Source organism: Microbulbifer sp. ABE4_465, from assembly GCF_056160765.1.
This window is the reverse complement of record NZ_JBSWXV010000003.1, coordinates 57672-173014: the sequence shown is the minus strand read 5'-3', so window position 1 is coordinate 173014 and position 115343 is coordinate 57672. Positions and strand designations below refer to the sequence as shown.

At 58.1% G+C, this 115343-nt stretch carries 97 protein-coding genes and 2 tRNA genes (2 of these 99 cut by a window edge); 43 read left to right on the top strand and 56 right to left on the bottom strand.

Annotation, left to right across the window (positions count from 1 at the left end):
• The 4 genes from lpxL to fabV form a co-directional block, all read right to left on the bottom strand.
• Window positions 1-495, bottom strand: the 5' portion of a protein-coding gene (gene lpxL, locus ACXAG1_RS07705; protein WP_475093762.1) for an LpxL/LpxP family Kdo(2)-lipid IV(A) lauroyl/palmitoleoyl acyltransferase. Its footprint begins 462 nt before the window's first position; 495 of the gene's 957 nt are visible here — the first part of the coding sequence; it begins with the start codon at window positions 493-495; its stop codon lies beyond the left edge, outside the window.
• Between the two features lie 186 nt (window positions 496-681).
• Window positions 682-912 (bottom strand): DUF2789 domain-containing protein, encoded by a 231-nt coding sequence (locus ACXAG1_RS07700; RefSeq protein ID WP_475119421.1) that lies wholly within the window; start codon window positions 910-912, stop codon window positions 682-684.
• A gap of 210 nt (window positions 913-1122) precedes the next feature.
• The gene (locus ACXAG1_RS07695) at window positions 1123-2166 is read right to left on the bottom strand and encodes an NADP(H)-dependent aldo-keto reductase (protein WP_475119420.1); all 1044 of its coding nucleotides are present in this window, start codon (window positions 2164-2166) and stop codon (window positions 1123-1125) included.
• Between the two features lie 109 nt (window positions 2167-2275).
• A complete protein-coding gene (fabV, locus tag ACXAG1_RS07690) occupies window positions 2276-3454 on the bottom strand; it encodes an enoyl-ACP reductase FabV (protein ID WP_475119419.1) in 1179 nt (392 codons plus the stop codon).
• 532 nt (window positions 3455-3986) lie between these two features.
• Between fabV and ACXAG1_RS07685 the strand changes: the two genes are divergently transcribed.
• Entirely contained in the window at window positions 3987-4400 is a 414-nt protein-coding gene (locus tag ACXAG1_RS07685; RefSeq protein WP_475119418.1) for an acyl-CoA thioesterase, read from the top strand.
• 77 nt (window positions 4401-4477) lie between these two features.
• Here ACXAG1_RS07685 and ACXAG1_RS07680 read toward each other — a convergent pair whose 3' ends face one another.
• Both ACXAG1_RS07680 and ACXAG1_RS07675 read right to left on the bottom strand, forming a co-directional pair.
• Window positions 4478-5335, bottom strand: a complete 858-nt coding sequence (locus tag ACXAG1_RS07680) for a universal stress protein (RefSeq protein WP_475093767.1) — start codon at window positions 5333-5335, stop codon at window positions 4478-4480.
• A 234-nt stretch (window positions 5336-5569) separates the two neighbouring features.
• Window positions 5570-7078 carry a SulP family inorganic anion transporter gene (locus tag ACXAG1_RS07675; protein WP_475119417.1) on the bottom strand — a complete coding sequence of 503 codons (1509 nt, stop codon included), beginning with the start codon at window positions 7076-7078 and terminating at the stop codon, window positions 5570-5572.
• Between the two features lie 614 nt (window positions 7079-7692).
• Between ACXAG1_RS07675 and ACXAG1_RS07670 the strand changes: the two genes are divergently transcribed.
• The 6 genes from ACXAG1_RS07670 (at window position 7693) to ACXAG1_RS07645 (ending at window position 15315) form a co-directional block, all read left to right on the top strand.
• Window positions 7693-8973 carry an efflux RND transporter periplasmic adaptor subunit gene (locus tag ACXAG1_RS07670; RefSeq protein WP_475119416.1) on the top strand — a complete coding sequence of 427 codons (1281 nt, stop codon included), beginning with the start codon at window positions 7693-7695 and terminating at the stop codon, window positions 8971-8973.
• 195 nt (window positions 8974-9168) lie between these two features.
• Entirely contained in the window at window positions 9169-9870 is a 702-nt protein-coding gene (locus ACXAG1_RS07665) for an ABC transporter ATP-binding protein (protein ID WP_231759694.1), read from the top strand.
• A 40-nt stretch (window positions 9871-9910) separates the two neighbouring features.
• The gene (locus ACXAG1_RS07660; protein WP_475093770.1) at window positions 9911-11233 is read left to right on the top strand and encodes an ABC transporter permease; all 1323 of its coding nucleotides are present in this window, start codon (window positions 9911-9913) and stop codon (window positions 11231-11233) included.
• Window positions 11234-11254: 21 nt separating this feature from the next.
• The gene (locus tag ACXAG1_RS07655) at window positions 11255-12463 is read left to right on the top strand and encodes an ABC transporter permease (RefSeq protein ID WP_475119415.1); all 1209 of its coding nucleotides are present in this window, start codon (window positions 11255-11257) and stop codon (window positions 12461-12463) included.
• 174 nt (window positions 12464-12637) lie between these two features.
• The gene (locus ACXAG1_RS07650) at window positions 12638-13984 is read left to right on the top strand and encodes a sigma-54-dependent transcriptional regulator (RefSeq protein ID WP_475119414.1); all 1347 of its coding nucleotides are present in this window, start codon (window positions 12638-12640) and stop codon (window positions 13982-13984) included.
• On the top strand, window positions 13984-15315 hold the full coding sequence (locus ACXAG1_RS07645) for a sensor histidine kinase (protein ID WP_475119413.1): 1332 nt from the start codon (window positions 13984-13986) through the stop codon (window positions 15313-15315). The genes ACXAG1_RS07650 and ACXAG1_RS07645 overlap by 1 nt, the downstream gene beginning before the upstream one ends.
• A 33-nt stretch (window positions 15316-15348) precedes the next feature.
• Here the strand turns inward: ACXAG1_RS07645 and ACXAG1_RS07640 are convergent, their stop codons facing one another.
• The 9 genes from ACXAG1_RS07640 to ACXAG1_RS07600 all read right to left on the bottom strand — a co-directional run bounded on the left by ACXAG1_RS07640 (window position 15349) and on the right by ACXAG1_RS07600 (window position 24955).
• Window positions 15349-15747: a hypothetical protein gene (locus tag ACXAG1_RS07640; RefSeq protein ID WP_475093774.1), complete on the bottom strand. Its 399-nt coding sequence runs from the start codon at window positions 15745-15747 to the stop codon at window positions 15349-15351.
• A gap of 51 nt (window positions 15748-15798) precedes the next feature.
• Window positions 15799-16059: a hypothetical protein gene (locus tag ACXAG1_RS07635; protein ID WP_299595724.1), complete on the bottom strand. Its 261-nt coding sequence runs from the start codon at window positions 16057-16059 to the stop codon at window positions 15799-15801.
• Between the two features lie 46 nt (window positions 16060-16105).
• The gene (locus ACXAG1_RS07630; RefSeq protein WP_475093775.1) at window positions 16106-16375 is read right to left on the bottom strand and encodes a hypothetical protein; all 270 of its coding nucleotides are present in this window, start codon (window positions 16373-16375) and stop codon (window positions 16106-16108) included.
• Between the two features lie 317 nt (window positions 16376-16692).
• Window positions 16693-18342, bottom strand: coding sequence for a dihydrolipoyllysine-residue acetyltransferase (aceF, locus tag ACXAG1_RS07625; RefSeq protein WP_475119412.1), 1650 nt, complete (start codon window positions 18340-18342; stop codon window positions 16693-16695).
• A gap of 27 nt (window positions 18343-18369) precedes the next feature.
• Window positions 18370-21039, bottom strand: coding sequence for a pyruvate dehydrogenase (acetyl-transferring), homodimeric type (gene aceE / locus ACXAG1_RS07620; RefSeq protein WP_475093777.1), 2670 nt, complete (start codon window positions 21037-21039; stop codon window positions 18370-18372).
• A gap of 656 nt (window positions 21040-21695) precedes the next feature.
• On the bottom strand, window positions 21696-22961 hold the full coding sequence (locus tag ACXAG1_RS07615; RefSeq protein WP_475119411.1) for a sensor histidine kinase: 1266 nt from the start codon (window positions 22959-22961) through the stop codon (window positions 21696-21698).
• Complete coding sequence (locus ACXAG1_RS07610) at window positions 22958-23647, bottom strand: response regulator transcription factor (protein ID WP_475093779.1); 690 nt, start codon at window positions 23645-23647, stop codon at window positions 22958-22960. Before ACXAG1_RS07610 ends, ACXAG1_RS07615 begins: the two co-directional genes overlap by 4 nt.
• Window positions 23647-24054: a DUF3019 domain-containing protein gene (locus tag ACXAG1_RS07605; RefSeq protein WP_475093780.1), complete on the bottom strand. Its 408-nt coding sequence runs from the start codon at window positions 24052-24054 to the stop codon at window positions 23647-23649. Before ACXAG1_RS07605 ends, ACXAG1_RS07610 begins: the two co-directional genes overlap by 1 nt.
• A 7-nt stretch (window positions 24055-24061) precedes the next feature.
• Window positions 24062-24955: a MipA/OmpV family protein gene (locus ACXAG1_RS07600; protein WP_475093781.1), complete on the bottom strand. Its 894-nt coding sequence runs from the start codon at window positions 24953-24955 to the stop codon at window positions 24062-24064.
• 266 nt (window positions 24956-25221) lie between these two features.
• Between ACXAG1_RS07600 and ACXAG1_RS07595 the strand changes: the two genes are divergently transcribed.
• Both ACXAG1_RS07595 and ACXAG1_RS07590 read left to right on the top strand, forming a co-directional pair.
• Window positions 25222-30357, top strand: coding sequence for a S8 family serine peptidase (locus ACXAG1_RS07595; protein WP_475119410.1), 5136 nt, complete (start codon window positions 25222-25224; stop codon window positions 30355-30357).
• A 202-nt stretch (window positions 30358-30559) separates the two neighbouring features.
• The gene (locus tag ACXAG1_RS07590) at window positions 30560-31993 is read left to right on the top strand and encodes a DUF1254 domain-containing protein (protein WP_475093783.1); all 1434 of its coding nucleotides are present in this window, start codon (window positions 30560-30562) and stop codon (window positions 31991-31993) included.
• A gap of 187 nt (window positions 31994-32180) precedes the next feature.
• On the opposite strand, the gene ACXAG1_RS07585 is transcribed toward ACXAG1_RS07590, so the two are convergent.
• A complete protein-coding gene (locus tag ACXAG1_RS07585; protein ID WP_475119409.1) occupies window positions 32181-34940 on the bottom strand; it encodes a winged helix-turn-helix domain-containing protein in 2760 nt (919 codons plus the stop codon).
• Between the two features lie 322 nt (window positions 34941-35262).
• Between ACXAG1_RS07585 and ACXAG1_RS07580 the strand changes: the two genes are divergently transcribed.
• The 4 genes from ACXAG1_RS07580 (at window position 35263) to ACXAG1_RS07565 (ending at window position 40800) form a co-directional block, all read left to right on the top strand.
• Window positions 35263-37686: a TonB-dependent receptor gene (locus tag ACXAG1_RS07580; protein WP_475119408.1), complete on the top strand. Its 2424-nt coding sequence runs from the start codon at window positions 35263-35265 to the stop codon at window positions 37684-37686.
• 67 nt (window positions 37687-37753) lie between these two features.
• Entirely contained in the window at window positions 37754-38233 is a 480-nt protein-coding gene (locus ACXAG1_RS07575; RefSeq protein WP_231759670.1) for a 2,4'-dihydroxyacetophenone dioxygenase family protein, read from the top strand.
• 42 nt (window positions 38234-38275) lie between these two features.
• The gene (locus ACXAG1_RS07570) at window positions 38276-39901 is read left to right on the top strand and encodes a long-chain fatty acid--CoA ligase (RefSeq protein ID WP_475119407.1); all 1626 of its coding nucleotides are present in this window, start codon (window positions 38276-38278) and stop codon (window positions 39899-39901) included.
• 56 nt (window positions 39902-39957) lie between these two features.
• On the top strand, window positions 39958-40800 hold the full coding sequence (locus ACXAG1_RS07565; RefSeq protein ID WP_475119406.1) for an SDR family NAD(P)-dependent oxidoreductase: 843 nt from the start codon (window positions 39958-39960) through the stop codon (window positions 40798-40800).
• A 2-nt stretch (window positions 40801-40802) separates the two neighbouring features.
• Here the strand turns inward: ACXAG1_RS07565 and ACXAG1_RS07560 are convergent, their stop codons facing one another.
• Window positions 40803-41471, bottom strand: coding sequence for a response regulator transcription factor (locus ACXAG1_RS07560; protein WP_475119405.1), 669 nt, complete (start codon window positions 41469-41471; stop codon window positions 40803-40805).
• 282 nt (window positions 41472-41753) lie between these two features.
• Between ACXAG1_RS07560 and ACXAG1_RS07555 the strand changes: the two genes are divergently transcribed.
• Complete coding sequence (locus ACXAG1_RS07555; RefSeq protein WP_475119404.1) at window positions 41754-46904, top strand: S8 family serine peptidase; 5151 nt, start codon at window positions 41754-41756, stop codon at window positions 46902-46904.
• A gap of 97 nt (window positions 46905-47001) precedes the next feature.
• Here the strand turns inward: ACXAG1_RS07555 and ACXAG1_RS07550 are convergent, their stop codons facing one another.
• The 5 genes from ACXAG1_RS07550 to ACXAG1_RS07530 form a co-directional block, all read right to left on the bottom strand.
• Window positions 47002-47619 (bottom strand): class GN sortase, encoded by a 618-nt coding sequence (locus tag ACXAG1_RS07550; RefSeq protein WP_231759666.1) that lies wholly within the window; start codon window positions 47617-47619, stop codon window positions 47002-47004.
• A 1-nt stretch (window position 47620) separates the two neighbouring features.
• Window positions 47621-50023, bottom strand: a complete 2403-nt coding sequence (locus ACXAG1_RS07545; protein WP_475119403.1) for a marine proteobacterial sortase target protein — start codon at window positions 50021-50023, stop codon at window positions 47621-47623.
• Between the two features lie 179 nt (window positions 50024-50202).
• On the bottom strand, window positions 50203-51306 hold the full coding sequence (locus ACXAG1_RS07540; RefSeq protein WP_475119402.1) for a phosphoribosylaminoimidazolesuccinocarboxamide synthase: 1104 nt from the start codon (window positions 51304-51306) through the stop codon (window positions 50203-50205).
• A gap of 129 nt (window positions 51307-51435) precedes the next feature.
• On the bottom strand, window positions 51436-52536 hold the full coding sequence (locus ACXAG1_RS07535; protein ID WP_475119401.1) for an AI-2E family transporter: 1101 nt from the start codon (window positions 52534-52536) through the stop codon (window positions 51436-51438).
• A 100-nt stretch (window positions 52537-52636) separates the two neighbouring features.
• Entirely contained in the window at window positions 52637-52909 is a 273-nt protein-coding gene (locus tag ACXAG1_RS07530; RefSeq protein ID WP_475119400.1) for a sulfurtransferase TusA family protein, read from the bottom strand.
• Between the two features lie 164 nt (window positions 52910-53073).
• Here ACXAG1_RS07530 and ACXAG1_RS07525 point away from each other — a divergent pair, with 164 nt between their 5' ends.
• Window positions 53074-54591 (top strand): M48 family metalloprotease, encoded by a 1518-nt coding sequence (locus tag ACXAG1_RS07525; RefSeq protein WP_475119399.1) that lies wholly within the window; start codon window positions 53074-53076, stop codon window positions 54589-54591.
• 213 nt (window positions 54592-54804) lie between these two features.
• On the opposite strand, the gene nadA is transcribed toward ACXAG1_RS07525, so the two are convergent.
• The 18 genes from nadA to ACXAG1_RS07435 all read right to left on the bottom strand — a co-directional run bounded on the left by nadA (window position 54805) and on the right by ACXAG1_RS07435 (window position 69144).
• Window positions 54805-55884, bottom strand: a complete 1080-nt coding sequence (nadA, locus tag ACXAG1_RS07520) for a quinolinate synthase NadA (protein ID WP_475093796.1) — start codon at window positions 55882-55884, stop codon at window positions 54805-54807.
• Between the two features lie 219 nt (window positions 55885-56103).
• Window positions 56104-56179, bottom strand: a tRNA-Lys gene (locus tag ACXAG1_RS07515).
• A 122-nt stretch (window positions 56180-56301) separates the two neighbouring features.
• A tRNA-Lys gene (locus ACXAG1_RS07510) sits at window positions 56302-56377 on the bottom strand.
• Window positions 56378-56528: 151 nt separating this feature from the next.
• Complete coding sequence (gene queC, locus ACXAG1_RS07505) at window positions 56529-57203, bottom strand: 7-cyano-7-deazaguanine synthase QueC (RefSeq protein ID WP_475119398.1); 675 nt, start codon at window positions 57201-57203, stop codon at window positions 56529-56531.
• A gap of 49 nt (window positions 57204-57252) precedes the next feature.
• A complete protein-coding gene (gene queE, locus ACXAG1_RS07500; RefSeq protein WP_475093798.1) occupies window positions 57253-57951 on the bottom strand; it encodes a 7-carboxy-7-deazaguanine synthase QueE in 699 nt (232 codons plus the stop codon).
• 182 nt (window positions 57952-58133) lie between these two features.
• Window positions 58134-58952, bottom strand: coding sequence for a tol-pal system protein YbgF (ybgF, locus tag ACXAG1_RS07495; protein ID WP_475093799.1), 819 nt, complete (start codon window positions 58950-58952; stop codon window positions 58134-58136).
• A gap of 24 nt (window positions 58953-58976) precedes the next feature.
• Complete coding sequence (locus tag ACXAG1_RS07490; RefSeq protein WP_475093800.1) at window positions 58977-59453, bottom strand: OmpA family protein; 477 nt, start codon at window positions 59451-59453, stop codon at window positions 58977-58979.
• A gap of 134 nt (window positions 59454-59587) precedes the next feature.
• Window positions 59588-60883 carry a Tol-Pal system beta propeller repeat protein TolB gene (gene tolB, locus ACXAG1_RS07485; protein WP_475093964.1) on the bottom strand — a complete coding sequence of 432 codons (1296 nt, stop codon included), beginning with the start codon at window positions 60881-60883 and terminating at the stop codon, window positions 59588-59590.
• Complete coding sequence (tolA, locus tag ACXAG1_RS07480; RefSeq protein WP_475119397.1) at window positions 60883-61629, bottom strand: cell envelope integrity protein TolA; 747 nt, start codon at window positions 61627-61629, stop codon at window positions 60883-60885. Before tolA ends, tolB begins: the two co-directional genes overlap by 1 nt.
• A gap of 19 nt (window positions 61630-61648) precedes the next feature.
• Window positions 61649-62080 carry a protein TolR gene (gene tolR, locus ACXAG1_RS07475; RefSeq protein ID WP_475093802.1) on the bottom strand — a complete coding sequence of 144 codons (432 nt, stop codon included), beginning with the start codon at window positions 62078-62080 and terminating at the stop codon, window positions 61649-61651.
• A gap of 35 nt (window positions 62081-62115) precedes the next feature.
• Entirely contained in the window at window positions 62116-62808 is a 693-nt protein-coding gene (tolQ, locus tag ACXAG1_RS07470) for a protein TolQ (RefSeq protein WP_475093803.1), read from the bottom strand.
• Window positions 62805-63218, bottom strand: a complete 414-nt coding sequence (gene ybgC, locus ACXAG1_RS07465; RefSeq protein WP_475119396.1) for a tol-pal system-associated acyl-CoA thioesterase — start codon at window positions 63216-63218, stop codon at window positions 62805-62807. Before ybgC ends, tolQ begins: the two co-directional genes overlap by 4 nt.
• Window positions 63219-63383: 165 nt before the next feature.
• Window positions 63384-64403: a Holliday junction branch migration DNA helicase RuvB gene (gene ruvB / locus ACXAG1_RS07460; RefSeq protein WP_475093805.1), complete on the bottom strand. Its 1020-nt coding sequence runs from the start codon at window positions 64401-64403 to the stop codon at window positions 63384-63386.
• A gap of 25 nt (window positions 64404-64428) precedes the next feature.
• Window positions 64429-65040 (bottom strand): Holliday junction branch migration protein RuvA, encoded by a 612-nt coding sequence (ruvA, locus tag ACXAG1_RS07455; protein WP_475119395.1) that lies wholly within the window; start codon window positions 65038-65040, stop codon window positions 64429-64431.
• A gap of 435 nt (window positions 65041-65475) precedes the next feature.
• On the bottom strand, window positions 65476-66006 hold the full coding sequence (gene ruvC / locus ACXAG1_RS07450) for a crossover junction endodeoxyribonuclease RuvC (protein ID WP_156035173.1): 531 nt from the start codon (window positions 66004-66006) through the stop codon (window positions 65476-65478).
• Between the two features lie 152 nt (window positions 66007-66158).
• Window positions 66159-66902, bottom strand: coding sequence for a YebC/PmpR family DNA-binding transcriptional regulator (locus ACXAG1_RS07445; RefSeq protein ID WP_475093807.1), 744 nt, complete (start codon window positions 66900-66902; stop codon window positions 66159-66161).
• Between the two features lie 136 nt (window positions 66903-67038).
• Window positions 67039-68817: an aspartate--tRNA ligase gene (aspS, locus tag ACXAG1_RS07440; RefSeq protein WP_475119394.1), complete on the bottom strand. Its 1779-nt coding sequence runs from the start codon at window positions 68815-68817 to the stop codon at window positions 67039-67041.
• 69 nt (window positions 68818-68886) lie between these two features.
• Window positions 68887-69144, bottom strand: a complete 258-nt coding sequence (locus ACXAG1_RS07435) for an FmdB family zinc ribbon protein (protein WP_475093809.1) — start codon at window positions 69142-69144, stop codon at window positions 68887-68889.
• A 291-nt stretch (window positions 69145-69435) separates the two neighbouring features.
• On the opposite strand from ACXAG1_RS07435, the gene ACXAG1_RS07430 reads away from it, so the two are divergent.
• The 5 genes from ACXAG1_RS07430 to ACXAG1_RS07410 all read left to right on the top strand — a co-directional run bounded on the left by ACXAG1_RS07430 (window position 69436) and on the right by ACXAG1_RS07410 (window position 74413).
• Entirely contained in the window at window positions 69436-69864 is a 429-nt protein-coding gene (locus ACXAG1_RS07430) for an HU family DNA-binding protein (RefSeq protein ID WP_475093810.1), read from the top strand.
• A gap of 194 nt (window positions 69865-70058) precedes the next feature.
• The gene (locus ACXAG1_RS07425; RefSeq protein WP_475119393.1) at window positions 70059-71789 is read left to right on the top strand and encodes a proline--tRNA ligase; all 1731 of its coding nucleotides are present in this window, start codon (window positions 70059-70061) and stop codon (window positions 71787-71789) included.
• Window positions 71789-72346, top strand: a complete 558-nt coding sequence (locus tag ACXAG1_RS07420) for a lytic transglycosylase domain-containing protein (RefSeq protein ID WP_475093965.1) — start codon at window positions 71789-71791, stop codon at window positions 72344-72346. The genes ACXAG1_RS07425 and ACXAG1_RS07420 overlap by 1 nt, the downstream gene beginning before the upstream one ends.
• A 38-nt stretch (window positions 72347-72384) precedes the next feature.
• Window positions 72385-73437, top strand: a complete 1053-nt coding sequence (locus ACXAG1_RS07415) for a helix-turn-helix transcriptional regulator (protein ID WP_475093812.1) — start codon at window positions 72385-72387, stop codon at window positions 73435-73437.
• Window positions 73438-73579: 142 nt separating this feature from the next.
• The gene (locus ACXAG1_RS07410; RefSeq protein ID WP_475093813.1) at window positions 73580-74413 is read left to right on the top strand and encodes a sterol desaturase family protein; all 834 of its coding nucleotides are present in this window, start codon (window positions 73580-73582) and stop codon (window positions 74411-74413) included.
• Between the two features lie 211 nt (window positions 74414-74624).
• Here ACXAG1_RS07410 and ACXAG1_RS07405 read toward each other — a convergent pair whose 3' ends face one another.
• The gene (locus tag ACXAG1_RS07405; protein WP_475093814.1) at window positions 74625-74930 is read right to left on the bottom strand and encodes a c-type cytochrome; all 306 of its coding nucleotides are present in this window, start codon (window positions 74928-74930) and stop codon (window positions 74625-74627) included.
• A gap of 265 nt (window positions 74931-75195) precedes the next feature.
• Between ACXAG1_RS07405 and ACXAG1_RS07400 the strand changes: the two genes are divergently transcribed.
• Window positions 75196-76098 carry a peptidyl-prolyl cis-trans isomerase gene (locus tag ACXAG1_RS07400; RefSeq protein ID WP_475119392.1) on the top strand — a complete coding sequence of 301 codons (903 nt, stop codon included), beginning with the start codon at window positions 75196-75198 and terminating at the stop codon, window positions 76096-76098.
• Window positions 76095-76901: a HupE/UreJ family protein gene (locus ACXAG1_RS07395; RefSeq protein WP_475119391.1), complete on the top strand. Its 807-nt coding sequence runs from the start codon at window positions 76095-76097 to the stop codon at window positions 76899-76901. The genes ACXAG1_RS07400 and ACXAG1_RS07395 overlap by 4 nt, the downstream gene beginning before the upstream one ends.
• A gap of 42 nt (window positions 76902-76943) precedes the next feature.
• On the opposite strand, the gene ACXAG1_RS07390 is transcribed toward ACXAG1_RS07395, so the two are convergent.
• From ACXAG1_RS07390 to ACXAG1_RS07365, 6 genes are all read right to left on the bottom strand, one after another.
• Complete coding sequence (locus ACXAG1_RS07390) at window positions 76944-77420, bottom strand: Lrp/AsnC family transcriptional regulator (protein WP_043317624.1); 477 nt, start codon at window positions 77418-77420, stop codon at window positions 76944-76946.
• A gap of 107 nt (window positions 77421-77527) precedes the next feature.
• Entirely contained in the window at window positions 77528-78736 is a 1209-nt protein-coding gene (locus ACXAG1_RS07385) for a pyridoxal phosphate-dependent aminotransferase (RefSeq protein ID WP_475093817.1), read from the bottom strand.
• A 143-nt stretch (window positions 78737-78879) separates the two neighbouring features.
• Window positions 78880-81081 (bottom strand): autotransporter outer membrane beta-barrel domain-containing protein, encoded by a 2202-nt coding sequence (locus ACXAG1_RS07380; RefSeq protein ID WP_475119390.1) that lies wholly within the window; start codon window positions 81079-81081, stop codon window positions 78880-78882.
• A 79-nt stretch (window positions 81082-81160) separates the two neighbouring features.
• Complete coding sequence (locus tag ACXAG1_RS07375) at window positions 81161-81673, bottom strand: DUF2878 domain-containing protein (protein ID WP_475119389.1); 513 nt, start codon at window positions 81671-81673, stop codon at window positions 81161-81163.
• Between the two features lie 92 nt (window positions 81674-81765).
• Window positions 81766-83253 carry a cryptochrome/photolyase family protein gene (locus tag ACXAG1_RS07370; RefSeq protein WP_475119388.1) on the bottom strand — a complete coding sequence of 496 codons (1488 nt, stop codon included), beginning with the start codon at window positions 83251-83253 and terminating at the stop codon, window positions 81766-81768.
• Between the two features lie 24 nt (window positions 83254-83277).
• Entirely contained in the window at window positions 83278-84315 is a 1038-nt protein-coding gene (locus ACXAG1_RS07365) for a YbgA family protein (protein ID WP_475119387.1), read from the bottom strand.
• A 212-nt stretch (window positions 84316-84527) separates the two neighbouring features.
• Here ACXAG1_RS07365 and ydiJ point away from each other — a divergent pair, with 212 nt between their 5' ends.
• The 3 genes from ydiJ to ACXAG1_RS07350 all read left to right on the top strand — a co-directional run bounded on the left by ydiJ (window position 84528) and on the right by ACXAG1_RS07350 (window position 89455).
• Window positions 84528-87605, top strand: a complete 3078-nt coding sequence (gene ydiJ, locus ACXAG1_RS07360; RefSeq protein ID WP_475119386.1) for a D-2-hydroxyglutarate dehydrogenase YdiJ — start codon at window positions 84528-84530, stop codon at window positions 87603-87605.
• Window positions 87606-87610: 5 nt separating this feature from the next.
• Window positions 87611-88384: a tetratricopeptide repeat protein gene (locus ACXAG1_RS07355; RefSeq protein ID WP_475093823.1), complete on the top strand. Its 774-nt coding sequence runs from the start codon at window positions 87611-87613 to the stop codon at window positions 88382-88384.
• Window positions 88385-89035: 651 nt separating this feature from the next.
• Window positions 89036-89455 (top strand): 3D domain-containing protein, encoded by a 420-nt coding sequence (locus ACXAG1_RS07350; RefSeq protein ID WP_475093824.1) that lies wholly within the window; start codon window positions 89036-89038, stop codon window positions 89453-89455.
• A gap of 93 nt (window positions 89456-89548) precedes the next feature.
• Here ACXAG1_RS07350 and ACXAG1_RS07345 read toward each other — a convergent pair whose 3' ends face one another.
• Window positions 89549-90169: a hypothetical protein gene (locus ACXAG1_RS07345; RefSeq protein ID WP_475093825.1), complete on the bottom strand. Its 621-nt coding sequence runs from the start codon at window positions 90167-90169 to the stop codon at window positions 89549-89551.
• A 297-nt stretch (window positions 90170-90466) separates the two neighbouring features.
• Entirely contained in the window at window positions 90467-90733 is a 267-nt protein-coding gene (locus ACXAG1_RS07340; RefSeq protein WP_475119385.1) for a hypothetical protein, read from the bottom strand.
• Between the two features lie 210 nt (window positions 90734-90943).
• On the opposite strand from ACXAG1_RS07340, the gene trhO reads away from it, so the two are divergent.
• Complete coding sequence (gene trhO / locus ACXAG1_RS07335) at window positions 90944-91954, top strand: oxygen-dependent tRNA uridine(34) hydroxylase TrhO (RefSeq protein WP_475119384.1); 1011 nt, start codon at window positions 90944-90946, stop codon at window positions 91952-91954.
• A 30-nt stretch (window positions 91955-91984) separates the two neighbouring features.
• On the opposite strand, the gene ACXAG1_RS07330 is transcribed toward trhO, so the two are convergent.
• The 3 genes from ACXAG1_RS07330 to apbC all read right to left on the bottom strand — a co-directional run bounded on the left by ACXAG1_RS07330 (window position 91985) and on the right by apbC (window position 94474).
• Complete coding sequence (locus ACXAG1_RS07330; protein ID WP_475093828.1) at window positions 91985-92368, bottom strand: hypothetical protein; 384 nt, start codon at window positions 92366-92368, stop codon at window positions 91985-91987.
• A gap of 369 nt (window positions 92369-92737) precedes the next feature.
• Window positions 92738-93145: a hypothetical protein gene (locus ACXAG1_RS07325; RefSeq protein WP_475119383.1), complete on the bottom strand. Its 408-nt coding sequence runs from the start codon at window positions 93143-93145 to the stop codon at window positions 92738-92740.
• A 177-nt stretch (window positions 93146-93322) separates the two neighbouring features.
• Window positions 93323-94474, bottom strand: a complete 1152-nt coding sequence (gene apbC / locus ACXAG1_RS07320) for an iron-sulfur cluster carrier protein ApbC (protein ID WP_475119382.1) — start codon at window positions 94472-94474, stop codon at window positions 93323-93325.
• Window positions 94475-94691: 217 nt separating this feature from the next.
• On the opposite strand from apbC, the gene metG reads away from it, so the two are divergent.
• The 5 genes from metG to ACXAG1_RS07295 all read left to right on the top strand — a co-directional run bounded on the left by metG (window position 94692) and on the right by ACXAG1_RS07295 (window position 99068).
• A complete protein-coding gene (metG, locus tag ACXAG1_RS07315) occupies window positions 94692-96743 on the top strand; it encodes a methionine--tRNA ligase (protein WP_475119381.1) in 2052 nt (683 codons plus the stop codon).
• A gap of 158 nt (window positions 96744-96901) precedes the next feature.
• Entirely contained in the window at window positions 96902-97834 is a 933-nt protein-coding gene (locus ACXAG1_RS07310) for a D-2-hydroxyacid dehydrogenase (RefSeq protein ID WP_475119380.1), read from the top strand.
• 136 nt (window positions 97835-97970) lie between these two features.
• Complete coding sequence (locus ACXAG1_RS07305) at window positions 97971-98267, top strand: ElaB/YgaM/YqjD family protein (RefSeq protein ID WP_475093833.1); 297 nt, start codon at window positions 97971-97973, stop codon at window positions 98265-98267.
• An 86-nt stretch (window positions 98268-98353) separates the two neighbouring features.
• A complete protein-coding gene (locus ACXAG1_RS07300; RefSeq protein ID WP_475119379.1) occupies window positions 98354-98857 on the top strand; it encodes a hypothetical protein in 504 nt (167 codons plus the stop codon).
• On the top strand, window positions 98826-99068 hold the full coding sequence (locus ACXAG1_RS07295) for a hypothetical protein (protein WP_475093835.1): 243 nt from the start codon (window positions 98826-98828) through the stop codon (window positions 99066-99068). Before ACXAG1_RS07300 ends, ACXAG1_RS07295 begins: the two co-directional genes overlap by 32 nt.
• A gap of 20 nt (window positions 99069-99088) precedes the next feature.
• Here ACXAG1_RS07295 and ACXAG1_RS07290 read toward each other — a convergent pair whose 3' ends face one another.
• The gene (locus tag ACXAG1_RS07290) at window positions 99089-100393 is read right to left on the bottom strand and encodes a nitrate- and nitrite sensing domain-containing protein (RefSeq protein WP_475119378.1); all 1305 of its coding nucleotides are present in this window, start codon (window positions 100391-100393) and stop codon (window positions 99089-99091) included.
• Window positions 100394-100913: 520 nt separating this feature from the next.
• On the opposite strand from ACXAG1_RS07290, the gene ACXAG1_RS07285 reads away from it, so the two are divergent.
• The 4 genes from ACXAG1_RS07285 (at window position 100914) to ACXAG1_RS07270 (ending at window position 105099) form a co-directional block, all read left to right on the top strand.
• Window positions 100914-101762 carry a formate/nitrite transporter family protein gene (locus tag ACXAG1_RS07285; protein WP_475119377.1) on the top strand — a complete coding sequence of 283 codons (849 nt, stop codon included), beginning with the start codon at window positions 100914-100916 and terminating at the stop codon, window positions 101760-101762.
• Between the two features lie 38 nt (window positions 101763-101800).
• Entirely contained in the window at window positions 101801-103591 is a 1791-nt protein-coding gene (locus ACXAG1_RS07280; RefSeq protein ID WP_475119376.1) for a bifunctional protein-serine/threonine kinase/phosphatase, read from the top strand.
• 39 nt (window positions 103592-103630) lie between these two features.
• Window positions 103631-104080 carry a cyanase gene (gene cynS, locus ACXAG1_RS07275; protein ID WP_475119375.1) on the top strand — a complete coding sequence of 150 codons (450 nt, stop codon included), beginning with the start codon at window positions 103631-103633 and terminating at the stop codon, window positions 104078-104080.
• A gap of 131 nt (window positions 104081-104211) precedes the next feature.
• On the top strand, window positions 104212-105099 hold the full coding sequence (locus ACXAG1_RS07270; protein WP_475119374.1) for an NAD-dependent protein deacetylase: 888 nt from the start codon (window positions 104212-104214) through the stop codon (window positions 105097-105099).
• A gap of 23 nt (window positions 105100-105122) precedes the next feature.
• Here the strand turns inward: ACXAG1_RS07270 and yghU are convergent, their stop codons facing one another.
• The 3 genes from yghU to ACXAG1_RS07255 are packed head-to-tail and all read right to left on the bottom strand — an operon-like array spanning window position 105123 to window position 107118.
• On the bottom strand, window positions 105123-106004 hold the full coding sequence (gene yghU, locus ACXAG1_RS07265) for a glutathione-dependent disulfide-bond oxidoreductase (protein WP_475119373.1): 882 nt from the start codon (window positions 106002-106004) through the stop codon (window positions 105123-105125).
• A gap of 58 nt (window positions 106005-106062) precedes the next feature.
• A complete protein-coding gene (locus ACXAG1_RS07260; RefSeq protein ID WP_475093842.1) occupies window positions 106063-106635 on the bottom strand; it encodes a transglutaminase-like domain-containing protein in 573 nt (190 codons plus the stop codon).
• Between the two features lie 27 nt (window positions 106636-106662).
• Entirely contained in the window at window positions 106663-107118 is a 456-nt protein-coding gene (locus ACXAG1_RS07255; protein ID WP_475119372.1) for a GNAT family N-acetyltransferase, read from the bottom strand.
• A gap of 364 nt (window positions 107119-107482) precedes the next feature.
• On the opposite strand from ACXAG1_RS07255, the gene rsxA reads away from it, so the two are divergent.
• The 8 genes from rsxA to ACXAG1_RS07215 all read left to right on the top strand — a co-directional run.
• Window positions 107483-108058 (top strand): electron transport complex subunit RsxA, encoded by a 576-nt coding sequence (gene rsxA, locus ACXAG1_RS07250; protein WP_226704869.1) that lies wholly within the window; start codon window positions 107483-107485, stop codon window positions 108056-108058.
• Window positions 108059-108072: 14 nt separating this feature from the next.
• A complete protein-coding gene (gene rsxB / locus ACXAG1_RS07245; RefSeq protein ID WP_475119371.1) occupies window positions 108073-108681 on the top strand; it encodes an electron transport complex subunit RsxB in 609 nt (202 codons plus the stop codon).
• Window positions 108678-110870, top strand: coding sequence for an electron transport complex subunit RsxC (rsxC, locus tag ACXAG1_RS07240; RefSeq protein WP_475119370.1), 2193 nt, complete (start codon window positions 108678-108680; stop codon window positions 110868-110870). The genes rsxB and rsxC overlap by 4 nt, the downstream gene beginning before the upstream one ends.
• A gap of 4 nt (window positions 110871-110874) precedes the next feature.
• Window positions 110875-111927: an electron transport complex subunit RsxD gene (gene rsxD / locus ACXAG1_RS07235; RefSeq protein ID WP_475119369.1), complete on the top strand. Its 1053-nt coding sequence runs from the start codon at window positions 110875-110877 to the stop codon at window positions 111925-111927.
• Window positions 111927-112610, top strand: a complete 684-nt coding sequence (rsxG, locus tag ACXAG1_RS07230) for an electron transport complex subunit RsxG (protein ID WP_475093847.1) — start codon at window positions 111927-111929, stop codon at window positions 112608-112610. Before rsxD ends, rsxG begins: the two co-directional genes overlap by 1 nt.
• A complete protein-coding gene (locus ACXAG1_RS07225; protein WP_475093848.1) occupies window positions 112610-113335 on the top strand; it encodes an electron transport complex subunit E in 726 nt (241 codons plus the stop codon). The genes rsxG and ACXAG1_RS07225 overlap by 1 nt, the downstream gene beginning before the upstream one ends.
• A 540-nt stretch (window positions 113336-113875) precedes the next feature.
• Window positions 113876-114595 carry a TetR/AcrR family transcriptional regulator gene (locus ACXAG1_RS07220; protein ID WP_475093849.1) on the top strand — a complete coding sequence of 240 codons (720 nt, stop codon included), beginning with the start codon at window positions 113876-113878 and terminating at the stop codon, window positions 114593-114595.
• A 285-nt stretch (window positions 114596-114880) separates the two neighbouring features.
• On the top strand, window positions 114881-115343 hold the 5' portion of the coding sequence (locus ACXAG1_RS07215) for an MltF family protein (RefSeq protein ID WP_475119368.1). 1946 nt of this gene lie beyond the right edge of the window; 463 of the gene's 2409 nt are visible here — the first part of the coding sequence; it begins with the start codon at window positions 114881-114883; its stop codon lies beyond the right edge, outside the window.

Here is a 115343-nt window from a genome sequence, read left to right as displayed (position 1 = left end):
CCGCTGCATATAGTCGTACACCGGGTTTTTGTGCGGCCGGTACATGCCATCCACCGGGTGGCTCATGCTCATAAACGCAGCGCCAATCTCCAGGGTGGTGAAGTGCATTGCCATCAGCACCACACCCTGATCCCGCTCGAGGGGCTGCTGCAAATATTCAAGCCCCTCGATGGTGAAACGGCGGCGCAGCCAGCGGCTGGAGCGAAACCAGGCCATGCCGGTTTCCATCAGCGCGATGCCGTTGGAAGCAAAATTGCGGCGCAGCAGCTGCTCGCGCTTCATCGGGGACAGTTCGGGAAAACACAGGGCGAGGTTGCGCTCGGCGATCAGGCGGCGGCTGTTGGCAAAACGCAGCATCAGACGGCCAATAGACCGCCCCAGCGACATCTGCCAGCGATAGGGCAACTGTGCCACCAGGTACCAGATTCCAAACAGGAACCAGGTCAGCCAGTAACGAGGGTGCAAAAGTGCGGCACGAAAATGGGGTTTTTCCATAAAAAGCGGATAACTGCGATCGAGAACAGGAATTCCGGCCGCCACAGCGGCCGAAACAAAGCGGCGCATTATAGCCGCGCAGTCCCATCGCCGGATATACCCGTTACCGGGCACTGCCCAGACGATCACAATTTGCTATCGGAAGTCCCGTAAACGGGTTTCCTGTGGCCTGTGCCGAGGCCAGTGTCAGTGCCGCAGCAGAGCGTCCAGCTCATCGACTATTTCGCACCAGTCAGAATCCTCAAGAATCGCATCCCGCAGGAACTTGCGCTGACTGTCGCTCCAGAACTCGGCTCGGGAAAGTTTCTCCTCCCCCGCCAGGTGATGGCGGCTCAGAAAATCCTCGATCGCCTCATTGTCTGAGCCCAGCCCCAATTGAGCGAACAGGTCGTTGAGTGTGTGATGTCCGGTTTCCATCGCGTTTCCCCTTGAATTGAGTCGCCTGCGGTACACAGTCTGCAGGGGTCGAGCGTCGCCCCTGCACAGAAAATCCGAAATACGCATTCCAGTATAGATAATCCGGCGCCAGATCGGTTTGGATAGCGGGTCACCTCTGGCAACAGCACCTCCACAAAAGCACTGGGATCGCCGGCCCAATAACAGGTGTGCCGGCGCAGGCGCACAAATTCAAGGGGCAGGGTTTGGGCTGGCGTCATGAACCTGACCAATGGCCGTCAACAACTCGTCACTCAGGGTCAATTCGGCGCTGGCAATATTGCACTGCAGCTGCGCCATGGTCGTCGCCCCGATAATGTTACTGGTGACAAACGGTTGCTGGGTCACGAACGCCAGCGCCATTTGCGACGGGTCGACACCGAACTCCCGCGCCAGCGCGACGTAGGACTCCGTGGCCAGAACCGCTCGCTCACCGGTATAGCGCTGGAAACGCTCGAACAGGGTAAGGCGCGCGCCCTCTGGCCTGGCGCCGTGCAAGTATTTCCCGCTCAGGGTGCCGAATGCCAAGGGTGAGTAAGCCAGCAACCCGCACTGCTCGCGAATCGCCATTTCCGCGAGCCCCACCTCAAAGGTGCGATTCAACAGGCTGTATGGATTCTGGATAGACGCGATCCGCGGCCGGTTACCATGAGCCGCAAGGCGCAGGTAGCGATGCATGCCCCAGGGAGTCTCGTTGGACAGACCGATATGGCGTACCTTGCCTGCCTTGACCAGCTCTTCGAGGGCGGACAAAGTTTCGCTGATATCCACACCATCGTCATCGCCGTGCTGATAGCCGAGCTTGCCAAAAAAGTTGGTCTGGCGCTCAGGCCAGTGCACCTGATAAAGGTCGATGTAGTCGGTCTGCAGACGTGCCAGTGAGTCGTCGCACGCCTTCAGAATCTGATCGCGATCGAGCCGGGGGCCGCCGCGAATATGGCCAACTCCGGAATTTGCCGCACTGCGCCCGGTGACTTTCGTTGCCAGAACAACTTCGCTGCGCTTGCCGGTTTTGTGCAACCAGTTGCCGACGATTTCCTCGGTGCGGCCGTAGGTCCCGGGCCTGGGCGGCACCGGATACATTTCCGCGCAGTCGATAAAATTTACACCGTGGGCAGCGGCGTAGTCGAGCTGCTCAAAGGCTTCGGCTTCGCTGTTCTGCTCGCCAAATGTCATGGTGCCAAGACAGATTTTACTGACCTGGATACCGGTCTTGCCGAGTGTGCGGGTTTCCATTTTCTTCTCCTGAAATCTTGTGGGCACATTATGCCGATTTGAGAAGCGCGTTCGCAAAAACAAAAACGCCGGGCAATTGCCCGGCGTTTTCATCTGAGGAGAAAGCGGCTTATTTAAAGTCCGCTTCCACCAGTGGGCTGGTGTCGGCTTCGTAGTCGACGCCTTTAACACCAAACCCAAACAGTTTGAGGAAGTCGTCGGCGTAACCTTTGTAGTCGGTCAGCTCAAACAGATTCGCTTCAGTCACTTCCGGCCAGAGCTTTTCGATCTTGGCCTGGGTTTCCGGACGCAACTCTTTATCGTCCATGCGGAAGCGGTTGGTGTCGTCGAGACGCGGGGAGTCGGTGTACAGGCCTTCGGTGTAGAGGCGGTACAACTGCTCGATACAACCTTCGTGGGTGCCCTCTTCCTTCATCACTTTGTAGACGAGGGAGATGTACAGCGGCATAACCGGAATGGCGGAGCTGGACTGGGTCACCAGGGCTTTCAGTACCGCGACGTTGGCACTGGCATTGTGACTTTCGCTGATGGCCTTGGCGGCACGGTCCAGGTCTTCTTTGGCCTTGCCGATGGTGGCGTGGCCATAGATCGGCCAGGTAAGTTTTTCGCCGATGTAGGTGTAGGCGACGGTCTTGCAGTCGTCTGCCAGTACCCCGGCTTCGCCCAGGGCTTTCATCCACAGTTCCCAGTCTTCACCGCCCATGACTTTGACAGTGGCTGCGATCTCTTCATCGTTCGCCGGGTCAACACTGATGTCGGAGATTTCCAGCTTGTCGGTGTTGAGGTTTTTGGCGGTGTAGGACTTGCCAATGGGCTTCAGAACCGAACTGTACAGTTCACCGGTTTCCGGGTCAGTACGGCGCGGAGAAGCGAGGCTGTAGATCACCAGGTCGATTTTGCCAAGATCCTGTTTGATCAGGTCGATGGCCTGGGCTTTGATTTCGTTAGAGAAGGCGTCGCCGTTGATGCTTTTGGCATACAGACCGGCTTTGTGGGCTTCTTCCTCAAAAGCAGCGGAGTTGTAGTAGCCGGCGGAGGCGGTACGTTTTTCCGTGGGCGGTTTTTCGAAGAATACCCCGAGGGTGTTGGCGCCACAGCCGAAGGCGGCGGTGATGCGGGAGGCTAGGCCATAGCCGGTGGAGGCGCCGACGACGAGGACGTTTTTGGGGCCGTCTTCGATGGCAGGCTGGGATTTGATGTATTCGATCTGTTCGCGCACGTTGGCGGCGCAGCCCTGCGGGTGGGCGTTGGTGCAGATGAATCCGCGAACTTTCGGCTGGATGATCATGCCGGGCTCTCCGTTGGTGATTCTTCGGTCTTTTCAGTCACAAGTGGCCGACTGAGCAGCCATAAAGCGGGACATTCTAATGGCCTTTAGGGGTAACTCCCATAGTCGCAGGTCACGGTTGGGGAGACTGGTGGCCAGAATTTCGGGGGTGGCGGCCAGTTTAGCCAATATGCAAACCTGCTCCCTGCTCCCCCCCGGTGCATCACGTCTATTTTTCGCACAATTATGACCGGTCGCCACACTGTGGTACCAAGAAATTCCTCTCGTGGCGAAATGCCACCGGGTAAAAGGATTCAGAACCGAGCTAGGCGCCCCCCTTCAATACATCCATGTACGCTGCGTCGGCGACGTCCCTGTCGCCGACGCTTCTGAATCCTTTACCCGGCGCCATTTCTTCAGTTCAGGACATAACACTTCGATTCATAAAAGTATCAATTTCATTGGCACACTTAATGCACTTCATGTTGTGGGACCGCCATGGAAAGCGGTAAGCATTTTCCCGTTTAAGGGGTAACCAGCGAGGTAAACTCTCATGAAGTACTACTCACGTCATTTTGTAAAACCCGGCGACCTGAACCCAGCCCAACGTCTGTTCGGCGGCCAGGCACTGGCGTGGATAGATGAGGAGGCAGCCATTTTCGCGGGGTGTCAGATGGGCACCGCCAATATTGTGACCAAGCTGATGTCAGAGATTGATTTCGTCAGCTCAGCAGTTTGCGGGGATATTGTGGAGTTTGGTTTTGAAGTGACGGACATCGGCCGCACGTCGCTGACGGTACATTGCGAGATGCGCAACAAGCTGACGCGGGAATTGATTGTCCGGGTTGAGCGGATTGTGTTTGTGGCGCTGGACGCAGAGGGCAAGCCGACCCCTCATAAAAAGGCCGGGATGACAGTAGCGGAGGCGGCCAATTCTACCGCGGAGGCCAGCAAGCTCGCGGGCTAGCGCTGGACCCTCAGCAAACCAAAAAAGCCTGTGGCAGCCCCCTGCCACAGGCTTTTGAATTTAAACGGTTTCAGAAATTAGCGCAGCAACAACAACGGCTGGTTGGTTTCCAGTAGCATTTTTGCGGTAACACTCCCCAACAGAAGATCGCGCAACTTGCTGTGGCTGAAGGCCCCCATCACAGTCAGATCGATATTGTGTTCCTGCTGGTAGGCGATCAATGAATCCACCGTGCGGCCTTCGAGGTTGGCACTGATCACATGCACCCCGCCGTTGCTCAGGGCCTCGGCACCTTCCGCCAGCACCGATTCCGCTTCATCGCCCACATACACCAGGTGGCAATCAACACCCTGGAATACCGGACTCGTTGCCACCATATCCAGTGCCTTGCGGGCAGACTCGCTGCCGTCGTAGGCAAGCATGATGGAGTGCGGCACTTTGAACTCGCGATTCACCACCAGAATTGGCTTGTGAAGTGAGCGCACAATTGACTCCAGCTGCGCACCCAATCCCTTGTTCGACTCCCCGTGCTCCTCACCGCGAATACCGAGCACCAGCACGCGGATATGATCTTCCAACTCCACCAGCGACTCGATCAGAGACCCGTGGCGCTGACAGGTAACCACCCGCTCAGCCCCCGCCTTCACCGAACGTTCCCGCGCGCTCTCCAGCATCTGCCGGCCCTGCTCCAGCAACAGTTTTGAACGCTGCTGTTCCAGATTGGTCAGCTCTTCCAGAAGTTCTTCCTGGCTACCCAGCCCGATACTGCCGGACAGGTCTGCAACTGCTGGCGTGGTTACTCGCTCGATATTGTGGAGAAGTTTGATCGGGGCAGATGCGCGGCTGGCAATCCAGGCGGCGTAATCGCAGACGGCACCGCTGTAGCGGGAACCATCGATGCAGGTGAGTACGAGGGGGTCTTTCTGTTCGGCCATTTATTATTTTCTCTCTATCGCTAGAAATTAACCTTGCACTATAAACAGCGCATAGGGCAAGGCACAGAAATCCGAATCGAAGACTGGGTGGCGGGGCTGGGGTTTCAAAAGCGTCGGCGACAGGGACGTCGCCGACGCAGCGTACATGGATGTATTCCCAGGGGGGCGCCTAGCCCGGTTTTGAAACCCCAGACCCGGTGCCCAGGCGCCACAAAACTAGCTACAAAGTACCCGTTAGTGCCCCCCCAGCACCTTCTCAATTTCTTCCGGCTTGTCATGAACACCGAAGCGGTCAACGATGGTGGAGCTGGCTTCGTTCAGGCCAATCAGCTCGACCTCGGCGCCCTCTCGGCGGAACTTCACTACCGCCTTGTCCAGCGAGTACACCGCCGACACATCCCAGAAGTGCGCCCGGCTCAGGTCAATCACCACTTTATCCAGCGCCTCTTTAAAATCAAACGCCGCCACAAACTTATCCGCCGAATTGAAGAACACCTGCCCCACCACAGTGTAGGTACGGCAATTGGTCTCCTCATCCAGCTCCGAGCTCACATACATAAAGTGGCTCACCTTGTTGGCGAAGAACAGGGATGCCAGCAGCACACCCACAAACACGCCAAACGCCAGATTATGGGTAAACACTACCACAATCACCGTGGACAGCATCACCAGATTGGTGGACAGCGGCAACTTGTTCAGATTCCGAATGGAGCCCCAGTCAAAGGTGCCGATGGACACCATGATCATCACCGCCACCAGCGCCGCCATCGGGATCACCGCCACCCAATCGCTCAGGAACACCACCAGGGTCAGCAGGCCAACACCGGCCACCAGGGTAGAAAGACGACCGCGGCCACCGGATTTCACATTGATCACAGACTGGCCAATCATCGCGCAGCCCGCCATACCGCCGAGCATTCCGGCACCGATGTTAGCGATGCCCTGGCCCTTACATTCGCGGTTCTTGTCGCTGTTGGTATCGGTCAGGTCGTCCACGATGGTGGCGGTCATCAGGGATTCCAGCAGGCCCACCACAGCGAGGCCAGCGGAGTACGGGAAGATGATTTTCAGGGTCTCGAAGTTGAGCGGAACATCCGGCCACAGGAAAATCGGCAATGTGTCCGGCAGATCGCCCATATCCCCCACGGTGCGGATATCCATGCCCAGGGTTACCGCGACCGCGGTCAGCACCAGGATGCACACCAGCGGTGACGGCAGGATCTTGCCGATCACCGGCACATAGGGGAACAGGTAGATGATGCCGAGGCCGGCGGCGGTCATGGCATAAACATGCCAGGTGACGTCGGTGAGTTCGGGGAGCTGGGCCATAAAGATGAGGATGGCCAGCGCATTGACGAACCCCGTGACCACGGCCCTCGAGACAAAGCTCATCAGGCTGCCGAGCTTTAGGTAGCCGGCGATGATCTGCAGTACCCCGGTTAACAAGGTGGCCGCGAGCAGGTACTGGAGACCGTGCTCTTTGACCAGTGTGACCATGAGCAGGGCCATGGCGCCGGTCGCGGCGGAGATCATGCCGGGGCGGCCACCGACGAAGGCGATGACCACGGCGATACAGAAGGAGGCATAGAGGCCTACCCGGGGGTCGACACCGGCGATGATGGAGAAGGCGATGGCCTCGGGGATGAGGGCCAGGGCGACGACGAGGCCGGCGAGTACGTCGCGGCGGATGTTGCCGAACCAGTCGTTTCTGGTGGACGACAACAGGGTGTTGGAGAACTGCATAATTCAGGGGAGCCTGTCTGGGATGCTGACTTGAGGGTCTTATTCGAGCCCGGCTATTTGAGCCATAAATTCGGGCGCGGATTCTAGCATCTTGGGGGTTCTGGCTAAAGAACAGGCAAGTGGTTTGAGGCACGGATCTGGCTCAGCGGCGGCGACGCTACCGGGTACAGCTATGCAAGACACGCCGTAAACCCATCCATGGGGGCTCTTCCGCGAGGTCCCTCTCGCGGACAAAGCGCCAGCTTTGGACGCCATGGGCGCCCGAAGGGTGAGGGCCTAGGCCCGAATCAACGTCTTGCATAGCTGTACCCGGCATCGCCGCCTTAACATCAACCTCAGTCACAACTTCCCCAGGTCTCGTGTCGCGCCTTCCCACTCCTGTCCGCCCCCACGGACACAGTCTGTCCGGACACTTTTTGCGGACACTTCGGCCTACACCCAACACCTTCAATGAAATTTATTTTTCTTACAAATCAAATACTTAATGGGAAATCACGCTTTGGCACGGCAATTGCGATAAGGCCGCTGCATCCGAAAAATCCACTTTGCATCCGGGGCCGCGAACACCCGCATCAAAGTGACAGAAGAACAGTTTCAAAGTACTTGGGAACAACATGATCAGAGATACCTCCGGGCAGGACGTCCAACTCACTCCACAGAGCCCGTGGAAGAACCCGCGCCTGTTGAAGCGCGCCGGTCTTGGCATTGGGGCGGCAACATTTGTGGTTTGGGGGCTGATGAGCTGGCAGAGCACGAATGCGGTGGATGCGAGCGTGTCGCTGTCGCGGATCAATATCGCGGCAGTGGAGCGTGGGGATCTGGTTCGGGATCTGGTGGTGCAGGGGAAGGTGGTTGCGGCCAATAGCCCTACCCTGTTCAGCCCGGCGCAGGGGATTGTGAAGTTTGCGGTGAAGGCCGGTGATGCGGTTGCGCAGGGGCAGCTGCTTGCAGAGGTGGACAGTCCACAGCTGCAAAACCAGTTGGCCCAGGAGAGTGCGCTGTACAGCAAACTGAGTGTGGAGCTGGCACGGCAGAAGATTCAGGCAAAGCGTCAGCGTCTGGAGAACACTCAGAAGGCGGATCTTGCCAAGGTAGACCTGACAGCAGCACAGCGAGAACTGAAGCGCGCGGAGATTTCCATGGAGAAACAGATTATCTCTCAGCTGGATTTTGAAAAGGCCAGCGATGATCTGGCCCGCGCGGAACTGGAGTACAAGCAGGCGGTGCAGAACTCCCAGCTGGAAAACGAAGCCCTTACCTTTGAGACCCAGACCCTGCAACTGCAGGTGGACCAGCAGCAGCTTCAGGTAGAGGAACTGCAGCGCAAGGTCAACGAATTGCAGATCGTCTCTCCGGTCGACGGCACCATCGGCAGCCTAGCAGCCACGCAGCGCTCCGCTGTCGCCGCCAATGCACCACTGCTCACCGTTGTCGACCTGACCAGTTTCGAGCTGGAAGCCGCGGTGCCGGAAAACTACGCCGATGACCTCGGCCTCGCCATGGCTGTGGAAATCAATATGGGTGGTAAAAAGCTGCCCGGTGAAATCACCGCGATCGCCCCCGAAGTGATCAACAACCAGGTCACCGCCCGCGTGCGCTTTACCGGCAGCCAGCCGGAGAACCTCCGACAAAACCTGCGCCTTACCGCGCGCGTACTGCTGGAAAACCGCAACGACGTCATGCTCGTCAAGCGCGGCGCCTTCCTCGATCAGACCGGTGGTCGCTTTGCCTGGAAGCTGAACGACCAGCAACAGGCGGTGAAAGTACCTATCACCATTGGCGCACTGGGACTGAACCAGGTTGAGATTGTTTCCGGCCTGAAGGAAGGGGACCAAATCATTACTTCCTCTGCGGAGGAGCTGGATAAGGCGCAGCTGGTTGCGCTGAAAGACTGATCAAACAAACTGAACTCTGATGCGAAGGCGCTGATACCGATTGTTGTGTGCGAGACCTTCTGCGAGAGGGACCTCGCAGAAGAGCCCCCATGGATGGGTTCACGGCGTGTCTCGCACACAACAATCGGTAGCAGAGCCGCCCCAAAATTTGAAAGAACTCACGACCTCAAGGCTACCACGACAAGGAAATCCACCATGCTCAAAATGCACAATATCCGTAAAAGCTATCGCACCGATACCATTGAAACTCACGCACTGCGTGACTTCAGCCTCGAAGTCAATGAAGGGGAATTTGTCTCCGTTACCGGCCCCAGCGGTTCCGGCAAAACCACCTTCCTCAATATCGCCGGCCTGCTCGAAACCCCGACCGGCGGCCAGTACCTGCTCGACGGACAGGAAGTCGGCAACCTCTCCGACCGCGACCGCTCGCGACTGCGCAATGAAAAAATCGGCTTTATTTTTCAGGGCTTCAACCTGATCCCGGATCTCAACCTGTTCGACAACATCGACGTGCCCCTGCGCTATCGTGGCTTCAACGCCAAAGAACGCCGTCGCCGTATCGAAAAATCCCTCGAACAGGTCGGTCTCTCCGCCCGCGCCAAACACCTGCCCGCACAACTATCCGGCGGTCAGCAACAGCGCGTCGCCATCGCCCGCGCCCTCGCTGGCGAACCCCGCTTTCTGCTCGCGGACGAACCCACCGGCAACCTCGACTCCCTGATGGCACGCCAGGTCATGGAACTACTGGAATTCATCAACGAATGGGGTACCACCATCGTCATGGTCACCCACGACCCGGATCTCGCCCGCCGAGCGCAGCGCAACATTCAGATTGTCGACGGTCAGGTTTCCGATCTTCGCCAGAACATTGCGCAGCCCGAAACCGCCACCGCATAAGCTGAATTCGCATTGCTGAATAAGAGAAAAGGACACCGAAATGATCGGCTACTACATCAGCCTCGCCATGCGCAGCCTGCGGGGAACACCTATATTGAGCGCGCTTATGATCGCCGCCATCGCCGTAGGTGTGGGCGCATCCATGACTGTGATGACCTTGAACTACATGATGTCGCAGAACGCACTGGAGCATAAAGACAAGGTCCTCTATGCCGTGCAATTGGATAGCTGGGACCCGAACCAGGCCGCGGATACCGCCAACGAAATTCCCTGGCAGCTCACCTACCCCGATGCGGTTGCCCTGCTGCGCTCGGATATTCCCACCCGTCAAATCGCCATGCACCGCTTCGGTTTTACCGTAAACCTAGACGAGTCCGAGATTCGCCCGTTTACCGCCAATACCCGCGTAACCACCCGGGATTTCTTTTCCCTGTTCGACGTACCGTTTGAATTCGGCGGCACCTGGAACAAGGAGGCGGATAGCGCCGCGGTGCAATCGGTGGTGCTCAGCAAAGAAACCAATGAAAAACTGTTTGGCGGTGAAAACAGTGTCGGTAAGGTTGTAAAACTGAACGGTGAACCCTTTACCGTCGTCGGTGTGCTCAAGCACTGGAACCCATCACCCAAAATTTACGACCTGAACAACAACCCCTTCGCAGACGCCGAAGAGCTGTATATCCCCTTCGGCTTGCACCGCAAGTATGAAATCTACAGCTGGGGCAACACCAATGGCTGGACAAGCAGCGCACCGGAGGGCGCCGAAGGCTACGAGCGATTCCTGCTCGGAGAACATGTGTGGATTCAATTTTGGGTAGAACTGGACAACGCTGAGCAGAAGGAAGCGTACGAGCAGTTCCTCACCGGCTATATCCGCCAGCAGAAAGAACAGGGCCGCTTTGAACGTCCACTGAAGTTCGCCCTGTCGCACCCGTCTGAATGGCTGGTTCTAAATGAAGTACTGGATAACGACAACCGGGTACTGGGCTGGGCATCGCTGGCCTTCCTGTTAGTGTGCGTGGTCAATGCTGTTGCCCTACTGCTGGCAAAATTTTTGCGCAAAGCACCGGAGGCCGGCGTGCGCCGGGCGCTGGGCGCAAGTCGTAACGCCATATTCACCCAGCACCTGATCGAAAGCAGCTGTATCGGTGTGCTTGGCGGATTGCTGGGTATCGTCCTCGCACTGGCCGGTTTGACCGGTATTCGCGCACTGGCGATGGGCCAGGTAGACCAGATCGCCACCATGAACTGGGAAATGATGCTGGCCGCTGTCGGCCTCGCCATCTTCGCGAGCATTCTCGCCGGCCTTTACCCGGCCTGGCGCATCAGCCGCACCAACCCATCCGTTTACCTGAAGACCCAGTAACCCAGAGAAAAGGAAAAGAACATGTTCGAGCTAAAACCCATGTTGTCCGCCCTCTGGCGCAACAAGGTATCCGCATTGCTGATCGCCCTGCAGCTTGCACTCACTCTTGCCATTGTGAGTAATGCCAGCGTGATCGTAAAAGATCGTATGGAGCAGGTGGCGCGCCCCACCGGCATGGATGTGGAAAATATTATCGCCGCAACCTATATGCCCATCCCCACTGAATACGATATGGCAGGAGCCGTCGTAGCTGACCTGGACCTGCTGCGCAGTACACCTGGTGTTGTGGATGCCTCGGTGACCAACCAGATTCCACTGTCCGGATCGGGTTCCGCGGGCACCTATTTCACTGAGCCCAATCAGGAGATCGGTGGCGAAAACGCCAACTACTATCAGGTGGACTCACACTTTATTAACACCCTCGGCCTCAATCTGATCGAAGGTCGCAGTTTTGCTCCTGCCGACGAGCACGTTATCGGACCGAATGACCAATATCACAGCAAAATGGCAGTGGTCAGCAAGCAGTTTGCCGAAAAGCTGTACCCAGGTGAATCGGCTATCGGTAAGTTTTTTTATAGCGGAGCCGATGATAACCCGGTGGAAATCATCGGTGTGGTCGAGCAGCACCTGGGTGCCTGGCCGGGCTGGTCCCGCGCAGGCAACGTCGTTTTCTATCCACTGCTGGTCACTGGCAATCACAAACGCTACCTGATCCGAACCGAACCAGGACAACGGGACGAGGTGTTCAAAAAAGTGGAGGATTTGCTCAACAAGCGTGACCCTCAGCGTGTCGTGCATGTGGAGACCCTGAGCGAAAATGTGGAGCGTACCTACATCAGCGACAACATCATGATCAAAGTGCTGTCTCTGGTAATGGCCCTGCTCACCTTCATCGTCGCTCTCGGCATCATCGGCCTAACCATTTTCTGGATCAACCAGCGCACCAAACAGATCGGTATCCGCCGTGCACTGGGTGCCACCCGCGCCAATATCAGCCGCTATTTTCTGGTAGAAAACGCCCTGATTGCCGGTACCGGGCTGGGGCTGGGCACCGCCGGCGCACTGATTATCAATCAGCTGATGGTAAGTGAATTTTCACAACCTGCTCTTACATTACCGCTGCTTACCGTGTGTGCGATAGTATTGTTGCTCGTGAGTGTTGCTGCCGCGTTGATGCCGGCCATGCGCGCTGCGAATATCTCGCCGGCAATGGCAACACGTAGCGTGTAATCGCGGATTCGAAGTTCAATATGCGATGAGAAGGTCCTGCTGCCGGCAGGTGGTTCTGGGACCTTCTAAAACAGGGATGTTTTAGGAGAGCCCCCATGGACGGGTTCACGGCGTGTCCCAGAACCACCTGCCGGCAGCAGGAGCGCCACAGAATTGACTACAAAGGACAGTTAATTGGACAAGGTCCTAATCATCGACGACAACACCGGCATCATTTCCGCCCTGACCCTGTTGTTGTCCCTCCACGATATCCAAACCCTCTCCGCCATTACCCCACAGGCGGGCCTGCAACTGTTGCGGGAAAACTCGGATGTTGGCCTCGTCATCCAGGACATGAACTTCACTGCGGACACCACGTCCGGTGAGGAAGGCCGCGCGCTGTTTTTTGCCCTGCGCGAGCTGCAACCGGATATCCCCGTTATCCTGCTCACCGCCTGGACCCAGCTGGAAATGGCGGTAGAGCTGGTCAAGGCCGGTGCCGCCGATTACGTCGGTAAACCCTGGGACGACAACAAACTGATCGCCACCATAAAAAATCTGCTGGAGCTGCACGAGCTGCAGCAACAGCAACGGCAGTCCCAGAGCCGCGCGCAACAGGCGCGGGAGCAACTACAGCAACAGTTCGACCTGCAGGAAATTGTTTACCGCAACCAGAGCGTGCAGACGCTGCTGGAGATGGCCACCCAGGTGGCCCACTCCGATGTGCCTGTTCTGATTACCGGCCCGAATGGCGCAGGCAAAGAAAAAATCGCCGATATAGTCCAGGCCAATTCCAGTGTGAAAGATGGCCCCTTTATCAAGGTCAATGTCGGTGCCCTGCCGGAAGAGCTGATGGAAGCGGAACTGTTTGGCGCCGAGGCCGGCGCCTACACCGGTTCCGGCAACAAGGTACGTCAGGGCCGATTTGAGGCCGCCGACGGCGGCACCCTGTTCCTCGATGAAATCGGCGAGCTTTCCGCCAGTGGCCAGGTCAAACTGTTGCGAGTACTACAGACCGGCGAATTCCAGCGCCTCGGCAGCAGCCAGACCCGCAAGGTTCGGGTGCGTGTAATCAGCGCAACCAATAGCAACCTGCAGCAGATGATTGGCGATGGCAGCTTCCGTCAGGATCTGTTTTATCGACTCAATGTGATCGAGCTAAAACTGCCACCACTGAGTGAGCGCCCGGAAGATATACTGCCGCTGGCCCGCGGTTTCCTCGCCAGTACCGGCAAGCAATTGAGCCCACAGGCACAGCAGTGCCTGATGCGCTACAGTTGGCCCGGTAACGTGCGCGAACTGCAGAATGTGATGCAGCGTGCTGCGGTACTGACCAGGGGCGACACCATCGACGAGGCGACCCTCGCGCTGCCGGAAGATACCCAGCTCAAGGTACCGGACCACAGTTTCGAACCCAGCCGCGAACTGCTGGAACAGACCCTCGCCAGCTGTAACGGCATTATCGCCCAGGCAGCGCGCGAACTGGGACTAAGCCGACAGGCCCTGTATCGCCGGCTGGATAAATACGGAATTCCCTACTGATGCCAAGTGGCGCTAGCCCCAAAACCTCCATCGAAGGAAAACTGTTTGCTACCGTTTTACTCTCGGTGGCACTCGGTACCGGCATCCCATTTGGACTGTTACGACTGGGTGCACACCCGGTACTCGCATGGAGTGCGGGCCTGTTACTGGCTCTGATTCTGGCCTTCGCCCTCCTGCGCCCCGTGACCCGCAACCTGAACCGCGCACTGCAAAGCCTGGAAGGCGGCCTGCTGAATTTTCGCGATGGCGACTTCTCCATATCACTGGCTCTCAACCGCGATGATCAGCTGGGGCAACTGGCGGAACTGTACAACGAAGTGGGAGAAATTCTGCGGCGGGAAAGAGCCCATATTCACCAGCGCGAACTGCTGCTGGACACGGTGATTCAGAGCTCGCCACTGGCACTGCTACTGATCGACCAGAGCGAACACATCATCTATGCCAACACCAGTGCACGGCACATGCTGCACGATGGCAAACCCTTGCAGGGGCATTTGCTGGGACAAATTCTGCCGCTGTGCCCACCGGAACTGGCACAGGCCATTGAGCAGAAACAGGATGGTCTCACCAGTTATCTCGATGGCGAACGCAGCCACACCCTGCATATCAGCAACAGCACCTTCGTACTGAATTCACAAAAGCATCGCCTGATTTTATTGCGGGAAATGACCCGGGAGCTGACCCGAGCGGAAGTTCAGGTGTGGAAAAAAGTGATCCGGCTGATCAGCCACGAACTGAACAATTCCCTTGCCCCCATTTCATCCATGGCCCACAGCGGAAAATTACTGTCGGAAAAAATCGATTCCCAGCAACTGGCCGGGGTATTTGATGTGATCGCCGATCGCTGCCGGCACCTGACGGAGTTTACCCAAGGGTACGCGCGCTTTGCCAAATTGCCACCGCCATCCCCGGAAGAAGTGCACTGGTCGACACTGGCCAAACGGCTGCAACCGCTGCACCCTTTTGCATTGAAAGGTGAGATACCTCTGCGGCCCGGTTATTTTGATCCGGCACAGATTGAACAGGCCTTGTTAAACCTGCTGAAAAACGCCAGCGAATCCGGCAGCGACGAGGGCGAAATTACCTTGCAGATTGAAACCGACGTACACGGCCAACTGTTGACCGTTTCTGATCGAGGCAGCGGCATGAGCGACAAGGTGTTACAGCAGGCACTGCTGCCATTCTATTCCACCAAACCCCAGGGGGTCGGACTTGGCCTGGCGCTGTGCCGGGAAATCGCCGATGCCCACGGCGGGCAGATTCGGCTGCACAACCGAGCTGAGGGAGGGCTGAGGGTCAGCCTGTGGCTGCCCTGGCCCGAGTCCAGTTAAGATCGCAGACTGATCGCAAGCCGGCGAGTACTGCTAAACATCCAGCCCCTGACAGCGCAGCCCCTCACTATACATCCAGCACTTGCCGCCTTCCGGGCAGGGCGCGTCTACCGCCATTGGCGAGGTACCTGCCGGGCACTGGGGGGCACGCCCTGCGGTGCACCAGGCACCGGTATCCAGCTGATAGCAAACAGAGTCGTCCATCAGGCAAGTACTTGCCGTGTGAACCTCCGTGTGGCCCGCAAAACAGTTTCGCGGGTAAGCCGGCATCAAATTGGCAGGCTGCGGCCGCTGGTAATAGGTTGCCGGCGTACCGGTAAGGTCACACCAGAAACCGTCAAGACGGGCCGTATTTTCCAGGCCATCACCTGTCGTACTGGCACATCCGGAGAACAGCAGGATCAGCAAAACAAAAAGCAGGCGCAGCTGCATATCACTTCCTCTGTGAATAGCGCAAAGTTACTGGCGCCCACTGTATCGGTATTACTTCTCGTAAACGATACAGCGACGGCCACCGGAAATTTCGTAGCACTGGGCGGTAGCCGGGCAAATAGAGCCCGGCGCCAGTTCTTCCGCATCCCCGGGGCAACCGTCGTAATTGGTTTTTTGCTCCGCGTGTGCCGGCGCACGGGGAATAGGCGCACTGTTAGGGTAGACCACCTGATCACGCACGCTGCTGGTACCACAGGCAGACAGCAACGTTGCCGCCGCCATCAGGGATAAAATCGTCACTCGTTTGCGCATGGGGTCTCCTTAACATCTATTCCAACACCCGCCATTCCCGACTGGCTCAGTACACTCGCATTACCGGGAAAAACCAGCAGGCAGAACCAACTCGATTACTTTCAACGTCCGTTGAACACTGGCGGCTGGCCGCGGGAGGTGCCGCCGCATTTGGCAAATAATTACCCACTTCGACAAAATCTGCACTTTGTGTTTTATCGTCGGGGTTGAAAAAGAAAGGGTCATAACTGTTTTCGTTTCCATACGGCACGAACATACAACCCTGTATACACAGTGTGGCGCCCATTGCCACAGCTGCAATCCCTGTGCGCTTCATGACTCACCTACCTCGCAACTTGATCACTACCTGACCACCGCCGGGAACTCCATTCTCCCGACATCCACTCACTGTTAATTTCAGTTTAGCGCGCAGGAAGCGTTCGACGACGCTGTTCACGTTTTAACCAGAATTAAATGCGCGGGAATCAACGCAGGAGGGAGTCTCGCGACGTGGCCACGGCACTGGCGCGTTAGGCGCCCGGAAAATGTGGGCCATCACACAGGTGCTGAGCGAAAAATGGACACAAAAAAAGCGCCGGGGGAAACCCTCCGGCGCTTTTTACATTGGCGCTCGTATGCCCGAGAGCCTGTCAGTTACAGCAGCAGTCGACGCACGTCGGCCAGAACATCGGCCAGGTAGGTCAGGAAGCGACCCGCGTCACCACCGTTTACCGCACGGTGGTCGTAAGACAGTGCCAGGGGCAGCATCTTGCGCGGAACAAATTCACTGCCGTTCCACTCGGGGCGAATTGCCAGCTTGGAAACACCGAGGATGCCCACTTCCGGCGCATTCACGATCGGGGTAAAGCCGGTGCCACCGATGGCGCCGAGGCTGGAAATGGTGAAGCAGGCGCCCTGCATATCCCGGGGCTTCAGCTTGCCGTCGCGGGCCGCGATGGCCATGGCGGTTGCTTCTTCTGCCAGCTCGTACAGGCCTTTCTTGTCCACGTCGCGGATCACCGGAACCATCAGGCCCTTCGGTGTATCCACTGCCATACCGATGTGCACGTAGTCCTTCTTCACGATGTGCTCGCCATCGTTGTGCAGGGATACGTTAAAGCTCGGCACTTCACGCAGTGCAGCGGCCGCCGCTTTCAGCAGGAACGGTACTGGCGTGAGCTTCACGCCGCGCTTGTCCGCTTCGGCTTTCATTGCCTTGCGGAAATCTTCCAGCTCGGTGATGTCGGCGTCGTCGAACTGGGTAACGTGGGGCACGTTCAGCCAGTTGCGGGACATATTCGCCGCGGTCAGCTTGTGGATTTTGCTCATCGGCTCGGTGGTGACCGGGCCAAACTGGCTGAAATCGATTTCCGGCATGGGCGCGATGCCGATGTTGCCACCAACACTGCTTACCGCGCCGCTTTCGGCTTTCTTCACCTGTTCCTTGATATAGGCGTGCAGGTCGTCCTTGGTCACTCGGCCGCGGGGACCGGTAGGCTTGACCTTGTTCAGAGTCACGCCCAGTTCGCGACCCAGTTTGCGCACGGCGGGGCCGGCGTAAACTTCGGCAGACGGGGTGTGGTCGCGCTCGACGTGCGGGTCGCGTTTCGGCGCTTCCTGCTGCGCTTCAGCTTCACTGGTCGGAGCCGGAGCCGCCGCCGGAGCGGGGGCAGGCGCCGCAGCGGCCGGCGCGGGGGCCGCGCCGTCACCTGAGACGGTTTTGATCACACCGATCACATCACCGGTGGACACCTTGTCGCCTTCCTTCACGGAGATGGAAACGATGGTGCCGGAAGCGGCAGACGGTACGTCCATGGACGCCTTGTCGCCTTCCACCACGATCAGGGCATCGCCCTCTTCGATTTCATCGCCGGCGGAGACGGAGATTTCAATCACGTCCACAGACTCGGCACCGCCGAGATCCGGAACCACAATGTCCTCTTCCTTCTCAACGCCTGCTGCAGCGGCAGGTGCCGGTGCTTCTTCAGCGGCGGGGGCCGGAGCAGGTTCCGCTGCCGGAGCAGGCGCTGGCTCTTCCGCCGCGTCGCTGCCGGCATCGTCACCAGCGTCCGTTTCCATTTCACCGATCACGTCGCCTTCGGAGACCTTGTCACCTTCCTTTACGGAGATGCTCAGGACCTTGCCGGCCACCGGTGCGGGGATGTCCATGGAGGCCTTGTCGCCCTCCACCACAATCAGCGCGTCCTCTTCCGCCACCGTGTCACCCACGGCAACGGCGATTTCGATTACATCTACCTGATCGGCGCCGCCGAGATCAGGCACTTTAATGACTTGCTTAGCCATGTCTTTACCTTCCTTATTCAGCGGGCCTTAGACCAGACGCGGGTTTACTTTTTCCGGGTCGATATTGAGCTTCTTGATGGCGTCGGCCACCTCAGAGGCTTCGATCACGCCCTGATCCGCCAGGCCCTTCAGCGCCGCGATCGCCACGTAGTTGCGGTTCACTTCGAAGAAGCGACGCAGCTGCTCGCGGCTGTCACTGCGGCCGAAGCCGTCGGTGCCGAGGGTGATCATGTCGCCGTCGATAAATTCGCGCAGCGGCTCGACGTAGGAGCGGATGTAGTCGGTAGACACAACAACCGGCGCTTCATTACCTGCAAACTGCTCTTCCACCCAGGACTTACGCGGGGTTTCAGTCGGGTGCAGCATGTTCCAGCGCGCTGCGTCCTGACCCTCACGGGCCGCTTCGGTGGCGGAAGTCAGGTTCCACACGTCGGAGGTCACACCGAACTGGTCGGCGAGAATGTCCGCGGCAGCCATGACTTCGCGCAGGATGGAACCAGCGCCCACCAGCTGTACGTGCTTCTTGGCGGCCTTGCCTTTGCCCTTCTTGCGGGAATTGGCATCCAGCTTGTAGATACCGCGGATGATGCCCTCTTCCACGCCCTGCGGCATTTCCGGCTGCAGGAAGTTTTCGTTCTCGACGGTGACGTAATAGAACAGGTTTTTCTGCTCTTCGTACATCTCGATGAGACCCTGGCGAATGATCACAGCCAGGTCGTAACCGAAGGCCGGGTCGTAACTCTTACAGTTCGGAATGGTACCGGACAGTACCAGGCTGTGGCCGTCCTGGTGCTGCAGGCCTTCGCCGTTCAGGGTGGTACGGCCGGCAGTGGCACCGATCAGGAAGCCGCGCGCCTGCATGTCACCGGCGGCCCATGCCAGATCGCCAATGCGCTGGAAGCCGAACATGGAGTAGTAGATATAGAAAGGCACCATCGGCACGCCGTGGTTGCTGTAGGCAGTGGCGAGCGCCATCCATGCGGACATGGCGCCGGCTTCGTTAATGCCTTCTTCCAGCACCTGGCCTTTCTTGTCTTCCTTGTAATACATGATCTGGCCGTGATCGACCGGGGTGTATTTCTGCCCCTGGGAAGAGTAGATACCCAGCTGACGGAACAGACCTTCCATACCGAAGGTACGGGCTTCGTCCGGCACGATGGGCGCGACGTTCTTGCCCATCTTCTTGTCTTTCACCAGCACGGACAGCGCGCGTACGAACGCCATTGTGTTGGAGATTTCGCGGTCGCCGGAGCCTTTGGTCAGGGCGCTGAAGGCGTCCAGTTCCGGGATTTCCAGCTTGGCCACTTCGGTGCTGCGAGACGGTACCGGGCCACCCAGAGCCTTGCGGCGCTCGGCCATGTACTTCATTTCCGGGCTGTCTGGCGCAGGACGGTAGTACGGCACTTCCTCGATTTCCTTGTCGGTAATCGGGATCGCGAAGCGGTCGCGGAAGCGCTTCAGCGCCTCGGTGTCCATCTTCTTCACGTTGTGGGTATCCATCGCCGCTTCACCGGCGGCACCCAGGCCGTAGCCTTTTACGGTCTGCGCCAGAATGACGGTGGGCTTGCCCTTGCTCGCCATGGCTTCGGCGTAGGCCGCGTAGACCTTGTACGGGTCGTGGCCGCCGCGGTTCAGCTTCATGATCTCTTCGTCGGAGAAGTCTTTGACCATCTCCGCCAGCTCCGGGTATTTGCCGAAGAAGTGCTCGCGGGTGTAAGCGCCGCCGTTGGCCTTGAAGTTCTGCATCTCGCCATCGACGGTCTCGTCCATGACTTTCTGCAGCAGACCTTTTTCGTCTTTCTCGAACAGCGGATCCCACAGGCGGCCCCACAGGACCTTGATCACGTTCCAGCCGGCACCGCGGAATACACCTTCCAGTTCCTGCACGATCTTGCCGTTACCGCGTACCGGGCCGTCCAGACGCTGCAGGTTACAGTTGACCACGAATACCAGGTTTTCCAGCTTTTCGCGGCCCGCCAGGGCGATGGCGCCGAGGGATTCCGGCTCGTCACACTCACCGTCACCCAGGAATGCCCACACCTTGCGATCGCCGCGCGGAGACAGGCCGCGGGCAGACAGGTAGCGCATGATGTGCGCCTGGTAGATGGCCTGGATCGGACCAAGGCCCATGGATACGGTAGGAAACTGCCAGTATTCCGGCATCAGCCACGGGTGCGGATAAGAGGACAGACCCTTGCCATTTACTTCGCGGCGGAAGTTGTCCAGCTGCTCTTCGTCAAAGCGGCCTTCGAGGTAAGAACGGGCGTAAATGCCCGGCGCGCTGTGGCCCTGGAAGAAAATCAGGTCGCCGCGCTCTTCCCCTTCGTTACCGCGGAAGAAGTAGTTAAAGGCTACGTCGTACAGGGTCGCTGCAGACGAGAAGCTCGCGATGTGGCCGCCGAGGCTGTCCGCGTTGGAGTTGGCGCGAACCACCATGGCCAGCGCGTTCCAGCGGATCAGGGAGCGGATTCGACGCTCCATGAACAGGTCACCCGGCATACGCTTTTCCGCGTCCTGCGGAATGGTATTGCGGTAAGGGGTGGTGATGGCAGCCGGCAGCTGTACGCCGGTGTTGGTGGCGCGGTCAGACAGCTGCTTGATCAGGAACGCGGCGCGTTCCTTGCCACTGTGGCGGATGACCGCCTGCAGCGCGTCCAGCCATTCCTGCGTTTCCTGAATGTCGGTTTCTTCGTGCATCAAATGCTCCTCGGCGAATATACGACGTCGAGTCGGTGTTTTTTTATGGTCAGAATTTTTGCTGCGCAACAGTACCGTAAACACCGGGATCTCCCCCGGGTTCTGCCGCCAGGTTCGCCAAATCACCGCCTGAATTGGCAGAAAAGCAACGAACGCTGGTCATTATTTCAGCAACACAATGGAGGGTGCAGCGTGAAACAGTTTTAAACAAACGGAACTGCGCGACCTGAATACCGCCGGCCATAAGGAGCCTGTCAGAAGTTGTTGAGTGAGAGGCTCGTTAATACCGGCTCGACTTTGAATTCGGCGTTGAATTCTCGGCCCGTCAACTGTAGGGCAGACGCCATACGGCGCACAGAGATGCCCTCAATTAACCGGCTGCAAGTGCGTAAGCGGGGGCGATTGTAGTATTACTACAAACGTTTTTCCAGACAGGACGATTAGTAACAAATAAAACCAATATGTAAAACAATTATTTGCCAGTTGGCGTAAATACCGAAATAAATTGCGGCCATGCCGGTGTTTTTTATTACAAAATCGAGTCCAATAATCGCATTCTGGTCACGAAAATTCCGTGCCCGGCCCCCGCAAGGGGCCGGATGCCGAACGGGTGTACCAGTGAAATGGGTGTAACTTGCGGCAGGTAAACAGTGAGGTCAGGCCAGTACCGGCTCGCAATCGGTTTCCCGCTCGGGAGCGGCAGGCAGGCGCAACTCAAATCTTGCCCCACCAAGCGCCGGGGATGCACCAGCGGAAATCGATCCGTTATGCCAGTCGACCACTTTGCGCACGATCGCAAGCCCGAGCCCGTAGCCGGATACCTCCTGAACCCCCGCTTCGCGAACGTAGGGCAGGAAAATATCTTCAAATCCAACGCCAGCGAGACCGGGTCCGTCGTCTTCTATAACGAAGACCGCGTCCTCGCCTTCGAGATACAGATGCACCTGAACCTCGCTGGCCGAGTACTTGATGCCGTTGTCGATCAGATTGTTGAAAACGCGAACCAGTGAACGACGATCCGCTACCGCCACCACAAGACTGGCGACCTCAAGCTCCGCCACGCGACCGCTGATATGCGCCACCTGCTGGAAGCGCGGGCAAATCAGGTCCAGCAGGTTGACCGGAGCAAAATCCAGCAGCGGCCGTTCATGTTCCTGACGGGCAAACGTCAGGTACTCATCGACCAGCGTATCGAGTTCATCCAGATCCTCCTGAATTTCCTGCTTCAGGTTCGCACCACACTCCTTGGGCAGGGAGGCCACCGAAAACTTGAGACGGGTAATCGGTGTGCGCAGCTCATGGGACAGAGTGGCGGAAAGTTCCTGCTGCAGTGCAACCGAGCGCGCCAGGCGCTGACTCATCCACACCATCGCATCCGATACCGGGGTGAAAAAACTGCTGTGGGTAAAACGGAAGTGCTCGGGGTTTCTATCCCTGGCAAACCGCGCGGCCGCCTCCTTGAGTTTCTGCAAATCCCGAATCAGAGGCCACAGGCAGAATACAATGGAGAGGCCGAGAACCAAATAAAAGAAGCGGGTGTACCACTGGTGCGTTTCCAACAGGCCATCTTCAAAGGGACCAAACTGGGCAACGTGCTCCCCCGCCCGCATATACAGCAGATGGCTGCCGGTATCGCTCTCCGCCCGCAGGAGTCCACCGCGATTCAATATCTCGAGCTCGGAAGCCGGCAGTGCCAGCTGCGCGACCGGCAAAATATTGATGCGGCCACTCGGGTCGGCTGCCGCCGGAACACAGTCCGTTTTCGTGCAATGCGCGTCAAGCAATTGCCGCAGCGAAAGCGCGACAGGTTCCGGCGCCGTCGCACGCTCCTGCTGATCCAGGTATACCTGATCCGCCAGCCATACCGCAGCGGATAGCCCCAGCAGCACAATCAGCAGATAGCGCAGATAAAAACGGCTCACAATTTTTCTGCCAGCATGTAGCCCTTGCCCCACACCGTTTTGACCGTCAGCAGCAGTGAGGAATATCGCTCCATCTTTTTGCGCAGCCGACTGATGCGGCCATCGATGGTTCGATCCAGGCCATCGTACCGGCGCCCGAGAGAATTGATAAACAGAAACTCGCGGCTCAGGGGTTGTTGAGGGTTACTCACCAGAAGCCACAGCAAGTCGAATTCACCGGGAGAAAGTAGAATGACTTCGTCGTTCACCCACGCCTTGCGCCCGCCCCGGTCAACGCGCAGATTATCGATCTGTATCGCAGACTTTTTCTGACTGGACGGATATTTTCGCCGCAGGCACGCCTGTATTCTCGCCAGCAGGATATTTGGATGAACAGGCTTGACGATAAAATCATCGGCACCGGCCTCAAAAGCCTTCAACTGTACCGGTACCTCACTGGAGGCGGTCAGAAAAAGACAGGGGCCATTAAACTCTGCGCGAATCTCACCAATTACCTGGAAGCCATCCCGCCCTGGCAACATGATGTCGCACAACACCAAGTCTATGGCTTCGGTACGAAGCAACTGGGATACACCTGTTCCGTCGGGAAGGTGACGCACCACAAATCGTTGTTGCTCCAGGAATTGCACAATGGATCGCGCCAATCGATGGTCATCTTCTATTAACAGGATGCGTTTCCCACTCATTATAGAAAGCTCCATAGATGACGTCGCTTCAGTCGCACATGACGCCCAACCGCGAGCACGTTCACTGAACTCGATGCCAGGGTGGCGGGTATTCGGTCCACAGTAAGATTGAACCGGGTCGTTTTATCCAGCGTGAGCTCCAGTGCGATTCGGCCAGTCGCCGAGGACGATGAACAGTAAACAGGATCGCGTCTGTCCGCCCGATGAATACAAACCTCCCCGGGAGTAGGAAGCGTCCATGAAAAAACAAACTGCGCGCGGCATATTTCGTTTTTCTGGATGATGCAATTTCGCGGCGTTATATCGAATCGCTCGATTTCTTTGCGCCCGTCTCCGGAAGGCACAGCGGCAACCGTTTTTGTTCCCAGAACAAATATAACGCCTGCAAATATGCTGCGACCTGTCATACGCGTTTTACTTCCAGCTATATTGCACGCCGGCAAAAAATGCACGGGGACTGGCGTCTACTACAAATGGGCTTGCCGCGATGGCGGCATCCATTCTGTCGACCCGTCCCGCAACGACCAGGTCCACACTCGCGGAAAGCGGATACTTCATCTCCACCGTTGCGTGTGTATTGAGCGCGGCACCAGGCTGATAAAGAGGGAACCGGGAAGCCCCCGGTCCAGACATTTCCGCACCGTAGTAATAGTCAATCAGCTTGCGACTTTGATAGGTCGCGCCCAGCTCGACGCCCATCAACAGGCGCCCGAACGCAAACTGCCGGCTCAGGGTCAAAGGGATCTCGTCCCCGCCGTGTACATCGGTCACATCCCGATAGGCACCAAGACCGATTGTCACAGGCCCGTGCCACTGGGCAGATATTCCACCGAGATAGGAAAGTCGACGTTTGGGCGGTTCAAGCTTGGTCGTGGCCGGTTCGTTCACGTCCATCAACTTTCCCGCCAGGGCAAGCCCCCCGGTTAGCTCACTTCCGCTGCTGGGAAAATAAAGGCCGTCGGTATTCAGGCGCCCGGCAAGATCGAGGGCGAAACTGGGCGTTTCATAGAGACTGAACCCCAATTGCGTGTCTTCAAGGTAAAACCGCTCACCGTAGTAACGGATACTGGGCATGGCCCGCACCTCGAAGTCATTGGCGTCACTGAGCGGGCTTTGCAGTACTCCGCGCCCGATCGCGAGCGCTAATTGCCAATTTCCGGTTTCCGCGTAGTCATAGACGGGCTCGCTGGCAGCGGGGACCGGTAACAGCTGCACAACGACTGCAACGCTTACCAGCAAAAGAGTAATGACCACCTTGCGAAGATAAGTCGCACGGGTACGCTCGGAGCGCGCCCTATTTGAATTCATCACTGCTGACAACCGCTTCAACCTTGTTCACATCACTGACTGTGTATTTCTCGCAATCTATCGAAGCGCTTTCACGGGTAAAAGACCCTTTCGGGTGATTTGTACAAATTTGTACAACTTACCAGGCCAGTATTTCCGCCGAGTTCCCCCGGCGCTTCCACAATTTTGCACAGTTTCTCCTACGGCCCTTTGGTATACGAAAAGCGTTCTTGCGGCATTCAGCCGCAGTCCATACCAATAACTGTTCCTTCCGAGGGAGAAGAAACTTGAAAATAAAAACCCTTGCGACGGTGATCACCTCCGCGCTGTGCACCAGCAGCGTGGCGGCATCCGTCTCCAGCCATCCCGGGCCGGGTCTCCATCAGATCAAAGCCCCTCAGATCGCCAAGGTTGCGCAATCAACTGCGGCATCCCAACAAAAAACCAGCGGCCAGACGATTCAGAATCGCCTCCCCGGAGGTCTCAATCAGCAAATTCGCCCGGCCTCCGCCGCGGACAAATTTGCCCAGGAACCGGAGCGCAGTGGCGAAGATGTTTACATTGTTCGCCTGCACGATCTGCCAGTGACTACCTACGATGGGCGGGTCAAAGGATTTGAAGCCACAGCGTTAAGCGCTCTGCGCAACGAAGTCGCCAGTGGCACCCTGGCAGCACCACACGGCACCCGCGGCCTCAAGGCGGTTCAGCGAAACCGGGCCGATAGCTATAAGAACTATCTGATGCACAAGCATCAAGCGGTGGTGCAACAGGCTCGCGCCTTCGGCGTCTCGCGCGCGCCGCGCCTGCAATTTACCGAGGCGATCAACGGCTTCACCATGAAGATGACCCAGGCGCAGGCAAAAAAACTTGCCGAGCTGCCCCAGGTCGCCTTCGTGCAGCGCTCCGACACTATGCAACTGCATACGGATCGCGGCCCGGAATTTATTGGTGCGGATAAAATCTGGAGCGGGAATACCGACGCAAGCAGCCTGGATCTGAAAGGTGAAGGCATGATCGTGGGTATCCTGGATACCGGTATCAACACCGACCACGAATCTTTTGCCGATGTTGGTGATGATGGCTACGACCACATCAACCCCTGGGGCGAAGGCAATTACGTGGGCGACTGCGCGACCGGCGCCGCCACCTGTAACGACAAGCTGATCGGTGTGTGGAGCTGGCCAATGATCACCGACACCTACGAAGGTGTACGTCCGGCCAGTGGTGAAGATTACAACGGCCACGGCAGTCACACTGCCAGTACCGCGGCCGGTAACGTCGTTCACAATGTGCCACTACTCGGTGCATCCCTGGGTGATGGCGACGGCATTCCTACCGGGTTCGAATTCGAGCAGGCAGCCGGTGTAGCGCCCCATGCCAACATTATTTCTTATCAGGTGTGTTACCCGGACGAGCGTGGCTGTCCTTCGGAGGTGATGCTGAAAGCCGTCGACCAGGCCATTGCCGACGGTGTCGACGTGATCAACTTCTCTATCGGCGGCGGCGATAAATTTCCCTGGAACGACGCCATGGCCCTCGCCTTTCTGTCAGCGCGCGAAGCGGGCATTTCCGTCGCAGCGTCCGCGGGCAATGCGGGTCCCGGTTTTTACACCCTCTCGCACACCGCACCCTGGTACACGGTGGTGGCGGCCACAACTTCTGATCGCGTGATGGATACCGTAACCAACGGCATCGAGTTAAGCGGGGGCGCCACAGCCCCACCCAGCTTCTATGTCAATCACGAAGACGAGTGGGACGATATCGCCGGTATCTCGGCTTCGGGCATTGTCGGCACACCCGTGAGTGCGGCTGACTACGGCGACGAGCTGTGTGCGAGTGAATTCGCTGCGGGTACTTTCGAGCCACACCATATCGTCATCTGTAAACGCGGCGAAAATGCCCGTGTTGCAAAGGCATTCAATGTGCAGTCCGGTGGCGCCGGCGGATTTATTCTGTACAACGCCGGTGACGAGGCCGACCCCAAACTGGTTGATGATATTTTCCCGATTCCCGGCCTGCATATGGGCAGCTATCGCGGCTCCCAGTTACTGGACTGGATCCAGGATGGCGGTACCGACCACAGCATCAGCATTACTGCGGCAGAAATCAGCCGCGCGATTGATCCGGACAAAGGGGATCTGCTCGCGGACTTCTCCTCACGGGGACCGGCGCAGCACTTTGTCGGCAGCCTGGCGCCACACATCAGTGCCCCGGGGGTTGATATTCTCGCGGCCTATGCCGACGAGCACCCCTTCCACCCGGACTCCGCGGCATCTCAGGACTGGACCATGATCAGTGGTACCTCCATGGCGAGCCCCCATGTGGCCGGCGCCATGACCCTGATGAAGCAGGCCCACCCGGACTGGACCGCCGCGGAAATCCAGTCCGCCCTGCTGATGACCTCGGCGCAAACCGTGCGTGAAAAGCCCAATACCTGGAGCGATGACACGCGTCCGGCACACACCTATCGTGCGGGTTCCGGCCGCGTGGATGTGGCCGCCGCGATCGATGCGGGTCTGGTGATGGACGAAACCGCCGCGAACTTCGAGTATGCCAACCCGAATAATGGCGGCGACGTAAAGCAGCTGAACCTGCCGCAACTGGTGAACAACCACTGCCGCCGCACCTGCTCCTGGATGCGTACCGTGCGCGCCACGCGCAGCGGCGAGTGGACAGTCACCAACGGTGACTGGACCTACGATGTGTGGAATACCGGCGAAGGCGAAAAACCGGTGAACGGCGCAAAGATCGAGGCCTTCCCGAAAACGTTCAGCCTGCAAGCCGGCGAAACCCAGACTATCGTATTCACTGCGGATTTCACCGACGTGCAGTTCGAACACAATTCCATGCTCGGCGGTGTCGATGACCTGCCACAACTGGAGCTGTGGAGCGAAGTGCGTATCACCGCCGACGATGACTCCATCCCGGATTCCCACTGGCCGGTTTCCGTCAATTTCGACCGTGGCGGACTTCCGAGCACTGTCAATGTGGAGGTACACCGGAATAACGGCAGCTACCACCTGAAAGACCTGCCGTTACCGGCGATGAATAGCGTTCAGTATCGCGCCTACGGCCCGGTCAAGGCGACCGTGGAGGAGATCACGCTCAATCAGGATATCGACCATATCCCGGTGCGCAATGACAATGACTACGAGCCCGGTCACGCACGCGTCACACTGATGACGGTGCCGGAAAACACCGCCCGCTTCGTGGTCGAGGTTCTGGAAAACCTGCAAAGCCCCGGCTGGAGTGATACTTACGGGCCGATGCACGGCTGGATGACCATCTATATCGGACGCGATAGCGACGGCAATGGCGAGGCGGATTTCGAAAACGAGCTGCTCTGCGCATCCACGACCGAGATCGAACTGAACTACTGCAGCATCACCAACCCCGATGCGGGTAGCTACTGGGTGGTGGTGGACAACCACCGTATCAACGTTACCGACCACACCGTTATCGAAGGTGTGGAGCTGAAAGATACCTACAAAGTGGCCACCGCTCTGGTGCCGGCAACCGCAGATGGCCTGCAGGTTGAGGGACCGGCGACAACTGATGGTAAAAAAGTCGGTGTCGATCTGAACTGGAACCTCAGCGATTTTGCAGAAGGTGACGTCGCCTACGGCGGATTTGATATTGGCACCGGCAATGCGCCAGGCAGCGTCGGCTTTGTGCCGGTCAAGCTGACCCGCGGTGTCAATGATATCAGCCTCACCACCAGCCAGACTCAGGCCAAGGGTGGCGATATCATCGATGTAACGGTTCACATGTTAGAAAACAATTCGGGTATCGACCGCCAGATCGATTTGCTGGGCCAGATCCCTGCGGGACTCACCCTGGTAGATGGCTCTGTGAGCGTGAACAACCCGATGATGCGCGACCACCTGCAGGTACTCGGGGATGTCATCCAGGTCAGTGGCATTCAGGAAAACTCCGAGCACTGGAAACGGGACTACAAAATCACCAGCAGCGAAACCGACCAGATGTGTCGCACGCCGATCTACACCGCGGGCAGTATCGCCAGTGAAGGTGGCTATATCGGTCTGTACGAGCGGTTCGGCCTGCTGCCGGATATCGGAGGCTCCGCCGCCGACTGGCTCAACCCGGAATTCAAGATCCCTCTCAGTCGTTTCTGGGGTCCGGATGCAAGCATGAGCCTGTTCCATAATGATGCCTTCAGAACCTACCAGGACCTGGTGGTATCACCGCAGGGTTACGCAACCGTCGAGCAGAAATGGGATCCGTCACAACATATTGTGCACCGCGAGTTCCCTTACTATTCCGATCCTTACGCACCGTTTATCGGCGTGCTCTGGAAAGGTATTTTCAATGCCGGCGGCTGGTTCAGTGCCAATGTGGATGCACTCGGTACCCCACTCCATCTGGATTTTGATCCGGCGTTGACCTCCGGCATGGTGGTTGGCTACGCCTACGATCCCGCCAACAATATCGACGATATTATTGTCGAGTGGCACAACGCACGTACCCAGAATGTTGAGGTTTCCTGGTCTGGCGGCTCGGTGATGAGTGAAAAGTCTGACCGCTACAACTTCAACCTCATCGTGCACAAAGGCTATCGCTTTGGCGAGGGTGAATACGAATTCACCATGGCCTATGGCGATCTCGACTTTGCCGGCGAAAATGGCGCGGGCTCGGTCGGTATCCACGGCCACTACGGACCGCAGGATATTTTCGGCTACCCGTATTACTACGATCAGGAAGTCGGAAAGAGTTTTGCCTTCGACAACCTGGACAGCAAGCTGAAACGTGATCTGGTGGTCTGCTATGACTATGTAGGCCCGGAGTCCACCAAGTTCGCCCTGAACTTCCAGGTGCGTGTGGCGGAAACCGCAGCAGGTCAGGATCTGGAACTGTCTTTTGTCAGCGATATCGATGGTATGGCTCAGGAAGCAGTGGCTCAGATCATCGTTGTCCCCGGCAATCTGCTACTCACGGAAATTGGCGACCAGACCACCGCGGAGAACACCGCGCTGGAGCTGGAAGTGATTTACCTGGATAAAGACGCAGCGCCCAACCTCATTTCGGTGAGCGGCGAGAATTTCACTGCAGAAGTATCCGGCCACACCTCCAATTCCACTGTCACCATCACCCCGGACGCCAACTGGCACGGTGAGACGGAAGTCACCATAACCGTTGCCGACGAGCAGGTGCCCTCCGATACAGCCAGCACTAGCTTTATGCTGACAGTCGTCTCTGACGGTGAGGAGCCAGGTTGTACCGATATGGCGGCAAACAACTACGATGAAAACGCTACGGTGGACAACGGCAGCTGTGTCTACCCGGAGCCAGAACCGGAAAAAAAGAAAAAGAGAAAAGGTGGCACTACCGGCACCATTCTTATTGGACTGTTGATTGCACTCGGCGTTCTGCGCCGTTCGCGCCGCGTGTCCGTGAAAATCTGACGGATTCGCCAGACGCGATCTTGCGTCTAATACGAATCTAATCTTTGTTGTTCAAGCCCCGTCCAACCGGTCGGGGCTTTTTTATTGCGGCAATGTATTCGGCGTCTAGACTTTCAGAAGTGGAGGCTTTCCCACACCACCATTTTCCCAGAATCCCTATCGATTAACCTTGCCCCCTCAATGAGCGACTAAGGAGCCCCCTATGAGTCGATCGATGATCTGGCGCACCCTAATCAGCGCCGCAATGACTCTCACAGTGAGTTTTTCCACAGCCAGTGTGGCTGCCGAGTCAAAACTGACTCCGGCCGAAGCAAAACAGCTTGCGATTGACGCCTATATTTATGGCTACTCACTAATGTCGGTGGAAATGACCCGGCAGGTGATGACCAACGTTGCCAAGCCCACCTCGAAACATGCGCCCATGGGGCAGTTTGCCAATTTGCGGGAATACCCTACGGCAAAATTCCGCGACGTCACCGCACCCAATGCGGACACACTCTATTCCAATGCCTTCGTCGATGTCTCCAAAGAACCCTGGATCGTCAGCTGGCCGGATATGGGCGATCGCTATTACGTCTGGGAGTTTTATGACGCCTGGGTGCCTGTGATTATGAGCCCGGGATCCCGGAGCACGGGTCAGAAGGCGCAGGCCTACGCGATCACTGGCCCCGGCTGGAGGGGAAAACTGCCTGACGGGGTGAAAGAACTGAAGTCCCCCACCGCTACCGTGTGGATCATGGCTCGCACCTACTCCACCGGAACCCCGGAAGATTACAAGAAAGTGTGGGCACTACAGGACCAGTACAAACTGTACCCGCTCAGTTACTGGGGCAAGGAATACAACCCGCCCGCGGGCAAGGTAGACCCGAAGATCGACATGAAAACCGCGGTGCGCAATCAGGTCAACGCGTTGAATGCCGAGGAGTATTTTGGCTGGATGGCATCACTGATGAAAAACAACCCACCGATTTCGGAAGATGCACCGATGGTGGCGAAGATGAAAAAAATCGGACTGGAACCGGGCAAGCCATTTGACCTGAGTAAAATGGACCCGGCAGTCGCCGATGCCATCAAGCAGGCACCCAAAACCGCCTGGCAACAGATTGTCGCGTACACCAAGGATTCCGGAAAAATCAACAACGGCTGGTTGATCAACCTGAAAGTCGGCCACTACGGTACCGACTATATGGCCCGCGCCTGGCTCGCGGCGTTCGGGATTCCCGCCAATCCGCCCAAGGATGCCGTCTACCCTGTGGGTCAGACCGACGCCGATGGCGACCCGCTGGATAGCTCAAAGTATAACTACGTCATTAACTTCAAGTCAGAAAAGGATCTGCCACCGGCCAATGGCTTCTGGTCCCTGACCATGTATGACGAGGGGTATTTCTTTATTGAAAACCCACTCAACCGATACACCCTCAGCGAACGCAACAAACTGAAGAAGAATTCGGATGGTTCCATCACCATGTACCTGCAGAAAGAGAACCCGGGCCCGGAAAAAGAGTCGAACTGGCTGCCCGCACCAGATTCGAAGTTCATCCCCATGTTCCGTCTGTACTGGCCGAAACCAAACCCGCCATCAGTACTGGACGGAAGCTGGTGGCCACCGGTGATCGAGAAAAACGGCACTCGTTAGACGGTCATTAATGCCGGGATAACTTCAGCCCCGGCACCGCCGGGGCGTATTCTTTTCATCGCCTTACCTTTCTACATTCCTGAATTATCACGAGGCAAGGTACAATCCCAAACCGAGAACATGATTTCGCAGTCGTGATAAAACAATACAAATTATAACTTCAAGCCGGATAAAAAATAATCCGCCGTCATTTGAAAATACCAAGATGCTTCAAAGTACGCACCGCTTGTGTGCGCCGCGAAACATCCAGTTTTGCATATGCGGACTTCAAGTGTGTTTTTACCGTATTAATGGAAACACATAGCTTTTCAGATATTTCCTTATTGGAATACCCTTCAACAAGCAGCGCCAGTGTGGCCAGCTCCTTCCGGGTGAGATCACCAGCAAGGTCATTATTGACGACCTGAGTGGCTTCCGACTTGACACCAGCGGTTTGCAGTAATATTTCATCTGACTCGAGGCCAACGATGCCCTCGATTTGCTGAATCCTAAGCTGGTGCTGCGCTGTCTTTCCGGGGCTCTCAATATCTCTCCGCATTTCACGCAGAGCATCCATCACCGCTTGGCCTTCATCGCGAAACAACTGTACGGCACAGTATTCTGCATCCAGGGAAAGTGCCGCGGAAAGTGACTGTTTTGCCAGCATGGTGCGATCCGCGGCAAGCCGAATTCGCGCAAGTAACAATTGCAATTCCATCGCTCGAAAGCGATTCTCACTTTGCAAAAACTCCCGTAGAACCGGTCGCAGTCGTTGCTCCGCCCCCTCCGGATCGCCCTCCCCCAGCAGTAACCGCGTGTGAGCCACGCAGGTCCAGTAGTCGATACTCAACCGGGTATGCTCGGGCAGTTCGCCAAGCAATTTACGTGCTCTCTCCCAATCGTCAAAATTCGTACGGGCCTGCGCCACTTCACCTGACGTCACCAGTATTCGCACACGCTCGTGAGTCAGGCACGCCTGTAGCCGTTTCCAACCCCGGGCATCTGCCAGCTGCTCGGCTTGGCGCAGGTAATCGAAAAGTGCGTCGTAGCGTTTCTGCTGATAAAGCAGCTGCGCATGCGCGCGGACAACGGCAATCACAAGGTCAACCGTCGCTATACCACGCTGAGCTGCGAGCCCGCGCTGAAAGAGTTTCTCCGCCTGCGCCAGATCACCTCGATAGTATTGAAGTACGCCCAACATCGACTCCAGTAGTGCGACGAGCTGTGATCCGGGCATAACATCACGCAGCGTTTGCTGGAGCTGATGCTCCAGTCCGTACACACCCTGCTTAAGCCTTGCTCCGACCAGACAAATCAAGGCATCAAGACAACAGGCGTACGTCTGGTTATACATCAGGTCGGGAACCGTCGGAGCGGCGATCAATTCTTTGGCGACGACCTGGGCGCGGGAAAACTCTCGGCGATGGTAGTAAAGAAACCCCTGCAACAGACGAAAGGTCGGGCGCAGATGTACCGGTTCTCGCGGAGCCTGTGGCATCCAGGTATCCGTCAGCTCCCTGGCTTTTTCAACCTGATCATCAATGGTATAGAGGGTGGCCTCCATACAATACACCTCCACCTGCTGGGCGAGATCGAGGCTATCCATTCGCACCTTCAGCTCATCCAGCATCCTCTGCCCCTGCTGCACTTGATTACTTAAAACCGGCAGCCAGGTGAGCTGAATCAAAACCCCAAGACTCTGCCGAAGCATGACTTCCGGCAGTCGGCGAATTAACCCGAGAAAATCAGACAGATATCCCTGTGCAATCAGGCTAACGCCGTGGTCGTCCAGTAATTCCAGCGCGCGATTTTCGTCACCGGCGCTAATGGCATGCTGGATTGCCTCTGCGATCAGCCCCTCTTCCTCGAACCAGTGGCTGGCCCGGCGATGTAATTCGATCAGCAGTGTGCCTTCCGCAGACGATAGCTGGCGCAATAGAAAATTTCGCAACAGCGGGTGCAGCCGATACCAGTATCCAATTTCATCGAGCGCCTGAACAAGCAAACGTGAGTCACGCAGACTGGACAGTTCTCTACTATGTCGCTGGTCACCACTCACCGCCGCACACAAGGGTCCACAGAATCGATCGAGAATGGCGATACGGCGCAAAAATTCCGCCAGCGATACAGGGATCTGTGCCAATACCTCCTCGGCAAGAAAATCAGATACCGACGCGTGATCAGCGGAGAAAGCACTGACGAAGCGATGTCGATCGGTGGCGCCGCGCATGGAAAGTGCCGCAAGCTGCAAAACCGCAGCCCAGCCTCCCGTGCGTGTTTGCAGCAAAGCCACCTCTTCAGTACTCACTTGCAGGTGATTGGTGTCGCGCAGCAGCGTTGCAGTCTCCTCCTGATCAAAGCCAAGATCGCTGCTATCCAGCTGAATCAATCCACCAGCGGCACGTAGCCGCGCCAGAGGTATCGGCGGCAGGCTGCGCGAGCCAATAAACAGGTAAAGATTATCCGGCCGCTGTTTCAGTAAATACTGAATAGCACCATGCACCTGAGGGTTTTCAACCTGGTGGTAGTCGTCGAGAAACAATGCATAGTTTTGCGAAGAATCTAACGCACCAAGCAGCTCGCTGATCCAACGGCGTACCCCGGAGGAGTCAACCGACGTTAGATGACGATCAGCTCCGCTCTCACTGCTCGCCCGCCCCCACTGCGCAAAGGACGCAGAAAGGTAAAAAAGAAATGCTTCCTGCTCATTGTGCTCCTCATCCAGAGTCAACCAGGCGGTGACCATGCCCCGGGATATCAATTGCCGCTGGCACTGGGCAAGAAATGTGGTGGTGCCGTAGCCCGCTGGCGCAGTGACCAGACACAACGGCGTGGTCGGCACACTCTCGCCACATACGATTTGCAATAAGCGCTTGCGCTCGACACTGTCGCTCGCCAGGCGAGGTGGCGCCAGACGCATGGCGATCATTGTCGGGGAGCCGAATTTGTTCTCACTACTTGAGACCATCGGGTACTCCGTTCAGGGCGACTGCGGGCAATTCATCGCCGGGCATTTAATCAGGCAGGGCCGCAGGCCGCTTCACCCGAACGGGTGAGGCAATGTGTGCCGCGCGCCCACCTGACTCCAGGGTTTCCGTATCTGGGCGAATTAAGGTTCGGTGCCCGACGAACACGGGGCGGCATTCATTCCTATACAAAATCATAACAAAGGGTGAAGAGACTGCCGTTCGAATGCCCTAGCCTGCGTGCTCCATAACAATAAACCGTCAGTTTTGACTGATAAAAATCGCGACTGTTTAGCAACAGTCCAGCTGATGAGGAAAGCGCAAGTGCAAAAACCAAACCGTTCAACGCTATGGACCCGTTCCGCCCTGAGCCTCGCTGTCACAACCGCTGCGGTCGGATTCTCGCAAGGTAGCCTTGCGCAGCAGATCGAGGAAGTCATGGTCACTGCGCAAAAGCGCGCGGAAAGCCTGCAGGATGTCTCCGCCTCGGTATCCGCCATGGACAACTCCCTGATGCAGGACGCCGGTATCAACGATATGTCCGATGTGTCCTATCTCGCGCCGGCATTAACCGTCACCACCAACAACGGCCCCTGGGCCTCCAGCTTTCGCATGCGCCGCATCGGCAACGAGGGCAACATTCCCACCTTCGAACCGGATACCGGGCTGTTTATCGACGGCGCCTTCCGCTCGCGCTCCGGTACCGGCCTCAGTGACCTGGTCGACATTGAGCGCATCGAAGTCGTAAAGGGCCCGCAGAGCACCCTTTACGGAAAAAACGTAACGGCCGGCCTCGTCAGCATCAGCACCCTCGCTCCTAGCCAGGAGTTCGACGCCATGGGCGAGCTGAGTGCAGGCTCCTACGGCGAAGTGATCGGCCGCGGTTATATCAACGGCGGCCTCAGCGACACGGTGAGCGGCCGCCTTTCCATCTCCAGCAGCCAGCGCGACCACTGGGTGGACAACCTGGGCAGTGGTGGCGACGCCGACAACCAGCAGAGCTACGCGCTGCGCGGCCAGCTGTTGCTGGAGCCATCGGACGATCTGTCGGTGCGCCTGATTGCCGGTGCGGTGAACCGCGATTTCGACAGCGCCCTTGGCGACGTGTCTTTTGGCACCCCGGTGCAGGCACTGCTCGGCACTACCCAGTCACTGTTTCAGTCCAGCATCAGCAATACCACCGCCTTACAGGATAACGTAGCCGGTAACCGTACAGTCGATCGCAATGGAATAACCGCCTTCCACCAGGACTCCAAAGAGTTCACCGCCATTGCCGACTATGCGATGGGCGACCTGACCCTGACCTCGATCTCCAGCTACGACGATTACGACATATCCACCAATCAGGACGATGCGGATCAGTCCCCACTGAGAATCGCCAGTTTCAATGAAACCACAGCCGGCCGCTCTTTCAGTCAGGAGCTGCGACTGACATCTGCCGGTGGCGAGGCCATCGACTGGATGACCGGGGTTTTCTTCTACGACAACCACTTTACCCGTGGCGACGGCTCCGACACAGACTTCCTGATGCTCGAAGATATTGAAGAGTTCGGCAAAACCATCGCCTTCGCCCAGTTGGACCCGGCGACCCAGGGCGCGCTGCTCGGTCTTCCCGAAAGCGCACGCTTTAGCGCTCTGCCTGCCCTCCTCGGAGAGGCCGGGGAATACGCGGATTTTTACAATGAGCAGGACACCCGCACGTTTGGCGCCTTTGCCTCCGCCACCTGGAACATCAGCGATGACTTCTCCCTGACCGGGGGACTCCGTTACAACCGGGAGAAAAAAGCAGCGCTACTGGAATCCAGTAATAGCGGTAGCGGAATTTCTCTGATCGGCCTCGGCAATCCCGATAACCCCTTTGCCACCCCGGATAATCTCGGTCTGGCGGGCAAACTGGCCCCCAATAATTTCTGGGAAGCGGAAGATAGCTGGAGTCACGTCACCTACAACCTGACCGCGGAGTACCACTGGAACGACGACTTTATGACCTACCTGACCGGCGCCCACGGCTTCAAGGCCGGTGGTTTCAACCTGGGCTTTGGCGACGCCCCCAATGAAACCCGCCCGTTTGGCGAGGAAACCGTCGACACCGTGGAGCTCGGCTGGAAAAGCCACCTGTTCGACAGCCGCGTGCAGCTGAACGGCGCGCTGTTCCACACCGTGTACAACGACTTCCAGTCCGCCGCTTTCCAGGGCCTGCAATTCAGCGTGGACAACGCCGAGAAGGTGATCAATCGGGGGATCGAATTCGATGCACTGATCATGCTCGGCGAGCGCCTGAGCATGAATCTGGCCAGCTCCTATGTGGACGCACACTACGATACCTATACCCGCGGGTCCTGCGCATTCGGGGTAGCCCCAGAAGCCAACGGATTCTGTGATCTGAGCGGTAAGACCCTGCCCTTTGCCCCGCGATGGAAAAGCAGCGCCGGCCTGCAGTACGAGCACCCGCTCGCTAGCGGTGACCTTTACTCCCGTATCGACCTCGCCTATGTGGGCGAGCACATCCCGGCGTCGTCCTTGGACAAGCGTTTTACTCAGGACGCCTACACCCTGACCAATGCGCGACTCGGCTGGAGAAATGAAAACTGGGATATCTCCGCCTGGGGCAAAAACCTCACCGACGAAACGGTGGTCGCCCAGTACGCGCCGGACAACGTCATGAGCGCACTGGGTGGGGACGACTCCTACCAGGCTTTCCTCGGCGCACCGCGCACTGTCGGCGCCACCTTGCGCTACCACTTCTAATTAACCCCAGGTCCAGGATGTTACTTATCCGAAACCCTGGACCGCGAACGTATTTTTGGAGAAACCCATGAGCAAAATGTTTTTTGAAACCATCGACACCGCCTGTATCGATCCCAACGATCTGCCCTGGACCCCCTTCACCCCTTACACCGATGAGGTGCACGTAAAACTGTTGCGCGTCGACCCGGTAAAGGGTGAAACCGTCACCATGCTGCGTGCACCGGTGGGCATGCAACTACCCAAGCACCATCACTCCGGCACCGTCCAGCTGTACACCATCGCCGGTGCCTGGAAGTACCTGGAGCACGATTGGGTTGCCAAACCCGGCGACGTGGTATTGGAAACAGCCGGCAGCTCCCACACTCCCGTCGGGGTCGAGGGCTATGGCGATGAAATCATTACCTTCCAGATCACCACCGGTGACCTGTTGTACCTGGATGAAAACGACCAGGTCTGTGCCATTGAAAACTGGAAAAGCGCGATGGATCGCTACCTGGCGTACTGCCATGCCAACGATATTGCACCGAAAGATCTGAGCCACGCCTGAATCAACGGTTAAATCGCCACACAACTCACTTTAGGAGCACTCATGCTTGGCAAAATGATGCAGTGGCCGTTGCTGGTCTCTCGTATTTTTGAATACGCCACACAATTTCATGGCGAGCAGACTATCGTCTCTGTCTGCGCAGGCAAGCCCAATTTCCGCTACAGCTACCGCGAGTTTGGTGAACGGGTTTGCCAGCTGGCCAACGCGCTGACAGCCGCCGGTGTAAAACCCGGTGATCGCGTGGCGACACTGGCCTGGAACGACCACCGCCACCTGGAACTCTACTACGCGATCTCCGGTATCGGTGCCGTCTGCCACACCATCAATCCGCGTCTGTTTCCCGCGCAGATGGAATATATCGTCCATCACGCCGACGACGTCCTGCTGTTTGCCGATCCGGCGTTCGCCGATCTGATTACCCCCATTGCTGGCGGCGCACCGAGCCTGCGGCAATTGATCTGGCTCGGCGATGAAGATCGCCAATCCAGTGAAATCGACACAACCCACTACGAAGCGTTTATCGCCGGCCACAGCAAACAGGTCACCTGGCCGGAGCTGGATGAAAATTCGGCTTCCTCGCTCTGTTACACCTCCGGTACCACGGGCAACCCAAAGGGCGTCCTCTACAGCCATCGTTCCACGGTATTGCACTCCATGGCCGTGACCGGCGCCAATGCGTTGAATATCGGCCTGCACGATGCAGTACTGCCGGTGGTCCCCCTGTTTCACGTCAATGCCTGGGGCATTCCCTACAGCGCACTGTTAAACGGTGCCAAGCTGGTGCTACCCGGCCCGAAACTCGACGGTGAAAGCCTGTACAAATTAATCGCCGAGGAAGAAGTCACGGTCACCGCTGGCGTACCCACCATCTGGCTGGCGCTACAGAACCACCTGCGCGATAACAGCCTGTTTCTGGAATCGCTGAAGCGCATGATCGTCGGCGGCTCCGCGGCACCCCGCTCCATGATCGAGTACTTCGAGGAGCAACAGGGAGTGGAATTTATCCACGCGTGGGGCATGACCGAAATGTCTCCGGTAGGCACCGTCTGCAAGCTGAAGTCCCACCTGTTAGACAGCGACCGCGAAGTGCGCTCCGCAGTGCAAGTCACCCAGGGCCTGCCGGTGTTCGGTGTGGAAATGAAACTGGTGGACGACGACGGCGAAGTCCAACCTCACAATGGTGAAGCCATCGGCGAGGTGTGGGTGCGCGGCCCGTGGATCACCAATGGTTATTACGAAGATGCCGGGGCAGACGAAGACAAGTTCGATCGCGAAGGATTCTTCCGTACCGGTGATGTTGCCAGCTTCAGTAGAGACGGCTACATGCGCATTTGTGATCGTTCCAAAGACGTGATCAAAACCGGTGGCGAGTGGATCAGCTCCATCGACCTGGAAAACGCCGCCATTGGTCACCCGCTGGTAGCAGAAGCCGCGGTGATTGGCGTGCCCTCGGAGAAATGGGCCGAGCGGCCGCTTCTGATAATCGTGCCGCGGGATCCGGAGACGCCACCAACGCTCGCGTCCATGCACGACTTTCTCGGCGACAAGGTGCCCAAGTGGTGGCTGCCGGATGCAATGGAGCTGGTCGAGCAATTGCCACACACCGCCACTGGAAAAATCCAGAAGCGCGACCTGCGCGCGCAGTTCAAGGATTACCAGTTGCCGTGAAACCCACAGGCCTTACGTACAACACCCCATGAAGAGCCATTACGAGAAGTACCGCCATGACGAACAGCAACCTGAAGCACAAGAAAGTCTTGATAACCGGCGGTGCCGCCGGTATCGGTCTGGCGACGGCCGAGGCTTTTGCCCGCCAGGGTGCCCTGATCATATTGGTGGATCTCAGTGAGGCGGCACTGGAAAAGGCGCGTGAAAAAATAGAGTCTCGCGGTGGGCACTGTGTGACGTATCCGTGCGACGTTGCTGACTGGAACAGTGTCCGAAACCTTGCGGGTCATATTCAGCGGGCACAGGGCCCGCTGGATATTCTGATCAACAACGCCGGGATCGCTTACCTCGCCGGTGTCGTAGAGCATCCGCTGGATCAGTGGGAAAAAATACACCGGGTGAACGTCATGGGCGTCGTGCATTTCGTGCAGGCATTTTTGCCGGCAATGAAGCAGGCCGGTGGCCCCCGGCATATTGTCAATATCGCCTCCGTCGCGGCGCTGGCACCGGCCCCCAATATGAGCGCCTACGCAGCCTCAAAAGCCGCGGTGCGCAATTTCACGGAAGTGCTGGCTATGGAGCAGCACGGCAGTGACATTGTGGTGCAATGCGTTTATCCCGGTATCATCAATACCGCTATCGTCAGCGGTATCCATTCGGTGGGCAAAAACATTTCCTCCCGACAGCTGGATAAACTGCAGCAGTACTACCGCGCAACAGGCGCAGACCCCGAGGTGGTGGCTCGGGATATTGTGCGCGGTGTAACCTCCGGGCGCGCGCATATTCATACCGGCCCAATGGCAAGCCTGGCTGGCTGGCTCGGTCGTGTTTCCCCGCGCATATTGCGCAGCGTGTTAATCCGCTCGTCGAAGAAAAGCGGCTACCTGGCGGAAAGTTAGGATCATTTCCCCGCGAGCATATACCCCTTGCCCCATACCGTGCGCACGGTGAGTGACACATCGCTGCGCGCGTCGAGCTTTTTGCGCAGGCGACTCACGCGCCGATCGATGGTGCGGTCCAGTCCGTCATAGGGGCGCCCGAGCGCATGCGTGAACAAATACTCACGTGATAGAGCCCGCTGCGGATGCGCAGCGAGGGTCCACAACAATTCAAATTCACCGGAAGAAAAGGCCACCGGCGTATCTTTTATATAGACACGCCGGTTTCTTCGGTCGATAGTCAGGTTGTTGACCCGTATTGCGCTGGCGACTTTTTCCGGGGGTGCCTGCGGGCGATACCTGCGCAGGACAGCGCCGATTCTGGCCAGTAAAATTCGCAGGTCGACGGGCCTTACAATGAAGTCATCCACCCCCAGTTCAAAAGCGCGCAACTGCGTATTGAGGCCGTCGAAGTCGGACATGGCCAACAGGGGACCGGGATAAACCTGCCGAATCAAACTGACTCGCTCGAAATCGCCCGGCGTATTCACGCTGCTGAGGACAACATCAAAAACCTGGTGCTCAAGGCTGCGGTTGATGTCCTCCCCACGTTCATCGTGCCACACGATAAACCCCCTATCCTGCAGGCAGTCAAAAATCCGCCGCGCAATCCGCTGATTGCTTTCGATCAATAGAATTCGATGAGCGCGCATATCCAAAAACCCGAAAAACTGCGGACTCAAATGCCCACAGCCCCGGATTCTATCCAAACGGTTTACCGATCATTTTTCATTTCACGCCACGAACCAATCATTTCGCGACACAGGTAGTCCCGAAGGCCATATACGCACCAAACGAGACAATTTAGGACAGATAGCACGCAGCGACCGTGATACTCATGTTGACCCCTCCGTGCAGCCCACCAGGGTCACGGAGCTAATAACGATAAGCAACCATGCATCGGGAGTATCACGTTGAAAGTTAAAACCCTCACAACGGTCATCGCCTCTGCGATCTGCGCCAGCAGTGTCGCGGCGGCGGTCGCCAGTCACGCCCCACCGGGGATTCAGCAGATTCGAGCCGCCCAGCTCGACAATCTCGCCCAGCCATCCGCTCAAGAACAGCAGCACAACTCCGTGCTAACGCAACCGCGTCGACCGGGCGGCGTAAACCAGCAGATTCGCCCGGCTTCTGCCGAAGACAAATTTGCCCAGGAACCACCGCGCAGTGGCGAGGATGTGTACATCATTCGCCTGCAGGATCAGCCGGTCGCCACCTACGACGGTCGCGTTAAGGGCTACGCCGCTACCTCCAAGAGCGTGCTGCGCGCCGAAGCGGAGCAGGGCCTGCTCGCGGTACCGCGCGGCCCCCGTGGACTGGAGACCGTCCAGCAGAACCGCGCCGTTGGCTATAAAAATTATCTTATGGACAAGCAGCAGGTGGTGGTACAGGAAGCCCGCGCCCTGGGCGTGAAGCGCGCCCCGCGCCTGCAGTTCACCGACGCCATCAACGGCTTCACCATGGCGATGACCCAGGCGCAGGCGAAGGAAATGGCGAAGCTGCCGCAAGTAGCCTTCGTGCAACGCTCCGATATGCTGCAACTGCACACCGACCGCGGTCCGGAATTTATCGGTGCGGACAAGATCTGGAACGGTGAGACCAGTGCCAGCAGCCTGGAGCAGAAAGGCGAAGGCATGATCGTCGGTATCCTGGATACCGGTATCAACACCGACCACGTTTCCTTCGCTGACGTGGGTGACGACGGCTATGACCACACCAACCCCTGGGGCAGCGGCAATTACGTAGGCGACTGTGCCGCCGGCACATCCACCTGTAACGATAAACTGATCGGCGTGTGGAGCTGGCCGTTTATCACCGACACCTATGAGGGTGTGCGCCCGGCCAGCGGTGAAGACTACAACGGTCATGGCAGCCACACTGCCAGTACCGCCGCCGGTAACGTGGTGCACAATGTCCCCTACCTGGGCGGCACGCCGAGTGTCGGCGACGGCATTCCCACCGGCTTCGAATTCGAACAGGCAGCCGGTGTCGCTCCCCACGCCAACATTATTTCCTACCAGGTCTGCTTCCCGGATCACCGCGGCTGTCCCAGCGAGGTCATGCTGAAGGCAATCGACCAGGCCATCCAGGACGGCGTTGACGTTATCAACTTCTCCATCGGCGGTGGCGATCGCTTCCCCTGGGAAGACGCCACGGCCATGGCCTTCCTGTCCGCGCGTGAAGCGGGTATTTCCGTAGCGGCGTCCGCCGGCAACGCGGGCAAGGGCTTCTACACCCTGTCCCACACCGCACCCTGGTACACCGTCGTGGCCGCGAGCACCACTGACCGCGTGATGGACGTTACCGCCAACAGCATCGAGATGAGTGGCGGCGCCACTACACCCCCGTCTTTCTGGGTCAGCGAGACAGACCCCAAGAGCGACGACATCGCCGGCTTCTCTCAGGGCAGCGTCACCGGCACACCGGTACTCGCCGCGGATTTCGGCGATGAAATGTGCCTGAACGAGTTTGCTGCCGATACCTTTACCAGCGATCAGATCGTGATCTGTAAACGCGGCCAGAACGCCCGCGTCGACAAGGCCTTCAACGTACAGGCTGGCGGCGCCGGCGGTTTTATTCTGTACAACGACTCCTACCCCGGTATGAGCAATGAAGAGACCCAGGTCTACGACGATATCTACCCGCTGCCGGGTCTGCATATCAAAAGCTACCCGGGTACCAAACTGGTCAACTGGGTAAACGATGGTGGCAGTGACCACAGCGTAACCATCACCGGTGGCAGTATTTCCCGCACCCTGGATGAAAGTGCCGGCGACATGCTCGCGGACTTTTCCTCCCGCGGCCCAGCCACCCACTTCACCGGCAGCCTGGCACCGCATATCAGCGCACCCGGTGTGAATATTCTCGCCGCTTACGCCGATGAGCAGCCGTTCACCGGTGGCCTGGCCAAAGACTGGACCATGATCAGTGGCACCTCCATGGCCAGCCCCCATGTGGCCGGTGCTATGACCCTGGTGCGCCAGGCGCATCCGGACTGGACCGCAGCCGAAGTGCAATCCGCTCTGCTGATGACCGCGGCACAGACCGTGCGCGAACCCATCGATGCGTATAACGACCCGCGCCCGGCGCATACCTACCGCGCCGGTAGTGGCCGTATAGACGTGGCCGCCGCCGTCGACGCCGGTCTGGTGATGGACGAAACCGCAGCCAACTTTGAATTCGCCAACCCGAAAAATGGCGGCGATGTAAAACAGTTGAACCTGCCACAACTGGTGGATAACAACTGCCGTCGCAACTGTTCCTGGATACGTACCGTGCGCGCCACCCGCGACGGCAACTGGACCGTGAGCAACGGCGACTGGACCTACGATGTATGGAATTCCGGCGAGGGAGAACGGCCGGTTCAGGGCGCAAAAATCGCGGCCTTCCCGTCGAGCTTCAGCCTGAAAGCGGGCGAGACCCAGACCATCGTATTCCGCGCCGATCTGACCGACGTGCAGTGGGAATGGAACGGCGTACTCGACGTCGAGGATCAGCCGGAAGTGGAAATGTGGAGTGAAGTGCGCTTCGAATCCACCGATAGCAGCATCCCCGATGCCCACTGGCCGGTTTCGATCAATTTCGACCGCGCGGGCCTGCCGAGCATGGTGAATGTCGAAGTGCATCGCGACAACGGCAGCTACCACGTGAAAGATCTGTCTCTGCCGGCGATGAACAGCATCGCCTACCGCGGCTATACCCCGGTAAAAGCCGAGGTCGAGGAAGTTACCCTGCCCCAGGATAACAACCACTACCCCATTTACATGGATGGAGACCACGGGCCGGGCCACACCCGTGTGACCATGCTCGAGGTGCCGGAAAACACGGCACGCCTGGTGGTCGAAGTACTGGAAAATGTCAGCGGACCGGGCTGGAACGAGGCCAAGCGACGCTACCTCGACGGGTGGGCCACCGTGTTCATCGGCCGTGATGCGGACGCTGATGGTGAAGTGGATATTGACACTGAACTGCTGTGCGCCTCGTCTACCCAGATCGAGCTCAACTACTGCAGCATTACCAATCCGGATGCCGGCAGCTACTGGGTAATGGTCGAAAACGTCCGCATGAAGGCAGCAGACAACACCGAGTACGAAGGCTTCGAACTGGTGGACACCTACAAAGTCGCCACTGCCATTGTGCCCGCCGATGCAGGAGGCCTGCAGGTTGAAGGGCCGACCAGCACCGACGGCAGCAAAGCCGTAGGTGTGGATCTGAGCTGGGCCCTGAGCGATCTCAAAGAAGGTGACGTAGCCTATGCAGGCTTCGATATCGGCACCTCCAATGCTCCCGGCAGTGTGGGCTTCGTACCGGTCAAACTGACCCGCGGCGCCGACGATGTCAGCATTACCACCAGCCAGACCCAGGCGATCGGTGGCGACATCATCGATGTCTCGGTGCATGTACTGGAAAACAACTCCGGTATCGACCGCGAGATCGACCTGATCAGCCAGATGCCGGAAGGCCTGACCCTGGTGGAAGGCTCAGTGAAGATCAACAACCCGCGCATGCGCGACAATCTCACCGTGGATGGCGATCTCATCCGCGTGAACGGCGTGCAGGAAAATTCCGGCGACTGGAAACCCGATTACGAAATCACTACCAGTGAAACGGACCAGATGTGTCGCACGCCCAACTACGGTGGCGCCAGCAACGGTGGCTTTATTGGCCTGTTCCAGAACTACGGTTTCATTCCGGAGATTGGTGGTAATGCCACCGACTTTGTGAACCCGGAATTCCAGATTCAGCTGAGCCGCTTCTGGGGCGAGAACGCGAGTATCAACCTGTTTAACAACAAGGAATACCGCTCCTATCCCTCGCTGGTAGTGTCACCCCAGGGCTACGTCGCGCTGGAAGCTCAGTACGATAGTGCTGCGCATATCGCGCACTGGGAATTCCCCTACTACTCCGCACCCTATACGCCTTTTGTCGGGGCATTCTGGAGAGGTACGGTAAATTCCCAGAGCTGGTTCGGTGCCAACGTCGATGCACTCGGCACACCGCTGAATCAGGTAGCCAATAAAACCGAAGGTTCCGGTATCGCACTGGCCTGGGCCCAGGACCCGGAAAATAATATCAACGATATTATTATCGAGTGGGTCAACGCCCGTACCCAGAACCTCGATATCGGCTGGTCTGGGGGTACCCTGAACAGCGAGAAGTCTGACCGTTACAACTTCAACCTGATCGTGCACGAAGGCTACCGCTACGGCGAGGGTGAATACGAATTTACCATGGCCTACGGTGACCTGGATTTTGCCGGCGAGCCCGGTGGTGGTTCTATCGGCCTGCACGGCCACTACGGCCCGCTGGATGTTCAGGGCTATCCGTTCTACTTCAAGCAGGAAGTCGGCAAGAGCTTTGCCCACAACGACCTGGACAGCAGACTGAAGAAAGATCTCGTGGTCTGCTACGACTACGTAGGTCCGGAATCCACCCAGTTTGACCTGAGCTTCCAGGTGCGTGTGGCGGAAACTGCGGCCGGGCAGGATCTGGAGCTGGCCTTCGTCAGTGATATCGACGGTATGGCCCAGGAAGTGAAGAGCCAGATCATCGTGGTACCGAGCAACCTGACTCTGGTAGAGATCGCCGACCAGACCACTGCGGAAAACACCCCGGTGGAAATTGAAGTGATCTATATCGATAAGGACCAGGCGCCAAACCTGATCTCCGTGAGCGGCGAACACATTTCCGCGACGGTTTCCGGTCACGCATCCGGCTCCGTGATTACCATCACCCCGGAAAGCAACTGGTATGGTGAGACCGAAGTGACGGTAACCGTTGCCGACGAGCAGGTACCTGCCGACAAGTCGAGCCAGTCGTTCATGATGACGGTGGCGTCCGACGGTGAAGAGCCGGGGTGTACCGATATTGAAGCGGACAACTACGACGAAAATGCCAATGTCGACGACGGCAGCTGCACCTATCCGGAACCGGAGCCTCAGCCGGAACCAGAACCTAAGCCAGAAGAACCCAAGAAGAAACGGAAAGGCGGTTCCGCCGGTACTTTCCTGCTTGGACTTCTTGCCATACTCGGACTGGTTCGTCGTTTTCGTGTGATTCGCTAATCCTTTGGGTAGTGCACCAACAGAACTGAGCTGAATTCATTCGGTTCAGATCGATCAAGCCCCGGCGCTTCCGCCGGGGCTTTTTTTGTGTGTATTTTTACAGATGTACGGTCGACGTCTGCCCCCTGGGTTCCGGCTCTACATATTCAGCGTGCACCAGATAGCGCAAAGGCCCACCAGCGCGCATCGCGTTAAACGGATAACAGGTCACTAGCAGCAGGTCCGGCGCGGCAACGATGGGCAAACGTTCTTTTTCGCTATCAACCACTTTTGTCCCATTGACTCGGAAGCTGTGCCAGCGTCCGCTTTGATCCTGAAGTTGAATCACATGGCCCGGCTGCAACTTATCGAGATTTTTGAAGTGGGTATCCCGGTGCGCCGCAACCACGGTCGTGCGCGGTGCTAATAACTTCCCGGGTTCGCCCGCACCATCCAGCATACCCGGGCCAAACGCCAGCGCCTGTCCACTGGTACCGCGCAATACCATCAGCGGTTTATCCTCTCCCATTTTTATTTGTGCCACCGGCCATGTATCCGCCCAGGGCCAAGGCTTATGGATTTCGCCACTGGCCAGCTGTCGGTGCCAGGCATCGCTGATCAGATACTGGGCCAGTTCGGCTTTGGCCAGAATCCAGCCGCCGCTACCCAGTTGCCAGATACCCGCGCCCATCAGAATAACCGGCAGCCAGTGTTTCAGAATCCGCAGCGCCATCATCTCAAACCTCCACCGGGCGGGCATTGCCGGTGCGTACAGGCGCTTCGCGGTATTTCAGTGCAGCAACCGTCAGGCGTCGCGCCAGAAACTGATCGAGACGGGTGCGACAACGACGCTCATCCGGCATGCACCGACGCAGTATGCGGCGAGCAGCGCGCACCACTTGTGCGCGAACACGCAGCGCACCGCCCAATCCCAGTAGCAGCAGTGCCGTCAGCAGTTGACTGTAAACGCCTGTCGCCGTTGAGGGATAGGTCATACGCTGCAGCACCTGTCCCTGCGCTACGGCGTTAGGCACACCATGAGACTTCAAGCGCTCTGAAGCCGGACGCACTGGCGTTTCCTCCACCGCAACAAAGCTGGTGTAAGGGCTGGCAAGTTGATAGGCCAGTGCGAGGCCAATAATTTCCTGCTTGATCGGGTCTTCGGCCTTTTCGCCCTCGCGTGTTGACGACGTCAGCGGGCCACGCTGTTGCTGCTCATCACGCAGCGCACCAATTTTCGCGCGCGCCCACAGGCTGCCAATTTCACGTCCGCCGTTATCGACCGCCAATTGGCCCAGAGCAATGGTCCGGGAAAATCGCTTCCCCGCCAGGCGGCCGCTAACCACGACTTCACCACTGGAAGGATTACCCAGTTGCTGGCCCTCAGCCCGTGCCACCAGCCGCACCGGTTCGCCGCGATACAGGTCCGGCAGCTGCTTTGGATAGGTTTCTACCTTGATGCCCTGAGGCCATTCCACCTGGAGATCGGTGACCAGTGGATTTTCCAGCTTTTCAAACAGCTGGCCCATTTTGGTCTGCACTTCACCGAGATCGCCAATCTGCACAAAACTGCCGCGGCCAAACTCCGCAGCCTTGGTCATAAAGAAACTGTTGGGCGCGGAACCTATGCCTACGGTAAACAGGCGCACCTGACCAAGTCGCTGGCGCACGATTTCAAACAGCGCGCGCTCATTGCCTACCGCGCCATCGGTAATAAAAATGACCTGCCGCACCAGCTCGCCGGCCTGTTCGTCCAGCTGTTGGGAAAGTGCTTCCTTCAATGCCGGGGCCATTTCCGTACCGCCGGTGGCTTCGAGGGATTCCACCCAGTCCCGCGCGCGCTGAATATTGTCCGAGGTTGCGCTGACCGGACGCGGATAAAAAGAGCGGTGGCGACTGTTGAATTCAATCACGTTGAAGCGATCCGCAGCGTCCAGCCGGGACAGTGCCAACAACAGACTCTCCTTTGCCTGCCGAATGGAAACGCCGCTCATGGAACCTGAGGTGTCCACCACATAGACCACCTCACGCGGCAGCTTTTGTGTGGCCGCAGACTGGTGTGGAGGCAGCAGCAACAACTGGAGATATTGCGCGGAAGCATCGGCAGACTGCTCCGCAAAAACTGCCGCGGATGGCATGGCGGATGTTTGCGGCCGCCAATGCAGGGCAAAGTCCCGATCCATGGGAACGGAACCCTCTTTCAGTTCGATTTGATACTGGTGGTCACTCTGGCGATGAAAATTGATTTCATGATAGGGGCTGAAAATATCCGCCAGAGGCAATCCCATACCGAGATCGATGGCAATGGACATCTGGTGGCTGCCGCGCGCTTGCAGCTCGGGCATGGGCACCATGGTGGGGGAAATCCGATCCGCATCAGGGACCTGATCAGTGGGCAGCGACCAGCCGTGCGCATTTAATGCTACATCCTGTTGCGAGGCCATGGGCGTACCGGGCATATAGCGCGGGGTCAGTGTACTGGGCAGGCGCAGGCTGAACTGGCCGCTGTCAAAGCGCAGTGTTTGCAGGTAGCGGATTTCCACCGCTACCTTTTCACCCGGTGCAATATTCGCAACCCGGCTGGTGAACAGATTGGGCCGCTGCTGCTCCAGAAGTGCGGCGCGTTTGCCCTCCGCCTTCGCCTGCCGGTAGACCTTTTTCGCGGCTTCCCGCTCCCGTACCTTGCCCACAATGCGGCGCTCGCCGACGACGATTTCCATTCCGTTGACCGCGGCATTTTCCGGCAGCGGCAACACGTACACCGCCTCCTGCCAGTCGTTGCTGGTATTGGAAAAGGACTGCTGGATATGCACCTCGGCCACCAGCCCACGCACGCGAATATCCACTTCGGTACCCAGGTGAATCGCCGGCACATACTGACCCGGCACATCGCCAGAAAACAGAAGGTCACCGCTGCCGGCATCGTCCAGCGTTATCGGTTCGTATTCTGTATTCACGCCCTCTGCTGCCTTGGCTCCGTTGGCTCCGAGCGCCGCGAGCAACACCGCAAGTGCGGTAACCACCAGCAACATCCAGCTGCCGGTGCGATTTTTGCGGTAGCGGCGCCGGTAGTATTCATCGGTGGGGAGTATCAGCAGATCGCGCTCGATGCGTGGCGCGTGGAAAAACGGTCGGTTCACGGGAGCCTCCAGATTGGTTGATGGAGGCATTAAACACAGGCAATCGGGCAGAGCCCGGGGTGAAATCGGGCGTATCGCGGGTCAAATATGGCAAATTATGGCGGGGTGTATTTTAGGGCCGTATAAAAATAAAAAACCGGCGCAAAGGCCGGTTTCAAAATGACGAGTAGTAACGGGCTTCAGTCGATCAAGCCGTATTCGTCGCGCAATACCTGAACGATCTCTGCCTTTGGGTTGTCGGAAATCACCAGCTTTTCGCCAATGATTTTCTCGGCGATACCCACGTAGGTATTGGAGACTTCCATCAGCATGGATTCCGGCAGCTCGTTATCCCGGGCGAGTGCACTGCGCTCGTCCATGCGATCCTTGTTCAGCAGGATATCCGGATCCGGGAAGTGATTCAGCAGGGCCTGGCGGAAGCCCTCTTTGGAGTTTTCCACAACCTTGCCGCTGCGGTACTCGGCGCCGTCCCAGATACGGGAGGAATCCGGCGTACCCACCTCGTCCATATAGATCAGCTTCTCGTTGCCTTCGGCATCGGTCACATAGCCAAACTCGAACTTGGTGTCGACGAAAACCTGATCCAGCTTTTCCAGCGCCGAGGAGATCACATCGAAACCTTCTTTCAACAGCGTCTCGTAACGATCGATGTCACCGGCGCTGTTGAAATTGAATGCGGCAAAGTTTTCTTCAATGTTGCTGCGAGTGATGTTCACATCGTCCGCTTCCGGCACACCGGGAATATCCTTGAGAATGCCTTTGGTGGACGGGGTGATCAATAGCTCGGGGAGCTTCTGGTCTTTCTGCAGTCCATCGGGCAGCTGTATGCCACAGATTTCCCGCTCGCCCTTGCTGTAGGCGCGCCACATGGAGCCGGTGATGTACTGGCGGGCGATGGCTTCGATCATCACCGGGCGGGCTTTCTGCACGATCCATACCGCCGGGTGCGGGATATCCAGAATATGGCTGTCCGCCAGGCCCTGCTCCTTGAACAGCTTGAACCAGTGATTGGCCACCGCATTCAGTGCCGCGCCCTTGCCGGGCACACCGCGCAGGCCGTTCTCGCCCTTCCAGATACAGTCGAACGCAGACATGCGATCGGAAATCACCATCACCGCCAGGGGCGCATCCGCCGCTACCGGGTAGCCTTTCTGTTTGATCAGGCGCGCGCTGTCGGCTTCGGTCAGCCAGTACACCGAGCGGACCTTGCCGCTGTGCACGGGCTTGTCGGTGCGGATGGGGAGGTCGTTATTCACCGCCAGGACTTTGTCAGCAAGGCTCATGGACTTTCCTATGCCGTTAAACGGATATAGACAGATAGTAGATAAAAGCCCCGCGAAAGCGGGGCCGGAGATTCAGGCGCGGGATTCTAGCAAACCGCGGATTCTTGAAACAGTAACGAACACACCGGTTCAGGGCTCTTCAGAACCGGTCATTGCCGCTTCCCGCGCCCACTCCTTCTGGTGCTCACTGGTGGGCCAGGCGTTGAGAATAGCCTTGGCCAGGGTTGCCAGGGGGATGGCAAAGAAAACGCCCCAGAAGCCCCAGATACCGCCAAATACCAGTACCGCGAGGATAATCGCCACCGGGTGCAGGTTGACCGCCTCGGAAAACAGGATAGGCACCAGCACATTGCCGTCCAGCAGCTGGATAATGCCGTAGGCAAACATCAGCCAGAAAAACTCGCTGCTCCAGCCCCACTGGAACAGGCCGATGGCCGCCACCGGGATGGTGACCACCGCCGCGCCGATATAGGGAATCAGCACCGAAAGTCCCACTGCCACCGCCAGCAACAGGGCGTAATTCACACCCAGCAACAGGAAGGCCACATAGCTCACCACCGTCACGATGGCGATCTCGATCACCTTGCCGCGCACGTAGTTGGCCACCTGGTCGTTCATTTCGTACCAGATCTGGCGCAGCATCGGGCGTTGATGGGGCAGAAAGGAGGCACACCAGCGCAGCAGCTTGTTGGAGTCCTTGAGGAAAAAGAACACCAGGATAGGCACTACCACCAGATAGATCAGCACCGCCGCCAGTACCGGGATATTCGCCAGGGAAAAGGTCAGCACCGTCTGGCCAAAATTGCCCAGTTCACTACCAATGGTGCTGAAGATCTCGTCGATCTGCTGGGCGGTAACCAGGCGCGGGTACTGTTCCGGCAGCAGGATCAGCAGGTCCTGGCCACTGGCAATCATATTCGGGAGTTCGGCGAACAGGCGCGCGGTCTGACGCCAGATGATCGGCATCACCACAAACAACAGGCCGACAATGGTCCCCACCAGCACCAGACAGGCAATGGTCACCGACAGCCAGTGCGGGACCTTCCACGACTCCAGCCGCTGCACCATGCCCTGCATCAGGAAGGCAATCACCAGTGCTGCGAGCACCGGCGCCAGCACGCCACCAAGCGTGGCGAGGACGATCATGGCGGCCAGCAACAGCAGTACCAGCAGCACAACCTCTTCCTGACCGAAATAGCGATTTACCCACCCCTTAACAATCGCATACATAAAAGCTGTTCTCTCGAGACTCCGATGGAAGTGTGTTTGATGATTTGATCGGTCAGCGAGAGTGGCTGTGTCCCGCTTTCGTGACCAATGATTCAGCGTATTAGATCTGCCGCAACCAGAATTGAAAGGACTCGCCGTCCGTTTCGACACGCGCCAAAGGTACACCACTCAAGTCACAAAAGCTGCGAATATCCCGCCGGGATGCGGGATCCGTGGTGATCAGGTGCAGCAGCTCTCCCGGCGCCAGTTGCTTCAATGCGCGGCGCATGGCGAGCAGCGGTTGCGGGCAGGGAAGCCCGGAGGCATCTACCCTTAAGGCATCCTCCCAACGGACATCCTGGCGAAGTGCGGCCTGTTGTGTAGTCGTGGTCATAAAAATGCGGTAAAGAACCGTTAATGCCGCGAATTATAACGGCCACGTCTGGTCAATGGGTCATGAGGCAGAACCTTTTGCCCCAGAATTGATCAAAACCTCGACAGTCTCACAGGGTTACGTATAGTGTTAGCCGCAGGAAACCCGGCAGGCGCAGTTAGATTATGACCGAGAACCTCACAGCATTCAGATACCGAATCCGACTCGGCTGCGCGCGACTGCGCCGGCGCGCCGCCGGTTTCGCCGCCAGCGTGGCTACCGGCCTGGTATTGACCGCCGCGCCAATCGCAGCCACGGCCCAGGACGACCATCATATCCAGCTGCCTATGCTCGGGGACACCAGCAGTGGTCTGGTATCCCGCGCGCGCGAGAAGGAGCTGGGCAGCATGTGGCTGCGCATGTTTCGCAGCCAGGTGCGCACCTCCAGTGACGCCCTGCTCCAGCAATATGTGGAGAATTCGCTCAAATCCCTGGCGGAGTACAGCCCCCTAGAGGATAAGTCTCTGGACGTGGTGGTGGTCAACAACGAGACCATGAACGCCTTCGCCGTACCCGGCGGTGTGGTCGGTGTACACACCGGCCTGTTTCTGTTTGCCGAGAACGAAGACCAGTTCGCCTCGGTGCTCGCCCACGAACTGGCGCACTTGAGCCAGCGCCACTACGCACGCTCCCTGGAGGCCCAGCGCAATAGCACCCTGCCGACACTGGCGGGTATGCTCGGCGCCCTGGTGCTTGCGGCCACCGCCGGCGGCGATGCGGGCCTCGCCGCCATGACTGCCACCCAGGCCGCCGCCCTCGACAATCAATTGCGCTTTTCCCGCCAGAACGAGCAGGAAGCCGACCGCGTGGGCATCGAAACCCTGGCCAAGGCCGGCATGGACCCACAGGCCGCCGGCGAGATGTTCGAGCAGATGCTCAAGGCCACCCGCTACTACCGCCGCCCGCCGGAGTTCCTGCTGACCCACCCGGTCACCGAGAAACGGATTGCCGATGCCAAGCTGCGCGCCAACCGCATGGAAAAAGTGCCCCTGCGGGACAGCCGAGAATACCACCTGATGCGCGCCCGCATCCGGGTCGCCGCCGAGGCCACCCCCCAGCAGGCGGTGAAACGCTTTCAGGCGGAGCTGCGCGGCATCAACGACAATGAAGATGCCGCCCGCTACGGCCTGGCCCTGGCCCAGACTTCCGCCGGCAAACCGGACTCTGCCATCGACACCCTGCAACCGCTGCTGGACAAAGAGCCTGACAAGGACGCCTTTATCCTGGCGCGCGCGGATATGGACCTGGCCCGTCACGATTACACCAGTGCCACCAAACGCTTGCAGCAGGCTGTGGATAACAGCCCGAAAAACCACGCGCTGATCATGGGCCTGGCCAACGCGCACTTCAAAGCGGGCAACTACCTGGCGGCGGAGCGCATTCTGAAGAAACACAGCCGTGTGCGCCGCAAGGATCCGGCGGTTTGGTATTTACTGGCGGAAACTCACGGCTTGGCCGGGGATATTGTTGGCGTGCACGAGGCCCGCGCGGAGTATTACATTCTGAACGGCGTGTTCGACAAGGCGCTACAACACCTGCGCCACGGTGTACGTCTGGCGAAAAACGATTACCAGACCCATGCGATTCTGGAACAGCGCATGAAAGATGTGATCAAGATGCAGGAGAAGGCTAAGGAGCTGTAAAGAAAGGCTTTATTCCACTTCTGAGTACGGTGGTTTGAAACCAACCCGGTGGCGGTAAAGCACCGGGTATCTGTTTTCAGAACCGGGCTAGGCGCCCCCCTTCAATACATCCCTGTACGCTGCGTCGGCGACGTCCCTGTCGCCGACGCTTCTGAAAACAGATACCCGGCACTTTACCTTCAGTCCAAAGTCGGGAACTCCGAACCCACCCGATTAGTCGAGGGGCTTGCGGAAATCCAGCATCCGCTGCAGCGGCATCATCGCCCGCTTGCCGAGTTCCGGATCCACAAAAATTTCGTTGTCACCGCGTTCCAGTACCCCGCACAGATTCTCCAGGGAGTTCATCGCCATCCACGGGCAATTTGCGCAGCTGCGGCAGGTGGCACCGGAGCCGGCAGTAGGCGCAATAATCAGTTCTTTGTCCGGGCACTGCTGCTGCATTTTGTAGAAAATGCCCTGGTCGGTGGCGACGATAAACTGCTTGTTGGGACGGGTTTTCGCGGCGTTGATGATCTGGGAAGTGGAACCCACCACATCCGCTAACTCCACTACCGCCGCCGGCGATTCCGGGTGTACCAGCACCAGCGCTTCCGGGTACATGGCCTTCAAATCAGCCACGCCCTTGGCTTTGAATTCCTCATGCACGATACAGGCGGCATCCCATAGCAACACGTCGGCGCCGGTCTGCTTCTGAACATAGCTACCGAGGTGCTTGTCTGGCGCCCACAGGATTTTTTCGCCCTGGCTGTCCAGGTGATCCACAACATCCAGCGCAATGCTGGACGTCACCACCCAGTCTGCGCGGGCTTTTACCGCAGCAGAAGTGTTCGCGTAAACCACCACGGTACGATCCGGGTGCTGATCGCAGAACGCGGAAAACTCATCAATCGGGCAGCCTAGATCCAGAGAGCAGGTTGCCTCCAGAGTCGGCATCAATACGCGCTTGTGTGGGGTCAGGATTTTGGCCGTCTCCCCCATAAACTTCACACCGGCAACGATCAGGGTTTCGGCCTGATGCTGGGCGCCAAAGCGCGCCATCTCCAGGGAGTCGGATACGCAGCCACCGGTTTCTTCCGCCAGTGCCTGAATCAGCGGATCGGTGTAGTAGTGTGCAACCAGTACCGCATTCTGCTCTTTCAGCAGGCGCTTGATACGCTCGCGCCACAAGTCCAGTTCCTCTGCGCTGTATTCATGCATCCCCGGATGTGTCAGGTGGTCCTGCACGAAATCGCGGGCATCGATGGCGTTCGGTGCGGGGGCGCTGGAAGCAATTTTTTCGCTACTGTCTGTCATAGTTTTTTGCGTGAAGTTTCTGCGTACTGACGGAAAGGGCCGGCATTATACCGGTACATGAGCAATTCGCCGATCTTCGGCTCGCAATCCCTGCACAGTGCCTGTATTCAGAGGCATTTTAAGGTGGCCTATTGCGGGAGACGATGCGGGAAACGACGCAGGAGGAGGCAGCAATATCGCGTGTGCGAGGCAAATTAAATGGGGGGAGACTTAAGGAAATGGTGGGTCGTGCTGGATTCGAACCAGCGACCAATTGGTTAAAAGCCAACTGCTCTACCAACTGAGCTAACGACCCTTAAGACTGCCGAATCTCATACGGAGAAAGGCAAAACTACTTGTATAACCCGCACTTGCTACGAGTTCTTTAATAAGCACCGGTTCGATCAGAGAATCGGAATGCCGGTACAGGAGGGAAGATGGTGGGTCGTGCTGGATTCGAACCAGCGACCAATTGGTTAAAAGCCAACTGCTCTACCAACTGAGCTAACGACCCTTGACCCCTCTACCTGAGGAGCTGCGTATCTTACGGATCTAATCCGAAAACACAAGTCCCGGTTACAAAAAAATTTCTAACAAATATAAGGGCTTAGACCCCCGACTGGCGCGCTCTGCGGCACCCGGTCCTTCCGCGAAAACCCACCTGTTCAGGCATAAACTGTTGGATCGTGCAGGCCTGCTTCCGCAAAACCGGCGGCGCGCAGGCGACAACTGTCGCATCGACCACAGGCTGCACCGTTGGGCAGTGCCTGGTAGCAACTTACCGTCAGGCTGTAGTCCACACCCAACTCACTGCCGCGCTTGATGATATCCGCCTTGCTCATCTTCATCAGCGGTGCATGGATAGTCAGCTTGTTACCCTCGACCCCGGCGCGGGTTGCCAGATTGGCCATTTTCTCGAAGGCATCAATGTAGTCCGGGCGACAATCCGGGTAACCAGAATAGTCAACCGCATTCACACCCACAAAAATATCCTGCGCGCCCAGCACTTCGGCCCAGCCCAGCGCAATGGACAGGAACACGGTGTTGCGGGCAGGCACGTAGGTGACGGGAATACCGGATGTCTCCTCCTCCGGCACATCGATGCTGTCGTCGGTCAGCGCGGAGCCGCCGATGACCCGAAGGTCTAGCTTGACCACTTTGTGCTCGCGGGCATCCAAATCGGCCGCGACGCGCTGGGCGGCCATCAGTTCGGCACTGTGACGCTGACCGTAGTCAAACCCGAGGGCAAAACACTCGTATCCCTCTGCCCGGGCCATGGCCAGGACGGTGGCGGAGTCCAGACCGCCGGAGAGTAGTACGACTGCTTTTTTGCTGCTCATAGTTCTGCCAATTGGGTTTGGTTTAGTAGAGAAGAAGTTGAAACTGGAATCAAACGCCCGGGATATCGCCCCACAACAGCTTGTGCAGCTGCATCTGCATGCGTACCGGCAGCCCGTCCTCGAGAATCCACTCCGCCAGCTGGCGCGGGGCCAGCTGTTCGTAACTGGGGGAGAACAGCACCTCGCCCACGCGTTCGGCAAGCTGGTACTGGTCCAGGGTAAAGCGCGCCCAGTCGTAATCGCCACGATCACAGATCACAAACTTGATCTGGTCCTTGCGGGTCAGCAGCGGGATATTCTCCATGCGGTTGCGCCCCTGCTCACCCGAGGCCGGAGTCTTCAGGTCGACCACACGGGATACCCGCTCATCCACTAGATCGACCGGCATTGCGCCGCTTGTTTCCAGAGAAACCTGGTAGCCGGCATCGCACAGAGCCTTTATCAGCGGGATACAGTTGGGTTGCGCAAGTGGCTCGCCACCGGTAACACACACGTGGCGCGCCGGATAAGACTGCACTTTCTGCAAGATCTCGGCCAGCGTCATGCGCTCGCCGCCGTAGAAGGCATACTCGGAATCACAGTAGGTACAGCGCAACGGGCAGCCGGTCAGACGCACGAACACCGTGGGCAGGCCACAGTCGCGGGCCTCTCCCTGCAGCGAGTAAAAAAGCTCGCTGATACGCAGAGACTCTGCGGTCAGGTCCACAGCTTTTCCAGCTCGGTTTGATTCAGTCTTCAACTCGGCCATATACCGCTCAGATCGTAGAAATTGTCCGGACAGGCGATTTGCGCGCGCCGGCACATACAAAAACGCCCGGAGGGTTAGTACCCTCCGGGCGCGGGATCATAGAGTTTTTTTGATCACAAAACCAGCACCGCTGGTTTAACCTCCCCTGCCGGCGAGGTTGTCAGGCCACAGAGAAAGCGGCCTTAGAAATTTTCTTTGAGGTACTGCTTGGCCAGGTTGGAGGCGCGCTGATCGCTCGCTGCTACCTGCTCCAGCAGCTCTTTAGCTTTCGCGTTGTCGCCCAGCTGATGGTACACGGTACCCAGCTTGTAGCGGCCATCCCACACTTTGCTTGAGTTGGGGTAACCGTCCAGAAGCGCCACAAACCAGGTGCGGGCCTCTTCAATGTTCCCCTGCACCAGGGCGATTTCCCCCAGCCAGTAGTTGGCATTGGGAGCGTATTGCCCGTTAGGATAATCCTCCAGCAGGCTCTTGAACGCTTTACTGGCCCCTGCGTAATCGCCGTTGCGGGCCAGGCCGAAACTCGCCTGGTAGCGGTCGCGCTCACTTTCGCTCGCCTCTGGGGCTGAACCACCGCCAGCAATCGGGGCAGGCTCGCTGCCTGCGGCACTGTTACCGGATTCATTCCCGGATGGAGCACCATCCGCCGGCGCTGCGCCATCAAGCTTGGATATACGGCGGTCGAGGTTCATGTAGTCTTCGGTGCGCTGCTGGCGCAACCGCTTGACCTCGTGCCTGAGCTCCTCCACCGCGCCACGCAATTCCTGAACTTCCTGCTGCAGAACCTGCATCTGGTAGTAGGCATCCGCCTGGGGATTCGCCTGCAGATTACCTGCCGAGGTATTGGTACGTGCCGCCAGCTGTGGATAACTGGGGGGAGGAGGGGTTGCAGTGCCCTGGTTAACGGAGCTGCCACTGGACAGATCCACCACCGGAGCCTGCGCGAATACGGACGAAGCCGCAGCCAAACCGGCTGCGGCTATCGCGATACTTCTAATCAAAAAAGACAATTGCATGCTTCTAGATTAGTTGATTACCACGCGACGGTTCATTGCGCGTGCGCTCTCGCTGGAACCGTCAGAAGCCGGGCGCTCTTCGCCGTAGCTGATCACTTCCAGGTTGGCAGCGTTTACGCCCTGAAGTACCAGGAAGTCGCGAACCGCGTTGGCGCGACGCTCACCCAGTGCCAGGTTGTATTCACGGGTACCCAGCTCGTCAGCGTGGCCTTCCAGACGAACGGTGCCAGCGGCGCCGCGCATACGGTCAGCGTGCTTGATCAGCAGCTCACGAGTAGAAGGCTTCAGCAGGCTCTGGTCGAAGTCGAAGTAAACGACGTTGTCCAGCGGAACTGCGGTTTCGGTCGCAGTGGTGTCTTCAACCACCGGAGGCGGGGTCTGAACTACTTGCTGGTTTGCGCTGTCATCGGTGTCGGTGCTGGAACAACCGGCCATTACTGCCAGTACGCACGCCAGACCCAAGCCGGTTTTAACTGATTTGAACATAAACAACTCCGCTTTAGTGTTATCGAGAAATCCTGTAAGGGGTAAAACCCGGGATTAAATCAGGGTTTCGCTTCTTCTTATTTGTTTGATCTCACACTTGCCGCAAAAAAATAAGAAATGCGCCAGGTACTGCATCAATCAAAGTAAGGCGACCACGCCGGCTCGCGGACATTCCCCTGCTGAGAGGGCAGGCTGTATTTCACTCCGGCATCCAGCGACACCGCAGCTAGAATACCCTTGCTCCCCCGCTTGGTGGCGTACATCAGCATCGCGCCATTGGGCGCAATACTCGGGGATTCGTCCAGGCGCGTCTCCGTAAGGACACGCATTTGACCGGATACGATGTCCATCGTAGCGATAGTAAATACCCCCCTGCTACGATGCACCATAACCAGCGTTTTGCCATCGGGAGATACCCGCGGACGCGCGTTGTAGTCGCCGTCGAAGGTTAAGCGGTCTACTTGACCCGTGGCAAGAGTCAATTGATAAATTTGTGGCTTACCTCCCCTGTCGGAAGTGAAAACCAGCGATTTTCCGTCCGGCATCCAGTTCGGTTCGGTATCAATGGAGAAGTGGCGGGTCATACGGGTGAAGCGGCCCGATGCCAGATCAAGCACATAGATCTCGGGGTTACCGTCTTTCGACAGCACCATGGCCAGCTTGGAACCATCTGGGGACCAGGTCGGAGAACTGTTCAGCCCCTTGAAGTTGGTCAGCTGCTGACGAGCACCGGTGCGAATGTTCTCACGGAAGATCGCCGGACGGCCTGTCTCGAAAGACACATAAGCCACTTCCTGGCCGGTAGGCGACCAGCTCGGTGACATCACCGGCGCACTGAAACGACGAATCTGACGCGCGCGGGCACCGTCGATATCCGACAGCATCAGCGCATAGCTGGGCTGACCACCGCGCTGGGTTTCCTGCACGTACACCATCTGGGTGCCGAAAGCTCCGCGAATTCCGGTGATCGCTTCAAAGATCTCATCGGCGGCGCGATGGGCGATGTCCCGCAGCTGTTCGGCGCCACCAGTAACCTGCTTGGTAAACATTTTGCGCTGACCAAAGATGTTCACCAGATCAAAGCTCAGCAGGTAACCGTTGGCCTGAGGCTGCATACGGCCGGTGACCACATATTCGGTGCCCAGCATCCGCCAATCGCGGAAGCTGACCTCCTCCGGGGTCTTCGGGAAAGACAGCATATCCTCCCTGGGAACCGGGGCGATCAGGCCGCTGCGACGCAGGTCGGCGGAGATGATGGAAGACACATCTTCCGGCAGTACTCCGCTGCCGGCCCAATCAAATGGCACGACCGCCACCGGGGTGGGGTTGTCATTGCCATCATCAATTTCCACCACCAGCTGGGCGTGGGCGGAAACCGCCAGCACGCAGCCAAGCAAAGTGGCAAAGAGAAGAGAGACTGTTTTTTTCATCATTGGCGCAGGCCTTCGACTCTGAATATCAGTTTGGTGGTTCTAATCTGGCGCTCGAACAGTGACGGCTCCTCTCGCGCCACCTTTTCCACTTCAGGGAAAACTTCTACCTTCTTGACCGCGGTCAGCACGGATCTATCCACTGCCGCATTGCCACTACCTTTAGTAATGGTAGAGGCCACGACACGGCCGGTGGGCACGAAGTTGATCTGCACCTCGACAACCATGCCATTGCGGGCGCTGGGTGGGCGGCTCCACACCTGCACAATACGCTGGCGGATCGCCTGGGCAACCGACATAACTGCGGCGGAATCGTCACTGGCATCCTGAAGCGCTTCTTCGTCCTCAAGCGCGTCTTCAAACGCGCTCTTGCGCTCCTGCTTCAACTGCTCTTTGCGCTCGGCCTCTTTACGCTCTTTTTCCTTGCGTGCCTCTTCGGCTTTGCGCTTTTTCTCGGCCTCTTCTTTTTTCTTGCGCTCGGCAGCAGCCTTGCGTTTCTTTTCGGCCTCCGCCTTGCGCTGACGCTCGAGCTCCTGCTGGCGACGCTTCTCGCGCAGGTCGACCTTGGGCGGCGCCTTGGGCTTATCGGACTTGGACTCCAGCTGCACCAGCTTGGCCTGCACAAACTTTGGCATCGGCTTCAGCTCGCGCTTGTGTTCCGCCTCCCAGCCAAAGGTCAACACCGCGACCAACAACGCGTGCAGTGCAACACTGATAACAATGGCCGGACCATAGGAGCGGTTCATACTTGCTTATGGCTCCAGATCATTCCGACGGTGGCTCGGTGACCAGCCCCACACTGGGGGCGCCGGCCTGCTGAAGGTGCGTCATGGCGCCCACGATCAGGCCGTACTTGGCGTCGGTATCACCCCACACCAGTACTGGCGTCTTGGGCTTCTGGCGCAAGACTTTCGCCACGGTATCCTTGATCTCTTTCAGCGGCTTGGCCACTTTTTCTTCGTCACCAAGATTCAGATAGTAGGTGCCATCGGCCTTCACCGACACGATCAGCGGCTCATCATCGGTATCGTCTATGGGCGCCGATGGCGCGTCCGGAAGATCCACTTTTACGCCCTGCATCAGCAGGGGTGCGGTCACCATAAATACGATCAGCAGCACCAGCATCACATCGATGTACGGCACCACGTTGATCTCGGAGACCAGCTTGCGCTTCGGGGCTTTGCGAAAATTGCTCATGATTCAGCTCTTTGCACAGCGTTGCGGTCAGCGCCTTAGCCGGCGGCATGCACTTTGCGGTGCAGGATGGAGGAGAACTCTTCGGCAAAGGTCTCGTAGCTGGACAGCAGCCATTCCGCCTTGGCGGAGTAACGGTTGTACGCCATTACCGCGGGAATCGCGGCAAACAGACCCATGGCGGTTGCCACCAGGGCCTCGGAAATACCGGGCGCAACAGTGGCGATGGTGGCCTGATGCATGGTGGCGAGGCCGCGGAAGGAATTCATGATCCCCCACACGGTGCCGAACAGGCCGATATAAGGGCTGACGGAGCCGACTGTGGCGAGGAACGGCAGATTCATTTCCACCTTTTCCTGCTCACGGGACATGGCCACGCGCATGGCACGCTCGGTGCCCTCCATGACTGCCGCCGGGCTGCTCTTGCCCTGCTGGCGCAGGCGGGTGAATTCGGTAAAGCCCGCGCGGAACAGGGATTCCACGCCGTCGATCCTGCCCCTTTCGGCCGCGGCGTTTCCATCGCGGAACAGCTGATTCAGGTCGGAACCGGACCAGAACTTGCGCTCGAAGTTGATCATGGACTTGCGTGCGCGGGACAGGTAGGTGCCGCGCTGGATAATCATGACCCAGGATATGACCGAGGCCAGTAGCAGCATCAGCATAACCAGTTGCACCAGCAGACTGGCGCTGGAAATCAGGCCCCACAGGGAAAGTTGTTCACCGGCATTCATGAATGTTGACTCGCTGCCTTCAATGCTTGATGGATGGATTCGGGGAGCGCGCAGGGTTTGCGGCTTGCGTCGTCCACGCAGGCCACTTTGACCACGCCCTCACAAATAATTTCATTACCGCGCCAGATTTTCTGCTCAAAGGTGACGCCGGCACGACCAACTTTACCGACCTCGGCGCTGGCTCTGAGTTCGTCGTCGAGTATTGCAGACCGGCGGTACTGAACCTCCGCTGAATGCACCACGAGCAACAAACCCTGCTGCGGCATCGCGGGTTTATCATAGCCGAGCGCACGGACCAATTCTGTGCGCGCGCGCTCCATATACTTTAAATAATTGACGTAATAAACAATTCCGCCAGCGTCCGTATCCTCGATATAGACGCGAATGGGAATATTGAAGGGTTCTGACACGCACCGTCCTTAACTCGCCGACCGCGAACTGACTTTTTCTTGTTGATAGCGGTTTGGGTCACGTCGGGAGGATTTCAACCGCAGTTGAAGCCCTCTACCAGCGCTAACAGGACATGCTACAGCAACTAGACCGCTTCGTCAGGTGTGGTCAATGACAATTGCGCGTCAGCTTCGGTCCGGCTTGGGAATGCCGAAATGCTCGTAGGCCAGCGCAGTCACCACCCGTCCGCGGGGGGTGCGGGTCAGGTAGCCCTGCTGGATCAGGTAGGGCTCCAGCACGTCCTCGATGGTATCGCGTTCCTCGCTGACTGCCGCCGCCAGGCTGTCGACCCCCACCGGACCGCCGTCAAACTTCTCGATCATGGTGAGCAGCATGCGGCGGTCGAGCTGATCGAAGCCACGGACATCCACATTCAGCATATTCAGCGCCAGGTCCGCGGTTTCCGCACACACATGACCGTCGCTTTTCACTTCGGCGTAATCCCGCACCCGGCGCAGCAGGCGGTTGGCGATACGCGGGGTACCGCGGGCGCGGCGCGCCACTTCGTGGGCACCGCCCTCATCCATCGCCACGCCCATCAATCCGGCGGAGCGGGCGACAATACTGGTGAGATCTTCCACCGAATAAAATTCGAGGCGCTGCACAATACCGAAGCGATCCCGCAGCGGCGAGGTCAGCAACCCGGCACGCGTGGTAGCGCCCACCAGGGTAAATGGCGGCAGATCCAGCTTGATGGAACGCGCGGCCGGCCCTTCCCCGATCATGATGTCCAGCTGATAGTCTTCCATCGCGGGGTACAGCACCTCTTCCACGTGGGGGCTGAGGCGGTGAATCTCGTCGATAAACAGCACATCCCCGGGCTCGAGGTTGGTCATGATGGCGGCGAGATCGCCGGCCTTCTCCAGCACCGGGCCGGAAGTGGTCTTGATTGCCACACCCATTTCCGCAGCGATGATGTTCGCGAGGGTGGTTTTGCCAAGGCCCGGGGGGCCGAATACCAGGGTGTGGTCGAGCGCTTCTTTGCGCAGCTTGGCAGCCTGGATAAAGATTTCCATCTGCTCGCGCACCACCGGCTGACCCACGTAGTCGGACAGGGTTTTGGGGCGCACGGCGCGGTCGTACTGCTCTTCCTGGCCAGTTGGACCCTGGGGTTCGGGGGCGATCAGGCGGTCGGCTTCAATCACGGGGAATTCTCAAATGGATACGGTATCAGGCCGGAGCCATGCTTTTCAGTGCCAGGCGGATAAGAGTGGCGCTGTCGGCTTCGGGCTGCTCTTTGGCGGCGCGGGCAACCATTTTGGTGGCGTCGGTGGGCTTGTAGCCCAGGGCAGCGAGGGCGCTTTCGGCCTCGCCACTTTGATCGACTTTGGGTTCGGCGTTGGTGGACATCAGCGGGATATCGCCGAGGTCGCCGGTCTGCGGGGTGAGTTTGCCGCGCAGTTCGATAATCAGACGCTCGGCGGTTTTCTTGCCCACGCCGGGTACCTTCACCAATGCGCTCACATTGTCATCCGCCACACAACGGGCCAGTGCGGCGCCGTCGAGGCCGGACAGGATGGCCAGGGCCATTTTGGGGCCGACGCCGTTGACCTTGATCAGGGTACGGAACAGCTGACGATCGGTTTCGCGGATAAAACCAAACAGCTGTTGGGAGGTTTCCGATACCGCCAGATGGGTATGCAACTGCACACTACCGCCCAGCTGGGGCAGTTCAAAGATGGTGGTCATGGGGGCCAGCACTTCGTAGCCCACACCCTGCACGTCTACCAGTAATTGCGGGGGCTGCACGGCGGCCAGTTTGCCGGTGAGTCTTCCGATCATGTTGTTCTCTTTTTCCTCCGAACCTTTAAGTCCGGTGGTCCGTATTTTTCTAGTTCAGTGGCGCCGCTACTGCCGGTAAAGGTTTGCCAGACACGCCGTAAACCCATCCATGGGGGCTCTTCCGCGAGGTCCCTCTCGCAGAAGGTCTGGCAAACCTTTATCGGCAGCAGCGCCTTAAATTTTTACCAATGCTGTTTATCCCACCACGAGGTACACCCGGTGATTGCCAAGCAAGCAGCGCTACAGGGCTAAGGCTTCGATACCGGGGACACCTTCGCGGGACCGTCTGCGGCCTGGATGGCCGCAGCCGAGCCCCCAGGGATGGGTTTACGGGGGGGCGCCTAGCCCGTGTCCCGCGAAGGTGTCACCGGTAGCGGAGCCGCCACAGAACCTTTAGACAGCAAGCCCCACAACCACCCGAAACCCGAGCGCCAACTAAGTAACACTGAGCCGGCCACGCCGAAACCGAGTGCGACTCCCCGCCGAGGTTTGAATCAGCGTCTGCATGGTATGCATATGACACAAGGCAACGGCCAAAGCATCCGCCGCATCCTCTTGCGGAGAAGCGGGCAGTTTGAGCAGGGTTTTGACCATATGCTGCACCTGCAGCTTGTCGGCGCCACCATTACCTACCACCGCCTGCTTCACCTTGCGCGCTTCGTACTCAGACACAGGCAGATCCGCATGGGTGGCGGCGACGATGGCGGCGCCTCTTGCCTGACCCAGCTTTAACGCGGAGCCGGCGCTTTTCGACATAAATACGTTTTCGATGGCCATCTGCTGCGGCTGGTACTGCTGGGCAATCTGACTCACGGCGTCAAATATGAGCTTCAGGCGCTCCGGCAGTGGGCCGTCGGGGAGTTTGATCACACCGCTGGCGACGTAGCGGGCATTGGAGCGCTCGACGTCAATCAGGCCGTAACCGGTTTTGCGTGAGCCGGGGTCGATGCCCAGAATTCGGGTCACGGCAGGCTGCCCCCTGTACATTTATACAATTGTTGACGGGAAGTTTCCCAAGGTGAGGACTGGGCGTCAAGGCGGGAAGCAGATCTGCACGGTCAGTTACAAAAATGCCCCGCGATTGCGGGGCATTTTCGAAGCCGTGTAGCGGACAAGGATCAACCTAGTTCCGCCATCACTTCTTCGGGGATATCGGCGTTGGAGTAGACATTCTGCACATCGTCCAGGTCTTCCAGCATATCCACCAGCGCCATTACCTTTTCCGCCCCGTCTTTATCCATGGGGACGGTGGTGGATGGGATCATGGCGATTTCGGCATTGTCCGGCTTGAAGCCCGCTTCGGTGAGCGCATCTTTTACCGACATGTAATCGGTGAACTCGGTGGTGACTTCGATGCTGCCGTCATCGTTGGTTTCGATATCTTCGGCGCCGGCTTCCAGAGCCGCTTCCATCAGCGCATCTTCATCAACGCCGGGTTCGAAATACATCTGGCCCTTGCGGGCGAACAGGTAGGCAACGGAGCCGTCGGTACCCAGGTTGCCACCGCGCTTGGTAAACGCGTGGCGGATTTCGGCTACGGTGCGATTGCGGTTGTCGGTGAGGCATTCCACCAGTACCGCTACACCACCAACGCCGTATCCTTCATAGGTAACCGCTTCGTAGTTTTCTCCATCGGCATTGCCGGCGCCGCGGGCGATGGCCTTGTCGATGGTGTCGCGCTTCATGTTCGCGCCGAGGGCTTTATCGATGGTGGCGCGCAGTGTGGGGTTGTCATCCGGGTTGGCACCGCCTTTCGCGGCTACGGTGAGCTCGCGAATGATCTTGGTGAAAACCTTACCCCGCTTGGCGTCCTGGGCGGCCTTGCGGTGTTTGATATTGGCCCATTTACTGTGTCCTGCCATCGATAAATCTCCGGTCTTTGTTCTATATCTAAATCTGGGTCTGGCGCACTCATGCTTTTCGTCTCCCCGACGCAGGCCGGGGTCCAGCTATCTGGATTCCGGCCTGCGCCGGAATGACGATTAGAAAATACTGCCTTTAACCTACCTGCTCTTCTTTCTGGCGCAGGCGGATACTCAGTTCGCGCAGCTGCTTGGCATCTACCGCTCCCGGGGCGTCGGTCATTACACAGGCCGCGCTCTGGGTTTTCGGGAAAGCAATGACGTCGCGGATGGAGTCGCTGTCGGTCATCAGCATCACCAGGCGGTCGAGGCCAAAGGCCAGGCCGCCGTGGGGCGGTGCGCCGTACTTCAATGCGTCCAGCAGGAAGCCAAACTTCTCGCGCTGCTCCTCGGCCTCGATGCCGAGGGCGCGGAATACGGTCTGCTGCATATCCTGGTTGTGGATACGGATGGAACCACCACCCAGCTCGGTGCCGTTCAGCACCATGTCGTAGGCGCGGGACAGGGCTTCCAGCGGATTTTCTTCCAGCTCTTCTGCGGAACAGGACGGCGCGGTGAACGGGTGGTGCAGTGCGGTAACGCTGCCGTCGTCGTTCTCTTCGAACATCGGGAAGTCCACCACCCACAGCGGCGCCCACTCGGACACGTACAGATCCAGGTCTTCACCCAGCTTGCAGCGCAGTGCGCCGAGCGCTTCGGAAACCACCTTGGCCTTGTCGGAACCAAAGAAGATCAGGTCGCCGTTCTCAGCCTGTACGCGGTCAAGAATGGCCGCACGCACGTCGGTGGGCAGGAATTTTACGATCGGGGACTGCAGGCCGCCTTCCAGGTCGGACTTGTCGTTGACCTTGATGTAGGCCAGGCCCTTGGCGCCGTAGATGGACACGTACTTGGTGTAGTCGTCGATCTGCTTGCGGGTCAGCTTGTCGTTGCCGCCGGGGACTTTCAGCGCGGTCACGCGACCTTTCGGGTCGTTGGCCGGGCCGGAAAACACCTTGAAGTCCACTTGTGTCATCAGGTCCTTGATATCCACCAGCTCCAGCGGGATGCGCAGGTCCGGCTTGTCGGAACCGAATTTCGCCATCGCCTCACTGAACGGCATGCGTGGGAATTCACCCAGCTCGACACCCTTCAGCTCTTTGAACAGCTTGCGAATCATGTCCTCGGTGATGGACATGATCGCGTTCTCATCGAGGAATGCAGTCTCAATGTCGATCTGGGTGAATTCCGGCTGACGGTCTGCGCGCAGGTCTTCGTCGCGGAAACACTTGGCGATCTGGTAGTAGCGATCGAAGCCGGACACCATCAGCAGCTGCTTGAACAGCTGCGGGGACTGAGGCAGCGCGAAGAACTTGCCAGCGTGGGTGCGGCTCGGCACCAGGTAATCACGGGCGCCTTCCGGGGTAGCGCGGGTCAGGATCGGGGTTTCGATATCCAGGAAACCTTCGCCGTCCAGGTAGTTGCGGATGGCGTTGGTGATCTGGGAGCGGAAACGCAGGTTGCGCTGCATTTCGGTGCGGCGCAGGTCCAGGTAGCGGTACTTCAGACGCACGTCTTCGCCGACGGCGGTGTGCTCGTCCAGCTGGAAGGGCGGGGTTTCCGCGCTGTTGAGAATTTCCAGCTGCAGGCCGTAAACCTCGATTTCACCGGTGACCATGTTCGGGTTTACCGCTTCCGGGGCGCGGGCGCGCACACGGCCGGTAACCTTCAGGACATATTCACTGCGCACGCGATCGGCGAGTTCAAAGTGCTCTGCGGCATCCGGATCAAAGACCACCTGGGCAATACCATCGCGGTCGCGCAGGTCGATAAAGATCACCCCACCGTGATCGCGGCGGCGGTCTACCCAGCCACACAGGGTTACTTCGCGGTCAATATCGGCGGATCGCAGGGCGCCACAGTAGTCGGTGCGCATGGAGTCTTATTCCCTTAGTAGTATCGTCTTTGTTCAGCTTTCTTAGCTTCAGGTGCTCAGCTTTGCAGCTTAGCTGGCTTTCGCTTCCGAGCCACCGGATTTGCCGGCGGGCTTGGCAGTATCACCGGCAAGATTCTTCTTACTGCCGGTTTTGAAGTCGGTTTCATACCAACCGCCACCCTTGAGGCGGAATCCGGCGGCACTGATTTTTTTGCTCAATTCCGCCTGGTTGCACGCGGGGCAGTCGGTCAGCGGAGCGTCGCTCATACGCTGCAGGGCTTCCATCTGGTGCCCACAGGCCTTGCATTGGTATTCGTAAATAGGCATGGCTAATACCCGGAATATAAAGGGGCGCAGATTATACATGAGCACTTGCGAGGGAAGAAGGAGCCTGTTCACTGGAGCAACCCGGTGCTCGCAGGTAGCCTCAGGCCAGCGTTTCACGGGCCATTTTTCGGCCAAAACCCTAAAAAAAAGCACTTTTTTTCTGATTTAAGCCCGTGCGCGCGGAAAAAAACTGGATATACTTCAGCTCAGTACTTGGGTACGCCACTGGGCAAACCTTGATGTACGCCCACTTTCACTGGAAAAAACACTTACATAAGGAAGGAAGCTAACATGGCCGCAAAGAAGAAAGTCGCAGCTAAGAAAGCCCCCGCCAAGAAGACTGCAGCCAAAAAGGCTCCAGCCAAGAAAGCAGCAGCCAAGGCCGCTCCGGCCAAGAAAGTGACTGCAATCAAAGAGAAGTACACCAAAACCCAGATCCTGAACCAGATCGCCGAGAAGACCGAACTGTCCCGCAAACAGGTTCAGTCTGTCCTGGACGAGCTGACCGATGTGATCGAAGGTCACGTGAAGAAGCGCGGCGTGGGCGAATTCGCCCTGCCGGGCCTGCTGAAGATCACCACCGTGAAGAAGCCGGCCAAAAAAGCCCGCAAAGGCATCAACCCCTTCACCGGCGAAGAGACCATGTTCAAGGCCAAGCCTGCGAGCATCCAGGTGAAAATCCGCCCGCTGAAGAAGCTGAAGGAAATGGCCGAGTCCTGAGTCTCGCCGCCTTTAGTCCCGAAAACCCCGCTTTTGCGGGGTTTTCTGTTTATGGGCGCCTCGTTACAGGGCCTCTCCTGCCTGTCTCTTCTCTCAGCCACTATCAACGCCAATCAGCTGCTCTACCAAAACAGGCCTCCGGCAGCGTAAAATGGCCGTCCTGAAATTTTCCCGGAAAAAGCTAAGAAACCACTATGCGCGCATCCCGCTACCTGATTGCCACCCAGAAAGAAACCCCCAATGACGCAGTGGTCATCAGCCATCAGCTGATGCTGCGCGCGGGCATGATCCGCCGCCTGTCCTCCGGACTCTACACTTGGCTGCCCACCGGCCTGCGCGTACTGCGCAAGGTGGAGCGCATTGTGCGCGAGGAAATGAACAGCGCCGGCGCCCTGGAAGTGCTGATGCCGGTAGTGCAACCGGCGGACCTGTGGGAAGAATCTGGCCGCTGGCAACAGTACGGTCCGGAGCTGCTGCGTATCCAGGATCGCCACGACAATCCTTTCTGCCTGGGCCCGACCCACGAGGAAGTGATCACAGATCTGATTCGCACCGAGGTCAACAGCTATAAGCAGCTGCCGGCGAACTTCTACCAGATCCAGACCAAATTCCGCGATGAGATTCGCCCGCGCTTCGGCGTGATGCGCGCGCGCGAGTTCACCATGAAGGACGCCTACTCCTTTCACCTGGGCGCAGACTCCCTGCAGGAAACCTACGACGTCATGCACGGCGCCTACTGTCGCATCTTCGACCGCATCGGCCTGGACTACCGCCCGGTACTGGCGGACACCGGCTCCATCGGCGGCTCCCACTCCCACGAATTCCACGTACTGGCCCAGAGTGGAGAGGACGATATCGCCTTCTCTACCGAGAGCCGTTACGCGGCAAACGTGGAGCTGGCAGAAGCAGTCGCTCCGGCAGGCGAGCGCCCAGCCCCGGCCAAAGAAATGGCCGAGCTGCACACTCCCGGCCAGAAGACCATTGCTGCTCTTGAAGAGACTTTCGGCATCGCCGCAAACTCTTCGGTGAAAACCCTGATCGTGCTGGGCGAGACCGAAGAAGAGGGCGAGACCGCGCCGCTGGTGGCACTGGTGCTGCGCGGCGATCACGACCTGAACGAACTGAAAGCCGAGAAGCTGGCCGGCGTAGCCAGCCCGCTGCAGTTTGCCCCGGAAGCACGCATCGCCGAAGAACTCGGTTGCGGTATCGGCTCCCTCGGCCCGGTGGGCATGAAGATCGATGTGATCGTCGATCGCGCCGCCGCGCACCTGGCGGACTTCGTGTGTGGCGCCAACAAGGACGATTACCACCTCACCGGCGTGAACTGGGAGCGCGATGCGGCCATTTCCCGCATCGAAGACCTGCGCAATGTAGTGCCCGGTGATGCCAGCCCCGACGGCCAGGGCACGCTGGAAATCAAGCGCGGCATCGAAGTCGGCCACATTTTCCAGCTCGGCACCAAGTACAGTGAGGCGATGAAGGCCACGGTACTGGACGAAAACGGCAAAGAGCAGGTCATGACCATGGGCTGCTACGGCATAGGTGTTTCCCGCGTGGTAGCAGCGGCGATTGAACAGAATCACGATGACGCAGGCATCATCTGGCCGGAAGCGATCGCGCCTTTCCAGCTGGCCATCGTGCCAATCAACATGCAGAAGAGTGAAGCGGTGCAGCAGAAATGCGAGCACATCTACGAGGCCCTTACTGCAAAAGGCATCGATGTCCTGCTGATGGACGAGCCCAAGGCACGCCTGGGCGGCATGCTGGCGGATACCGAGCTGATGGGGATTCCGCACCGTATCGTGGTGGGTGACCGCGGCCTGGAAAAAGGCAACATCGAGTACAAAGGGCGCCGGGATTCCCAGAACCAGGAGTTCTCCGCGGACCAGATCCTCGACATCCTGCTCGAGAAAATCCCACATTGATCCGTGCAGCCATCGCCACATTTCTGCTGACGCTACTCAGCAGTGCGGTATCCGCCCAGGTCAAAGAGGTGGATCCACAGCTGTTGCTGGCATTGAAGGGCGCCGTCACCGAGGCGGATTCCTTTGCGGATCGCTTTGATGCGGAAGTGTGGTTGATGGCCAAATCCCAACCACTGGCACGCTACATCAAAGATCCTGAGGAACGCATGACCGTGCTCAAGGCGATCCACCGCGAAGCGACCCGCGCCGGATTGCAGCCGGAAATTGTGCTGGCGGTGATTCAGATTGAAAGTGCATTTGACCCCTACGCCGTTTCCCGCGTGGGCGCCCAGGGCATGATGCAGGTGATGCCGTTCTGGAAAAATGAAATTGGCCGCCCGGAGGACAATCTCATCGATATGGAAACCAACCTCCGTTACGGCTGTACCATCCTCAAGCACTACATCAAAAAGGCCAAGGGCAATATGCCGAATGCACTGGCCTACTACAACGGTAGCTACGGGCGGCACACCTATAGCCGCAAAGTGCTGGACGCCTGGGTGGAGCGCTGGCGCTAGCCAGCAATAAAAAATAGCGGCAACCAGAGAGGGTTTCGGTGACATACGTATTTTTTACCGGCGCCGCCTGTAGCCTGCTGCTGCTTGCAACGGCGCGGATCGCGTTTGGCCACAGACGCCGCGACAGCCGCTGGTTACTGGTGCTTCTCACCGGTATTCTTGTGTACCTGCTCAGGCCGATTCTGGAGCATCAGGATCCGGCCATCAACTTGCTGATTGACTTACCCACCATCGTCATTCCCGCGGCATTCTGGCTGTTTGCCCACCAGCTGTGCGCCGAGAGCGAGGCATTTCCTCACTGGGGATGGGGGTTAATCGCGCTGGAACTTGCCATTGATTTAGCCAGCCAGTTCGCTATCCACCCGCTTTTCTACTGGCTGGCACAGCCACTCAAACTCGCGCTGATTGTCGCCGGCATTGTCACCTTGTTTCAGCAATTCCAGTCCGACCTGGTAGCTGAGCGCCGGCAACTGCGCGTCGCTCTGCTCATCGCCATAGGTGGCTACATGGTAATCGTGGTGTGTGCGGAATTTCTGTTTTCGTACCTCCCCACCCCGGTGGGTATTCCCACCCTGCACGCCATCATGGCTGCGCTGCTGGCATTCGGCGCCTGCCTGTGGCTCCTTGCGCTGTCGCCAAAGGCGCTGGCGGAGTCCCTGCCTCTCAAGCAGGATACGCCCTCCTCCGAACAATCTGCGGACCCGGAAAATCCAGAGGCACCGGCCAGTGGACCTCTGGACCCGAACCAGAGAGCCCTCTTGGAAAAATTACAGGGTCACATGGAAAGCGGCGGCTACCGACATACCGGTCTGACCATTCGCGAGCTGGCCGAGCAGCTGGACACGCGGGAACACATACTTCGCGCACTCATCAACAAACACCTGGGGTTTCGCAATTTTAACGAGTACCTGAACCAGTACCGTATCGATGAAGCGAGCCGCCGCCTGGTGGACCCGAATGAAGCGCACCTGCCGGTGCTGAGCATTGCACTGGATATTGGCTACCGCTCACTCAGCCCGTTCAACGCCGCATTCAAACGCCGGCACAATTGCACACCGACCGAATTCCGCAAAGAGTTCTTGCCCGCCTGAATGGGATTTCCTGCGGAATCCGTCAGCTTTTGTTCGATTCCCGCAAGCCCCGTACCCGCAAATACTGCACACTACACGCACCTCGCCCATATGGGGTTGGCGCGAAACAATAACCATAACAAATGACAATGAGGAGCTCGACATGGAGTTGCTGGGGGCATATTCGTGGGAAGTTGTGCAAAATTGGGGCCGGCACTTTCAGCAGGATCTGTTCCGCTACCTACTGGCAGCCACCCTGATGAGTCTATCCGTCAGCTTTCTTTTTCGTGGCTGGATGAATCGACGCCGGCTGCAGCGGCGGCGTGCGAGCTGGAAGGATATTCGCCGGGAGATCCGCTTTTCCATGCTCACTCTGGGCATTTTCGCCACTGTCGGATTTGTTACCAGTGTCCTGCGCAGCTGGGATTTGATCCACATTTACTGGCAGTGGCAGGCCTATCCTCTGTGGTGGAATCTGGCCAGTTTACCCGTGCTGATCCTGATTCATGATGCCTACTTTTATTGGACCCATCGCACCATGCACCACCCCCGGCTGTTCAAGCATTTCCATCGGGTGCACCACCTTTCCCGAACCCCGACGCCCTGGGCGGCCTACAGCTTCTCGGTGGGTGAAGGGCTACTTATGGCAGTTTTCTCCCCGTTGATTCTGATGCTGATTCCGCTGCATGCGCTGGTCTGGCTGGCCTTTATTTTTATTATGATCTTTCGCAATACCATGCTGCACGCCGGGTGTGAATTCCATCCCAGGGGATGGGTTGACGGGCCGCTAGATATGCTGACCACAACTACCCACCACGACCTGCACCATCAGCGTTTTCAGGGGAACTACGGGTTTTACTTTACCTGGTGGGATCGCTGGATGGGCACAGAATTTTCGAACTACAAAGACGTGTTCAGACAGGCTGTTGATGGGAAGTTCAGCGATACAAACGAGCACCCCGAAAAAGAGAGCGCTCGACACCCATCCATGCCGTAGTGTGCACTGCACAAAAATTCAATGGTATTACGGGTGGAAAACACCGACATAATTATTGTAAAGCCGCGAGCCAATTGGCGCCTTGTAGGCCACAATAATTCTTGCAGGACCTGCTCTGCAGGCAATTAGCCCAGTCACCACCTCGCCTGTAGTTCAGGCTCCTGCAAACCTGATCTCCGCACACAAATCATCGCGCACCATCGTCAGTGCTCTATGGCTTGGGCGATGACATATATTTGATCAGCGCCTTGTAGTCCTCATCACTACAGTCAGAACACATACCCCCGGGCGGCATGGCGTTGAGTCCATTTTTCACAGAACTCAGCAATGTATCCATTCCCTTGTCGAGATGCGGCTTCCAGGCCTCCACATCGTGCACCTTGGGCGCGTTGGCTACGCCGGTGTCGTGGCAGATATGACAGGATTTCTGGTACTTTTCTTCTACGGCGTCAGCCAGTGCGACACTGCATGCCAGGAAACTGGCAATGCCAACCATGCAAATCATTGACGTTTTCATAGTACACACCCAATTGGTTTATCGATTCCCTGCCATCTAAAAATCCACGGGGAAGTGTAGTTTCAACTTGCCGCGAATTACTACATTCGTTACCCGAACTGGCGCACGGCACTTTGACAGCCCAACTATATTGGCTGTCGGGCAGGCCGGGTTTCCGCAATGCCAGCCGACTCCCTGAACATGAACTATCCTCACTAGCATGAGAAGGTCTTCTCATACGCTTTGACTGTTCCCAGCAATAACACCCATAAGCCGGAGCGCACAGATGAAGCAGCATTGGATCAAAGACCCCAGTGTCCAGTTTGCCCTGATCGGAGCACTACTCTTTGGCATCAATAGTCTTTTTCAGGATAGACAATCCGCCAGCTCCGACGACATCTTCGTTTCTGAAGCCCGGGTTCAGCACATCTCTGCAATCTTTGAGCGGAACTGGCAGCGCCCACCCACTACCGAGGAGCTGCGAAGTCTCATCGGCGACTATGTGCGGGAAGAGGTGTTGTACCGGGCGGCACTGAACATGGGGCTCGATCAGGACGATGCGGTGATTCGCCAGCGCCTGCGCACAAAAGTTGAACGTTTGGCGGAAGACCTGGCTGACGCCATTGAGCCCGCCGAGCCAGTGCTCCAACAGTACCACCAGAACAACCTGAACAGATACACCCGCCCCGCCCGCTACAGCTTTGAGCAGATATTTCTCGACAGCAATAAACGCGCGGAAGTCGCGGAAGATGCCCGCATAGTATTGACCCGCCTGACCGCCGGCAGAGATCCACGGGATCTGGGCGACCGCTCACTGCTTGATTACCAATTCGAGTCCATCACACCGGCCCGCATTGACCGCGTATTTGGCAGCGACTTCTCCCTGCAGCTAACCGACATTCCCATCAATGAATGGACCGGCCCATTGACCTCGGCGTATGGCGAGCACCTGGTGCGTATCCGCCAGCGGGATCCGCAACTGCAGCCGGAGTTTGCTGAAGTGCGTGTGGAAGTATTGCGTGACTGGCAGGAGGAAGAGCGCCGCAACGCTTTGCAGACCCAATACGAGACCTTGCGCCGCAAATACGATATCTCAATCGTTGAACTACCACTTGCCGACAGCGTCAAACCAGTGACCAGAGTAGCGGACGGATCACCGGCCGTGTCACAGGAGGTCGTCCGCCCGTGAAACGGCTGTTGCTGGTACTTGCCCTGCTTCTTTCCTGTGTCGCACAGGCAAATGAACAGCGCCCCGCGGCCCTCTTCCCGGAAGAGAGCGCCCGGTCACTATCCGAACCGAACTCGATGATTGCGGGCGAATATAATGTGGAACGCTGGAAAGCCAGCCTTCCGCAGGTACGGATAGAAAGCAAAGCAGGCAAAAAGGAGATTGCCAACGTGTACTTTGTTTTGGGGGTTGAACAAATCCTGCTCGGGATCGACCACCTGCTGTTTGTGCTGGCCCTGATGGTCCTGGCCAGCGGCACGCGGCAGCTGGTGACAACAATCACTGCGTTTACCCTTGCGCACAGCATCACCCTGGCGGCAGCGGTTCTGGGTACCTTGAAGCTACCGCAGGGTCCGCTTGAAGCCGTGATTGCGCTCAGTATTGTGTTTATCGCGGTGGAAATACTGCACAAACTTGAAGGCCGCTCAACACTGGCCATTCGCAAACCCTGGCTGGTGGCATTCGGGTTTGGCCTTCTACACGGATTTGGCTTTGCCGGTGCCCTGTCAGATATGGGTGCACCCACACACGAGGTTCCGCTGTCACTGGCGGTGTTCAACCTAGGAATAGAAGCCGGGCAACTGGCGTTTATTGCGGCGGTCAGCCTGGTGATGCTGGCACTAAGAAAGTTACCCGGAGTGCATCAGTGGGAGCTGCGCACCGGCCACACTGCGACAGTAGCCAGCGCGCTGCCGGTTGCCTACCTGGTCGGCGGCGTTGCCGCACTGTGGCTGGTGGACAGGACAATCGCTCTGGTAGTGTGAAGTTCTCCACTGTGGGCTGCGCGGCTGGGCCGGGGCCTCATTCTAATCCTGAAACAATAATTCCAGAGGATAGCCGTTGAACGGCTTGGTTTTCTCGATGACAAGGTGCGAGGTCATGCGGGTGATCGCCGCATCTTCGTCCGCCAGCAATTGCTCGGATACGCGGTTAAAATCACCCGCATCCGGACATACAAAGCGCAACATATAGTCAAACTCTCCGGACATCTTCACACAGGACACGATCTGCTCGATCTTGTTGATTGCACGCCGAAAGCTTTCACTGGTGCGGGCGTCCTGTCGCTTCAGGGCCACGTTCACGTAAAACTCCGCGTGTCGGACTTTGTCCAGATTCACTTCCGCCTGGTATTCGCGAATAAACTTTTCGCTGGTCAGTTTTTTCACCCGCGCCAAGCAGGCACTTTCCGACAGGCCAATCTGATCCGCCAGGTTCAAATTGCTGATGCGTGCATTCGTCTGCAGGACTTCCAGGATCTTCAGGTTATGGCGATCTATTTTCACGGCTAATTTTTATCGACTGAATAATATTTTGGGGTCAATTTTCGAACAGCATAGCGGGAAACCCGCCGCGCGGGAACACGCAGATCTATTTGTATCTCCTTGCCGCTCTACCCCGCCTTCCGGCAACCGCCCACCACAAACCGTTCGATTCGATCGAGCGCGCGGGTAAGCTCCACGTCGTCGGCGGCGAGGGTCAGTCGCACATGGTTGACGGCACTTGGGCCGAACGGCTTGCCGGGTAGCACCGATACCAGTTCCGCATCGAGCAGTGCGCCAGCAAAGGCCTCACCATCTTCTGCCACCGCAGACACATCCACCATCACAAACATCCCCGCTTCCGGGGAGTAACAATTGAGCCCGGGAATTTTCCCGACACGCTCGACAATCAGGTCACGGCGTTTTTCATAGGCGTCGCGCATCTGCTTCACAAAGTAGGTATCAAACTCCAGGGCAAAGGCGGCGGCCTCCTGAATAAACTGCGGCACGCCGAAAATGGTGGCGCCGGCATATTCGATCAGGCGCTCTACCAGCTCGCCCTGCGCGACGGCCCACCCCAGACGCCAACCGCTCATGGCGTGGGACTTGGACAAGCCATCAATGACGATCACATTGTCGAGATGCTCCGCGGCGGTCCGCAGCGAGGTGTGGCGGCGGGCAAAGGTGATCATGGAGTACATCTCATCGGAGATCAGCCAGATGTTGCGTGCCCGGCAGTATGCCGCAAGTTCACGCAACTGCTCCGGCGTCGCCATGGCGCCGGTGGGGTTCACAGGGGTGTTGATCATCACCGCCCGGGTTTCGTCAGAAATGGCCCGCTTGATGGACTCAATCTCGAACGCGAACCCCTGATCTGCGGGGCAGGAGACTTTCTTGACGTCCAGCTGCAAGGCGTCGGTAATCGGCACATAACCAATATACATGGGCTCGGGAATGACGACCTGCTCGCCGGGATTGAGCAGGCAAGACAGAACCGCATAAATCGCGTTGGTACCACCGGGGAAAACCACCACGTCATTCGGGTCACAGGGGTGCGGGCTGACCTTGCTTTCGATATCCGCAATGGCTCGCCGCAACATCAACTCGCCGGCCGCCGGTGAATAGTGCGTGCGGCCGACACCCAGACGCGCGCGGGCGAAATCGAGGATAGGCTCCGGGGTGTCGAAGTTCGGGTCACCCACACACAGGAAGATGACATCTTCGCCCTTGTCCGCCAGTGCATGGGCGCGGTCGCTGACGGCCCAGACGTCGGCGTCGGCGGAATGGAGGGCCTGGCTCTGCTTGCTAAATCGCGGGGTGTACATCTTCGGATCCGTCATTGGTGGTTGTTATGGAGGTGTTTTGCCTCTCCATAAGGTAACAACCGGGGGAGCAATCCATGTCGCTTAGACCCAGAGGTTTTCGCAGCAGGCCGATTATTTCGCGGGGTTTACCGCAGAAAATTCGGCGGCTGGCGCGCCCGTCAGAAGCGGTAATTCAGGCTTAGCCCGCCAACCGTATCCTCCGGCCGGATAAGCACATCCGCTGCAACCCGCAACTTCTCGTTAATGTTCACCCCGACCATGGCGCCCACCCCATTCTGGAAAACACCCGCATTCTTACTGCGATAGGACGGCAGGCGCGCCCAGTTGAGGTAGATGGAGTTCACCCCGATTCCCAGATCCTGATAGTCATCCCCGGCGGTGTGTTCAAGCCAGAACTCACCAAACCAACGGCGCTCGACATCTTCCGGACTGTTGTAGAAAAAGCCCGCCTTGCAGCGCCGGTAATCCCGGTCCTGCCCGTGTACCCAGAGCCCCAGGGGATCAAGTCGCTGGCCCCAGGCTCCTGTGTAGGTATAGCGATCGGCCGTTTTCTCGTGGAAGCCGTTCACGTCGACACGTGTCCATTCGATGGCGGCAAAAGGTCCCATACGGCTGCTCAGATTGGGCGTAGCATCATAGCCGCCGCGTATAAAAGCACTGTATCCGTCTCCATCGGTGCTGCCGTCCAGGCGATGGCTGAAGTGATCGCCGAGATAGAGGGTACGCTGAATATCGTCGTACTGGATATCGGAAAAAGTTAACGCCCCATCCAGAAACCAGAAATCATCATCCCAGCGCGCAAAGGCACTCAGGTTGAAATTACGCGCCTTGAAAAAAATGTCGGTGGGCTCGTATTCACTGCCGCCGTAGGACATTCCCAGGCCCCATTCAAGATGCTCAAAGCCCGCGAAGCTCATACCGAAGAACCCGTCCCAGGCTGGATATTCGTCGTTGATGGCAGGTGTGACACCCAGTTCCGTGTGGCCCACGCTGGCACCAAAAAATACGGTGGTATAGGGGTCACTGTACCGCTGAGAGATCAGGTGATGATCGATATTGATACGGTGCTGGCGCGTGTTTTCATATCCGAGGTCCGGTAGTACACCAAAGTTCACCGCCGCGGTGAGCGTTTCATAATAGTAATCTGCCAGCAGTTGCTGACCGGCCAGCGTGGGGTGAATGCTGTCGTAAAAAATCAGCATGTCCGCATTGGGGTTGGTGCCATTGGCGCCGTAAACCGGGTGTGGATTGGCACAGTTGGTGTAGCAGGTTGCACTTTGATTGATGGGAGCAAAACCAAATGCGGCCGGGTCGTCTATCGCCAGCTCCAGCAGCCCTTCCATGTCCAGCAGCAGGATATTGCCAATGTCATTGACCTGCCGGCGCAACTGGTTGTTGAAATACTCGGTGCCCATATTGGCGTAGTTGATTGCCGCCTGCCCCTGCGCATAAATCGCGGGTGTGGCGCCAATGCGCGGCGCGTTTGTCATGGCAATGTATTTGGCTCCGGCAAAGCGCAATTCCTGCCCGGCAGTGGACAAAAATCTTGCTGCTCGCGCCATAGAGTCCCGATTGATGGTACCGCTGCGCACTCCGTCGAGAATATTGTTACCGCCGCCATTGAGAAAAAAGAGATCGTTGGAGCGAACACTGTTCTGCGGCAGGTAGCCTTGCCCGGTGGCAAAGGGTACGCCGGTCAGAGTGATATTGTTGTTCGGGTCATCCACCAGCGCCTGCAGGGCCTCGGGGTCGTTAAATGCGCTGGTGGCGGCAATGACTTCCGCCTCGCTCAGGTACGGACTTTCCCCCATCGCTGGATCGCAGACACCATCAGGGCCGCAGCGGCTGGAATCCGGCAGGATGGTGGTCAGGGTGTTGTGATCGGCCACGGTCGTGTTAGGGAACAGCTGACGGAAACGCTGGGGACCAACCAGGTCCAGTAACACGTCTGCGGTGCGGTTGCCTCCCACTGCCCAGTTCGGGCCATTGGTCAGAACCGAGTTGGTGATCTGTTGCAGCTGCTGCTCCAGCGAACCGCCAGCGGGCGCACAGGGAATGGCTCCGCCAAACGCGGGCCCAAGGCCGTAGCAGGAGTTTAGTTTCGGCAGGCCGAGGCTGTCGGCCAGAAAGGAGACCGCCGGCTGCCGGGGATAGACGCCGTCCGGGTCGGAAGAAGTAAACACACCGGCATTGCCGTTGTCCGAGAGACTATCGCCAAACACCACCAGCGAGCCGTACAGGGGCTCTTCTGCCATACCGGAAGGCACATGCAGTCCGGCCAACACCGCCAGCGCAATCGCCGCCGGCAATCCCGCCACTCTTTTAGATACTTTGTTGCGTCCTAGCGTGTCTCGCAGCACTGGGCTCTCCTTGCCTACGCGAAATTTTGTGGCAAGTATAGGTCAGTCACGAGCATGAAATTTTAATGAAAGGGGATCATCAGGCGCGGCTTTCCGCAGAATCCATCTGATCGACCAATGGCACCAGCAGCCTGCTGATTACCGTGGCCAGCAAGCCCCACACCACCGAGATGATCAGCAGGCACTGCCATTCGGGACGCCCCCAGCTCGCTGGGCCCAAATGTATGCTGTTTGCATAGAACACAGGCGCTGCCAAGAGCCCGGTCAAAAAACAACACAAATGATTGCTGACCAGCCAGGCTAACGAGTGACGAATCGTGATCGACAGCATTGCCCAGATGCAGATAGACCAGGCAGGGGGCAGGTTGGTGCCGTAATCCAGAACACCACTGGCCATAAAGGCCCACTCGACCGCAAATCCACAAAAAATAAATCCGAGGACCACGAAAATATCTCGGATATCCCGCCACACCACAAAATGCAGCATTAACACCACAAACAGGGCAATCAACGCCATGGCATTGCCAAAGAGTAGAGCCATCCACCACCCGACGACAAACAGGGCGAAGTTGGCCAGTTTTTTATAATGCATTGGGCGACTCATTCATCAGAAGCATTCTGTACCGCGAGCGCAATATCCCCGGCAATTTTCCGGATTGATACAGGAAATAAATCAGAGGATTGCTATTTCTTCAAGTTTGCGAAGACCTCAATTGCAGTTTTGCGGGATTCAGTCACATCGCATATGGGCGGTGGGTAACCGTGTTCGGAGAACAGGTCCCGGGGCGGGCAGTGGATATCGCGATCCGACAGTTCTGCAAGCTCCGGGATAAAAGTCCGGATAAAGTTGCCCTCTGGATCAAAGCGCCGGGACTGACTGTAGGGATTAAACACGCGAAAGTACGGTGCTGCATCGGTTCCGGTAGACGCCGCCCACTGCCAACCGCCGTTGTTGGCCGCAAAGTCCGCATCCACCAGCTGCTGCATAAAATATTGCTCCCCTTTGCGCCAATCGGTGAGCAGGTTTTTGGTGAGGAAGGAGGCCACCACCATGCGCAACCGGTTGTGCATCCATCCGGTTTGATTCAATTGCCTCATTGCCGCATCGACAATGGGGACACCGGTTTTCCCCTCGCACCAGTCCTCAAAATCCCGTGCCCGGGTGGACCAGGGCACCTGCTCTGTTTCCGGCTTGAAAGGTTTGTTGCGGCAGACCCGAGGAAAATTGACCACCAGGTGCTGGTAAAACTCCCGCCACAGCAGTTCGCTCAGCCAGGTACCTGCCCCCTCACTGCGCCCAGCCCAACAACCGCCGTTCGCTTCTACCGCCATACTCACACATTGACGAATGGAGACAGCGCCACAATTCAGGTACGGGGAGATTCGCGACGTATTGTCGCGAGCGGGGAAGTCTCGCCAGCGGTCGTAATCATCAATAATTTCCGCGAAGGCGTTGAGCGCCCGCATTCCGGCGGCTTCGCCGGCCGGCCAGTCCAGCACACGCTTCGCACCACCATCGGCCACCGCGTAATCCCCCACCGTGTCGGGAATCCGTCGTACCAGGTTGTTGTCGCCATCGACCGCAATCCAGTCAGGCCAACTCGTCCACTGCTCGGGTGTGCGCGCACGCGGTGGGGGCAGAGGGGCAAAGGCCTCCCCACTATTGTCATGGGCGGCGATAAATGCCCGCTTGAACGGTGTAAATACCTTGAAGCCATCCCCGCTGCCGGTGGTAAGACTGCCCGGAGGAATCAGGGTGCGATCCGTACACAGCTCGAGCGGAACCTGCCGCTTTTTCAATTGCGCGCGCGCCGCCTGATCGCGCGCCATTTCATTGACGGGGTACTCTGCATTGGCAAACAGCGCATCCACTTCGAGCTTCTCCACAATCTGCGCCATTGCCGCTGGCACATCAGAGAATGCCGGCAATTCCAGGAAATACAGCGGGATGTGCTTTTTCCCGAGAGCAGCTTGCAACTGCACCAGGCTGCGCAATCGCATGGCAATCACATTGTCGCCATCACCGTGGCTGCGCCAGGTTTCCGGGCAGGCGATGAAGATGGCGGCCAAACGTTCACAGCCTTTCGCCGCGCGATACAGCGCGGTGTTATCCGCAACACGCAAATCATTGCGAAACCACACCAAACCTCGTTGATACGTTTTTTCAGCCATAAAATGCGTTCTGCTGGTGCTCGATTACTGGAAATCGCAGAGTCCCAGCTCTGCAGGCTCGGCTGCAAGCAGCACCTGGTTGTGAATGAAGCTGTGTGGACTGCGTGGCAGAAAGTGGCGAAGTAGCGTAAGCACCGCCGACAAGGGCTTGCGCCCCAACCGGTATTCCTCGATCAGCGCACTGAGCTCTGCTTTCTCGCGCTTATCAAGGAATTCGCTCAGATGGCCGGCACTGTGCATCAGCGCGTTGGTACGGTCTTTACGCGAAGCAGGACGGGAGAGAATATCCATAATGCGCCCGCGCACCTCGAACGCCAGATCGTCTTCTGCCATGGACTTTGCATGCGCCAGCAGTCGACCCAATTCGCGCGTTTTATCTTGATGGTGTGCCAATAGTAGGTATTTATAAGCGGTATAAAATTCGATAATACGCGCCAGGTAGGAGGCCGCGGTTGCAGGGCCGGAGGCGTTTTTTGTGGTGTCTTCGAGCGGGTCGCTCCCATCGAGCTCGACGTAGCGGAACCAGGCATCGTATGCGAACACTCTGGTGAGGAAATTCTCCCGCAGCTCACTGTTGTTCAGCCGTCCGACCTCTTCCATAGGCAGGTGGGGGTACTGTTGCTGTAGGCGCCGGGCAAAGACGCCGACCCCTTCACTGTCGATACCGTGACCATTGTCCAGGTAGCGGCGCACACCGCGCAGGCCACAGCTGGGAGAATTCTGCATAAAGATATAACCGCGGACCTTTTCCAACTGGGGTACCACCGAGTCCGCGTACTCCCGCAGCGGCGCGGTCACATCCACGTCCGGATCTTCCACCCCCACAACACGCACCGCATCCACCGGCGCACTGGCCTTCTCTACCAGCAGGTGGATGGGTTTGCGCGGCACGCCCATGCCGATGGCCACCTCCGGGCACAGGGGCACATACTCAAAACACTGACTCAGCAGCTCGGTACACACCTTGCTGTGTTTGTGACCACCGTTGTAGCGCACCGGGTCACCCATGGCGCACTGGCTGATGCCAATGGGGATTTTTCGACCTTGCTGCTGTATTTTCATCAGTCTTCTCACCCGGACAGCTTTCTCCGTCTTCTCTAAGTCTACTCTACGTCCCCGGCCGCACAGTGGATGACCCGGCGATGCACATGCCCCACCGCAATAATCCAACGCAAACCGGCGAAATTCCCGGTAATTGTTGCGCGGCCCGCCACCGCCGCTAAAATGCCAGTCCTTCTTATATATACCAGTCTTACCAGATCCCGGGGCCCGGAATGATTCCAGCACTGCGCGAAATCAACGATGTACAGGCGCTCTACCTGCAGTTTCTCAAAGCACTCAAGCAGGAGGGCTTCCATGGCGATGCGAGCCCCAGTTACGCCAGCCGCACGGTGCTCTCCACGGATAACTCCATCTATCAGGTACTGCCCCAGGCGGTGGTGTACCCGCGAGATATTCACGATCTGCAACTGCTGATGGAACTGGCGGACCGGGAAGAATTCCACAAGGTGGTGCTGTCCCCCCGCGGCGGCGGTACCGGCACCAATGGCCAGTCCCTGACCGACGGCATCGTGGTGGACATTTCCCGGCATATGAATCGCATCCTCGAGATCAACGCCGAGGAAGGCTGGGTGCGAGTGCAGACCGGGGTGGTCAAAGACCAGCTGAACGCGGCACTGAAACCTCACGGACTGTTCTTTGCCCCGGAACTGTCCACCAGCAACCGCGCCACCATCGGCGGCATGATCAATACCGATGCCTCCGGCCAGGGTTCCTGCCTGTACGGCAAGACCCGCGACCATGTACTGGAGTTGAAAACCGTGCTGATGGGCGGTGAGCTCTGGCACTCCCACGCGATCGACGATGAGAAGCTGGCAGAGGTCGCCAGCAGCGGCACGCGCGCTGGCAGGGTTCACCAGACCGTCGACAGCGTGGAGCGCGACAAGCGCGATCTGATCGAGGCCAGGTTCCCCAAACTGAACCGCTGCCTGACGGGTTATGACCTGGCACACATCAGGGACACGGAAAAAGGCAAGGACGGCAAGTTCAACCTCAACAATATCCTGTGCGGCTCCGAGGGCACCCTCGGCTTTATCGCCGAGGCCAAGCTCAACCTGCTCAAGATCCCCAAATGCGCGGCACTGGTGAACCTGAATTACGACCACTTCCAGGATGCACTGAAAGACGCCACCGACCTCATGAAGGCCGGCCCCACCTCCATCGAGACCGTGGACAGCAAGGTACTGCAGCTGGCCATGGGCGATATCGTGTGGGAGAGCGTCAGTGAATTTTTCCCCCAGGATGACAGACCCGTGCAGGGCATCAACCTGGTGGAGTACACCGCGGATTCCGAAGAGGAACTGGACGCGGCACTCGATAAATTTACCGCCCACGTGGACAGCCTGATTGGCCAGCCGGGCAAGAGCTTCGGCTACACCATTGCCCGCGGCCACGCCCAGGTGGACAAAATCTGGGGTATGCGCAAGCGCGCCGTGGGCCTGCTGGGCAACGCCAAGGGCGAGCAGCGCCCGATTCCGTTTGTGGAAGACTGCGCGGTACCGCCGGAAAACCTCGCGGACTTTATCGCCGAATTCCGCGCGGCGCTGGATGAGGCCGGTTTTGCCTACGGCATGTTTGGCCATGTGGACGCCGGCGTGCTGCACGTGCGCCCGGCCATCGACATGAAAGACCCGGAACAGGCCAAACAGGTCCGCATCATCACCGAGAAAGTGGTAGGCCTGGCGAAAAAATACAACGGCCTGCTGTGGGGTGAACACGGCAAGGGCGTGCGCTCGGAATTCGCGCCGGAATTCTTCGGCGAACTCTATCCGGAACTGCAGAAGATCAAGGCCGCCTTCGACCCGCGCAATCAGCTGAATCCGGGCAAGATTGCCACCCCCAGCGCCGCCTCCGGCCTGCTCAAGATCGACGAGGTGCCCACCCGCGGCGAGCACGACCGTCAGATTCCGGCGCAGGTGTGGGAAGGCTATTCCGAAGGGGTTTACTGCAACGGCAACGGCGCCTGCTTTAACTGGAATCCGGACGATGCCATGTGTCCCTCCTACAAGGGCACCCGCAATCGCATCCACTCCCCCAAAGGCCGCGCCTCCCTGATACGCGAATGGCTGCGCCTGCTGGCAGACCGCTCCGTGGACCCGGAAGCGGTAGCGCGAAAAAGTCGCGAACAGTCTTTCCTTATTAGCCTGCCAAGCCGTATCAAGAACTCCCTGGCCCGCGCCCGTGGCGAATACGACTTCAGCCACGAGGTAAACGACTCCATGCAGGCCTGCCTGGCGTGCAAGTCCTGCGCCGGTCAGTGCCCGATAAAGGTGGATGTGCCCACCTTCCGCGCCAAGTTCCTCGAACTCTACTACAGCCGCTACCTGCGCCCGGTAAAGGATTACTTTGTCGGCGGCCTCGAATTTGTCATGCCGCACCTGGCGCGGGTGCCGCTGCTGTACAACCTGCCCCTGAAACTCAAGCCGGTGCGCTGGATCATGGAGCGCGGCCTCGGGCTTGCCGACTCACCGAGCATCTCAGGCACTCGCCTGAACAGGGTGATGCGCGAGCTGGGCGTGCCCTACGCCAGCCGCGAGAACCTGCGCGCCATGGGCCCCGCCCAGCGGGCCAAATCTGTGGTGATCGTGCAGGATGCATTCACCAGCTACTTCGATGCGGATGTGGTGGCCGACACCCTGCGCCTGCTCAAACTGCTGGACTTCAATCCACTGGTGGCGCCATTTCGCGCCAACGGCAAACCGCTGCATGTGCACGGCTTCCTGCGCCAGTTTGCCCAGACCGCCGCCAGTAACAGCGCGATGCTCAACAGCCTGGCACAAAGCGGTGTACCTCTGGTCGGGGTAGATCCCTCCATGACCATGACCTACCGCGCGGAGTACCAGAAGCTGCTCGGGGACAAGGCGCCCAAGGTCCAGTTGCTGCAGGAGTGGTTATCCCAGCACACCGAACATCTGGCAACGAACAGGAACCGCCTGCAGTCGGGTAGTTTTACCCTGCTGCCCCACTGTACCGAGCAGTCCAACGCCGCCGGCTCCACCCGGCAGTGGCAACAGGTGTTTAGCGCCCTGGGTATAGAACTCCAAAGCCAGGCCGCCGGCTGTTGTGGCATGGCGGGAACCTACGGCCACGAAATGGCGAACCGGGAAACCTCCCGTACCATTTTCCAGCAGTCCTGGGCCCCGAAACTACAAGGGGATTCCCGCGCGATACTCGCCACCGGATACTCGTGCCGCTGCCAGAGCAAGCGTTTCGCGGACAAAAATTTGCGCCATCCGTTGCAGGCGCTACTGGCGCAGATCGAAGATTCAGGGTTTACTGTCAGTAATCACTAACTTGCATGCGGCGCTACCCCGGCGTCGCAAGCAACGACTCAGATGGACTGACCATGCTGCGCTCGCGCCAATACCGCCCCGCACAATGTATTCGCCTCGCCCTTCTGCTCGGTGCTCTCTGCGCGCCTCTCCCGACCCTGGTAGTGGCGCAGACAGAAATCAGCCCCGGGGAAGTCGCCCCATTGATCATGGAGGCGGAAGAGTACGCACTGGAGGGCAATTACGATCTGGCACTCCCGCTCTATGAGCGCGCCATCTCGGAACTGGCATCCCAGCCCCACCGCCAGAATCAGCTGCGCTACCGCTATGGCATCATCCTGAATGCCCTGGGCGGTCAGCGGCCGGATCTGTACCCGCTGGCGCGCGGTCAATTTGAAGCGGTTCTCCAGTACATCGAGTCCGCACCGGGGATTCCATTTGAGCACTCCGCAGCGCGGGTGCGTTCGGCCATTGCACACACCTTCCACCAGCAATCCGCACTGCAGGAAAACCCCACTCACCGCGCGGTCATGCTGCGCAACGCCTACCAGCTGTACTCCGGTGCTATCGAGGAACTGCGCGCTGAAGGCGACTGGCAAAACCTCGCCATTACTTCGTTCAACATCGGGCAGGTGTGCGAATGGCAGGGGAATCTGGAGGAAGCCATCCAGTGGCTGGAGCGCGCCGTGGCGCTGGATCGCAAACACGGTTTTCCGGACCTGGAAGAGGACCAGGCCTACCTGACCGCACTTCGCGAACTGGTCAATCCGCAGCAGCCAGCAGGCAGCACTGCGATTTGATCATCAGTCACCTCTTGAGACCGCACCACGCCCCATAGGACTCCATCGATGGCAACCAAATTCTTGGACGATAGTACAACTTTCCCCGGTGGTTCGGCCTGTTCCACGAGCTGCCCAGCCTAAAACGCCGGGTTTTCTATCAGGTAAATAGGCTAGACCTTGCCTGCACTTGGGGAATTTCATGTGATTCCCCCCTCTATAGCGCTGTCACCAAAACTTTTCACCCTTTTTCGGACAATCAGTCACAAATAAGCGTAAAAAAATTTTGTTCCAGCGGACTCCCGGTCGCCGCGCCCAAATCGTCGATTTTTTCACCAAACCTAGATGACATCGCTGTCAACCTGATCTAATGGTCAGGAATTACATGCCAATAAATTCAAACGATTGTTTCGATGCTCGTCATCAAGCGGTCACAGGCAGGGATATTGCCCCAAAATTTACACCTACCACACACCTTTTGGACTATTCGAGCGCAGGAATACGAGAATCTTTCCGAAGACCTCACGGTTCTCTGGGCACGCTTGCGTCAAATCCTCAGCCCCGTCATATTGCCCACCCTGATCAAACATTGATCACTTATGAAGAAATCAACTTGGAGCCACACGGACACCTAGTGTTTGTGACCAAAGCGCTTCCGGAGGTATAGAAAACATGCGACAGAGTCTTAAACAGTACATCATCGTACTCGCAGCTTCCCTTGCGGCCCTGGCCGGTAGCGACGCCTTTGCCGCCATCAAATCCCCGGAGAAGAACAAGAAATCCATGACCGTTACCGCAACCGCCTACAACTCCGTTGAAGGCCAGACCGATGACGACCCTTGGACTGCGGCCTGGAACAACCGTCTGCGCCCCGGTGACAAGATCATTGCGGTGTCCCGCGACCTGGAGAAGCACGGTCTGACGAACGGTGCCAAAGTGCGAATCGAAGGCCTGCCCGGTACCTACACCGTGCGCGACCGGATGAACAAGCGTTACAAAAACCGCATCGACGTGTGGATGGAAGAAGACATCAAGAAAGCACGTAAGTGGGGTAAGAAAAAGCTGAAAATCATCTGGGATCACAAGAAGTAATTCAACGCGATCCGTTGAACGACACAGGGCATTGCCAGCACTGTTCAAGAAGAACCCCGCTTATGCGGGGTTTTTTTGTTGCTTCAGGGGCGATCAGGGCTCTGTGGTTACTTCCACACCTGGCACCTCGCGGCAACCCTCGTTTTTGATGTAGTAGGAACTCGGCTGGTACGTCTGGTTGTAACGATGCTCTATACCCTCATCGCGAAACACCAGAAGGTACTCCTCCTTAACCCAGCCCTTGTCCGTGAGATATTCACTCAACCACAGGAGTGCCGGGCCATCTTCGTGGCATTTGCCGTAAAACATACGCGTTTTTTCTACCAGCCGCTTGGTGAGGTAATCGCGATACTGACCGGGATACGTAAAGCGCTCCCCCGACAGGTCGGCATTCAGTACGCCATCCTCATTGCCTTCCAGCTGCGCCTGGGAGCGATCACGCCGCTCGGCGGGAGGAAGGTTTCGATCTTCGGGTGCGGAAAATTTCTCCGGCTCCGGTGGATCGTCACTGTCTTGATCACGAAGCGGACGTTCATCACCAGGGCCGTCAATTTTTTCAAGAAAGATCGCCGTATTCTCATCGCAGTCGACACACGTGCGACCGGCAATAATGGCGTAGCCCTTGAGCTCTGAAATCAGTTCCGCTTCCGCGAGGTTCACATCGATGACCCGGTCATCGGACAACTTCAGCTCGATACCGGAAAACGCCGGCATCGCGGATGAAAAACAGAGCAGGGGAAGTAATAGACAGTAAGGGAATATTTTCACGCAGAGCAACCACACTTAATACATCTGCAGACCGCGACCAGTTGGCACCGCCAGGGCAACTTTCCTTGCTGCCCTTGGCGGCGCCGCGATTGGGTAGTGCTGTTACACTGTCGCGATTCCCTTCTATGTATAACCATAGCAGGCCAGCACATTCCTGCCGGCCCCGGCGCTTTTTTATTTGTAAACGCTCTGGTGACCGGAGGTCACTCAGGTTAAACCCGGCCGCACGCCATCAACGTGCTGTCACGGTGCTTCCCAGCTGCCACTCTCTTCGGCAGGGCCAATGAAGGCGCCCACACCCTCTTCCTTCAGTGCACCCAGCGCTTCCTGCAATGCGTCGTCGTCCGACTCAAACACATCCTCCCACACCGTGGAGTTGTTGTGCTCGTCGACAATTTCGAGAAGCCAGCCGCCCTCGCCATCCTCGTAGATGTCAATACTGACCGTATGGTTTCCGTCACTGTAAGCACGGCTCAGGGGGGAGTCCTGGGAAGTGAAGTCTTCGGCCATGGGGGTAACCTCGCTGGCTAGGGGGGAGTAAAAGTGGGTAACCGGTTGAACGCGGCACCCGTCCTGGCGAGCCGTGGTCAAGCAGCGTCCTTCACTGTCGAAAAAGTGTACGACCCACTGGGAGAAATTTGTTAAAATGCGCGGCGAATTTTCACCACTCTTTCCCTGAATGCCCCGGATTTACGCTCCGGCCTGCAAAAGGACACCAGAATGACCGCTTCCGCCGCCGAAAGCACGCCCGTTGTGGTATGTGCGCTGTACAAATTTGTCAGCCTTGAAGACTTCGAATCCCTGCGAGAACCCCTGCTCAAGGTAATGCTCGACAACGAGGTGCGCGGCACCCTTTTGCTGGCTGTCGAAGGAATCAATGGCACCGTAGCCGGCACCCGCACCGGTATCGACGCGCTGCTCGACCACCTCAGGACCGACCCGCGCCTCGCCACACTGGATTACAAAGAGTCCTATACCCGGGAAATGCCATTCCTGCGCAGCAAGGTCAAACTGAAGCGTGAGATTGTGACCATGGGTGTCGAAGGCATTGACCCGCGTCGTACCGTGGGTACCTATGTGAAACCCGCGGACTGGAACGCGCTGATTTCCGATCCGGAGGTGCTGCTGATCGACACCCGCAATGACTACGAGTACCAGGTCGGCACCTTTGAGCACGCGGTAAACCCCAACACGACGTCTTTCCGCGAGTTTCCCGACTACGTCAAACAGCACCTCGATCCGCAGAAGCATAAAAAGGTGGCCATGTTCTGCACCGGCGGAATTCGCTGTGAAAAGTCTACGGCGTATATGAAGGAGCAGGGATTTGACGAGGTCTATCACCTGCAGGGCGGTATCCTGAAGTACCTGGAAGAAGTGCCCAAGGAAGAGACTCTGTGGCAAGGGGAGTGCTTCGTTTTCGACGACCGGGTAACCGTCAATCACGATCTGGAGCGCGGCTCCTACGCGCAGTGTAACGCCTGTCGCATGCCCGTGACCGAAGAGGAAATGGCTTCGGAACTGTTTGAGCAGGGGGTAAGCTGCCCGCACTGCCACGACACGGTTTCCGAGGCGGACAAATCGCGATTCCGCGAGCGGGAAAAACAGATCCAGCTGGCAAAAGTTCGCGGTGAGCAACACCTGGGTGAAGACGCCAAGGCCACCACACTCAACCGCCGCCAGCACAAACAGGCATTGCGCCGCCAGCAAGCAGAGCAGGCGCGCAAGGCCTGAATTACCGCCCGATAAACTTCACTGCCGGAGTCAACTGGGGACTTCGGCGGTGCTGACCAGCCACTGCAGCGCTTCCGCCTCGGTCAGAAAGGAGAACAGCTCCAGGCCGTCCTGCCGCGCCTGATTGCGCATGACAGCCGTGGTATTCAGCTGAGCATTATTGAGCACCGCGATGCGCGCCGCGCGCAGCTCCGGAACACTGGCAACAAAACTGCCGTAGCGCCGCTGCTCGCTCAGTGTCAGGGACAGCTTGGTGACTTTGCGTGCATCCGCGAGAATCCGCAGCGGTTTGAGATGCCCGTACTTCGCCACAAGTTGGCGCGCAGCCTGCACGCGGTTGTCAAAGGTGGCCTCTCCATAAAGTACTAGAGAAACCACACGATTCTGTTTGTCGTATCGGATCTGAAAACTCACAACTACTACTCGTATCTGCCCGCGCGGCAAAGCGCCACAGCAAAAACCACAACATTCTTATGTCAGAACCAAGCATGGTCGAATATTACGACCAGTGATTCTCAATTGGCACAAAAAACCAAACTGCACTTAATATTTGTGAAACTGGTCCAAATGCTGCCGAGATCTACCGCCCACCGGAGTAAGCGTGAGACAAATAACGATAACCAAAAGGTACTACCGGCGTATGAAAAATTAGTGCACAGCGCGTACCAAGTCTGGCTCAGGGAGTAGGATCCAGTCCGGGAATAGGACAAAGTTCGCGGTGATACAGAGAACGAGTCCGCGCAGAGAGGGACAGAGGGGTCAGGTGAAATATCCCCCCGGATATCAGCGCAGCACTTCTCCCGCGGTGGAGCGCGACTTTTCGCCTTCCGCCAGCCACTGCAGCGCCGCCTGCTCGGTAACAAATTCCAGTACGTTCAACCCTTCCGCACGGGCTACGCCGTCGATCACCACATTGGCGTTGTAATCCGGCGCATGCAGCACTGCGATGCGCCCGTGTTTCACGCCCTGCAGATGGGCCACGTAGGTGCCAAACGCCTCGCGCTCGGCCACGGACATATCGATATCCGCCTGGCGCACATCCACCAGCACATTCAGTGGATGCAGGTGCCCGTACTTTTCCGCCATCTGGCGGGCTGCCGCACGTTTTTCCGCCGCATCCACACGGTCGAAAAAGATGGCACTGACCAAACGCGTCGTTGCGTTAAATCGAACCTGAAAGCCCAACTGCATTCTCCTGAGCCAATATATTCAGGGCGGAGGCGCGTCTCACGAAGAAACACGCTCCACCGCCGTCTCCCCGACCTCAGGTCGGGTATCCCAGTGTCTACCGGTAATTTGCGGCCACTGAGTATAGCCCCACGCTGGGATTGGTCCGGCTGATCCTCGTACTGGCGCCTGTTGACGCGATCAATCCAGTTCAATCTCCGGCATACCATCGTCGCTGGCACCAAGCCACACTTGCGCCGCTGCTGCGCGAGCAATTTCACGGTACAGCGCTGCTACCTTGCCCTCGGGCTCCGCGGCCACGGTAGGGCTTCCACCATCGGTCTGCTGGCGGATCGACATCGCCAGCGGCAGCTGCCCCAGCATACGGGTGTCGTAGTCTGCCGCCATTCTGTCGCCACCACCGGCGCCGAAAATAGGCTCCTCATGACCACACTTGGAGCAGGTATGCAGCGCCATGTTTTCCACAATTCCCAGCACCGGTACAGAAACCTTGCGGAACATCTCTACGCCCTTGATGGCATCGACCAATGCCAGATCCTGGGGTGTAGTCACAATGACCGCACCGGCCAGAGCCACCTTCTGCGACAGGGTCAACTGGATGTCACCGGTGCCCGGAGGCATATCCACCACCAGATAATCCAGCTCACCATGTTCGCTGCCAGCGCCCCACAGGGTCTGGGTCAGCATCTGGTTCAGGGCGCCGCTGGCCATGGGGCCCCGCCACACGGCCGGGGTATCTTCAGTCAGCAGGTACCCCAGCGACATGGTCTGCAGGCCCTGCGCCGGAATGGGTACAAAAAACTTGCCGCCCTGTACCTCCGGCCGCAACCCTTCAGTGCCGAGCATGGTGGGCAGGCTGGGACCGTAAATATCCGCATCCAGTAGCCCCACCGCAGCGCCCTCGGCGGCCAGCGCGAGCGCCAGGTTCACCGCAGTGGTGGACTTGCCCACACCGCCCTTTCCTGACGCCACGGCGATAATGTTCTTCACCGCCCTTAGGGAGTCCGGCACCTCTCCTGCGTCTGTACGCTGGATCTCAGAAAACAGATCAAACTGAATTTCACTGCCCGCCAGTGCCCCCTGTAGCAGCGGCTCGCAGGCCGCCTGCACCCGCTGTGCCCAATGGGGCTGCTGGCTGGCACAGGGGTACCCAAGGGTCACACCGACATACACGGTGCTGTCGTCAAAACCCACCTCAATGTCCGCATCCAGGGCATCGAGGACCTCGCCGGTAGACGGGTCTTCCAGAGCGCCAACGGTCTCCGCGATCCGCTCGAGCCCCGCCTGGATTTCAGGAGAAAGGTCGCTGTGGTCTTGATGGTGATCGGTCACGGTGGTGTCCTCGCTAGAACAGATGTGCAATGGGGAATTGGGGCGGCATTGTGGTCAAGCTGTGCGCGGATGACAAGCGCTCGACCTATCGGTTCCCTGATGCTGCCGGGTGCCTTACAGCCCCCATTTCTGCTATATTCCGCGCTCTTTTCCGGCCCCGGCGCCGCACCATTCAAACAATCTACACAGACTAATCTCGCAGCTTTTGGAATCCATGATGTCTCACACCGACAGTCAGCCCAGAAACATCCTCGTCACCAGTGCCCTGCCCTATGCCAACGGCTCCCTGCACCTGGGTCATATCCTCGAGTACATCCAGACCGACATCTGGGCCCGCTTCCAGCGCGCCCGTGGCAACCAGTGCCTGTACATGTGTGCCGACGACGCCCACGGCACCGCCATCATGCTGAAAGCCGAGCAGCTGGGCCTGACTCCGGAGCAGCACATCGCCAATATGCAGGCAGAGCACGAGCGAGACTTCGATGGCTTCCTGATCGGTGTGGACAACTATCACTCCACCCATTCCGCCGAGAACCGCGAACTGTCGGCGATGATTTACAAGCGCCTGCGTGAAAATGGCCATATCGCCTCACGTACCATCACCCAGGCGTTTGACCCGGAGAAAGAACTGTTTCTGGCAGACCGCTACATCAAGGGCACCTGCCCGAAATGTAAAGCCGAGGATCAGTACGGTGATAACTGTGAAGTCTGCGGCGCAACCTACAGCCCCACCGAGCTGATCAATCCGGTCTCCGCCATCTCCGGCGCAACGCCGGTCGAGAAAGAGTCGGAGCACTTCTTCTTTACCCTGCCGGCATTCACCGATTTTCTGAAACAGTGGACCCGCTCAGGCACCCTGCAGAGCGAGGTGGCAAACAAGCTGTCCGAGTGGCTGGAAGACGGCCTGCAGGAGTGGGACATCTCCCGCGATGCGCCCTACTTCGGCTTCGAGATTCCCGATGCGCCGGGCAAGTATTTCTATGTATGGCTGGATGCCCCTATCGGCTACATGGCCAGCCTGAAAAACTATTTTGACAAGAAGAGCGATCAAAACAGCCAGGAATGGCTGGAATACTGGAAGAAAGACAGTACCGCCGAGGTGTATCACTTTATCGGCAAGGACATCGTCAACTTCCACGCGCTGTTCTGGCCGGCCATGCTGGACTCCGCCGAGTTCCGCACCCCCACCAAGGTGTGCGTGCACGGCTTCCTCACCGTGAACGGAAAGAAGATGTCCAAGTCCCGCGGTACGTTTATCAATGCGCGTAACTACCTGGACAACCTGAACCCGGAATATCTGCGCTACTACTTCGCGGCCAAGCTGACCGCAGGTGTGGACGATCTGGATCTGAACCTGGACGACTTTATTGCCAAGGTGAATTCAGACCTGGTGGGTAAGGTGGTGAACATCGCTTCCCGCACCGCCAAGTTTGTGAGCAAGTCCGGCGGCACACTGGCCAGCGAGCTCGCCGACGAGGCCCTGTGGAACCAGTTTGTGGAAGCGGCGCCGCGTATTACCCAATGTTTTGAAGCGCGCGAATACAGCCGTGCTACCCGCGAGATCATGGCGCTGGCGGATGCGGCCAATGCGTGGATTGCGGATAAGGCGCCCTGGTCTCTGGCAAAGGAAGAAGGCAAGGAAGACGAAGTGCTGGCGATCTGTTCTCAGGGCGTGAATATGTTCCGCGCACTGATTACCTGGCTGGCGCCGGTACTGCCGGAAACCGCGAAAAAAGCCGAGGATTTCCTGGGTGTGACGCTGTACTGGAAGTCGGCGACGGTACCGCTGGCGGGCCACACCATCAACAAGTTCAAGCCGCTGATGCAGCGTGTGGAGAAGACTCAGGTGGAAGCAATGCAGGAGGCGGCGAAGGAATCTCTGGCGCAACTGCAGGCGGAGACCAAGGCTGCGACAGGCCCACTGGCGGACGATCCGCTTGCAGATGAAATCCAGTTCGACGACTTTGCCAAGGTGGATCTGCGTATTGCGCTGATTGCCAATGCGGAACATGTGGAAGGTGCGGGCAAGTTGCTGCGCCTGACTCTGGACCTGGGCGGTGAAACCCGCAATGTGTTTGCCGGTATCAAGAGCGCTTACAGTCCGGAAGATCTGATCGGCAAGCACACGGTGATGGTGGCCAACCTGGCGCCGCGCAAGATGCGTTTTGGTGTTAGTGAGGGCATGGTGCTGGCGGCGGGCCCTGGCGGCAAGGACCTTTGGATTCTTGAACCCCACTCGGGCGCCCAGCCCGGCATGCGGGTAATGTAATTCCACTTTCTCCCGGGGCTTATTTAAGTCCCGGGTCTAATTCCCGGGCGGCCCTCAGGGGCCATTCCCTGCTCCGCAACCTCATCGGCAATCGCTCCACAGGAAATGGCCCCTGAGGGCCTTATCTTCGACTTCATTGGGTTTAAAAGGACTTTGTTATGCGTGGGGTTTTTCTTGATGCGTTGACGATGAAGTTGGGCGAACTGGATACGTCCGCGCTGGAAAGTTCGCTGGATCAGTGGGCGTTTTTTGAAACGACTTCGCCGGAACAGACAGCAGAGCGTATCGCTGAAGCGGATGTGGTGATTACCAATAAGGTGGTGCTCGATCGGGGTTTGATTGAGGGCGCCACCAATCTGAAGCTGATTTGTGTGTGTGCTACCGGCACCAATAATATTGATCTGGATGCGGCAGCTGCTCGAAATATCCCGGTAAAAAATGTAGCCGGTTATACCGGTACTTCTCTCGCGCAGCACACTCTCGCGCTGATTCTCGCCCTGGCCACCCGCTGGCACCAATACAACGATGATGTGCGCGATGGCCACTGGAGCCAGTCGCCGATTTTCTGTCGCCTGGACTACCCGGTGATGGAACTGGAGGGAAAGTCTCTGGGAATCATCGGTTACGGCGATCTGGGTAAGAAAGTCGCGCGGCTGGGTGAGGCGCTGGGGATGCGTGTTCTGGTGGCGGATTCGTTTACCGGTGAAGCCAAGCCTGGCCGTGTGCCACTGGATCAGTTGCTGGCGGAATCTGATGTTGTCAGTTTGCATTGCCCGCTGACGGAGCAGACGGATCAACTGGTAAATAGTAAGTTTCTTGCAGCCATGAAGAAATCGGCGTTTCTAATCAATACTGCCCGCGGCGGGCTGGTGGATGAGGAGGCTCTGGTGCGGGCACTTATTGGTGGTGAGATTGCCGGTGCTGCACTGGATGTTTTGAGTGTGGAACCACCACCCGCGGATCATCCGTTACTTGCTGATGGCATTCCCAACCTTATTATCACGCCGCACAATGCCTGGATCAGCCGCGAGAGCCGCCAGCGCTTGCTCGACGGTGTGGTCAGAAATATCACCGACACATTCGCAACCTGACCGACCTTAAGGCCAATCCGATATTTAGCCCGCGCTGCTCATACCAATTTTTTCCAAAGCGCGGTTTATCCTTCGTAGTCACTCTTCTCCGTCTTATCCTTCGCGCTCACCTTGATTGCTATCGGAGGGTAATACCATGGCAACTGCAAAAGCCCCGAATTCAGGCGCCGCCACAGGCAGTACGCGTGACAAGCTGCACCAGGCGTACAACCTCGCCGGTGAAGCGGCACACGATACTGCGTCGCAGGTAAAAATGCGTGCGCGGGAAACTGCCGACACCGTCAAGGCGCGTACCCGCGACGGTATGGAGAAAGGAAAACAGCGCGCGCAGGACGTGGCTGAGAAGGCGGAAAATTCCATCAAAGCGCATCCTCTGGTCAGCGTGGGTTGCGCGTTTGCGGCGGGCTGGTTGATCGCAAAGATTCTGAAATAAGATTTTTGCTGCGCTAAATGCTCGGAAAAATACCCGGTGATGCTGCCGGGTGTTTCCTGTTGCACACAGACATTGGGGACAACTTCATGGCGGACCCTCAGGATTCGGAACAGCCGAACCGGCAGGCATCAGAACCGGTTTACGCGCGGGAGCACGCGGGACATTCTTCTCGGTCAGGTTCTGCTGAGGCGGAAAGCCTGTCACAGGAATTCAATGCACTGCGAGAGCGGGCAGAAGCAACCATGACCCTCGCCTCGGCCTGGGCTGAGAACTTTACCAGCCTGGTCCAGCTCGAATTCAAACGCACCCTGCAAGCCGGCACACGTATTGTCGTGATGCTGCTGATTCTTTTCTTTCTCGCGATATCCCTGATCGTCAGCCTGTGTGCCGGGCTTGGCCTGATGGGCTACTACTATTTCCAATCCATATACCTGGGTTTCGGCATCTTCATGGTGTCCCAATTTGTTGTTGTTGGCGGACTGCTGCTGGCAATGAATCGCTTGAAGAACTTCCTGGGATTTGACGAATCCCGCAGGCAGGCAAAAGAGGCTCTGGACGATGTCACTGCGCTCTTTAAACAAGCAGATTGAACAGCGCCGGCAGGCGATGGTAAAGCAACGTCGCTGCGCGCTAACCCTGATGCAACAGCAGCAGGCCCATGCTCTAGTCCAGGCCCAGCGTGTTCCGCTACCGCTCGCGATGCTGGGCGCCTTCGCCGGTGGCTTCGCTATCCAGCGATTGTTTAATCGCCCCGCAACCCACACCCTGGTGAACTGGTACCTGACTCTGCGAGCGTTTTAACACCTGTCGCGCCGGTGTTTTCAGCGGGGCAGGCGCTGCTCGGCCCCGGCATTGATTATACGCTCGGCAACTTCCACCAGCTTCAGGTTCATTTCCATCGCTCTCTGTTGCATGGTGCGATAGGCGTCGTCTTCGCTCATGCGCAGACTTTTGATCAGAAGCCCTTTCGCCCGCTCTACCAGCTTGCGCTCTGCAAGTGTCTTGCGGGTTTCTTCCAGCTCGGTACTTACTCGCTGAATATGCGCCACCTGGGACCTGATCAGATCGTAAAGGGAGTGCGCCAAAGGCTGGCCGTGCAAGGTGCCGATACCGCTGGCCGCTACGCTGCCATACAAGCCGGGAACTTCGGGGTCGAATAGCACTGCCAGTGCCGGTAGGTTATTCCAGTCTGCAGATTTCATCTGTTGTAACTGCGTATAGTGATGGCCGAGCTCAGACTGCGCATCGGATACCCGCTGGCGGCTCACCCGCAGCAGGCGCGCGGCCATGGCATCCTCCAGTCGATGCATCGCATCAATACGTGCCGTTGCCAACTGATACCAGACCTCGCTGATTTCCGAGGCAATCGGCTCGCCATTTTTGAGCCCGGCGATCACCAGCCGCAGCCGCTGTAAATCCCGCGATTCCTGACTGTCTTCAATCGATTTCCAGCGCGCGGTCTCGTTCTCGCCAGCATATTCAGCAAACACGTCCAGGCTGCGTCGCTGGCAATCCTGCAGCTGCTGCAGGCGCTCATGCAAGCTTGCATCAAAGTGGCTGCTGGCAAAGCCAATAGCGCCCCAGGCCCGCTCCTGGCCGGAAAACTCCTTGGCCTGCATAAAGTTAAACAGTGCGACCAGCAGGCGGGTCACTTCCGGGTCGTCGGCAACGTCCGCAGCTTCGAATACCACGCTCAGCAACCCGGCAATCAGCCGGCAGTAGGCATCGGTAGATTCCAGAGCACTCACCTCAAACGCATCGATGTGCCGACGTAGCTCCGCCAGCTCATCCAGCCCGTGCAGGGAGTATGCAATGCTGTTTAACAGGCGCATGTCGGCAGCGCCATCGCAGCGACCACCGTGTAAGTATCGATTGTGCAACAATGCGCGAAACTGGCCTTCACTGAGCTGGCAATTCTGGATTTGTGCGTTGCGCTGCTCTTCAAACCGAAAACCCGCCGACACCAGATAAATATTGCAGATGCCACGCTCCCGCTGCAGTTGATGCACCAGGTCCGATACCGTAGTTACCAGTTCGCAACTGCCGGCCAGGCGATCCAACGTCTGAATTTCCGCGCGCTTGGCAGCGAGCAGAAATTTTTCAGCATCTTCACTGTGGTTCTGCATGGTGGTGTCTCCGCACGCGACTCCTTGCATCTGAGCAATCCAGTCAATGAATACGGCTTATCCCAGCAATTTGCATTCCACAACAGGCCGAGTTCACGCTATCGCGGCCGGAAAACTACCTGACCCGCCTTCCGCCATTGCACCAGTTTCGCCCCTTTTGGCGCCGCCGCACCAACCCGGTGCAAGAGGAAATCAGTCTGCAACGATAGAACAAGATTCACATCACATTTTTTTACCTGCTTGAGCGAATGCACGCAGGGAGCAGCGACCAAAAGCCCAGCAAAAACTTTGGCATCGAGTTTGCTTTAGATTATGAGCGCAAGCTCGTGCAATGCAGCGCGACCGGGCTCAGCCCAACCAATCTGAACACTCTGGATAAAGGCGTCCACCACTTTCCGACTTATGTCTGTCTGTGTGGGCGCCTTTTTTTGTGCCCGAAAATCCGCGCTCCGGTTCTGCAATCGACCACGGGTGGCAACAGAAGTGGCAAGGCCTCCAGCACTAAATAAAGGAAACGACTATGGCTTATCTCGCTCCTACAGAATTTGTGACCAAAATGGTCGACGCGGGGGAATCAAAAATTTTCATGTCCACCCGGGACACGCTGGTACGGGCGTATATGGCGGGTGCCATTCTCGCACTGGCTGCGGTATTCGCGGTGACTGTCGGCACCATGACAGGTTCCCATTTGATCGGCTCCATCCTGTTCCCGGTGGGCTTCTGTATGCTCTACCTGATGGGCTTTGACCTGTTGACCGGTGTATTTGTCTTGGCGCCACTGGCGTGGCTGGATCGCCGCCCGGGTGTGACCTGGGGCGGGATCTTGCGCAACTGGGGCCTGGTATTTGTGGGCAACTTTGCCGGCGCCCTCACCGTCGCGGCAATGATGGCGTTTGTGTTTACCATGGGCTTTAACACCGAGCCGGGCGCTGTCGGCGCCAAGCTGTCGTCCATCGGCGAAGCGCGCACCCTGGGCTACGCAGAATACGGCGCGGCGGGTTGGTTTACCATTTTTATCCGCGGCATGCTGTGTAATTGGATGGTTTCCATGGGCGTTGTCGGCGCGATGATTTCCACCAACGTGAGCGGCAAGGTCATCGCCATGTGGATGCCGATCATGTTGTTCTTCTTTATGGCGTTCGAGCACTCGGTGGTAAACATGTTCCTGTTCCCCACCGCGATCATGATGGGTGGTGACTTCTCGGTGATGGATTACCTGATCTGGAACGAAATCCCCACCGCGCTGGGCAACCTGGTAGGCGGCCTCGCGTTTACCGGCCTGACTCTCTACAGCACCCATTACAAAACTGCACCCAAGCGTCAGCTGAAAGCGGAAAGCAGCTCCGCGGGTAAAGAAGCACTGGCCTGATAGCACTACAGCCCCGCACTCCGCGGGGCTATTTTTTTATGGCTATTTCTATGACCAGTTCTATGCCGAGTTCTATACCCAGCTCTATACCCAGTTCTATCAGTGGTTCTCTCCTATTGGCAGCGGGTCAGCACACGAGCGCCGGCCTCAAACCGGAAAACCAGGACAGTTGCGGCGCCATTTTGCCAGCGGAACCGCAGTTGGCCATCAAGGGCGCCGCCTTTGCCATCGCCGATGGCATCAGCTCCAGTACGGTCAGTGCTGTGGCCAGTGAAACGGCGGTGAAAAGTTTCCTCGACGATTACTACTGCACGTCCGATGGCTGGAGTGTACAGAACGCTGCCGAACAGGTAATCAAGGCCACCAACGCCTGGCTGTTTGAGCAGACCCGCCAGAGCCCCTACCGCTTCGATAAAGACAAGGGGTATGTGTGTACCTTCAGCGCCGCCATTTTCAGAGGTAGCGAGGTGCACCTGTTTCACCTCGGCGACTCCCGTATCTACCGCCTGCGCGGTGACTCTCTGGAGCAACTCACCCACGACCACCGTCTGTGGCAAGGGGAGCACCACAGCTACTTGAGTCGCGCGCTGGGCGCGGACGCGCAAACGGAAATTGATTACCGCCGGCTTTCCCTGCAGGCCGGCGATCTGTTTATTCTGAGTACCGATGGGGTGCACGATTCCCTGTCGCAACGCACGCTGATCGAACACCTGCAACAGAAAGGCGCGTGTCTCGATCGCACAGCAAAAACCCTGGTGGCCGCGGCACTGGCTAACGGCAGTAGCGACAATCTTACGGTGCAACTGGTGCGGGTGGACAAACTCCCCCACACAACCCCGGCACTGATTGATCAGGCCGGTAAATTACCATTGCCCCCGATTCTCAAATCCGGCGACAGCTTCGACGGCTTTACCATCGAGCGGGATATACATGCGAGCCACCGCAGCCATGTCTATCTGGCTACCGACCAGGCTAGCGGCAATCGGATAATCCTCAAGGCGCCCTCCGTCGACCAGAGTGAAGATCCCGCACATCTGGAGCGGCTTTTAATGGAGGAATGGCTGGCGCGACGGGTGGACAGCGCCCACGTGGTGCGAGCAGCGGCAACCCATCGCCCGCGCAATTATCTCTACACCACGCTGGAAGTGGTGGAGGGGCAGACATTGCGCCAGTGGATGACCGACAACCCCGCGCCGAGTCTTGAAACCGTACGCGGCATCGTCGAGCAAATCGCGCGCGGACTGCAGGCCCTGCACCGCGCTGAAATACTGCACCAGGATCTGCGCCCGGAAAATATCATGATCAGCGATGCGGGTACCGTTACGCTGATTGATCTGGGCTCGGCGAAAGTGGCGGGGATTGCGGAAACCGCGCAGGAAAATGGCCAGTTGATCCTGGGCACCGCGCTGTACAGCGCACCGGAATATTTTCTCGGCGACGGCGGCACGCCGCGCTCGGATCTTTTTTCTCTGGCGGTTCTCACCTACCACCTTCTATCCGGCGAGTTTCCCTACGGCGCACAGGTCGCGCGTAGTAATACGGTAGCGGCGCAACACAAGTTGCGCTATCGCAGTGTATTGAGTGAGTCCCGTGCCATTCCCGCATGGATTGACGCCACCCTGAGAAAAGCGCTGCAGCCCAATCCATTGCGCCGCCACGAGGCGCTGTCGGAATTTATTTATGAGTTGCGCCACCCCAATCCGGATTACGTTAACAGTACCCGGCCGCCACTGATGGAGCGCTATCCGGTGCGTTTCTGGCAGTCGGTGAGCGGTGTTCTGTTGCTTGTTGTTTTTTATCTATTGAGCCTGATTTCCCAGGCAACCTGACTATCAAATCGACCCAACCATCGCAAATGGAGAGCAAACATGATCAGCAACCGCCAGCAGGTTACCGACCTCATTTTAGTGGCCAAGGTACAGAAAGATTTGAAATGGGCGCAGGTGGCGGATGCCATCGGCCAATCGAAGGAGTGGACCACCGCGGCCTGTCTTGGCCAGATGACGTTCACCAAAAAACAGGCGGCCGTAGTCGGCGAATTGTTTGACCTCAGTGACGAGGCGGTAGCCTGGCTGCAGATTGCCCCTTACAAGGGCTCCCTGCCCACTGCAGTGCCGACAGATCCACTGATTTACCGCCTGTACGAGCTGGTGAGTGTGTACGGCACCACCATCAAGGAGCTGATCCACGAGGAGTTCGGCGATGGCATCATGAGTGCCATCGACTTTTCCATGGATATCCAGCGGGAGGAAGACCCAAAGGGCGATCGGGTGAATATGGTGATGTCCGGCAAGTTCCTGCCCTACAAGACTTACTGATTCACCCTGCCTGAATCACTACGCTGGCGGGAACAGTCCCGCCAGCGTAATCCCGGTGCAACCTTCTGCTGCCAGACTCGTTACAATAGCGGTTCCGATTCCATTCTTTGCGAGCCCAAGCGATCTGCCCCATGAGCCTGAGCACACTGTCCTCCCCCACTCTTTCGGATGGCAACGTTGTTGCGGATTTACCGCTTCCGAGTGCGGAGGCGGCGGAGCAGCTGGCGGCGTTTATCCGTCGCCATCCGCGTTTGACGGTGCTGACCGGTGCCGGGGTGAGTACGGATTCCGGCATTCCGGATTACCGCGATCGCAATGGCCAGTGGAAGCGCAAGCCGCCGGTGGACCATCGCGAATTTATGAAGTGTGCGGCGACGAGACAGCGTTACTGGGGGCGGGCGTTGATCGGCTGGCCGGTAATCCGCAATTCGGCGCCGAACCCGGCGCATTTTCATCTGGCGGAGCTGGAGCGTCGCGGGTATGTCAATCTGTTGATTACCCAGAATGTGGATCGACTGCACCAGCGCGCGGGCAGCGAGCGGGTGATGGATTTGCACGGGCGGGCGGATGAGGTTCGCTGTATGGGTTGTGACTACCGGGCTATGCGACAACTGGTGCACGATCGGAGCTATGCGCTGAACCCAACCTTCCGCCATTACACGGCGGAGACGGCGCCGGATGGGGATGCGGATCTGGAGGTGGATTTTTCCAGCTTTCGGGTGGCGGATTGTCCGGACTGTGCGGGGATTCTGAAGCCGGATGTGGTGTTCTTTGGGGATAATGTGCCGCGGGAACGGGTGCAGTTGGCGATGGATACGTTGCGGGAGAGCGACGCTCTGCTGGTGGTGGGTTCTTCGTTGATGGTGTATTCGGGGTTTCGTTTCTGTCGTTATGCGAAGGAATGGGGTAAGCCAATGGCGGCGCTGAATCTGGGTAAGACCCGGGCCGATGATTTGATTGATATGAAATTAAACGCAGATATCAGAGAAACCCTAAAGCAGGCACTCGACCTGCTTTAGTCATTCCACTCGCCACTAGAGAATCAATCCTTCCCTTCGGGGTCCTCTAGTTTGTCTTGCGTACGCAATTCAAAATCACTGGCATCGTGCCGCTCATGCAACTGCTCTGAAGGCTCACCCCAGGTGCGGTTGACCATGCTTCCGCGTTTCACTGCCGGGCGCTCGCCCACTTCATCCACCCAGCGGATTACATTTTTGTAAGTGTGGGCTTCGAGGAATTCCGCCGCATCGTAGGCTTTGTTTTTTACCACCGCGCCGTACCAGGGCCAGATCGCCATGTCGGCGATGGTGTATTCCTTGCCGGCAATAAATTGGTGTTCGGCCAACTGGCGGTCGAGGACGTCGAGTTGGCGTTTGACTTCCATGGTGTAGCGGTTGATGGGGTATTCGTATTTTTCCGGGGCGTAGGCGTAGAAGTGGCCGAAGCCGCCGCCGAGGAAGGGGGCGGCGCCCATTTGCCAGAAGAGCCAGTTGAGGGTTTCGGTGCGTTGTTCCGGGGTGTGGGGGAGGAATGCCCCGAATTTTTCTGCGAGGTACAGCAGTATGGAGCCGGATTCGAATACGCGAATGGGCGGGGTGGTGCTGTGGTCGACGAGGGCGGGGATTTTGGAGTTGGGGTTGATGTCGACGAAGCCGCTGCTGAACTGGTCGCCTTCGGTGATGCGGATCAGGTGGGCGTCGTACTCGGCGCCTTCATGGCCCAGCGCCAGCAGCTCTTCGAGCATGATGGTGGCCTTGACGCCGTTGGGTGAGGCGAGGGAGTAGAGCTGCATGGGGTGTTTGCCCACGGGCAGATCTTTGTCGTGGGTGGCGCCGGCAATGGGGCGGTTGATATTGGCGAACTGGCCACCGCTCTCGGAATCCCATTTCCACACGGCAGGTGGGGTGTAGCTTGCGTCCGACATGAAGGCTCCTTTATCGCATTGTATTTGATGCGTAAGAGTAAGCCTGTGGCGGTTAATTTCAAACGTCTGGCAGGTTTTCGATTACCGCCTGATAGCTGTCGCAGTTTTCCAATACCTGAATAACCTGCGGCAGCGGTTCTGCGTAGTTCTCGGGCAGGTCGCGTTCGCCCTCTCCGGTCGGGGTGTAGGCGAGTCGTTCCTGGGGTGGAATAAATTCGGCGATGATGCCCGCGTCGGGATTATTGCCGCGGGCGTCGATACGGAACCAGCCGTAGCGTTCCAGGTAAAGACTGTTGAAGCCATGCAGGCAGTAGCGGCCACGGGCTTGGTCCAACAACAGGCGTTGATAGCTGAATCCGGCGGGGATGTCGTTGGCACGCAATAGTGCCGCCAGCAAGTGGCTCTTGGCAAAGCAGAAGCCAGTGCCGGCGATCAGCACTTCGGAAGCTTTGCAGGTGACCGGATTCAGGGCGAAGTCGCCGCTGTGGCGAATTTCATCGCGCACAAATTCAAAAGTATTGCGGGCGGTGCCAAATTTGGCTCCGGAACGGCATTTGAGGTCGGCGGCAGCGTCGAGGATATCCGGGTGCTGCCAGTCGATGATTGGGGTCGCTTGTAGGTACGCTTGCATGCTCGGGTCGTTATTTTTAAAGGCGAGTCAGAGGTCCAGCCTCATATAAACGCTATTGGGGTCATCTGTATATGCGGCGAAGGGAGGACACTCTGTGAACCCGTGGCGCCGGTACAGCCGCCGGGCGGGCAGGAAGAAGGCCATGGAACCGGTTTCCAGGCTGAGGCGGGTGTAGCCCCTGGCGCGCGATTCGTCAATTATATGCGCCAACATTGCGCTGCCAACCCCTTTGCCCCGCGCGGAGGCGCCGGTGCGCATGGATTTGATTTCACCGTGACCCGGCGCAAGTTCTTTGAGTGCGCCACATCCAAGTAGCTGGTCACCATCACACAGGGTCCAGAAGGTGATGCCCGGCTGGCGCAAGCCGTCGAGATCCAGGGCGTGCACACTCTCCGGAGGCGATGTGGCGCGCATATCATCAATATGGTCCTGCAGAAAGGCCGCTATGGCGGCACCGGAGAGATCGTCGATCGCTATTCTCATTTGTAGTACTTCGTCATGGGAGCGGCTTTGGCGGAAGTCCGAACTCTGGTGCGCTTGATTTCCCCTGGGCGGAAGGGGCAGCAGAGATGTGGCAATAGAGGTGCGACAATAGAGGTGTGGCAAGTTGAACGCCCCTACCCTCTCGCCCATAATACCGCCCCCTGATCAGGCAACACAGACTCGTGCACTGGCTGCAGCGCACAACCAATAGCCTGCAAACTTTGCGCCAGCACAGCAAATTCGACGCCAGCCGGGCGGACAAGCCACCGCTGACGAAGCGGGCACGCTCCCGTCCTGCACATCATTTCTGCGCGAACCTGTTGCATTAACCGCGGCCCGGCGCAGTGGGCAGAATGGAATCTCTATGACCGAATTTACCGTCATTCTTCTCAGCACCATCCTGGTGAACAACTACGTGCTGGTGCAGTTCCTCGGCCTGTGCCCATTTATGGGGGTTTCCAACAAGCTGGAGACCGCCATCGGCATGGCGGGTGCGACCACGTTTGTGCTGACCCTGGCGGCCATCTGCTCCTACCTGGTGAATACCTACTTACTCGAACCCTTCGGTATGGAGTACCTGCGCACCATCTCCTTCATTCTGGTGATCGCGGTGGTGGTGCAGTTTGCGCGCATGTTTATCGAGAAGACCAGCCCGCTGCTGCACCGGGTGCTCGGGGTATTCCTGCCGCTAATTACCACCAACTGCGCGGTGCTGGGTGTGGCCCTGCAGAACACCCTCAAGGCGAACAACTTTATCCAGTCCACCCTGTACGGCTTTGGCGCGGCGGTGGGTTTCTCCCTGGTACTGATCCTGTTCTCCGCCATGCGCGAGCGCCTGGCCGTGGCCGATGTGCCCAAACCTTTCAAGGGCGCGGCCATTGGCATGATGACCGCGGGCCTGATGTCCCTGGCCTTTATGGGCTTCAGCGGGTTGGTATAAGAGGAGGAGCGACGATGGAATGGTTGTCTGAAGTATCCACGCCCCTGCTGATTCTCGGCGGTATGGCGCTCGTGTTCGGCGCCCTGCTGGGCTTTGCCGCGGTGCGCTTTAAGGTCGAGGGTGATCCGATTGTGGATCAGATCGACTCCCTGCTGCCACAGACCCAGTGCGGCCAGTGCGGCCACCCCGGTTGCCGCCCCTACGCCGAGGCCATCGCCAACGGCGAGGCCATCAACAAATGCCCGCCCGGCGGCCAGGCCACCATCAACGAACTCGCCAATCTGCTGGATGTGGAGCCAACCCCGCTGGATGCGGAGCACGGTGTGGAAGACGTCAAAAAGGTGGCGTTTATCCGCGAGGCCGAATGCATCGGCTGCACCAAGTGCATCCAGGCCTGCCCGGTGGATGCCATTGTTGGCGCCGCCAAGCAGATGCACACGGTGATCGTGGACGAGTGCACCGGCTGTGACCTGTGCGTGGAGCCCTGCCCGGTGGACTGCATCGATATGGTTCCGCAGGAGGCCAGCCTGCAGCAATGGCACCCGAACAAACCCAAAGACGGTATCCAATTGATCGCCAGCGACCGCCCCGATCTGCACACCGATGACCGGAGTGCCGCATGAGCCAGGTAGACGAACGACAGAGCGCCAGCGAGCGCCGCGCGGCCCGCGAGGCCCATCTGGTTGCCAGCGAAAAAGCCCGGGATCTATCCCGGGAGCTGAAGATCAACGACTTCCACGGCGGTATCCACCCGCCGGAGAACAAGCACCAGTCTACCGGCGAGCCCATCGGCACCATTCCCTTGTCGGAAGACCTGATCGTGCCGCTGAACCAGCATATCGGCGGCACCGCCATTCCCCTGGTGAAGCTCGGTGACCTGGTACTGAAGGGCCAGAAAATCGCCGAGGCCGACGGCCCGGTAAGCTGCCCGGTACACGCGCCCTCTTCCGGCAAAGTCGTGGCCATCGAACCTTTCTCCGTGCCCCACCCCTCCGGTATGGTGGCGGACTGTATCCAGATCCGCACCGACGGCCGCGACGAGTGGTGTGCGCTCACTCCGCTGGAAGATTACGCAAACCGGGATATCGACGAGGTGCTGGAACAGATCCGCGACTGCGGTATCGCCGGAATGGGCGGAGCCGGCTTTCCCACCGCGGTAAAGCTGAACCCCCGCGGCGGCGCCGAGATAGACACCCTGATCATCAACGGTACCGAGTGCGAACCCTATATCACCGCCGACGATATGCTGATGCGCGAGCGCGCGGACGAGATCATCGGCGGTGTGGAAATACTTGCTCACCTGCTGGACCAGCCGGAGCGGGTGCTGATCGGCATCGAGGACAACAAACCGGAAGCCATCAAGGCCATGAAGCAGGCCGCCGAGGGCACCCGCTTCCATGTGGTGGTCTTCCCCACCAAATATCCGTCTGGTGGCGAAAAACAGCTGATCGAAATTCTCACCGGGCGCGAGGTACCCAACGAGGGACTGCCGGCCCATGTGGGCATTGTGTGCCAGAACGTGGGCACCGCGCGCGCCGTATTCCGCGCGGTCACCCTGGGCGAGCCGCTGATCAGCCGCGTCACCACCGTGGTGGGCGAATCCCTCGCGCGCCAGCGCAATATCGAAGTGCCGCTGGGCACCCCCATCCGCCATATCCTGGAAAGCCACGGTCTCGACCGCAAGCAATTGCAGCGGATCGTGATTGGCGGGCCGATGATGGGTTACACCATCGAGGACGAAAACGCGCCGGTGGTGAAAACCACCAACTGCATCCTCGCCCCCACCAATAAAGAGCTGCCGCCTCCGCCGCCGGCCCAGGCCTGTATCCGCTGCGGCTTGTGCGCCGAGGCCTGCCCGGCGAGCCTGCTGCCGCAGCAACTGTACTGGTACGCGCGCGCGGAAGACCGCGAGAAGCTGCAGGCCTACAACCTGTTCGACTGCATCGAGTGCGGCGCCTGCTCTTATGTGTGCCCGTCCAGCATTCCCCTGGTGCAGTACTACCGCGCCGCCAAGGGCGATATCCGCGAGGCGCGGCTGGAAAAAGAAAAGGCGGACCGCGCCCGCGAGCGTTTCGAGTACCGCAAGCTGCGACTGGAAAAGGCAGAGCAGGAAAAAGAAGCCAAGCGCCTCGCCCGCAAGAAAGCCGCCGAAGAGGCGCGCAAGCAGCGCGAGCAGAACGCCGACACCCCGGAAGCCAGAGCCGCCAAGGAAGAGTCCGACGTGGTGGCCGCGGCCCTGGCCCGGGTAAAAGCCAAGCAGGCCACCCCGGAACAGCAACTGGCCCGCGCCCAGCGCACCCTCACCAGTGCCGAGCACCGGGTGGAGCGGATGCAGAGCAAGCTGAACGAGGCCGAAGAAGCGCAGAAGCCGCAGCTGGAAGCACAGTTGAAAACCGCCGAGTTGAAGCTGAAGGAAGCGCGGGAGAAGCTGGCGGAAGCGGAAAAGTTGGCCGTATCAGCGCCCGCCGAAAAATCGGAGCCCTCATCAGAACCGACCGTTACCGATGACAAGCTGACCGTAGCGGGGGCATCTTCCTCTGCCGCCGGCTCTTCATCCGCTGCAGGCGCTGCCATCGAAAAGGCCAAGGCCGCCGCGGCTGCCCGCGCCAGTATGAGCCCGCAAGAAAAGCTCGCTACAGAAATCGACGCGCTGAAAAAACGCGTCGAGAAAGCCGAGGCGCGCCTGAGCAAGGCGAGAGAAGAAGACGACCCGAACACCGGCGCTTTTGAGACCGCACTGGAAAAAATGCAGGGCAAGCTGCAGGAAAAACTGGCTCAACAGGGCCAGAACGGAAACGGGAGCGGAGAGTAACCCCATGTCCCTGATGCGAATCACCTCCCCCCACGCCCACTCCGGCCAGAGCACTTCCAAAGTGATGCTGCAGGTGGTCGCGGCCACCATTCCCGGCATACTCGCGTTGGTGATCTACTTTGGCCCCGGGGTCCTGATCAATATCGCCCTGTGTATCGCCACTGCGCTGTCCACGGAAGCCGCAGTGATGAAACTGCGCAATCGCCCGGTCGCCTTCTATCTGAAAGACTACAGCGCCCTGGTCACCGCCCTGCTGCTGGGCATCGCCCTGCCGCCCTACTGCCCCTGGTGGATTCCGGTGATCGGCAGTGTCAGCGCGATTCTGCTGGCCAAACAGCTCTACGGCGGTATGGGTTACAACCCGTTCAACCCCGCCATGGTGGGTTATGTGGTGCTGCTGATCAGTTTCCCGGTGGAAATGACCCGCTGGGCCGGCGCCGCCGACCTGATCCACGGCGCGCCGGGGCTCGGTGAGACCGCCTCGCTGATCTTCGGCAATATGAATGTGGACGGCTTCACCCGCGCCACCCCGCTGGAAATCGTGCGCCACAACGAATCCACCATCCTCGCCCAGCTCTACGAGATGGAGCCGGTGTTCAATCAGGGCACCGTCGCCGGCCTCGGCTGGGAGATGGCCAACTTCGGCTTCCTGCTGGGTGGCCTGTTCCTGCTATTCCGCCGCCTGATCACCTGGCACGCACCGGTGGCCATGCTCGCCACCCTGACCCTGCTCTCCATCGTGTTCTACGACGGCGGCAGCTCCCTGAGTGAAGGCTCACCCCTGCTGCACCTGTTCTCCGGCGCCACCATGCTCGGCGCCTTCTTTATCGTCACCGACCCGGTGAGCGGCTGCACCAGCAACCGGGGCCGGCTGATCTTTGGCGCCGGCGTCGGCCTGCTGGTGTTCGTGATCCGCGCCTGGGGCGCCTATCCGGATGCGGTAGCCTTTGCGGTACTGCTGATGAACTTTGCCGCGCCCTTTATCGACAACTACACACTGCCGCGCACCTACGGCCACAAGGCCGCGCGCAAGGCCACCGACCTGGAGGAACAGTAATGCTGAAACGCTCCATCGGTAAGAATGCGACCATCCTGGCCCTGTTCGCCCTGGTGACCGCCGGCACCCTTGCGGTTACCCAGATCACCACCCGCGAGCCCATCGAGCGGGCCATTCGCGAGGCCGCCGCCAAGGCCCTGCTGGAGATCATCCCCATCGAGCGCCACAGCAACGACCTGCTGGTGGACACCTACCCCATCCCCAAACAGTACTGGGCCATGCTCGGGCTGAAGCAGGGGGGCAATATCAACCTGGCGCGGGAAGGTGACGGCACCATCGATGCCGTAATCATCCCCACCGTGGCGCCGGACGGTTACTCCGGGCCGATCCAGATGCTCGTAGGTGTGAACCGCGACGGCACCGTGGCCGGCGTGCGGGTGACCAGCCATGCGGAAACTCCCGGTCTCGGCGACAAGGTGGAAGTGAAGAAGAGCGACTGGATACTTTCCTTTGACGGTACTTCCCTTCAAGACCCGGGCCGCGACCAGTGGAAAGTGGAAAAAGACGGCGGTGCCTTCGACCAGTTCACCGGTGCCACCATTACCCCGCGGGCAGTGGTAAATCAGGTGCGCACGGTGCTCGATTTTGTCGCCGAGCACCAACAGGAAATCTTCAGTGCGCCGGTGTCCAAGCGCGCGGTAGAAATAGAACAGCCCCAGGACAACCAGGGGGAGAACAACTGATGGCCACACCTGACTCTTCGCACAACTACGGCGAGATTACCCACAACGGCCTGTGGAAGAACAATCCCGCACTGGTGCAATTACTCGGTCTGTGCCCGCTACTGGCGGTCACCGGCTCCGTGGTCAACGCCATTGGTCTCGGTCTCGCAACCACCGCGGTACTCGCCTGCTCCAACCTCGCAGTGTCCCTGGTGCGCCACCAGATGCCGGAGACCGTGCGCCTGCCGGCGTCGGTGATGATTATTGCTACCTTCGTGACCTGTGCCGAACTGCTGATGAAAGCGTTCACTTACGAGCTGTATCTGGTGCTGGGTATTTTTATCCCGCTGATCGTGACCAATTGCGCGATCCTTGGCCGCGCTGACGCCTTCGCCAGTAAAAATCCGGTACTGCCCTCACTGCTGGACGGGCTGATGATGGGCGTGGGTTTCAGTGCGGTATTGATCGTGATCGGCGCGATACGCGAAGTGATCGGCCGCGGCACCCTGTTCAGCGATATGGACCTGCTGCTCGGCCCCGTGGCCGCCAACTGGACGCTCCCCGTGCTGGGGCAGGATTATTCCGGTTTCCTGGTGGCGGTACTGCCGCCGGGCGCATTTCTGGTGGCAGGGCTGCTGATCGCGGCCAAGAATGCTATTGATGCCGGAATCGAGCGCCGCCGCAAAGCCGATGTCAGCGTTGTCACCGGCAGCAAACGGGTGCGCACCACCGGAAAAATTTCCTAGCGAGCTTTTATTCTCAGATCGAGTACGCAGGAGCAAGGCGGGCTCGATAAATGCCGATAGAGGATTACCGGCGCCCCCGAAATACCGGCCAAGCGCCGGTATTTTTTTAAACGTGATTTATTGACCAATAATAAGAAACGGTTCAAGCCAATTTACATACAGCACACATACCAATTCCAGATATTCCGACTGTGAATTCACCCATTTCCCGAAATATTCTTCAATTAACCCCATCTGTAATAAAACGTAATGGGAATTGCTTCACAAACCTCACTTCCACGGTGGCTAACCTGACTCATATCGATAAAATAGCGCGGCCGTCCCAAACTGTCTTGCCAGTCAAATCTATTCATGGCAATGACCCTGTGACTTTCGTTAGACTGATCGCATAACGATAAGGTCAAGACAGCACGGGAGCGGAAACAACGTGAACAGGCAACGCCGCCTACAGCCAACAAACCGCGCTATTTTCATCTGGATCAAGTACTGCCCGATACCCGATAGCTGTCTGCCCCATATCGCAAAGGAACTCTCGCAACCATGACTTTAGACAATGGAAAGTCTGAACTGGTCTATCAAGGTCGTCGCGCGCTACGTGCCGACAGCCGTCAACGTCGCAAAGCGATTTTAGAAGCCACACTTCGCCTGATTGTAAAAGATGGCATCCGCGGTATCCGTCACCGCGCTGTTGCCAAAGAGGCTGCCGTTCCACTGGCTGCCACTACTTACTACTTCAAACAGCTCGATGACCTCATCAGCGATGCATTCACTTATTTTGTAGAACAAAATATCGATCATACCCGCAACCTCCAGGAAGCAAGCTTTTCCGCCGTGCGCCAGCTTACCCCGGAGCAGATGCACTCGCCCACGGGCCGCCGACAGCTCCTTCAGCAGCTGACCCGCTTTGTGCTAAATCACATTCGCTCTCAGGCCAATAGCCGCAACAACCGGATTATTGAGCTGGCATTCAAAAATGAAGCACTGAGAAACCCGCAGCTGACTCGCGCCGTGCGCATGGCCAACCAATCGACCGAGAACCTGATTGTTGATTTCTTTGAGCTTTTACAACTGGCTGATCCGCTGGCCGCGGCGCAGATCGTGCACGGCACTATCCTGAACCTGGAATTTCAGATTCTCAGTGGCGCCATTTCGGTGGACTCTCCACTGCTCGAGCGCACCGTGACGATGATGGTAAAAGGCGTTATTCCTGAGTCTGACGCACCTGCGCTGGCTATTAACCTCGAAACTCACAGCGCATAGATCGACCCGCTCACTCAATCAATTGTACTGCCCCGACAAGCAACTCGTCGGGGCGTCTACATCACTACTCCGCTTCTCGGCACCCTCCTCTCCACAACAGCAGAAAATGCGATTGTCGCGCGCGCCTTTGCTGCAGTACAGTTTGGTAGACTTTCCTGCCTCCTCACCGATTTACCTCACCTATTCACCTCACCGATTCACTTCATCAAAGGGAATCGAGCTACACACACGTCCTGCGCAAGCTAGAATTTTAAGAACTACACCGGATGTATCTGCAGAAGTACCATGGGATTGTTTGTGCTTGGGCGTAAGTTTTTCTGTCTTTTCATCGTCCTTCTCGCGGTTGTCGCCTGTCAGCGCGAGGACGAAGGGGCCACCCCGGAGACCTCGCCACCTCCAGTCTCAGGCGCGGCTGACCTGGAGGCAGATGACCAGGAAGACGCCGAAGACAACAACTCCGCCGCCGATGGCGCGACGCCTGAATCGGGCGACGACGATCCTCATATGCACCCCGCCTCCCGGGAGGATCTGCGTCGAGAGGCCGAATGGCCACAGGAAACCAGCGGCGAATATCCGATCCACGCCTACGACAATTACACCGAGACCGGTGACCTTCCCGGCCTGTTAAAACAGGGAAAGCTGCGCATCCTCGTTGATATCTCCAATAGTGACTCTTTGCACCGGGAAGCGACCATTCAGGATCTGGAACTGAGCGAAGCGAAACGCTTTGCCACCCGCCTCGGCCTGG

Bases quoted from the DNA above. Each gene is read 5' to 3' on its own strand.
- ACXAG1_RS07700 (WP_475119421.1), bottom strand. From the start codon at position 912: ATGGAAACCGGACATCACACACTCAACGACCTGTTCGCTCAATTGGGG.
- ACXAG1_RS07695 (WP_475119420.1), bottom strand. From the start codon at position 2,166: ATGGAAACCCGCACACTCGGCAAGACCGGTATCCAGGTCAGTAAAATC.
- fabV (WP_475119419.1), bottom strand. From the start codon at position 3,454: ATGATCATCCAGCCGAAAGTTCGCGGATTCATCTGCACCAACGCCCAC.
- ACXAG1_RS07685 (WP_475119418.1), top strand. From the start codon at position 3,987: ATGAAGTACTACTCACGTCATTTTGTAAAACCCGGCGACCTGAACCCA.
- ACXAG1_RS07680 (WP_475093767.1), bottom strand. From the start codon at position 5,335: ATGGCCGAACAGAAAGACCCCCTCGTACTCACCTGCATCGATGGTTCC.
- ACXAG1_RS07675 (WP_475119417.1), bottom strand. From the start codon at position 7,078: ATGCAGTTCTCCAACACCCTGTTGTCGTCCACCAGAAACGACTGGTTC.
- ACXAG1_RS07670 (WP_475119416.1), top strand. From the start codon at position 7,693: ATGATCAGAGATACCTCCGGGCAGGACGTCCAACTCACTCCACAGAGC.
- ACXAG1_RS07665 (WP_231759694.1), top strand. From the start codon at position 9,169: ATGCTCAAAATGCACAATATCCGTAAAAGCTATCGCACCGATACCATT.
- ACXAG1_RS07660 (WP_475093770.1), top strand. From the start codon at position 9,911: ATGATCGGCTACTACATCAGCCTCGCCATGCGCAGCCTGCGGGGAACA.
- ACXAG1_RS07655 (WP_475119415.1), top strand. From the start codon at position 11,255: ATGTTCGAGCTAAAACCCATGTTGTCCGCCCTCTGGCGCAACAAGGTA.
- ACXAG1_RS07645 (WP_475119413.1), top strand. From the start codon at position 13,984: ATGCCAAGTGGCGCTAGCCCCAAAACCTCCATCGAAGGAAAACTGTTT.
- ACXAG1_RS07640 (WP_475093774.1), bottom strand. From the start codon at position 15,747: ATGCAGCTGCGCCTGCTTTTTGTTTTGCTGATCCTGCTGTTCTCCGGA.
- ACXAG1_RS07635 (WP_299595724.1), bottom strand. From the start codon at position 16,059: ATGCGCAAACGAGTGACGATTTTATCCCTGATGGCGGCGGCAACGTTG.
- ACXAG1_RS07630 (WP_475093775.1), bottom strand. From the start codon at position 16,375: ATGAAGCGCACAGGGATTGCAGCTGTGGCAATGGGCGCCACACTGTGT.
- aceF (WP_475119412.1), bottom strand. From the start codon at position 18,342: ATGGCTAAGCAAGTCATTAAAGTGCCTGATCTCGGCGGCGCCGATCAG.
- aceE (WP_475093777.1), bottom strand. From the start codon at position 21,039: ATGCACGAAGAAACCGACATTCAGGAAACGCAGGAATGGCTGGACGCG.
- ACXAG1_RS07610 (WP_475093779.1), bottom strand. From the start codon at position 23,647: ATGAGTGGGAAACGCATCCTGTTAATAGAAGATGACCATCGATTGGCG.
- ACXAG1_RS07605 (WP_475093780.1), bottom strand. From the start codon at position 24,054: ATGACAGGTCGCAGCATATTTGCAGGCGTTATATTTGTTCTGGGAACA.
- ACXAG1_RS07600 (WP_475093781.1), bottom strand. From the start codon at position 24,955: ATGAATTCAAATAGGGCGCGCTCCGAGCGTACCCGTGCGACTTATCTT.
- ACXAG1_RS07590 (WP_475093783.1), top strand. From the start codon at position 30,560: ATGAGTCGATCGATGATCTGGCGCACCCTAATCAGCGCCGCAATGACT.
- ACXAG1_RS07585 (WP_475119409.1), bottom strand. From the start codon at position 34,940: ATGGTCTCAAGTAGTGAGAACAAATTCGGCTCCCCGACAATGATCGCC.
- ACXAG1_RS07575 (WP_231759670.1), top strand. From the start codon at position 37,754: ATGAGCAAAATGTTTTTTGAAACCATCGACACCGCCTGTATCGATCCC.
- ACXAG1_RS07570 (WP_475119407.1), top strand. From the start codon at position 38,276: ATGCTTGGCAAAATGATGCAGTGGCCGTTGCTGGTCTCTCGTATTTTT.
- ACXAG1_RS07565 (WP_475119406.1), top strand. From the start codon at position 39,958: ATGACGAACAGCAACCTGAAGCACAAGAAAGTCTTGATAACCGGCGGT.
- ACXAG1_RS07550 (WP_231759666.1), bottom strand. From the start codon at position 47,619: ATGATGGCGCTGCGGATTCTGAAACACTGGCTGCCGGTTATTCTGATG.
- ACXAG1_RS07540 (WP_475119402.1), bottom strand. From the start codon at position 51,306: ATGAGCCTTGCTGACAAAGTCCTGGCGGTGAATAACGACCTCCCCATC.
- ACXAG1_RS07535 (WP_475119401.1), bottom strand. From the start codon at position 52,536: ATGTATGCGATTGTTAAGGGGTGGGTAAATCGCTATTTCGGTCAGGAA.
- ACXAG1_RS07530 (WP_475119400.1), bottom strand. From the start codon at position 52,909: ATGACCACGACTACACAACAGGCCGCACTTCGCCAGGATGTCCGTTGG.
- ACXAG1_RS07525 (WP_475119399.1), top strand. From the start codon at position 53,074: ATGACCGAGAACCTCACAGCATTCAGATACCGAATCCGACTCGGCTGC.
- nadA (WP_475093796.1), bottom strand. From the start codon at position 55,884: ATGACAGACAGTAGCGAAAAAATTGCTTCCAGCGCCCCCGCACCGAAC.
- queC (WP_475119398.1), bottom strand. From the start codon at position 57,203: ATGAGCAGCAAAAAAGCAGTCGTACTACTCTCCGGCGGTCTGGACTCC.
- queE (WP_475093798.1), bottom strand. From the start codon at position 57,951: ATGGCCGAGTTGAAGACTGAATCAAACCGAGCTGGAAAAGCTGTGGAC.
- ACXAG1_RS07490 (WP_475093800.1), bottom strand. From the start codon at position 59,453: ATGTTCAAATCAGTTAAAACCGGCTTGGGTCTGGCGTGCGTACTGGCA.
- tolB (WP_475093964.1), bottom strand. From the start codon at position 60,883: ATGAAAAAAACAGTCTCTCTTCTCTTTGCCACTTTGCTTGGCTGCGTG.
- tolA (WP_475119397.1), bottom strand. From the start codon at position 61,629: ATGAACCGCTCCTATGGTCCGGCCATTGTTATCAGTGTTGCACTGCAC.
- tolR (WP_475093802.1), bottom strand. From the start codon at position 62,080: ATGAGCAATTTTCGCAAAGCCCCGAAGCGCAAGCTGGTCTCCGAGATC.
- tolQ (WP_475093803.1), bottom strand. From the start codon at position 62,808: ATGAATGCCGGTGAACAACTTTCCCTGTGGGGCCTGATTTCCAGCGCC.
- ruvA (WP_475119395.1), bottom strand. From the start codon at position 65,040: ATGATCGGAAGACTCACCGGCAAACTGGCCGCCGTGCAGCCCCCGCAA.
- ACXAG1_RS07445 (WP_475093807.1), bottom strand. From the start codon at position 66,902: ATGGCAGGACACAGTAAATGGGCCAATATCAAACACCGCAAGGCCGCC.
- aspS (WP_475119394.1), bottom strand. From the start codon at position 68,817: ATGCGCACCGACTACTGTGGCGCCCTGCGATCCGCCGATATTGACCGC.
- ACXAG1_RS07435 (WP_475093809.1), bottom strand. From the start codon at position 69,144: ATGCCTATTTACGAATACCAATGCAAGGCCTGTGGGCACCAGATGGAA.
- ACXAG1_RS07430 (WP_475093810.1), top strand. From the start codon at position 69,436: ATGGCCGCAAAGAAGAAAGTCGCAGCTAAGAAAGCCCCCGCCAAGAAG.
- ACXAG1_RS07425 (WP_475119393.1), top strand. From the start codon at position 70,059: ATGCGCGCATCCCGCTACCTGATTGCCACCCAGAAAGAAACCCCCAAT.
- ACXAG1_RS07410 (WP_475093813.1), top strand. From the start codon at position 73,580: ATGGAGTTGCTGGGGGCATATTCGTGGGAAGTTGTGCAAAATTGGGGC.
- ACXAG1_RS07405 (WP_475093814.1), bottom strand. From the start codon at position 74,930: ATGAAAACGTCAATGATTTGCATGGTTGGCATTGCCAGTTTCCTGGCA.
- ACXAG1_RS07400 (WP_475119392.1), top strand. From the start codon at position 75,196: ATGAAGCAGCATTGGATCAAAGACCCCAGTGTCCAGTTTGCCCTGATC.
- ACXAG1_RS07385 (WP_475093817.1), bottom strand. From the start codon at position 78,736: ATGACGGATCCGAAGATGTACACCCCGCGATTTAGCAAGCAGAGCCAG.
- ACXAG1_RS07375 (WP_475119389.1), bottom strand. From the start codon at position 81,673: ATGCATTATAAAAAACTGGCCAACTTCGCCCTGTTTGTCGTCGGGTGG.
- ACXAG1_RS07370 (WP_475119388.1), bottom strand. From the start codon at position 83,253: ATGGCTGAAAAAACGTATCAACGAGGTTTGGTGTGGTTTCGCAATGAT.
- ACXAG1_RS07365 (WP_475119387.1), bottom strand. From the start codon at position 84,315: ATGAAAATACAGCAGCAAGGTCGAAAAATCCCCATTGGCATCAGCCAG.
- ydiJ (WP_475119386.1), top strand. From the start codon at position 84,528: ATGATTCCAGCACTGCGCGAAATCAACGATGTACAGGCGCTCTACCTG.
- ACXAG1_RS07355 (WP_475093823.1), top strand. From the start codon at position 87,611: ATGCGGCGCTACCCCGGCGTCGCAAGCAACGACTCAGATGGACTGACC.
- ACXAG1_RS07350 (WP_475093824.1), top strand. From the start codon at position 89,036: ATGCGACAGAGTCTTAAACAGTACATCATCGTACTCGCAGCTTCCCTT.
- ACXAG1_RS07345 (WP_475093825.1), bottom strand. From the start codon at position 90,169: ATGCCGGCGTTTTCCGGTATCGAGCTGAAGTTGTCCGATGACCGGGTC.
- ACXAG1_RS07340 (WP_475119385.1), bottom strand. From the start codon at position 90,733: ATGGCCGAAGACTTCACTTCCCAGGACTCCCCCCTGAGCCGTGCTTAC.
- trhO (WP_475119384.1), top strand. From the start codon at position 90,944: ATGACCGCTTCCGCCGCCGAAAGCACGCCCGTTGTGGTATGTGCGCTG.
- ACXAG1_RS07325 (WP_475119383.1), bottom strand. From the start codon at position 93,145: ATGCAGTTGGGCTTTCAGGTTCGATTTAACGCAACGACGCGTTTGGTC.
- metG (WP_475119381.1), top strand. From the start codon at position 94,692: ATGTCTCACACCGACAGTCAGCCCAGAAACATCCTCGTCACCAGTGCC.
- ACXAG1_RS07310 (WP_475119380.1), top strand. From the start codon at position 96,902: ATGCGTGGGGTTTTTCTTGATGCGTTGACGATGAAGTTGGGCGAACTG.
- ACXAG1_RS07305 (WP_475093833.1), top strand. From the start codon at position 97,971: ATGGCAACTGCAAAAGCCCCGAATTCAGGCGCCGCCACAGGCAGTACG.
- ACXAG1_RS07300 (WP_475119379.1), top strand. From the start codon at position 98,354: ATGGCGGACCCTCAGGATTCGGAACAGCCGAACCGGCAGGCATCAGAA.
- ACXAG1_RS07295 (WP_475093835.1), top strand. From the start codon at position 98,826: ATGTCACTGCGCTCTTTAAACAAGCAGATTGAACAGCGCCGGCAGGCG.
- ACXAG1_RS07290 (WP_475119378.1), bottom strand. From the start codon at position 100,393: ATGCAGAACCACAGTGAAGATGCTGAAAAATTTCTGCTCGCTGCCAAG.
- ACXAG1_RS07285 (WP_475119377.1), top strand. From the start codon at position 100,914: ATGGCTTATCTCGCTCCTACAGAATTTGTGACCAAAATGGTCGACGCG.
- ACXAG1_RS07280 (WP_475119376.1), top strand. From the start codon at position 101,801: ATGGCTATTTCTATGACCAGTTCTATGCCGAGTTCTATACCCAGCTCT.
- cynS (WP_475119375.1), top strand. From the start codon at position 103,631: ATGATCAGCAACCGCCAGCAGGTTACCGACCTCATTTTAGTGGCCAAG.
- ACXAG1_RS07270 (WP_475119374.1), top strand. From the start codon at position 104,212: ATGAGCCTGAGCACACTGTCCTCCCCCACTCTTTCGGATGGCAACGTT.
- yghU (WP_475119373.1), bottom strand. From the start codon at position 106,004: ATGTCGGACGCAAGCTACACCCCACCTGCCGTGTGGAAATGGGATTCC.
- ACXAG1_RS07260 (WP_475093842.1), bottom strand. From the start codon at position 106,635: ATGCAAGCGTACCTACAAGCGACCCCAATCATCGACTGGCAGCACCCG.
- ACXAG1_RS07255 (WP_475119372.1), bottom strand. From the start codon at position 107,118: ATGAGAATAGCGATCGACGATCTCTCCGGTGCCGCCATAGCGGCCTTT.
- rsxA (WP_226704869.1), top strand. From the start codon at position 107,483: ATGACCGAATTTACCGTCATTCTTCTCAGCACCATCCTGGTGAACAAC.
- rsxB (WP_475119371.1), top strand. From the start codon at position 108,073: ATGGAATGGTTGTCTGAAGTATCCACGCCCCTGCTGATTCTCGGCGGT.
- rsxC (WP_475119370.1), top strand. From the start codon at position 108,678: ATGAGCCAGGTAGACGAACGACAGAGCGCCAGCGAGCGCCGCGCGGCC.
- rsxD (WP_475119369.1), top strand. From the start codon at position 110,875: ATGTCCCTGATGCGAATCACCTCCCCCCACGCCCACTCCGGCCAGAGC.
- rsxG (WP_475093847.1), top strand. From the start codon at position 111,927: ATGCTGAAACGCTCCATCGGTAAGAATGCGACCATCCTGGCCCTGTTC.
- ACXAG1_RS07225 (WP_475093848.1), top strand. From the start codon at position 112,610: ATGGCCACACCTGACTCTTCGCACAACTACGGCGAGATTACCCACAAC.
- ACXAG1_RS07220 (WP_475093849.1), top strand. From the start codon at position 113,876: ATGACTTTAGACAATGGAAAGTCTGAACTGGTCTATCAAGGTCGTCGC.